At 64.7% G+C, this 113,527-nt stretch carries 104 protein-coding genes and 2 pseudogenes (2 of these 106 cut by a window edge); 44 read left to right on the top strand and 62 right to left on the bottom strand.

All coding sequences use genetic code 11. From position 1 onward, the window contains the following. Window positions 1-21: the end of a glucose-6-phosphate isomerase gene (pgi, locus tag KVP10_RS06020; RefSeq protein WP_217963598.1), read on the top strand. Its footprint begins 1,587 nt before the window's first position; only the last 21 of its 1,608 coding nucleotides appear in the window; the start codon falls outside the window, past its left edge; it ends in the stop codon at window positions 19-21. Window positions 22-79: 58 nt separating this feature from the next. On the opposite strand, the pseudogene KVP10_RS06015 reads toward pgi, so the two are convergent. Further along, a pseudogene (locus KVP10_RS06015) lies at window positions 80-463 on the bottom strand (GDP-mannose 4,6-dehydratase); the annotation flags it as partial. Window positions 464-637: 174 nt separating this feature from the next. On the opposite strand from KVP10_RS06015, the gene KVP10_RS06010 reads away from it, so the two are divergent. From KVP10_RS06010 to KVP10_RS05995, 4 genes are all read left to right on the top strand, one after another. Next, window positions 638-919: a ribbon-helix-helix domain-containing protein gene (locus KVP10_RS06010; protein ID WP_217963596.1), complete on the top strand. Its 282-nt coding sequence runs from the start codon at window positions 638-640 to the stop codon at window positions 917-919. Continuing rightward, entirely contained in the window at window positions 895-1,116 is a 222-nt protein-coding gene (locus KVP10_RS21565; RefSeq protein WP_217963813.1) for a type II toxin-antitoxin system RelE/ParE family toxin, read from the top strand. Before KVP10_RS06010 ends, KVP10_RS21565 begins: the two co-directional genes overlap by 25 nt. A gap of 195 nt (window positions 1,117-1,311) precedes the next feature. After that, window positions 1,312-1,542, top strand: coding sequence for a type II toxin-antitoxin system HicA family toxin (locus KVP10_RS06000; protein ID WP_246600351.1), 231 nt, complete (start codon window positions 1,312-1,314; stop codon window positions 1,540-1,542). Further along, window positions 1,539-1,874: a type II toxin-antitoxin system HicB family antitoxin gene (locus KVP10_RS05995; protein WP_217963594.1), complete on the top strand. Its 336-nt coding sequence runs from the start codon at window positions 1,539-1,541 to the stop codon at window positions 1,872-1,874. Before KVP10_RS06000 ends, KVP10_RS05995 begins: the two co-directional genes overlap by 4 nt. A gap of 20 nt (window positions 1,875-1,894) precedes the next feature. Here KVP10_RS05995 and KVP10_RS05990 read toward each other — a convergent pair whose 3' ends face one another. From KVP10_RS05990 to KVP10_RS05980, 3 genes are all read right to left on the bottom strand, one after another. Next, on the bottom strand, window positions 1,895-2,170 hold the full coding sequence (locus KVP10_RS05990) for a BrnA antitoxin family protein (RefSeq protein WP_217963593.1): 276 nt from the start codon (window positions 2,168-2,170) through the stop codon (window positions 1,895-1,897). Then, window positions 2,148-2,426: a BrnT family toxin gene (locus tag KVP10_RS05985; RefSeq protein WP_217963811.1), complete on the bottom strand. Its 279-nt coding sequence runs from the start codon at window positions 2,424-2,426 to the stop codon at window positions 2,148-2,150. Before KVP10_RS05985 ends, KVP10_RS05990 begins: the two co-directional genes overlap by 23 nt. Before the next feature lie 111 nt (window positions 2,427-2,537). Beyond that, the gene (locus tag KVP10_RS05980; RefSeq protein WP_343218695.1) at window positions 2,538-2,942 is read right to left on the bottom strand and encodes a MarR family winged helix-turn-helix transcriptional regulator; all 405 of its coding nucleotides are present in this window, start codon (window positions 2,940-2,942) and stop codon (window positions 2,538-2,540) included. A 611-nt stretch (window positions 2,943-3,553) separates the two neighbouring features. Here KVP10_RS05980 and KVP10_RS05975 point away from each other — a divergent pair. Together KVP10_RS05975 and KVP10_RS05970 are read left to right on the top strand one after the other, a co-directional pair. After that, window positions 3,554-3,856 carry a BrnT family toxin gene (locus KVP10_RS05975; protein ID WP_217963592.1) on the top strand — a complete coding sequence of 101 codons (303 nt, stop codon included), beginning with the start codon at window positions 3,554-3,556 and terminating at the stop codon, window positions 3,854-3,856. Between the two features lies 1 nt (window position 3,857). After that, window positions 3,858-4,205, top strand: a complete 348-nt coding sequence (locus KVP10_RS05970) for a BrnA antitoxin family protein (RefSeq protein WP_217963591.1) — start codon at window positions 3,858-3,860, stop codon at window positions 4,203-4,205. Between the two features lie 34 nt (window positions 4,206-4,239). Here KVP10_RS05970 and KVP10_RS05965 read toward each other — a convergent pair whose 3' ends face one another. Further along, window positions 4,240-5,436 (bottom strand): acetyl-CoA C-acyltransferase, encoded by a 1,197-nt coding sequence (locus KVP10_RS05965; protein WP_217963590.1) that lies wholly within the window; start codon window positions 5,434-5,436, stop codon window positions 4,240-4,242. 16 nt (window positions 5,437-5,452) lie between these two features. Further along, window positions 5,453-7,933: a 3-hydroxyacyl-CoA dehydrogenase/enoyl-CoA hydratase family protein gene (locus KVP10_RS05960; RefSeq protein ID WP_217963589.1), complete on the bottom strand. Its 2,481-nt coding sequence runs from the start codon at window positions 7,931-7,933 to the stop codon at window positions 5,453-5,455. Window positions 7,934-8,225: 292 nt separating this feature from the next. On the opposite strand from KVP10_RS05960, the gene KVP10_RS05955 reads away from it, so the two are divergent. The 3 genes from KVP10_RS05955 (at window position 8,226) to KVP10_RS05945 (ending at window position 10,224) form a co-directional block, all read left to right on the top strand. Then, a complete protein-coding gene (locus tag KVP10_RS05955; RefSeq protein ID WP_217963588.1) occupies window positions 8,226-9,119 on the top strand; it encodes a TIGR04255 family protein in 894 nt (297 codons plus the stop codon). An 8-nt stretch (window positions 9,120-9,127) separates the two neighbouring features. Next, window positions 9,128-9,658 carry a hypothetical protein gene (locus KVP10_RS05950; protein WP_217963587.1) on the top strand — a complete coding sequence of 177 codons (531 nt, stop codon included), beginning with the start codon at window positions 9,128-9,130 and terminating at the stop codon, window positions 9,656-9,658. Window positions 9,659-9,789: 131 nt separating this feature from the next. Next, the gene (locus KVP10_RS05945; protein ID WP_217963586.1) at window positions 9,790-10,224 is read left to right on the top strand and encodes a hypothetical protein; all 435 of its coding nucleotides are present in this window, start codon (window positions 9,790-9,792) and stop codon (window positions 10,222-10,224) included. 51 nt (window positions 10,225-10,275) lie between these two features. Here KVP10_RS05945 and KVP10_RS05940 read toward each other — a convergent pair whose 3' ends face one another. Next, a complete protein-coding gene (locus KVP10_RS05940; RefSeq protein WP_217963585.1) occupies window positions 10,276-11,106 on the bottom strand; it encodes a class II glutamine amidotransferase in 831 nt (276 codons plus the stop codon). A 337-nt stretch (window positions 11,107-11,443) separates the two neighbouring features. Here KVP10_RS05940 and KVP10_RS05935 point away from each other — a divergent pair, with 337 nt between their 5' ends. Together KVP10_RS05935 and KVP10_RS05930 are read left to right on the top strand one after the other, a co-directional pair. Beyond that, a complete protein-coding gene (locus KVP10_RS05935) occupies window positions 11,444-12,133 on the top strand; it encodes a PAS domain S-box protein (protein ID WP_246600348.1) in 690 nt (229 codons plus the stop codon). A gap of 58 nt (window positions 12,134-12,191) precedes the next feature. After that, window positions 12,192-13,166 carry an SMP-30/gluconolactonase/LRE family protein gene (locus KVP10_RS05930; RefSeq protein WP_217963584.1) on the top strand — a complete coding sequence of 325 codons (975 nt, stop codon included), beginning with the start codon at window positions 12,192-12,194 and terminating at the stop codon, window positions 13,164-13,166. Window positions 13,167-13,204: 38 nt separating this feature from the next. Here KVP10_RS05930 and clsB read toward each other — a convergent pair whose 3' ends face one another. The 11 genes from clsB to KVP10_RS05875 all read right to left on the bottom strand — a co-directional run bounded on the left by clsB (window position 13,205) and on the right by KVP10_RS05875 (window position 26,152). Beyond that, window positions 13,205-14,431 (bottom strand): cardiolipin synthase ClsB, encoded by a 1,227-nt coding sequence (clsB, locus tag KVP10_RS05925; RefSeq protein ID WP_217963583.1) that lies wholly within the window; start codon window positions 14,429-14,431, stop codon window positions 13,205-13,207. 6 nt (window positions 14,432-14,437) lie between these two features. Then, window positions 14,438-15,304 (bottom strand): alpha/beta hydrolase, encoded by an 867-nt coding sequence (locus tag KVP10_RS05920; protein WP_217963582.1) that lies wholly within the window; start codon window positions 15,302-15,304, stop codon window positions 14,438-14,440. Window positions 15,305-15,405: 101 nt separating this feature from the next. Next, a complete protein-coding gene (locus tag KVP10_RS05915) occupies window positions 15,406-16,320 on the bottom strand; it encodes an endonuclease/exonuclease/phosphatase family protein (RefSeq protein WP_217963581.1) in 915 nt (304 codons plus the stop codon). 581 nt (window positions 16,321-16,901) lie between these two features. After that, the gene (gene aspS / locus KVP10_RS05910) at window positions 16,902-18,701 is read right to left on the bottom strand and encodes an aspartate--tRNA ligase (protein ID WP_217963580.1); all 1,800 of its coding nucleotides are present in this window, start codon (window positions 18,699-18,701) and stop codon (window positions 16,902-16,904) included. Window positions 18,702-18,732: 31 nt separating this feature from the next. Then, complete coding sequence (locus KVP10_RS05905; RefSeq protein ID WP_217963579.1) at window positions 18,733-19,407, bottom strand: DUF502 domain-containing protein; 675 nt, start codon at window positions 19,405-19,407, stop codon at window positions 18,733-18,735. Between the two features lie 7 nt (window positions 19,408-19,414). After that, window positions 19,415-19,798: an FmdB family zinc ribbon protein gene (locus KVP10_RS05900; RefSeq protein WP_217963578.1), complete on the bottom strand. Its 384-nt coding sequence runs from the start codon at window positions 19,796-19,798 to the stop codon at window positions 19,415-19,417. Between the two features lie 329 nt (window positions 19,799-20,127). Then, window positions 20,128-21,093, bottom strand: coding sequence for a LysR family transcriptional regulator (locus tag KVP10_RS05895; RefSeq protein ID WP_217963577.1), 966 nt, complete (start codon window positions 21,091-21,093; stop codon window positions 20,128-20,130). A 139-nt stretch (window positions 21,094-21,232) separates the two neighbouring features. Continuing rightward, window positions 21,233-22,213, bottom strand: coding sequence for a Bug family tripartite tricarboxylate transporter substrate binding protein (locus KVP10_RS05890; RefSeq protein WP_217963576.1), 981 nt, complete (start codon window positions 22,211-22,213; stop codon window positions 21,233-21,235). Further along, window positions 22,210-24,039, bottom strand: a complete 1,830-nt coding sequence (locus tag KVP10_RS05885; protein WP_217963575.1) for an FAD-dependent monooxygenase — start codon at window positions 24,037-24,039, stop codon at window positions 22,210-22,212. The genes KVP10_RS05890 and KVP10_RS05885 overlap by 4 nt, the downstream gene beginning before the upstream one ends. Before the next feature lie 135 nt (window positions 24,040-24,174). After that, a complete protein-coding gene (locus tag KVP10_RS05880) occupies window positions 24,175-25,137 on the bottom strand; it encodes a cupin domain-containing protein (RefSeq protein ID WP_246600423.1) in 963 nt (320 codons plus the stop codon). Window positions 25,138-25,291: 154 nt separating this feature from the next. Beyond that, window positions 25,292-26,152 (bottom strand): fumarylacetoacetate hydrolase family protein, encoded by an 861-nt coding sequence (locus KVP10_RS05875; protein ID WP_343218700.1) that lies wholly within the window; start codon window positions 26,150-26,152, stop codon window positions 25,292-25,294. A 496-nt stretch (window positions 26,153-26,648) separates the two neighbouring features. Here KVP10_RS05875 and KVP10_RS05870 point away from each other — a divergent pair, with 496 nt between their 5' ends. The 5 genes from KVP10_RS05870 to KVP10_RS05850 all read left to right on the top strand — a co-directional run bounded on the left by KVP10_RS05870 (window position 26,649) and on the right by KVP10_RS05850 (window position 31,772). Continuing rightward, window positions 26,649-27,401 carry an ABC transporter ATP-binding protein gene (locus KVP10_RS05870; protein WP_217963572.1) on the top strand — a complete coding sequence of 251 codons (753 nt, stop codon included), beginning with the start codon at window positions 26,649-26,651 and terminating at the stop codon, window positions 27,399-27,401. Between the two features lie 22 nt (window positions 27,402-27,423). Beyond that, the gene (locus KVP10_RS05865; protein WP_217963571.1) at window positions 27,424-28,428 is read left to right on the top strand and encodes an ABC transporter substrate-binding protein; all 1,005 of its coding nucleotides are present in this window, start codon (window positions 27,424-27,426) and stop codon (window positions 28,426-28,428) included. Between the two features lie 68 nt (window positions 28,429-28,496). Continuing rightward, a complete protein-coding gene (locus tag KVP10_RS05860) occupies window positions 28,497-29,246 on the top strand; it encodes an ABC transporter permease (protein ID WP_217963570.1) in 750 nt (249 codons plus the stop codon). Beyond that, the gene (locus KVP10_RS05855; RefSeq protein WP_217963569.1) at window positions 29,233-30,021 is read left to right on the top strand and encodes an ABC transporter permease; all 789 of its coding nucleotides are present in this window, start codon (window positions 29,233-29,235) and stop codon (window positions 30,019-30,021) included. Before KVP10_RS05860 ends, KVP10_RS05855 begins: the two co-directional genes overlap by 14 nt. Window positions 30,022-30,275: 254 nt before the next feature. Continuing rightward, on the top strand, window positions 30,276-31,772 hold the full coding sequence (locus tag KVP10_RS05850) for a carboxylesterase/lipase family protein (protein ID WP_217963568.1): 1,497 nt from the start codon (window positions 30,276-30,278) through the stop codon (window positions 31,770-31,772). 109 nt (window positions 31,773-31,881) lie between these two features. Here KVP10_RS05850 and KVP10_RS05845 read toward each other — a convergent pair whose 3' ends face one another. The 3 genes from KVP10_RS05845 to KVP10_RS05835 all read right to left on the bottom strand — a co-directional run bounded on the left by KVP10_RS05845 (window position 31,882) and on the right by KVP10_RS05835 (window position 36,120). Then, window positions 31,882-33,147 (bottom strand): putative Na+/H+ antiporter, encoded by a 1,266-nt coding sequence (locus tag KVP10_RS05845; RefSeq protein WP_217963567.1) that lies wholly within the window; start codon window positions 33,145-33,147, stop codon window positions 31,882-31,884. 180 nt (window positions 33,148-33,327) lie between these two features. Beyond that, window positions 33,328-34,947 carry a GMC family oxidoreductase gene (locus KVP10_RS05840; RefSeq protein ID WP_217963566.1) on the bottom strand — a complete coding sequence of 540 codons (1,620 nt, stop codon included), beginning with the start codon at window positions 34,945-34,947 and terminating at the stop codon, window positions 33,328-33,330. 261 nt (window positions 34,948-35,208) lie between these two features. Continuing rightward, a complete protein-coding gene (locus tag KVP10_RS05835; protein WP_217963565.1) occupies window positions 35,209-36,120 on the bottom strand; it encodes a LysR family transcriptional regulator in 912 nt (303 codons plus the stop codon). Between the two features lie 332 nt (window positions 36,121-36,452). On the opposite strand from KVP10_RS05835, the gene KVP10_RS05830 reads away from it, so the two are divergent. The 5 genes from KVP10_RS05830 to KVP10_RS05815 all read left to right on the top strand — a co-directional run bounded on the left by KVP10_RS05830 (window position 36,453) and on the right by KVP10_RS05815 (window position 41,452). Next, on the top strand, window positions 36,453-37,454 hold the full coding sequence (locus tag KVP10_RS05830; RefSeq protein WP_217963564.1) for a hydroxyacid dehydrogenase: 1,002 nt from the start codon (window positions 36,453-36,455) through the stop codon (window positions 37,452-37,454). Then, the gene (locus KVP10_RS05825) at window positions 37,444-38,169 is read left to right on the top strand and encodes an RraA family protein (protein ID WP_343218694.1); all 726 of its coding nucleotides are present in this window, start codon (window positions 37,444-37,446) and stop codon (window positions 38,167-38,169) included. The genes KVP10_RS05830 and KVP10_RS05825 overlap by 11 nt, the downstream gene beginning before the upstream one ends. 161 nt (window positions 38,170-38,330) lie before the next feature. Continuing rightward, complete coding sequence (locus KVP10_RS05820) at window positions 38,331-39,314, top strand: Bug family tripartite tricarboxylate transporter substrate binding protein (protein WP_217963563.1); 984 nt, start codon at window positions 38,331-38,333, stop codon at window positions 39,312-39,314. A gap of 28 nt (window positions 39,315-39,342) precedes the next feature. After that, on the top strand, window positions 39,343-40,542 hold the full coding sequence (locus KVP10_RS21230) for a CaiB/BaiF CoA transferase family protein (protein WP_246600347.1): 1,200 nt from the start codon (window positions 39,343-39,345) through the stop codon (window positions 40,540-40,542). Between the two features lie 31 nt (window positions 40,543-40,573). Further along, window positions 40,574-41,452 (top strand): citryl-CoA lyase, encoded by an 879-nt coding sequence (locus tag KVP10_RS05815; protein ID WP_281421955.1) that lies wholly within the window; start codon window positions 40,574-40,576, stop codon window positions 41,450-41,452. Here the strand turns inward: KVP10_RS05815 and KVP10_RS05810 are convergent. Together KVP10_RS05810 and KVP10_RS05805 are read right to left on the bottom strand one after the other, a co-directional pair. Beyond that, window positions 41,413-41,847: an AraC family ligand binding domain-containing protein gene (locus tag KVP10_RS05810; RefSeq protein ID WP_217963561.1), complete on the bottom strand. Its 435-nt coding sequence runs from the start codon at window positions 41,845-41,847 to the stop codon at window positions 41,413-41,415. The genes KVP10_RS05815 and KVP10_RS05810 overlap by 40 nt on opposite strands. A gap of 2 nt (window positions 41,848-41,849) precedes the next feature. Further along, window positions 41,850-42,239: a tautomerase family protein gene (locus KVP10_RS05805; RefSeq protein ID WP_217963560.1), complete on the bottom strand. Its 390-nt coding sequence runs from the start codon at window positions 42,237-42,239 to the stop codon at window positions 41,850-41,852. 105 nt (window positions 42,240-42,344) lie between these two features. On the opposite strand from KVP10_RS05805, the gene KVP10_RS05800 reads away from it, so the two are divergent. After that, window positions 42,345-43,256: a LysR substrate-binding domain-containing protein gene (locus KVP10_RS05800; protein ID WP_217963559.1), complete on the top strand. Its 912-nt coding sequence runs from the start codon at window positions 42,345-42,347 to the stop codon at window positions 43,254-43,256. Between the two features lie 302 nt (window positions 43,257-43,558). Here KVP10_RS05800 and ubiA read toward each other — a convergent pair whose 3' ends face one another. From ubiA to KVP10_RS05760, 8 genes are all read right to left on the bottom strand, one after another. Further along, the gene (ubiA, locus tag KVP10_RS05795; protein ID WP_217963807.1) at window positions 43,559-44,446 is read right to left on the bottom strand and encodes a 4-hydroxybenzoate octaprenyltransferase; all 888 of its coding nucleotides are present in this window, start codon (window positions 44,444-44,446) and stop codon (window positions 43,559-43,561) included. 418 nt (window positions 44,447-44,864) lie between these two features. Next, on the bottom strand, window positions 44,865-46,067 hold the full coding sequence (locus KVP10_RS05790; protein ID WP_217963558.1) for an aminotransferase-like domain-containing protein: 1,203 nt from the start codon (window positions 46,065-46,067) through the stop codon (window positions 44,865-44,867). Between the two features lie 483 nt (window positions 46,068-46,550). After that, window positions 46,551-46,910, bottom strand: a complete 360-nt coding sequence (locus KVP10_RS05785) for a helix-turn-helix domain-containing protein (RefSeq protein WP_217963557.1) — start codon at window positions 46,908-46,910, stop codon at window positions 46,551-46,553. Beyond that, window positions 46,900-47,208, bottom strand: coding sequence for a type II toxin-antitoxin system HigB family toxin (locus tag KVP10_RS05780; RefSeq protein ID WP_217963556.1), 309 nt, complete (start codon window positions 47,206-47,208; stop codon window positions 46,900-46,902). The genes KVP10_RS05785 and KVP10_RS05780 overlap by 11 nt, the downstream gene beginning before the upstream one ends. 107 nt (window positions 47,209-47,315) lie before the next feature. Next, window positions 47,316-47,882: a D-alanyl-D-alanine dipeptidase gene (ddpX, locus tag KVP10_RS05775; protein WP_376810949.1), complete on the bottom strand. Its 567-nt coding sequence runs from the start codon at window positions 47,880-47,882 to the stop codon at window positions 47,316-47,318. Window positions 47,883-48,119: 237 nt separating this feature from the next. Next, window positions 48,120-48,581 carry a DUF6228 family protein gene (locus KVP10_RS05770; RefSeq protein ID WP_217963554.1) on the bottom strand — a complete coding sequence of 154 codons (462 nt, stop codon included), beginning with the start codon at window positions 48,579-48,581 and terminating at the stop codon, window positions 48,120-48,122. Window positions 48,582-48,635: 54 nt separating this feature from the next. Next, window positions 48,636-48,917: a type II toxin-antitoxin system RelE family toxin gene (locus tag KVP10_RS05765; RefSeq protein ID WP_217963553.1), complete on the bottom strand. Its 282-nt coding sequence runs from the start codon at window positions 48,915-48,917 to the stop codon at window positions 48,636-48,638. Beyond that, window positions 48,907-49,155: a type II toxin-antitoxin system Phd/YefM family antitoxin gene (locus KVP10_RS05760; protein ID WP_217963552.1), complete on the bottom strand. Its 249-nt coding sequence runs from the start codon at window positions 49,153-49,155 to the stop codon at window positions 48,907-48,909. The genes KVP10_RS05765 and KVP10_RS05760 overlap by 11 nt, the downstream gene beginning before the upstream one ends. A 552-nt stretch (window positions 49,156-49,707) precedes the next feature. Between KVP10_RS05760 and hutI the strand changes: the two genes are divergently transcribed. From hutI to hutG, 3 genes are all read left to right on the top strand, one after another. Then, window positions 49,708-50,943 (top strand): imidazolonepropionase, encoded by a 1,236-nt coding sequence (gene hutI, locus KVP10_RS05755; protein ID WP_246600346.1) that lies wholly within the window; start codon window positions 49,708-49,710, stop codon window positions 50,941-50,943. Between the two features lie 100 nt (window positions 50,944-51,043). Further along, window positions 51,044-52,618: a formimidoylglutamate deiminase gene (locus KVP10_RS21225; RefSeq protein WP_246600418.1), complete on the top strand. Its 1,575-nt coding sequence runs from the start codon at window positions 51,044-51,046 to the stop codon at window positions 52,616-52,618. Window positions 52,619-52,810: 192 nt separating this feature from the next. Then, window positions 52,811-53,623, top strand: a complete 813-nt coding sequence (gene hutG, locus KVP10_RS05740) for an N-formylglutamate deformylase (protein WP_217963551.1) — start codon at window positions 52,811-52,813, stop codon at window positions 53,621-53,623. A gap of 261 nt (window positions 53,624-53,884) precedes the next feature. Here hutG and hutH read toward each other — a convergent pair whose 3' ends face one another. Together hutH and hutU are read right to left on the bottom strand one after the other, a co-directional pair. Beyond that, window positions 53,885-55,429, bottom strand: a complete 1,545-nt coding sequence (gene hutH / locus KVP10_RS05735; RefSeq protein WP_217963550.1) for a histidine ammonia-lyase — start codon at window positions 55,427-55,429, stop codon at window positions 53,885-53,887. Between the two features lie 197 nt (window positions 55,430-55,626). Beyond that, window positions 55,627-57,342 carry a urocanate hydratase gene (hutU, locus tag KVP10_RS05730; RefSeq protein WP_217963549.1) on the bottom strand — a complete coding sequence of 572 codons (1,716 nt, stop codon included), beginning with the start codon at window positions 57,340-57,342 and terminating at the stop codon, window positions 55,627-55,629. A gap of 285 nt (window positions 57,343-57,627) precedes the next feature. Between hutU and hutC the strand changes: the two genes are divergently transcribed. The 3 genes from hutC to KVP10_RS05715 all read left to right on the top strand — a co-directional run bounded on the left by hutC (window position 57,628) and on the right by KVP10_RS05715 (window position 60,525). Continuing rightward, window positions 57,628-58,362: a histidine utilization transcriptional repressor HutC gene (gene hutC / locus KVP10_RS05725; protein ID WP_217963548.1), complete on the top strand. Its 735-nt coding sequence runs from the start codon at window positions 57,628-57,630 to the stop codon at window positions 58,360-58,362. A 226-nt stretch (window positions 58,363-58,588) separates the two neighbouring features. Continuing rightward, the gene (gene metC / locus KVP10_RS05720; protein ID WP_217963547.1) at window positions 58,589-59,797 is read left to right on the top strand and encodes a cystathionine beta-lyase; all 1,209 of its coding nucleotides are present in this window, start codon (window positions 58,589-58,591) and stop codon (window positions 59,795-59,797) included. Between the two features lie 101 nt (window positions 59,798-59,898). Continuing rightward, window positions 59,899-60,525: a LysE family translocator gene (locus KVP10_RS05715; RefSeq protein ID WP_217963546.1), complete on the top strand. Its 627-nt coding sequence runs from the start codon at window positions 59,899-59,901 to the stop codon at window positions 60,523-60,525. Between the two features lie 210 nt (window positions 60,526-60,735). Here KVP10_RS05715 and KVP10_RS05710 read toward each other — a convergent pair whose 3' ends face one another. Continuing rightward, on the bottom strand, window positions 60,736-61,809 hold the full coding sequence (locus KVP10_RS05710) for an MBL fold metallo-hydrolase (RefSeq protein ID WP_217963545.1): 1,074 nt from the start codon (window positions 61,807-61,809) through the stop codon (window positions 60,736-60,738). Window positions 61,810-62,091: 282 nt separating this feature from the next. Here KVP10_RS05710 and KVP10_RS05705 point away from each other — a divergent pair, with 282 nt between their 5' ends. After that, window positions 62,092-62,481 carry a MerR family transcriptional regulator gene (locus tag KVP10_RS05705; RefSeq protein ID WP_217963544.1) on the top strand — a complete coding sequence of 130 codons (390 nt, stop codon included), beginning with the start codon at window positions 62,092-62,094 and terminating at the stop codon, window positions 62,479-62,481. Between the two features lie 151 nt (window positions 62,482-62,632). Here KVP10_RS05705 and KVP10_RS05700 read toward each other — a convergent pair whose 3' ends face one another. Beyond that, window positions 62,633-63,232, bottom strand: coding sequence for a DUF4276 family protein (locus tag KVP10_RS05700; protein WP_217963543.1), 600 nt, complete (start codon window positions 63,230-63,232; stop codon window positions 62,633-62,635). Continuing rightward, a complete protein-coding gene (locus tag KVP10_RS05695) occupies window positions 63,229-64,398 on the bottom strand; it encodes an AAA family ATPase (protein WP_217963542.1) in 1,170 nt (389 codons plus the stop codon). The genes KVP10_RS05700 and KVP10_RS05695 overlap by 4 nt, the downstream gene beginning before the upstream one ends. A 520-nt stretch (window positions 64,399-64,918) precedes the next feature. Here KVP10_RS05695 and KVP10_RS05690 point away from each other — a divergent pair. From KVP10_RS05690 to KVP10_RS05670, 5 genes are all read left to right on the top strand, one after another. Continuing rightward, window positions 64,919-66,097, top strand: a complete 1,179-nt coding sequence (locus tag KVP10_RS05690) for an isovaleryl-CoA dehydrogenase (RefSeq protein ID WP_217963541.1) — start codon at window positions 64,919-64,921, stop codon at window positions 66,095-66,097. A gap of 38 nt (window positions 66,098-66,135) precedes the next feature. After that, entirely contained in the window at window positions 66,136-68,016 is a 1,881-nt protein-coding gene (aceK, locus tag KVP10_RS05685; protein ID WP_217963540.1) for a bifunctional isocitrate dehydrogenase kinase/phosphatase, read from the top strand. Further along, window positions 68,009-69,190 carry an acetyl-CoA C-acyltransferase gene (locus tag KVP10_RS05680; protein ID WP_217963539.1) on the top strand — a complete coding sequence of 394 codons (1,182 nt, stop codon included), beginning with the start codon at window positions 68,009-68,011 and terminating at the stop codon, window positions 69,188-69,190. The genes aceK and KVP10_RS05680 overlap by 8 nt, the downstream gene beginning before the upstream one ends. 75 nt (window positions 69,191-69,265) lie before the next feature. Further along, on the top strand, window positions 69,266-70,873 hold the full coding sequence (locus KVP10_RS05675) for a carboxyl transferase domain-containing protein (protein WP_217963538.1): 1,608 nt from the start codon (window positions 69,266-69,268) through the stop codon (window positions 70,871-70,873). Window positions 70,874-70,990: 117 nt separating this feature from the next. Beyond that, window positions 70,991-73,024, top strand: coding sequence for an acetyl/propionyl/methylcrotonyl-CoA carboxylase subunit alpha (locus tag KVP10_RS05670; protein ID WP_217963537.1), 2,034 nt, complete (start codon window positions 70,991-70,993; stop codon window positions 73,022-73,024). 41 nt (window positions 73,025-73,065) lie between these two features. On the opposite strand, the gene KVP10_RS05665 is transcribed toward KVP10_RS05670, so the two are convergent. The 8 genes from KVP10_RS05665 to KVP10_RS05630 all read right to left on the bottom strand — a co-directional run bounded on the left by KVP10_RS05665 (window position 73,066) and on the right by KVP10_RS05630 (window position 81,717). Beyond that, the gene (locus KVP10_RS05665; protein WP_246600345.1) at window positions 73,066-74,208 is read right to left on the bottom strand and encodes a DSD1 family PLP-dependent enzyme; all 1,143 of its coding nucleotides are present in this window, start codon (window positions 74,206-74,208) and stop codon (window positions 73,066-73,068) included. Between the two features lie 188 nt (window positions 74,209-74,396). Further along, window positions 74,397-75,194, bottom strand: coding sequence for a crotonase/enoyl-CoA hydratase family protein (locus tag KVP10_RS05660; RefSeq protein ID WP_217963536.1), 798 nt, complete (start codon window positions 75,192-75,194; stop codon window positions 74,397-74,399). Window positions 75,195-75,225: 31 nt separating this feature from the next. Continuing rightward, entirely contained in the window at window positions 75,226-76,005 is a 780-nt protein-coding gene (locus KVP10_RS05655; protein ID WP_217963535.1) for an SDR family oxidoreductase, read from the bottom strand. 41 nt (window positions 76,006-76,046) lie between these two features. After that, window positions 76,047-77,009, bottom strand: a complete 963-nt coding sequence (locus tag KVP10_RS05650) for a Bug family tripartite tricarboxylate transporter substrate binding protein (protein ID WP_217963534.1) — start codon at window positions 77,007-77,009, stop codon at window positions 76,047-76,049. 113 nt (window positions 77,010-77,122) lie between these two features. Continuing rightward, window positions 77,123-78,337, bottom strand: a complete 1,215-nt coding sequence (locus KVP10_RS05645; protein WP_217963533.1) for a CaiB/BaiF CoA transferase family protein — start codon at window positions 78,335-78,337, stop codon at window positions 77,123-77,125. Beyond that, window positions 78,334-79,365, bottom strand: coding sequence for an acyl-CoA dehydrogenase family protein (locus KVP10_RS05640; RefSeq protein WP_217963532.1), 1,032 nt, complete (start codon window positions 79,363-79,365; stop codon window positions 78,334-78,336). The genes KVP10_RS05645 and KVP10_RS05640 overlap by 4 nt, the downstream gene beginning before the upstream one ends. Before the next feature lie 11 nt (window positions 79,366-79,376). After that, on the bottom strand, window positions 79,377-80,531 hold the full coding sequence (locus KVP10_RS05635; RefSeq protein WP_217963531.1) for an acyl-CoA dehydrogenase family protein: 1,155 nt from the start codon (window positions 80,529-80,531) through the stop codon (window positions 79,377-79,379). Between the two features lie 292 nt (window positions 80,532-80,823). Further along, complete coding sequence (locus KVP10_RS05630) at window positions 80,824-81,717, bottom strand: LysR family transcriptional regulator (protein ID WP_217963530.1); 894 nt, start codon at window positions 81,715-81,717, stop codon at window positions 80,824-80,826. 176 nt (window positions 81,718-81,893) lie between these two features. Here KVP10_RS05630 and KVP10_RS05625 point away from each other — a divergent pair, with 176 nt between their 5' ends. Together KVP10_RS05625 and KVP10_RS05620 are read left to right on the top strand one after the other, a co-directional pair. Continuing rightward, on the top strand, window positions 81,894-83,588 hold the full coding sequence (locus KVP10_RS05625; protein ID WP_217963529.1) for a thiamine pyrophosphate-binding protein: 1,695 nt from the start codon (window positions 81,894-81,896) through the stop codon (window positions 83,586-83,588). A gap of 45 nt (window positions 83,589-83,633) precedes the next feature. Further along, complete coding sequence (locus KVP10_RS05620; protein ID WP_376810950.1) at window positions 83,634-85,079, top strand: aldehyde dehydrogenase family protein; 1,446 nt, start codon at window positions 83,634-83,636, stop codon at window positions 85,077-85,079. Window positions 85,080-85,121: 42 nt separating this feature from the next. Here KVP10_RS05620 and KVP10_RS21495 read toward each other — a convergent pair whose 3' ends face one another. The 6 genes from KVP10_RS21495 to KVP10_RS21490 form a co-directional block, all read right to left on the bottom strand. Then, window positions 85,122-86,219: a mandelate racemase/muconate lactonizing enzyme family protein gene (locus KVP10_RS21495; protein ID WP_217963527.1), complete on the bottom strand. Its 1,098-nt coding sequence runs from the start codon at window positions 86,217-86,219 to the stop codon at window positions 85,122-85,124. A gap of 21 nt (window positions 86,220-86,240) precedes the next feature. Beyond that, window positions 86,241-87,002: an ABC transporter ATP-binding protein gene (locus KVP10_RS05610; protein ID WP_217963526.1), complete on the bottom strand. Its 762-nt coding sequence runs from the start codon at window positions 87,000-87,002 to the stop codon at window positions 86,241-86,243. A 1-nt stretch (window position 87,003) separates the two neighbouring features. Continuing rightward, window positions 87,004-88,764 (bottom strand): branched-chain amino acid ABC transporter ATP-binding protein/permease, encoded by a 1,761-nt coding sequence (locus KVP10_RS05605; RefSeq protein WP_217963525.1) that lies wholly within the window; start codon window positions 88,762-88,764, stop codon window positions 87,004-87,006. Further along, on the bottom strand, window positions 88,761-89,621 hold the full coding sequence (locus KVP10_RS05600; protein ID WP_217963524.1) for a branched-chain amino acid ABC transporter permease: 861 nt from the start codon (window positions 89,619-89,621) through the stop codon (window positions 88,761-88,763). The genes KVP10_RS05605 and KVP10_RS05600 overlap by 4 nt, the downstream gene beginning before the upstream one ends. A 96-nt stretch (window positions 89,622-89,717) precedes the next feature. Further along, complete coding sequence (locus tag KVP10_RS05595; protein WP_217963523.1) at window positions 89,718-90,911, bottom strand: ABC transporter substrate-binding protein; 1,194 nt, start codon at window positions 90,909-90,911, stop codon at window positions 89,718-89,720. A 97-nt stretch (window positions 90,912-91,008) separates the two neighbouring features. Continuing rightward, complete coding sequence (locus KVP10_RS21490; protein ID WP_217963522.1) at window positions 91,009-92,115, bottom strand: mandelate racemase/muconate lactonizing enzyme family protein; 1,107 nt, start codon at window positions 92,113-92,115, stop codon at window positions 91,009-91,011. A gap of 419 nt (window positions 92,116-92,534) precedes the next feature. Between KVP10_RS21490 and KVP10_RS05585 the strand changes: the two genes are divergently transcribed. The 3 genes from KVP10_RS05585 to KVP10_RS05575 all read left to right on the top strand — a co-directional run bounded on the left by KVP10_RS05585 (window position 92,535) and on the right by KVP10_RS05575 (window position 97,505). Further along, window positions 92,535-92,996, top strand: coding sequence for a Smg family protein (locus KVP10_RS05585; protein WP_217963521.1), 462 nt, complete (start codon window positions 92,535-92,537; stop codon window positions 92,994-92,996). A gap of 428 nt (window positions 92,997-93,424) precedes the next feature. Next, a complete protein-coding gene (gene gluQRS / locus KVP10_RS05580) occupies window positions 93,425-94,534 on the top strand; it encodes a tRNA glutamyl-Q(34) synthetase GluQRS (protein WP_217963520.1) in 1,110 nt (369 codons plus the stop codon). Window positions 94,535-94,793: 259 nt separating this feature from the next. Next, the gene (locus KVP10_RS05575) at window positions 94,794-97,505 is read left to right on the top strand and encodes a DNA topoisomerase III (protein ID WP_217963519.1); all 2,712 of its coding nucleotides are present in this window, start codon (window positions 94,794-94,796) and stop codon (window positions 97,503-97,505) included. Window positions 97,506-97,687: 182 nt separating this feature from the next. On the opposite strand, the gene ilvB is transcribed toward KVP10_RS05575, so the two are convergent. Further along, window positions 97,688-99,466, bottom strand: a complete 1,779-nt coding sequence (gene ilvB, locus KVP10_RS05570) for a biosynthetic-type acetolactate synthase large subunit (RefSeq protein ID WP_217963518.1) — start codon at window positions 99,464-99,466, stop codon at window positions 97,688-97,690. Between the two features lie 203 nt (window positions 99,467-99,669). On the opposite strand from ilvB, the gene KVP10_RS05565 reads away from it, so the two are divergent. Continuing rightward, a complete protein-coding gene (locus KVP10_RS05565; RefSeq protein ID WP_217963517.1) occupies window positions 99,670-100,350 on the top strand; it encodes an SET domain-containing protein in 681 nt (226 codons plus the stop codon). Between the two features lie 36 nt (window positions 100,351-100,386). Here KVP10_RS05565 and KVP10_RS21220 read toward each other — a convergent pair whose 3' ends face one another. The 4 genes from KVP10_RS21220 to KVP10_RS05545 all read right to left on the bottom strand — a co-directional run bounded on the left by KVP10_RS21220 (window position 100,387) and on the right by KVP10_RS05545 (window position 104,460). Next, entirely contained in the window at window positions 100,387-100,650 is a 264-nt protein-coding gene (locus tag KVP10_RS21220; RefSeq protein WP_343218693.1) for an SDR family NAD(P)-dependent oxidoreductase, read from the bottom strand. 97 nt (window positions 100,651-100,747) lie between these two features. After that, on the bottom strand, window positions 100,748-102,382 hold the full coding sequence (locus KVP10_RS05555) for an acyl-CoA synthetase (RefSeq protein WP_217963516.1): 1,635 nt from the start codon (window positions 102,380-102,382) through the stop codon (window positions 100,748-100,750). Beyond that, the gene (locus tag KVP10_RS05550; protein WP_217963515.1) at window positions 102,379-103,551 is read right to left on the bottom strand and encodes an acetyl-CoA acetyltransferase; all 1,173 of its coding nucleotides are present in this window, start codon (window positions 103,549-103,551) and stop codon (window positions 102,379-102,381) included. The genes KVP10_RS05555 and KVP10_RS05550 overlap by 4 nt, the downstream gene beginning before the upstream one ends. Window positions 103,552-103,650: 99 nt before the next feature. Beyond that, window positions 103,651-104,460: an IclR family transcriptional regulator gene (locus KVP10_RS05545; protein ID WP_217963514.1), complete on the bottom strand. Its 810-nt coding sequence runs from the start codon at window positions 104,458-104,460 to the stop codon at window positions 103,651-103,653. Window positions 104,461-104,691: 231 nt separating this feature from the next. On the opposite strand from KVP10_RS05545, the gene KVP10_RS05540 reads away from it, so the two are divergent. From KVP10_RS05540 to KVP10_RS05530, 3 genes are all read left to right on the top strand, one after another. Then, entirely contained in the window at window positions 104,692-105,708 is a 1,017-nt protein-coding gene (locus KVP10_RS05540) for a TRAP transporter substrate-binding protein (protein ID WP_217963513.1), read from the top strand. Window positions 105,709-105,721: 13 nt separating this feature from the next. After that, entirely contained in the window at window positions 105,722-107,611 is a 1,890-nt protein-coding gene (locus KVP10_RS05535) for a TRAP transporter large permease (RefSeq protein ID WP_217963512.1), read from the top strand. A gap of 163 nt (window positions 107,612-107,774) precedes the next feature. Then, the gene (locus KVP10_RS05530) at window positions 107,775-108,572 is read left to right on the top strand and encodes an SDR family NAD(P)-dependent oxidoreductase (protein WP_217963511.1); all 798 of its coding nucleotides are present in this window, start codon (window positions 107,775-107,777) and stop codon (window positions 108,570-108,572) included. Window positions 108,573-108,638: 66 nt separating this feature from the next. Here KVP10_RS05530 and ureG read toward each other — a convergent pair whose 3' ends face one another. The 7 genes and pseudogenes from ureG to KVP10_RS05495 all read right to left on the bottom strand — a co-directional run. Then, window positions 108,639-109,292: an urease accessory protein UreG gene (gene ureG / locus KVP10_RS05525; protein WP_217963510.1), complete on the bottom strand. Its 654-nt coding sequence runs from the start codon at window positions 109,290-109,292 to the stop codon at window positions 108,639-108,641. An 82-nt stretch (window positions 109,293-109,374) separates the two neighbouring features. Further along, a complete protein-coding gene (locus tag KVP10_RS05520; protein ID WP_217963802.1) occupies window positions 109,375-110,052 on the bottom strand; it encodes an urease accessory protein UreF in 678 nt (225 codons plus the stop codon). A 32-nt stretch (window positions 110,053-110,084) separates the two neighbouring features. Further along, window positions 110,085-110,735 carry an urease accessory protein UreE gene (ureE, locus tag KVP10_RS05515; RefSeq protein ID WP_217963509.1) on the bottom strand — a complete coding sequence of 217 codons (651 nt, stop codon included), beginning with the start codon at window positions 110,733-110,735 and terminating at the stop codon, window positions 110,085-110,087. Between the two features lie 44 nt (window positions 110,736-110,779). Continuing rightward, window positions 110,780-112,480, bottom strand: coding sequence for an urease subunit alpha (ureC, locus tag KVP10_RS05510; protein ID WP_217963508.1), 1,701 nt, complete (start codon window positions 112,478-112,480; stop codon window positions 110,780-110,782). Between the two features lie 77 nt (window positions 112,481-112,557). Next, window positions 112,558-112,860: pseudogene (locus KVP10_RS05505) on the bottom strand (urease subunit beta); the annotation flags it as partial. Window positions 112,861-112,902: 42 nt separating this feature from the next. Further along, window positions 112,903-113,205, bottom strand: a complete 303-nt coding sequence (locus KVP10_RS05500; RefSeq protein WP_217963505.1) for an urease subunit gamma — start codon at window positions 113,203-113,205, stop codon at window positions 112,903-112,905. Between the two features lie 77 nt (window positions 113,206-113,282). Continuing rightward, window positions 113,283-113,527: the 3' portion of an urease accessory protein UreD gene (locus KVP10_RS05495; protein ID WP_217963503.1), read on the bottom strand. The gene runs 631 nt beyond the window's last position; only the last 245 of its 876 coding nucleotides appear in the window; its start codon lies off the right edge, out of view — the gene reads right to left on this strand; its stop codon occupies window positions 113,283-113,285.

The raw sequence follows: 113,527 nt of genomic DNA, 5'->3' as shown, positions 1-113,527 counted from the left end.
AACGGCCGCAACGGTAGTTAGGTGCAATCATGGGACGCGCGACACGGGGCAGCCCCGTGTCCGATTCGAGGCAATGTCATCAGAACGAAATGCCTTGTTCGTTGCGCCGTAGATCTTCACGCACCATCATCTGGCACAGATCTTCCAAAGTGGTGGACGGTTGCCAGCCCAGGCGCGCTCTGGCCTTGGCCGGGTCGCCGATCAATAGTCCGACTTCGGCAGGGCGGTAAAACCTGGGGTTGATACGGACCAGGGTCTTGCCTGTGGCGGCATCCCTGGCGATCTCTTGTTCTGCACTGCCTTCGAACACCAGATCGTAGCCGGCAGCCTTGAAGGCCATGGCTGCGAAGTGGCGTACAGTCTCGCTGCGATGAGTCGCCACCACATAGGTGTCGGGTTGATCGGCTTGCAGCATGCGCCACATGGCGTCTACATATTCTTTGGCATAACCCCAGTCACGCGCCCCTCGGAAGCTACGAATATCCAGATCTGAACCCATCGGCGATGATGTGGATACGTGCTGATGAGTCTCAACTTTTCATACCTTTCCGGCCAATCCTCGCATATTCCCTGCAGAGCCTTCCTCCTATGGCGAGAACAAAGTATGATTAAGTATGAATTCTCAGTGGGGCACTCCATGGCCACAATCGAACGACTCACCGTAACCATGCCTGCCGAGATGGCAGCAACGCTGAAGCGCGCCGTGGACTCGGGTGAATATGCTTCCGCCAGCGAGGTTATCCGCGAGGCTTTGCGCGACTGGTCCTTTAAACGGCAACTGCGGCTGGAAGAATTGGCCGCGCTCAAACAAGACATCGATAAGGGTTTGGACGATGTCGCCGCTGGCCGCGTCCGGGAATTTGATGTCGAGCGCATTGCCGACCGAGGAAGAAAATTATTAGCCGCACGCTCTTCCTGACCGAAACTGCCGAAGCAGATTTATCCGAAATCTGGCTATACATTGCCCAAGACGCATCGGAAGCGGTCGCCTTCCGATTAATCTCGAAAGTGCAAGAAACTTGTCGCAAGATATTGGCGTTTCCAGAAGGGCAACCTGCCCGCCCCCAGATCGCCCCGCGTTTACTTGCTCCTGCTGGCTCAGCGTCTGACCGCTGACCATGCCGCGAATGATGGCGTGCCCCTCGGAAGCTACGAATATCCAGACCTGAATCGCGCAGCGATGATACGAGGAATTTCTATCGGGGGCCCCTGCGTCCCATGGATTCTCATGTATTCCCCATCGTATCGTTAGATACTAATTTCTAGTATCATGCGTAAAGGGCCGTTATGCGCACCCGTCACCGGCGAACCTTGGAATTGATTTACTCCAGGCCCACTACAGCCAAGCTGAAGTGGCCGGACGTACTGGTGCTCTTTCAAGAACTCGGTGCCGAGATCATAGAAAGAGAAGGTTCGCGTGTCGGTATTGTGCTGTTTGGCGAGATCCGCGTGATGCATCGGCCTCATCCAACGCCAAACCTGGACAAAGCGGCTCTCGCAAGCATCCGAAAATGGCTGGAACGCAATGGGGTCGCTCCGTGAACAATGTTATGACGATAAACGGCCATCCGGCCGTGATCAGCTTCGACCCGGAACTCAATATGTTTCGAGGTGAATTCGTTACGCTGAACGGCAGCGCCGATTTCTACGCCTCCGATATCGCCGGGCTCAAGCGCGAGGCTCGAATTTCACTCGATACCTTCATGGATTTGTGCAAGGAAAAAGGCATCGAGCCGCATAAACGCTTTTCAGGAAAATTCATTCTGCGCGTGCCGCCCGACACCCACGAAGCCGCCGCCCTGGCAGCCCAGGCCAGCGGAAAGAGCCTGAATCAATGGGTAGGCATGCTGATAGAACAGGCTATACACACCTGAAAGCGCGATTAAGCCAATCTTCAAGCTTTTGCTCTGCCGTGCAACCATTCTCGCAGTGCATTGTTGATGCGTGTCTGCCAGCCGGGGCCGCCGGCCTTGAAAGCTTCGATGATGTCGGCGTCGTAGCGAATTGCCGTCTGCACCTTGACAGGAGCCTTCTGAGGCCCACGCTGGCCCCTGAGCTTCTTCTGCAGTGATGCAGGCAGCCCGTCGATACGTACAGCCGACTTGAAGTCGGCTTCGGTCCATTCGGGATTTTCGTCGTCAACCAATTCAGGGCGCGGCAGCTTGCTCATAATATTTAACCTCACGCAGGTTGGCTTTGCGCAGACTGATGACTCTGATGCCATAAGCGGTTTCGGTATACACCATGACATGCAGCCGTGCGCCGATCATGCCTATGGCCCGGATGCGGGTTTCGCCGTAGTCATGGCGATCATCGATACGGTATAGCGCAGAATCAAAATCGAACTCTTCCGCCATCAGGAATGGAAGCCCACGCCGTTGCGCATTCAGCTCCGACTTTTTGGGGTCAAAATGCGATTTCCATATATTTGATTGTAGATGCGATTAAACATGGAATCAATCTGAACTGCCTGCTATAGGCACAGGACGTATCGCAGCGCCGCAGCGTCTGGCCCCACCCACCGCGCTGGGTAGCAGCTACCCTTCCCGCGTCAGCACATTGGCGCGTATGCGGTTCAGCAACCCTATCAAGGTATCTTGCTCCTGCTGACTCAGCCCAGCTACGGCGCACTGGTGCAGTTGCAGGGCGATAGGCAGGACGCGGGCGAATTGCTTGCGGCCGGCGGGACACAGCCTGATGGCGGCCACGCGCTGGTCTATGGGGTCGGGGTGGCGGGCGATATAGCCGGCCTTTTCCATGACGGTCAGGGCGCGCGACAGAGTGGCCTGGTCGCTGCCTGTGATATTGGCCAGGGCGCTTACGCCCAGGCCGTCGGCATCGCGCAGGAACGCCAGCACGCGCCAGTGCAGCAAGGTCATGCCGTGTTCTCGCAGCACCAGTTGGAAGTCGGCGTTCAGTGCCGAGGTGGCGCGGTTCAGCACGTAGGGCAGAAAGGCGGCGTGCCCGGGATAGGCGGCCGCCCGGCCTGGGTTTGCATTCTGGCCTAGTGTGGCTTTTGCGCCAACGGCCAGTGCACTGGTTGTTGCATCGCTCGCTGCGCCGGGCTCCACGCGGCCCCTTGCACCGGGCTTGGCACGAGCCTGGGCGCCTCGTCCTTGTACAAGCACCGAGATCGGCGCACCACTTTGTTCACCGCTATCCGCTTCATGCTCCACGATGAATACCCTTTTTATACTGCCCGTATATTCCGGCAGCAGACATTTGGCTGCTTGCGCCACCTATACCAGATCGCAAATCTTGCAAGGCCACTACAGGTGGTTTCAGCCAGACTTAGATGGGTCTTGCAGACTGTAGCGTACCGGATATCTGTGTGGAAGCATCGAAATTTCGCTCGTTCGTAAACTTTCGGCGCTATTTAAAAACACAGCCGCCCGTCAAGCGCCCCCGCCAGGTCAAACCTGGGCACCTTGAAGGGTTCCTCAGGCCCTTCTCACAGTTTATATACTGTGTTTATATACAGCTATCAGAACGCCGCGCCAGACACGCTGCCGGCTTGCTTTTCAACGCATCGTATATACAATAGGGGGATGTGATGATTCCGCTCGTAATTTCTCCGGCAATCCGCAAAAAGCTAGAGGAAAAACACAAGGTTCAGGAACTCGAAATTCGCGAATGCTTCCTCAACCATGACGGAAAATACCTGGAAGACACCAGGGAAGACCATCTTACAGACCCTCCGACTCTTTGGTTCATTGGCCAAACGTACAAGGGCCGCGAACTGAAAGTAATTTTCGTGTGCCGGGATAGAAACATCTACATCAAATCGGCATACGATGCCGATTCCGAGTCAAAACGTATATATACGGAACTGACCGCAAAGCAGCAAGGAGAATGAAATGAGCAATGCCAAGAAGATTCCTGGCACTGTTGACGCGTGGGAAACGGGCGCGCTTGGCAATAGCCAAGAACATGCGAAGCTGGCCAGCCCGGACATCCAGCGCGAAGTCGAAGACACGCTGGCAATGCAATTGATTTCGATCAGGCTCCCGAAGTCTGTCATCGAAGACTTCAAAGCCATCGCGTCGCTTGAAGGTATCGGCTATCAGCCGCTGATGCGTGCGGCGCTGATGCGATTTGCGCAAGGAGAATCACGCCGCATCATGCACGAGCTTGCGGCCGGCCAAAAACGGGCACAAAAAGAAAAAGAAGCAGAAGCCGCCGCGCATCCCAAAAAAGCAGCCTAGGAACCCTGGGCCAACAGCCCCTTATTGCCCCCGCCTATAGCCGCTCGAAGATGCCTGCAGCGCCCATGCCGGTACCCACGCACATGGTCAGCATGCCGTAGTCCAGCTTGCGCCGGCGGATGCCGTGGACGACGGTGGCGGCGCGGATGGCGCCGGTGGCGCCCAGGGGATGGCCCAGCGCAATGGCGCCACCCATGGGGTTGACGATGTCCGGGTTCAGGCCCAGGTCGCGGATGACGGCCAGCGACTGGGCGGCAAAGGCTTCGTTCAGTTCGATCCAGCCGATCCGGTCCAGCGCAAGGCCGGCGTGCTTCAGGGCCCGGGGTATGGCTTCTTTGGGGCCTATGCCCATGATTTCCGGCGGCACGCCGCGCACGGCGAAGGTGACGAAGCGCGCCAGCGGCGTGAGGCCGTGGGTCTTCAGGCCGCGTTCGGACATCAGCAGCAGGGCCCCGGCGCCGTCGGATATCTGCGAGCTGTTGCCGGCGGTGACGCTGCCGCGCGCCGCGAAGGCGGGCTTGAGCCGCGCCAGGGCTTCCATGCTGGTATCGGGCCGCGGGCCTTCGTCGAGTTCGACGCGGCGGCGCACTTCGACGACGTCGCCGCTGGCGAGGTCGGGGCGACGGTCGACGATGTCCAGGGGCAGCATTTCGTCGGCGAATTCGCCGGCTTTCTGGGCCGCCAGCGCGCGCTGGTGCGAGCGCAGCGCGAAGGCGTCCTGGTCTTCGCGCGAGACGTGCCACTGTTCGGCCACTTGTTCGGCGGTCAGGCCCATGCCGTAGGCGATGCCCAGGTTTTCGTCGCGCGCGAAGATTTCGGGGCTGAAGCTGGTGCTGACCCCCATGGTGGGCACCTGGCTCATGGATTCCACGCCGCCGGCCAGCAGTACGTCGGCGCCGCCCACGGCGATGCGGTCGGCGGCCATGGCGATGGCGGTCAGGCCGGAAGCGCAGAAGCGGTTGACGGTGACGCCCGGCACGGATACCGGCAGGCCGGACAGCAAGGCGCCGATACGGGCCACGTTCAGGCCCTGCGGGCCTTCGGGTATGGCGCAGCCCACGATGGCGTCTTCGATGGCGCTGGGGTCCAGGCTGGGGACTTGGGCCAGCACGCCGCGTATGGTGCGCGCCAGCAGGTCGTCGGGGCGCTGGTGCGACAGCATGCCGCGCGGCGCCTTGCCGATCGGCGTACGGGTGGCGGCGACGATGTAGGCTTGTTGCACGGTGCTCATGGCGATTCCTCGAGTCTCAGTTCCTGACGGGCTTGCCGGTCTTGAGCAGGCCGGTGATGCGTTCCTGGGTCTTGGGCTGGGCCAGCAGCGACAGGAAGGCGCGGCGTTCCAGGTGCATGATCCAGGCCTCGTCGACCAGCGAGCCCGGGTCGACGTCGCCGCCGCACAGCACTTGGGCGACCTGCGTGGCGACCAGGAAGTCGTAGTCTGATATATAGCCGCCCACTTTCATGTTGAGCAGTTGCGCCTTCAGGGTGGCGATGCCGTCGCGGCCGGCGACGGGGAAGGGCCGCGGCAAGGGCGGGTGCCAGCCGGATTCCGCCAAGGCGTGGGCCTGGCGCACCGCGACGTATAGCAGTTCGTAGCGGTTCATCACTACCGTGTCGGAAGGCAGCAGGTAGCCTATGTGCTGCGCGTCCGGCGCGGAACGCGACACTTGCGCCGAAGCCACCGCCAGCGCGTAGCGCTTCAGGAAGGCCAGCAGCGGCGCATCAGGCGCGCCGTCGGCGCGCAGTTCGGCCGCGCGGCGGGCGCAGTAGGTCAGGCCGCCGGCGCCGGGCACCAGGCCTATGCCGGCCTCGACCAGGCCGATATAGGTTTCGAAATGGGCCACCCGGGCCGCGCAGTGCACCGCCAGTTCGCAGCCGCCGCCCAGCGCCATGCCGGCCAGCGCCGCGACCACCGGCACGCGGGCGTAGCGCAGGCGCAGGGATACTTCCTGCATCTGCCGTTCGACGGGTTCCAGCGCGGCGGGGCCGCCCGCGGCGAACACCGGCAGCATCGCCTTGAGGTCGGCGCCGGCGGAAAACGGGTCGTCGAGCTGGCCTATGACCAGGGCCCCGTACGAGGCCTCGGCCAGGTCTACGGCCTGCATCACCCCGTGCAGCACGTCGGGGCCTATGGTGTGCATCTTGGTCTTGAACGAAAGCACCAGCACGTCTTGCGGATGCGGCTCGGGCAGCGTCCAGCAGCGTACCGCCTGGTTCTCGAAGACCACGGTCGCGTCCAGGGCGTCGGGCTCGCCCACCAGGCGCGGGGCGCCGACCTGGCGCCGGTACACCGGCAGCGCGCTGCGCGGCTCGAAGCGCCTTGCCCGGGGGTTCCACGACCCTTCGGCGGTCTGCACGCCGCGCGCTTCCCACACCGGGCCCGTGCTGGCCCAGGACGGCAGCGGCGCATCCGCCAGGGCCTGGCCCGCGGCGATGTCTTCGGCGACCCAGCCGGCCACTTCGCGCCAGCCCGCCGCCTGCCAGATCTCGAACGGCCCGCGCGCGTGGCCGAAGCCCCAGGCCATGGCCTGGTCCACCTGGCGCGCGGTATCGGCGATTTCGGCCAGGTGCACGGCGCTGTAGTGGAAGCTGTCGCGCAGCACCGCCCAGACGAAGCGGGCCTGGGGATGTTCGGACACGCGCAAGGCCTGCAGGCGCGCCGCGGGGTCGCGTTCGGCGAGGATCGCGGCGACGCCTTCGTCGATCTTGGAGTCGGCCGGCACGTATTCGCCGGTGGCCGGGTCCAGGCGCAATATGGCCTTGCCCTGCTTGCGGTAGAAACCGGCGCCGGTCTTCTGTCCCAGCGCGCCCTTGGCCACCAACGCGGCCAGCACGGGCGGCACTTCGAAGTGCGCGCGGAAGGGGTCGTCGGGCAGCCCTTCGCGCATGGTGCGGATGACGTGTTCCAGCGTGTCCAGGCCGACCACATCGGCGGTGCGGAAGGTGCCCGACTTGGCGCGCCCCAGGCGCGTGCCGGTCAGCTCGTCGACCAGGTCGAAAGGCAGGCCGAACTTCTGCGCCTGCGCGAACACGGAAAGAATGCCGAAGACCCCGATGCGGTTGCCGATGAAGTTGGGGGTGTCCTTGGCGCGCACCACGCCCTTGCCCAGGCGCGAGACCAGGAAGGTCTCGAGTTCGTCGAGCAGGCGCGGTTCGGTGGCGGCGGTGGGGATCAGTTCCACCAGGTGCATGTAGCGCGGCGGATTGAAGAAGTGCACCCCGCAGAACCGGTGGCGCAGCGCCTCGGGCAGCACTTCGGACAAGGCGGTGATCGACAGGCCCGAGGTGTTGCTGGCCAATATCGCGTGCGGCGCCACGGCCGGCGCCAGCCGCTGGTAGAGATCGCGCTTCCAGTCGAGCCGCTCGGCGATCGCCTCGATGACGAGGTCGCAACCGGCCAGCAGGCCCAGGTGTTCTTCGTAGTTGGCGGGGGTGATCAGGTCGGCCAGGTCGGGCGTGCCCAGGGGCGCGGGGTTCAGCTTGCGCAGTTGCGCGATGGCCTTGTTGGCGATGCCGTTCTTGTCGCCTTCTTTGGCGGGCAGGTCGAACAGCACCACCGGCACGCCGGCGTTGACGCAGTGCGCGGCGATCTGCGCCCCCATCACCCCGGCGCCGCAGACCGCCACCTTGCGCAATCGCAGCAAACCCGCGGCCGGGACGGCACTGGAAGAAGAGGACGAGACTGCGGGGGTAGCCCCGGCTTCGCCGACCGATCGGTGTGTGGCCATCGATGACTCCGGAAAGCGCCAGGGCCGCGCAAACGCCGGGCCCTGGCCGGGAAAGGAATGCTTTCCGTAGAGTATACGCTGGGCTTTGAATGGCGAAACTGTAAGGGAAGCCGGGGCGCCACGCCAAGCCCATGGCCATCCAAAATCGCCGCATATCTCAATTAAATCAATGGCTTGAATAGGAAAAGGCAATTGCCGCCCTGCCCTTGCCGCGCCCCGCGCCAACGCGAGACATTACTGCGCATGCATGCAATAGCGGTAACCATATTCATGGTAACGTAGGCGCATATATATGCATCGACCGCTTGATGGGTCTCGCCAGTCTTGTAGACAAAATCTCATTGCAGGGGTTTGCGTGCCGCTAACTGTCAAACCATATTCCGACGCTCATGCCATAAAGAACATGGCGTTTGCGTTCGAATTCAGTACGCCATTACAGGCCGAAGTGCTGACATCTTTGCGTCAAGGGGAAGTTCATGCGAAATTGCTGGAGCAGCTACCGCGGCACACTGAGCAACGTGGCGTCGTGATCAATTTTGGTATGCCGCAGTTGCAGATTCCGACACCACAACCACCTTTGAACGGGCTCTTGTACGACTCCCTGAAGCCCAATGGCGAACCAAGCTGGGCGGTCAATATTCTCTCGAACATGCTCGTCGTGGTATGTGGCGAATACAGCCGCTGGGCACGGGTATGGGAACGTGCGCAAGAGTTTTTCATGATTGTTCTGCCTCACATCCTTTCTGCGACTGCGATTGGTACCGTAGGCCTACAATACACCGACGAATTTGGAGCCTTGGGCAATAAAGCGCAATTCACCCTTAACGGCGTTTTCAATCCAGAGTCTCGCTTTATCCCAAGAAACATCATTGGCGCCCATGGGCCCTGCCATTCCCACCATGGATTCTTCGAGCATATTGATACGCCTTCTCCGAGCCGCGTCCTGACGAACGTCAATGTAGATGTCGGAGAAGACTCAGGCAAGATGAAAATCAACATCACTACGGCTCATCGGTGTATTTTCGCTAGCCCGATACCTGGAACGTCGGATCAATTGCTCGCAGCCAACGGAGTGATCGGTAAAACGTTCGCCGCGCTACATGTGTTGAACAAGTCCGTCGTCGGCGATATTCTCACTACCGACGTCAAGGCGGCAATCAACTTCGATCGCCCCCCACAAGCATGAGGTTTGCAATGTTAGCCATCGCAGACGCCTACGACACAAATCATATCGGCCACGCTACAGCGCTACCTTCTTGGATGCGGCAGGCCACCATCCAGCGCACGGTGCCAAAGCCCTCCCAGTCTTACGGCATCTACGATGCGGTCGTGTCGGCTGTCACTGCCGCTACTTCAGATGAAGGGCTGGCGCTGGGCCGCGTACGGCTGGAGGGCAAACTCGGCGAATACGCATCCTTGAGCGAAGACTGGGATGGTTACGGCGGCGTACCGGCGCGCCCACAGTCAATCATCGATGCACGGCGATTCTTGAATTTGCTATACGCTCGCGCACCGATTCCCAGACCCATGCTTGCAGGAAGCGGCGAAATTTCTCTTTTTTGGGAAAGCGGGAACAATTATGCCGAGGTGTCGTTTCCTGGCGATAGAACGTTTCATTACTTCATCGACTCACCGGGTTTGACGACAAACGAGGACGACCTGTCTGTTGAGCGCGGAGCACTTCCCAGCCAGTTGGCTGACTTCTTGCGCACGCAATTCTATTAATGTCCTGCCGGGAATTTTTCGAGTCTTTGCCCACGGGGCCCGACTCGCATAAGCGGGCAGGTCTAATCAGCGACAGGCATCCCGACGGCTGCTGCGAGCAGGAGTCCGTAAGCACGTACTCTACCGGCAGAGTGGAAGACACTGAACACATTTTCCGCCTTATCTTCTCCCCTATCCATATCGAGGAAGATGGCCGGGTCAAAGCCGCTGCCTTCTCCGATGTCGAGGATAAGGGCCTTTCTTGCGACCGTAGCCCTACTTCGCAACCCGATGCCACGATCCATGCACGCGGACTTGAACAAGTGGCTACGCATAATCAAAACAACCTGGCCAAGCCTCGCCAATATTTGGGGGTGGTTAATGCGCTATGCAAAGATATTCGAGCCTTGCAATATGATGATGGCGACAAAGCTTTTGCCATATACGATACTGCCAAGGCAACGAATCCGCTGCACGTAGACGTATTCCAGACAATAACGAAATCACAATCCGAGCGAAAGCTGCTAAGAAAGAGACTCAGGGACAAGTTCAGCCAGGCTCTGCTTGCTCCACCCGCCCAGCGCTAAAGTCTCCATCTCCTAACAAAACAAACCTACCCAGCAGCGCCTGCCCCTCACTCAGGCGCAAGCCAGGTTCTCGGCGTTCTTGCGCTGCACGATTTCGGGGATGGGAACCCTGGCCTGCCTGGCCAGCCGCCCTTTGTCGAAGGCCAGCAACTGGCCGGGCTCGAGACGGGTCCAGACCTCGTTGTCGGTCAGCGGCTTGGTGGCGATGACCGCCACGCAGTCGCCTTGGAGATTGGTGCGGGAAAAGTCCACCGTCATGTCGGCGTCGATCAGGTGCGCCTTGGCGAAGGGCCATTGCCGCACGATGTAGTACAGGCTGGTGGAACAGTGCGCAAACAGGGTGCTGCCGTTGGAAATCAGGAAGTTGAACACGCCGTGCAGGGTGATTTCCCCAGTCAGCGTTTCCAGGGCCGCGAACAGTTCTTCGTCGCCCGGTTCGTCATTGCCGAAGGCGCTGCGCAGGCTCTGCAGGACGTGGCAGAAGGCGGTTTCGCTGTCGGTGCATCCGACAGGCCGATACTGGCCGGCCAGCTTGGGGCGGTAGTCCTTCAGGTCGCCGTTGTGGGCGAAGATCCAGTGCCTGCCCCATAGTTCGCGCATGAAGGGATGGCAGTTTTCCAGCGCGGTGCTGCCCTGGGTGGCTTTGCGTATATGCGCGATGACGTTGCGCGACTTGATCGGGTAGTTCTTGATGAGCTCGGCCACCGGCGACTGGCAGCAGGGGGCGTTGTCGATGAAGACGCGGCAGGCCTTGTTTTCGAAGAAGGCGACGCCGAAACCGTCGGCATGATGATCGGTACGCCCGCCCCGCGCCGCAAACCCCGTAAAAGAAAAGGTTATGTCGGTAGGGGTGGCACAGTTCATGCCCAACAGCTGACACATGGCAAATAGACGGACGAAACGGCGCGTCATTAAGGGCGTAGGCACCGAGCGCTACGCGATGCGCCGATTGACCCTGATTTTATTACGGGAAAACACCTACGGCCGGCAAGCAGGCCCACAAGCACTGAAAACTTCCTTCAATCAACTACTTATGGGCCGAAATCGACGTATTTTGGCAACAGGGCCGGTGGCAGCGGCCAGCGCCCGGATTCAAAGAAAGCTGCCAGAATTCGTTAGAATCGAAACTGAGCCAATCTAAGCGCATGCGCCGGTTCAAAACTTTCGGGTGGAGGTTCACCCGAGCTTGCCGCGACCGGCGTCGCCGATACAAAAGCCCATGCCACAGCCGCCATACCCCGACTTGATGAATTTCCTGTTGGATGCCGTATGTGTCGTCAATGAAGAAGGTGTTTTTCTTTCCATCACGGGGGCATGCGAGCAGATATTCGGCTACACCCCCGAAGAACTCGTCGGGCGCCAGATGCTGAGCCTGGTCTACCCGCCCGATCGCAAGAAAACGCTGAATGCGGTCGGCCGCCTGATGAAGGGCAAGCTGCAATACGATTTCGAGAACCGCTATGTGCGCAAGGACGGCCGGGTGGTGTACCTGATGTGGTCGGCGCGCTGGTACAAGGACAAGAAAATCCGCGTCGCGGTGGCGCGCGACATCACCGATCGCAAGAGCAAGCAGGGCGAACCCGCGGCAACGCTGCCGGGGCAGTCTTCGCGCTGGCGCCTGTCGAGTTCGCCGCCGTGCCTGATCCCGCCCGATTCCGCGCCCATACTCCTGTCGCGCCAGGATTACGTAGTGCTTTCGACGCTGGTGTCGAAGCGGCAGGCCGTCAGCCGCCAGGAAATCGTCGAGGCCCTGGGGCACGACTTCCTGGACTATGACCAGCGTCGCCTGGACACGCAGATGCGCCGCCTGCGGCGCAAGGTGGAAGACGCCTGCGGCCTGCGCCTGCCCATTGCCACGCTGCGCGGTGTAGGCTATCACTTCTATGAAGACGTAGAAGTGCAGGCCTGAAGCCGGCCTGCAAGACGCCTGCAAGACATATCAGGCCCACCAGGAAATCCACCCCCACATGACACGAGACACCACTGAAGACGGCTGGCGGCCCGGCAGCCGCTACCCCGACCCGGCCGTGCGCGCGCTGGATCCGCGCTTCGAATCGCTGCGGCTGTCCAGCGCCGCGGTCGAGCGCCTGTACACGGGCGGGCGCTGGGCCGAAGGGCCGGTATGGTTCGGCGACGGCCGTTACCTGCTCTGGAGCGACATACCCAATAACCGCATACTGAAGTGGGAAGAAGAAACCGGCGCGGTCAGTGTTTTTCGCCAGCCGTCGAACAATGCCAACGGCAACACGCGCGACGAGCGGGGCCGGCTGGTGTCCTGCGAACACCTGACGCGCCGCGTGACCCGCACCGAATACGACGGCTCGATCACGGTGATCGCCGACGCCTTCCAGGGCAAGCGCCTGAATTCGCCCAACGACGTGGTGGTCAAGTCCGACGGTTCGATCTGGTTTACCGATCCGCCCTTCGGCATCGCGGGCTGGTACGAAGGCAACGCCGCGCCGCAAGAGCTGCCCGCCTGCGTCTACCGCGTCGACCCTGACTCGCTCGAGATCGCCATGGTGGCCGACGATGCCGTGGGCCCCAACGGCCTGGCTTTCTCGCCGGACGAGTCGCTGCTGTACGTGGTGGAATCGCGCGCGGCGCCGCGCCGCATCCGCGTTTACCAGGTGGATGGGCACAACCAGTTGCACTCGGGCAGCACGCTGATCGACTGCGGCCCCGGCACGGCCGACGGTTTCCGCGTCGACGTCGCGGGCAACCTCTGGTGCGGCTGGGGCATGGGCAGCGCGGGCCTGGACGGTGTGCGCGTGTTCGCCCCGGACGGCACGGCGCTAGGCCACATCGACTTGCCCGAGCGCTGCGCCAATCTGTGCTTCGGCGGGCTGCACGGCAACCGGCTGTTCATGGCATCGAGCCGCAGTCTTTATTCCCTGTATGTGAACACGCAGGGCGCGGCCTGGGGACGCGGCCGTCAGCGCTGAACGGCCGGGCGCGCGCAGGGCTTCGGGTCGCCCCGGCCTCAATACATCGCCGAACGGCCCGTCAGCGTCACGCCGATGCGGATCAGCAAGTACGATATTGCGTCGATGCAGCGCCCCAGCCATGCGCGGCGCTGCAGGCTGGCGCTGGTGACCCGCCGCGCGTCGTCGCGCATGACCGCGGCCAGTTGTTCCTGCAATCTGCTGGTGAAGCCTGGGTCGTCGACGAAGATATTGGCCTCGCGCGCCAGCAGCAGGCTGAAGGGGTCCAGGTTGGAAGAACCCACCGTCGCCTGGTCGTCGATGACGGCGACCTTGGCGTGCAGGTAGCTGGGCTGGTATTCGTAGAGTTCGATGCCGTCGTCCAGGATCTTGCTGTACAGGTAGCGGCCGGCGCGGTACTGCATGGGATATTCGGCGCGCCCCTGCAGCAGCAGGCGCACGCGCACGCCGCGCGCGGCGGCGCGTTCCAGCGCATGGCGCAGCCGGCGGCCCGGGAAAAAATACGCATTGGCGATGATGACCTCGCGCCTGGCCTGGCCGATGTCATGCAGATATACGCGTTCGATCGTCTGGCGATGCAGCACGTTGTCGCGCAGCGCCAGCGCGGCCCGCACGCCGCTCGCGTAGCGGGTGGCGGCCTCGAGGCGGCGCTGCATGCGCAGCTTGCGCCAGTCGGCCAGGCGCGCCGCGACATCGGCCCAGCTGCGGTGCCTGCGCCAGCCCATGCGCAGCCAAAGACTGTTCTGCATGGCCACGATTTCCGCCACCACCGGGCCTTCGACCTGCACGGCGTAATCCAGGCGCGGCCGAGGGCCCTCGCCGTCGTCGGGCACGTCTTCGAAGTCGTCGATGATATTGATGCCGCCCACGAAGGCGACGCGGCCGTCCACCACCGCCACTTTGCGGTGCAGCCTGCGCAAGCGCCGCGGATCCAGTGCCAGGCGTTTCAGGCCATGGGGCTCGGGCCGGTAGACGCGGTATTGAGCGCCCGCCGCGAGCAGCCTTTCGCCGATCTCTTGCGCGTGCGCCAGGCTGCCGAAGCCGTCGACCGCCACACGCACCTTCACGCCGCGTGCGCAGGCGGCTTGCAAGTGATCCAGGACCCGCGTGCCGGTGCGGTCGATATTGAAGATATAGCTTTCCAGGTGCACCGTGCTTTGCGCGGCATCGATGGCCGCGCACAAGGCGGGGAAGAACTGGCCGCCGTTGCGCAAGAGTTCGACGCGATTGCCTTCGTACCAATGCAGGCGCGGCTTCGAAGGCATGCCCGGCTACAGCCCCATGAGCTCGAAGGTGCCCCGGGCCAGCGCGGAATCGGGGTCGCGCAACTGCATCAGGATGTTGAAGTGATTGGCGCCGGCGACTTCCAGCCCCGAACCCGGAAAGCCCAGGTCGCGCCATTCCTGCAGATAATCGAGGCTCTGGCGCTTGAACTCGGAAGTCTCGTGTTCGCCCCAGGCCACCAGTATCGGGCAGCCCGCGGCGGGCAGCGCGGCCGATGGGCTCAGGCGCCGCGCGGAATCCGCGTCCAGGTTGATCCAGGAATTGATATGCGTGCCCACCAGGGGCCGCAGGTCGAACAGGCCGCTGATGGGGCTGGCGCTTTGCACCACGCTGGCCGGCACCCCATAGGCCTGGTGCCAGCCGCCGGCCAGCAGCATGCCGGCCAGATGGCCGCCGGCGGAACTGCCGCTGACGTGGATGCGGGCGGGGTCGCCGTTGTATTGCGCGATATGTGCATGCACCCAGGCCAGCGCGCGCCGGCACTGGTCGACGATGCGTTCGAGCGAAGCCTGCGGCGCCAGGGAATAATTGACCGCGACCACGGTGGCGCCGGCCGCGTGGAACGCGGGCGCCATGAATTGCGAATCGCTGCTGGCCAGGGCGCGCCAATAGCCGCCGTGTATGAAGAAGTACACCGGCGCGCCGGCGGCCGGCGCGGGGAAGATATCCAGGATCTCGTCGGGGTGGCTGCCGTAGGGCACGGCCAGGCTGCCCGGCACTTGTGCGCGGGCCTGCGCGCTGTAGTCGGCGTATTCCTCGAGAAACGGCATGCAGTCCGGCACCGAGGCGCGGGCGTTGTAGAGCCGGTCGAATTCTTCAAGGGTATAGCCGAGCGGATTTGGATCTGGATGCATGTCTGCGCCTATGCTCTGATACGCGCGTACGGCAGGCGGCTGCACCGCCCCGGCGCGGTTCTGCTGTTATACCAGAACTGCCGCCGGCGGCCCGGCGGCGGTCAGGGCAACTCGAGTTCGGCGAGCAAGGGTGCGTGGTCGGACATCTGCTTCCAGGGCGCGCCCTGCAGCACTTGGGCGTAATGCACGGCGAAGCCGCGCTGGTAGATGCGATCGAGGCGCAGCCAGGGGAATACGGCGGGAAAGGTACGCGGCGGCAGGCTCAGGCGCGCCGCGCCGTTCATGGCGAGTTCTTGCGCGGGCTGTATGCGGCCCGGTTCGTGCGGGGCGAAGAGCCCGACGGGCTCGTAGATGGAGCGGCGCAATTGCATCGCCCCATGCAGGCCGCGCAGGCTGCGGGTGATGCGGCGCACCGGGTTGCGCGGGACTACGGGGCCGCTGGGGGCGCGTTCGGGCGCCACGGCAAATACCTCGCACAGCCCCAGTTGCTGCACGAACAGCGGCGCCAGGCGGTTGTTCCAGTCGTTGAAATCGCCGGCAATCAGGATGGGTTCGTCGTCGGGCACCAGGCGCTTGATGCGCTCGACCAGCGCGCCCACCTGGCGCGAGCGGCTGCCCGCGAACAGGCCCAGGTGCACCACCAGGCAATGCACCGGCGTGCCGTTGATCTGCACCGTGACGTGCAGCAGGCCGCGCTGCTCGAGCCTGTGGTCGGAGATGTCCTGGTTTTCCTGGCTGAGTATGGGAAAGCGCGACAGCAGCGCATTGCCGTGGTCGGTGTTCTGGCGCACCGCGTTGCAGCCGTATGCGGCCTGCATGCGCAGCGCGGCGCCCAGCGATTCGTGCTGGGCGTCGAGACTGGAGCGGCGTTCGTTGCGGCCCTGCACTTCTTGCAGGAACAGCAGGTCGGGGCGCAGGCCATAGAGGCCCAGCCGCAGATCGGCCAGGCTTTCACGGCTACCCGTGGCGGAACGGCCCTTATGGATGTTATAGCTGACGATGCGTAATACGGACACGAAGCGTCTTCTTAGTTGGTTCCCGCTGTTTGGGATCGTACCTCTTTTGCGGCGCGCCGCGACTGGGTAAAAACACCAAGCGTGTGGATTTTCTGTTAAACAACCATTAATTAATGGAAATTTCCGTTAATTCCGATATTTATGCCTTAAATCGGAAAAACTGGAGGCGCGCTGCGCCCCCCGCAAAACGGAGACATCAAGGGGTTGGATCGATTGCAGGGGAATAGTTCCCCTGAAGCCCCTGAGCCAGCCAGGCCGGCCGCGCGGGTGCGCGCGCCGAAAGAGGCCTGATGTGCCAATACATGGGGGCGGTGCGTGGCCGCACAAGTGCAGAGAGGCGCGGAGGGCAGGAATGCCGGATACGCGGCCATGCGCGGGCTGAGGCTGCTTGCCGGAGCCGGAGCCGAAATCGAAGGAGAGGTCGAAGAGGGAGCCGAAGCCGAGATCGAAGCAAAAAACTCGCGGACGCAGTATGCGCCGACGCGCGGCAGCATATTCGCGGCAGCCGGGCAGCGCCCCGGCGTATTCCGGCGGCGGCCACCCGACACCCGCGGCGCGGGGCCGCGGGTATAAGGGACGCCTCAGGCGGCCGGCTTGGGCTCGACGTTGCGCAGGCGGATGTGCAGCTCGCGCAACTGCTTCTCGTCGACGAACGAAGGCGCCTGGGTCAGCAGGCACTGGGCGCGCTGAGTCTTGGGGAAGGCGATCACGTCGCGGATCGACTCGGCGCCGGCCATCATGGTGACCAGGCGATCCAGGCCGAAGGCCACCCCGCCGTGCGGCGGCGCGCCGTACTGCAGGGCGTCCAGCAGGAAGCCGAACTTGTTGCGCGCTTCTTCGGCGTCGATGTTCAGGGCGCGGAACACCTTGCTCTGCACTTCGGCGCGATGGATACGCACCGAGCCGCCGCCGACTTCCCAGCCGTTCAGGACCATGTCGTAGGCCTTGGCCAGGGCGCGGGCCGGATCGGACTCGAGGTAGTCTTCGTGGCCGTCCTTGGGGCTGGTGAAGGGATGGTGCGCGGCGAAGTAGCGCCCTTCTTCTTCGTCGTATTCGAACATGGGGAAATCGATCACCCACAGGGGCTTCCAGCCCTGTTCGAACAGGCCGTTCTGCTTGCCGAAGTCGCTGTGGCCGATCTTCACGCGCAGCGCGCCCATGGCGTCGTTGACCACCTTGGCCTTGTCGGCGCCGAAGAAGATCAGGTCGCCGCTGGCGGCGCCGGTGCGCTCGATCAGTTGCCGCAAGGCATCGACGTGGATGTTCTTGACGATGGGCGACTGCAGGCCGTCGGGAATCGAAGCCGCATCGTTGACCTTGATGTAGGCCAGGCCCTTGGCGCCGTAGATGCCGACGAACTTGGTGTAGGCATCGATTTCGCTGCGCGGCATGGCCGCGCCGCCCGGCACGCGCAGCGCCACCACCCGGCTGGCCGGGTCGTTGGCGGGCGCCGAAAACACCTTGAACTCGACGTCGCGCATCAGGTCGGAAATATCGGTGAATTCCAGCTTGACGCGCAGGTCGGGCTTGTCCGAGCCATAGCGGCGCATGGCCTCGTCCCAAGTCATGGTGGGGAACTGCGCCGGCAGGTCGACGTGCTGCACCACGGCGAACACATGGCGGATCATGCCTTCGAAGATCTCGCGTATCTCGGACTCGTTCAGGAACGAAGTCTCGCAATCGATCTGCGTGAATTCGGGCTGGCGGTCGGCGCGCAGGTCTTCGTCGCGGAAGCACTTGGTGATCTGGTAGTAGCGGTCGAAGCCCGACACCATCAGCATCTGCTTGAACAACTGCGGCGATTGCGGCAGCGCGTAGAACTGGCCGGCATTGACGCGCGAAGGCACGAGGTAATCGCGTGCGCCTTCCGGCGTGCTCTTGGTGAGCATCGGCGTTTCGATGTCGATGAAGCCGAGCTGGTCGAGGTACTTGCGCACTTCCATCGCGACGCGATAGCGCAGCATCAGGTTGTGCTGCATCATCGGGCGGCGCAGGTCCAGCACGCGATGCGTCAGGCGCGTGGTCTCGGACAGATTGTCGTCGTCCAGTTGGAACGGCGGGGTGACCGAGGGATTCAGGATCTCGATCTCGCGGCACAGGATTTCCACTTCGCCCGAGGCCAGTTCGCTATTGACCGTGCCTTCGGGGCGCAGGCGCACCAGGCCGCTGATGCGGATGCAGAATTCGTTGCGCAGCTTCTCGGCGATTTCGAAGGCCTGCACATTGTCGGGGTCGACCACCACCTGCGCCAGGCCGGCGCGGTCGCGCAGATCGATGAAGATCACGCCGCCATGGTCGCGGCGGCGATGAACCCAGCCGAACAAGGAAACCGTCTGGTCCAGATGGCGTCGGGACACCTCACCGGTGTAGCAGGTACGCATGAAGGATTACTCCGTTTGAAAAGTCGTGGTATCAGGCCCGGTCTCGGGGCGGGGCCGTATCGCGCGCATTCGGCGCGGCGCCGGCAGGCGCGCCGGCATGCCCCAGGGCCTTGACGGTCGGGGGCGGCGCTACCACCCCCATGGAAACGATGTACTTGAGCGCCGCGTCCACGCTCATGTTCAGCACCTGGACGTCCTGGCGCGGCATCATCAGGAAAAAGCCCGAAGTCGGGTTGGGCGTGGTGGGCACGTAGACGCTGACGTACTGGCCAGGCAGCCGGTCGGCCACCTCGCCGCTCGGCGCCCCGGTCAGGAACGCGATGGTCCAGGCGCCCTGGCGCGGATACTGCACCAGCACGGCCTCGCGAAACGCCTGGCCGTTGGGGGCCAGCACGGTGTCGCTGACCTGCTTGACCGAGTTGTAGATGGAACGCACCAGCGGGATGCGCCCCAGCAGTTGTTCCCAGCGATCGACAAAGGCCCGGCCGATGAAGTTGGCGGCCAGCAGCCCGGTGAGGAACACCACCACCAGCACCAGCGCAACGGCGAAGCCCGGGATGCGCACGCCGAACAGCGACTGCGACGACAGGAAGGCCGGCACGAAGCTTTCGATGGCGCGGATCACCAGGGCAATGACCCAGACCGTGATGACCAGCGGGATCCAGATCAGCAGGCCGGTGATGAAGTATCGCTTGAAGAAACGCATGTAGGGTTCAGGTGCTCGACGAGGTCGGCGCGGCGGGCGCCGCAGGAGCTGCGGCGGGCGCGGCAGACTTGTCGGCCGACGCCGGCTTGTTCGCCGATGCCGCCGTGTCCGGAGACGCCGGCTTGTCGGCGGCCGCGGCGGCGCCGTCGGTTCCCGAGGCGTGCCCGGAATGGCTCTTGCCGCCCGAGTCGGACCCGGGCTTGGAGCCGTTGTTGCGGAAGTCGGTCACGTACCAGCCCGAGCCCTTGAGCTGGAACCCGGCAGCCGTCACCTGCTTGGAATAAGTGCTTTGCCCACAGGCGGGGCACACCGTCAACAACGGATCAGACAGTTTCTGCAGGACGTCCTGCTGGTGTCCGCAGGCGCTGCACTTGTATGCATAAATAGGCACGACAACAATTCCCGAATAAATTCGACCTCGACCCGCCGGCCGGGCCGTCGCGGCACGCCGCGCACAGGCCGGGCAAGGCGAGAAACCCGCGGCAACGACAATACTTCCCCGCAAGCGCGCGCCCGCGGGGAAGTAGCGATCTCGGGCCTGCCCGAAAGAGGCAACGGTCGGCACGCCGGCCTGACGTTTCTTTGGCGTTTCTTGGATGTAAGAAAAGGCCAGGAGGCGGCAGGGTGCTGAAAAACATTTAATTTTAGCTGTTTTTGCTTCAGATCGCCGATATTCGGCCACCGCGCCCCGCAAGACGGGCCGCAACGGGGTCGAGGAGTTCACGACGCGCCGTGAACGTCGTTGGCGACCCATGTTCCAAGCCGCCAGAAACCGTTGGCAAACAAGGCGGAAACATGCTCCTCTATGAGCATTTTGACGCTGTTGATCGCCAGCGATGCGTCCTTGCGGCGGGCATGCGCAATGCAAAGCTTCCAATTCAACAGGGCTGACGAGAACGGGATCGCGCACAGCCTGCCCGCGCGAATGTCGTCTTCCAGCCACGTGCGGCTGAATATGGTGCAGCCCAGGCCTTTCTCCACAATACCCTTGGTCGAGCGAATGCTGTCGCTCTCGAACAGTATGTTGGGATGGGTGCCATCGGCGGCGCACAGGCGCTCTACCAACACGCGAATGCTATGCGGACGCCGAGGCAGGACCAGCGGCAACTTGGCCAGATCGCGCAGCGAGTGGTTTTCGGGATGCACCAGCGGCAAGCCGTTGATCGGATCGCGCGCAGGCGCGATCACAAACAACGGCTCGACGATGAGTGTCTGGACCTCGAAGTCGGCGCCGTACTCGGGGTTGTACAGCAAGGCAATATCGATTTCACCCTCGGACAGCCAGTTATGGATGGTGTCCGAGGTGCTTTCACGCAGTTGCAGGCGGATCAAGGGATAGCGCAGGCGGCATTGCTCGAAGATCAATGGCGCCAGCACCGGACTGGTGGCCGGCGGCAGCGCTATTCGCACTACCCCGGCGGCCTGCTGCAGCACGCCGCGCACATCGCGCTCCACATCCTTCAGCTCGTCAATGAGGCGTTGAGCGCGCGTCAGCAGGATAGCGCCCGACTCGGTGAGAATTGCCCCACGCGCATGGCGTTTGAGCAGCGGCACGCCGAAATGATGCTCCAGCCGCTGCACGCGCTTGGACAGCGACGACTGCGCCACACGCAGCCGCGCGGCGGCGGCGGAAAAGCTGCGCAACTGGGCGACGACAATAAACGCGTTGAGATCTTCGAAAATCATGGTGCCAGGGCCTGTGGCGCAATGCCGCAGCGACCCGGGCCACACGGGCACAGGACGCGGCAGGCACAAGAAAGGAGCGACTTATCCCGACACACCACAGCTAGGCGCCGGCGCCGCCGGCTTACTGCAAACCACGCCGTTATTGCGGTGTGATGCCAGCTTCCTTGATCACTTTACCCCAAGTCGTGGTCTCTGAATTCAGCCGCTCGGCCATTACTTGAGCCGAGCCCGGATCGGCCTCGATATTCAGGCCTTGCAGGCGCTGCTGCAACTGGGCATCGCGCAAAATGGTTTGCGTGGCGGCGTTCAACTTGGCTACCACCTCGTCCGGCAAGCCGGCCGGGCCGAACAGCCCCCACCATGAGCCCAGGTTCAGCTCCGGCAGCGGCAGGCCGGTGGCCTCGGAAAATGTCGGCACATCTGGCAGGGACGCCGAGCGCCGCGTGCCGGTAATCGCCAATGCCCGCACCTGCCCGCTCTTGATGAAGCCCTTGGAGCTGCTGACACCGGTGATCACCATTGAAATATGGCCGCCAACTAGGTCGGTAAGAGCCGGGCCGGAGCCCTTGTACGGCACCTGCTCGATCTTCACGCCGGCGGCCTTCTTCAAGACCTCGCCAGCCAGATGCGTAAGATTGCCGCGGCCGGCGGTGCCTTCGGAAAGCTTGTCGGGATTGGCGCGTGCGTAATCCAGCAGTTCCTTCATGTTGTGGGCCGGCACCGACATATTCACCACCAACGCCAGGGGCGCAACGGCAAGCGGCGCAATCGCCCGCAAATCGGTTCGCGGCTTGAACGGCATGCTGCGCATCAGGCTGGGATTAGTGGCCAAGGTCAGGTCGCCCAGCAGCAGCGTATAGCCATCGGGATCGGCATGCGCCACGTAGGCGCCGCCGATGTCGGCATTGGCGCCGGGCTTGTTCTCGACGATGATGGCCGTACCGAGGGCCTTCCCGAGGGCCGGCGCAAGCTGGCGCGCAAGAATGTCGCTGGGACCGCCCGGCGAATAGCCTACCACCAGGCGTATGGGCTTGGAGGGATACGTGGCCTCTGCATGAGTCGCCGGCGGCGCAATCAACAGCAGGGAGGCCGCCAGAGCACAAAGGGCGGACAGTTTCATAAGGAATTTTCCTCTAAAGGACGAGTGTTATCGCAAATCGGCCCGGACCTCGATTGAGCAAGGATCTGCTCGAGAACACGGCTTGCGGTATTAGCAGTGGCGTGCTTGCCGCGCCAGGCCACATGCCCATCGGGCCGCACCAGAACCAGCGGGGCCACATAGGCGGCGCGCACTGCCGTATCGGCGCAACGCTGTACAGACAATGGCGTGCGCAAGGCGGCCGCCACGCTTTCGAAGGCATCCGTATCGGCGTCCGTATCGGCCACCAGTACGAAGCCCCTGCCGAACCAATCCAGAGTGCTGGCGCCATCGGCCAGCCATACATGCGGCGCGCGCGCGCCCGGCGTAGTGGTTTGGCGGTACAGCATGACCTCGCGTGCAGGCAGTTCCTGCCACGAGGCTTCAATGGGAGTGCCCAGCGACAAATGCATGCTGAGACGTTGCCATTCGCGCAACAGCGCAGGCGTCACGCGGGTTCCATCGCCGAGGCAGCCGTCCGGTGGCAAGCCGTGGGAGCGCGGGCCCTGGACGGGCGAGGGCGGCTCGTCATCGGGCACTACGGCGGGCGAACCTGAATAGACATAGCCCAGGTCTATGCCCAGCTTGTACCATTCGCGCAGCATGGTCGCCGAGAAATGCTTGCCCACCTTGTAGCGCAGCAGGGCACCCTCGAAACTGGCCTCCAGCAGCCGCGGATTGGCGCCGGGCGAGAGCGTGCGCAGCAGGTTACCGCTGGCCTCGCGCACGGCGCGCTGCGCCACGGGGCGACGTTCGATTTCATAGGTATCGAGCAGTGCGTCGCCCGCCCAGCCGCGCAACGCCGCCTCCAGCTTCCACGATAGATCCACGGCATCGGCAATGCCCATATTCATACCGAACCCGCCAGTGGGCGAGGTCATGTGCGCGGCATCGCCGGCGACGAAGACTCGGCCACGCCGATAGGTATCGGCCACGAGTTCGCGGCGCACCCAGGGGACGATGGAAAGTATCGTATAGGGCATAGGCTTGCCCAATACGCGCTCGATGGCGGCGCGCACTTCGGCGTCGCCGTGTTCCGTGCGCTCTTTGCCGCCGATCAGGGACAGGCGCCAGGTATCCCGGCCGTCGATGGCCACCACGGTAGCCCACGTACCCTCGGGCCCCACGAATAAGTACCGGTAGCCCAGGCGTATGTGGGTGTTCTCGCGCAGCGTCGGGCAGCGAAACAATACGTTGGTGGTGTAGGTAAGCGTGCCCAGGCCGGACATCGAAATGCCCAGCCCCTTGCGTACACTGCTGGCAGCGCCGTCGCAGCCCACCAGGTAGCGTGCGCGCAAGGGCTGCGGCTGCCCGTCGGCGGCCTGCACAGTTGCCACGACCGCGGCATCGTCCTGTTCGAATGCCGCGAGCCGGGTGCAATAGCGCAGGCTGACAGGCGCCTGGCCTTGCGCGAAATTGCGCAAGATCGGGTCGAACAAGTTTTGCGGGCAGCGAAAGCGCAATTCGGGACTGACGCCGGGACGCGATTCCTCGCTGCCGCCGGACGGGGTGGCGAACTCTTCACGACCCAGTTCATAGCCCGAGAAGGACGTCAGATACACCATGTCCTGCGGATACTCTTGGGGATAGCCGCAGTTGTATACCTGGTCGACGATACCCCAGCGCCGGCAAAATTCCATCGTCCGCACATTCACGCCATCCATCTTGGGCTGCACGATGCTGCCGTCGCCCTGCTCCAGCAAGATGCATGATATGCCCCGCCAACCCAGGTCTCCTGCCAACGCAAGGCCTACAGGTCCACCGCCGACGACGATGACGTCGGCCGAGAATTCATTGTCGTGTTGCATAGTTTCCGTTCTGTGTTGCTGATTTCTTTATTGCGGCTTGCTTGCGGGCAAGCAAGCTAAGGCACACGGCGAACGCCTTGATCGCCGCGCAAGCACGCTCCGGCAAGCGCCCATAGGCAGGCCCCGCAGCCGGCGTCAAAGGGCTTCTTCTTTCAAATAACGCAACAGGCGCAACATGTTCTCGTCAGATACCGTAAACAGGTCGGACTGCTCTGTGGCCGAAATCTGCAAGGCATGCCATGCAGGCACCGTAAACACATCACCCGCCTGCCAGGCATAGTGCTGCCCGGCCACGACGGCGGTACCCCTGCCCGACTTCACGCTGATGATCTGATTGGCAGTGGTACGCCAGGGCCGGCTGGCGAAGCCCGCGGGAAGACGCTGCAGGGCCAGCGTCATCGAAGGCATGACGGCGGCGCTGTCGAGCACCACGCGTTGCCCATAGCGCCCCTCAGGGTCGGGAATGGCTGCCGCCAACGCCGGCTCCGTCGATTCCCATGGAAACACGAAGGCATGGTCGCGAGTATGACGCTCCGGCCGCTGGTAATCGCCGGGCCAAGGCTCGAAGAACATCGGCTCGAGCAGATGCACGGTAGGCACGTCCAGGAAATCGATCCAGTAGCCGGGGCGGCTTCCTTCATTGCCATGGCCATGCCAGCTCCAGCCGGGGGTAAGCAGCACGTCGCCGGGGCGCATGTCGATGCGAACGCCATCCACTACCGTATAGACGGCCTCGGGGGCGTCCAGCACGAAGCGCAGCGCATGCGGCGTATGGCGATGCGAGCGAGCACGCTCGCCGGGCAAGATCATTTGGTAGGCACAGACCAGGGTGCGCAATGTCGCGTAGTAGTTGCCCGGGTGCGGGTTCACCAGAAAAAGGTTGCGCCGCTCGGCAAGCTCCGTATCGATGAGCCGGCCGGCCGTGTCCAGCCCGGCCTTGGCCGCATCCCAGCGCCAGTGAAAAGGAACGAAATCGGTGCGCGGCTCGACCCACAGCGATGGCTCGGCCTTGTTCCAGCCAGCGCGAAACGACAGGGGTGCCAGCCTGTCGTTCAGCACGGACAAGTCGTCGATAGTAGTAAGCGAATGGGTCGACATCACTCTTTCTCGCCTCCTGGCGCAGTACAGCACGGACGCAGATGCCCGGCCCGACGGCCGGAATGTCCATGGTTCATGATTGCCTCGGGCCGCAAAGCCCGCAGGCTCGGGTCGACCCCGTCCTCAAGGACGGGGCCCGCAATCGGACAGGCAATCACACCCTGCGCGGTATGGCGATATTCCACCCGCCTTCGCCCTGGCTCACGGCCACCGACATGCGTCCCACACCCGGCGTGATATCGATAGTGATTACATCTCCCGGCACCACGGGGCCCACGCCTTCGGCGGTGCCGGTGGCGATTACATCGCCCGGTTCCAGAGTCATTACCGATGAGCACATGGCAATGATTTCCGGCACATCCACGATCATGTCTCGAGTCATTGCGTCCTGGCGCAGCTCATCATTCACCCATAACTGCACGCGCAGTGCGGCAGGATCAGGTATTTCATCGGCAGTGGTGATCCAGGGGCCCAGCGGGGTGAAAGTGTCGTATGACTTGCGAATAGCCCTTTCTTGTTTGCCGCGCACCGTCATATCCAGCAGGCAGCCATAGCCGAATATGTAATCCAGGGCCTGCTCGCGCGGAACGTGGCGGCAGCGGCGCCCGATCACCACGGCAAGCTCGGCTTCATGGTGGACGGCGCGCCCAGGCAGGTCGGGCAATAGCACCGGCTCGCCCGCGCCCGACAGCGAGGACGCGCTCTTGACGAAGAATCCCCCATTTTTCGAAATGGCGGGAGAGGACATTTCCAGCGCATGGGCATGGTAGTTGACTGGAATGGCAATCAACTTATTCGGCCAAGGCACCGGATTTTCCAGCCTGACCGAGTCGATGGCTATGGGCGCGGCAGCCTGGGCCGCGGCCAGCAGGCGTTCACGCTCTTGCTCGTAGCGGTCGATCAGCCTCACTACGCCTATCGGCGGCCAGAATTCCGGGTCAACCCCTGTGAACTCGGTTATGTCCCGGATCGTACCGTCGACCACCAGGCCAATACGGCCACCATTGAAACGCACCAGTTTCAAAACAATTCTCCAATCAGATTCCGGCAGGGCCGGCCGCCCCGCACCCTGTGTCGCGGCAATGCAGAAATCTTATCGACGGAAAGCGAAAAGGAGAATTTCCATATCGAGATAGCAAGTATCTCGGCTTTTTATGTTTTACGTACGTATCACTTGCCCGGCGCAGCGTGCGCTACGGCTATGCGCCAATCTTACCGGTCCGATCAAGGGCGCGAACCCGCAAGGCCCGCGCCGTCACCACCCAGGCCGAGGCGGGCAACGAAAGGCCCCGTATCCCCTCATACCTGCGCACTGTAAAGTCATACCGCGGCATCGCCGCCGCCATTGACACCCGCCCCTGGCTTAGTTTACGTTTGCGGGGATTCCCGCTCGCGCCGCGGCGCCGGAACAGTTGCGCACCGCGACATGGGCCGCCCTCCCCTTGGTTCCGCCGGTACAAGCAACAACAACGGAGACACCCACGAATACGCAAGATACCGCCCCGGACACGGTGCTCGAACTCCGCGACGTCATGGTAGAACTGGGCGGGCAGCAGATCTACGACCACCTGAGCTTCCAGGTATCCCGCGGGGAATTCGTCTGCCTGCTGGGGCCGTCGGGCTGCGGCAAATCGACCAGCCTGCGTGTGATGGGCGGGCTGCTGCCCATAGCCGGCGGCAGCGTGCGCATCATGGACCAGAGCCCTGCCGATGCCTGGTCGAAGCTGGCTTATGTATTCCAATCGCCGCGCCTGGTTTCCTGGCGCAATGCCCTGGAAAACGTCGTGCTCGGCATGGAACTGCGCTTCGGCGCGGGCAGCGCCGCCAGCCGGCGCGACAAGGCCATGGAACTGCTTTCCCTGGTGGGGCTGGCCGCAGACACGCACAAATATCCGTCCATGCTGTCGGGCGGCGAACGCCAGCGGGTCGCCATCGCCCGGGCCCTGGCCGTGGACCCGGAAATCATCTTCATGGACGAGCCCTTCTCGGCCCTGGACCCGAGCACGCGCCGCAAGATGCGCACCGAGATAGAACAGATCTGGCGGCACACGGGCAAGACCATCGTGTTCGTCACCCACGACGTGGACGAGGCCCTGCAATTGGCCGACCGCATCATCCTGCTGGGCCGCAAGCCCTCGTCGGTGCAGGAAAACCTGATGTTGAAGGCTAGCCGGCCGCGCGACCCGGGCGCCGCCGAACTGGCCGCGCACCGCGCGCGCCTGCTGGATACGTATGCTTCCGACGAAGCCGTCGCCGAAACCTGAACCCTGAGCCAAGGAGCCGTCCGTGAACCGCCGCAACATACTGAAGCTGGGAACCCTGGCCCTGCCGGGCCTGATGCTGGCCACGCGCCGGGCCTATGCCCAGGGCGCCAAGAAGAAGATCAGCTACGCCTACCTGCTCGACCCGGCCTACGATGCGGTGGTATGGGCCATCAACAACGGCAAGGTGAAATCCGATCTCATCGACATCGAGGCGCGGTCCCTGGCCATACCGCAGTTGCTGCAGGCCACTGCGTCGAAGCAGTACGACGTGATCATGACCGCGGTGATCGGCTTGCCGGCCGCGGCGTCGCGCGGGCTGGAACTGCGCATCCTGAACACCGCCCTGCAACAGGCCAAGCCGGGGCTGGGCGGCGGCGTCTGGGTCAAGAAGGACAGCCCGCTGCAAAAGCCCCAAGACCTCAAGGGCAAGACGCTGGGTTCCTACAGCCTGCGATCCACCGGCTACACCCAGGTGCGCATCGCTCTGCAGAAAAAATATGGCCTGAACACGGCGCTGGAAGGCGGCGATTTCCGGCAACTGCAGATCCCCGCATCGAACCTGCCGGCGGCGCTGGCGCGCGGCAGCATCGACGCGGCCACGTTGATCCACAGCCAGGCCTACAAGGCCATCCAGTCGGGCCAGTACCGCACCATCGCCGAAACGGCGCGCGACAATATCGAGATGTTCAAGGTGCAGTTCGTCAGCGCCGTGAATGTGTCCTACCCCGAGAAGCTGCAGGCCGACGCGCAGGCCTATATGGAATTCATCCGCATGTTCAAGGCCTCGGTCGATTATGCGTTGAGCCATCGCGACGAGGTATTCAATGCCGTGGCCGCGAAGAGCGGCCTGGACGCCAAATTCTTCGATTGGTGGTTCACCAATGTGGCGAACGTGCCGGGCGATTTCAGGCAAGAGCAGGCCAAGTCCATAGACAAGTTCTACGAGTTGTCGGCCGAGCTGGGCGTGCTGAAGAAAGCGGTTCCCGTCGAGCCGTTCCTGTGGGACAAGCTGCACATCGGCGCATGATGGCCGCAACCGCAAGCCGCTACCCGCATGCCCGCCGCGTCGCGCGGCGCCAGGCCTGAAGCGGCGACATGTCGCGCCGCGCGCTCGCCACCCATCTGTTCACGCTGCTGTTCCTGGCGGCATGGAGCCTGGCGGCGTGGTTCAGCCCCGCCTACCAGATGCCCGGGCCGTGGGCCGTGCTGCAGGGCGCCTGGAAATTCTTGGCGACGCCAAACCTGCTGCTGCAACTGGGCGCGTCGCTCTATCACGTGGCGGCAGCCATCGTGCTGTCCTTCGTCCTGGGCTGCGCGCTGGCGCTGATCCCCTATTATTTTCCCGTCGCGCGCATCGCCGTCCATCGGCGCTTCGGCGCGTTCCTGGGCTCGTTTCCCGGCGTGGGATGGGCGCTGCTGGCCGGGATGTGGTTCGGCATCAATTCCATTTCCGTGATCTTCGCGATCAGCGCCGTGCTGCTGCCGTTCGCGCTGGTCAACCTGAACAGCGGCCTGAACAACCTGGACGCCGAGCTGATGGAAATGGGCCTGAGCTTCACGCGCAGCCGGGCGCGCACCCTGCGGCGCGTCATCCTGCCGCTGCTTTATCCCTACTTGTTCGCCACGCTGCGGCTGATGTTCGGCGTGGCATGGAAGGTGACGCTGGCCGCCGAGCTGTTCGGCGGCAACTCGGGCCTGGGCTATCTCATCAACTTGGCGCGCCAGGACTACGACACCGTGACGATATTCGTGATTATTTTCTTCATCATCGTCTTCGTGTATTGCGCCGAACGCTTCTTCTTCAAACCCATACAGGCCCGCTTCGACGCCTATGCCAAGATCTGAACCCCGTGCCCCCGGCCGCGGCGGGCGGCGCGATCGAGCCGGACGCCTGCTGGGCGAGCTGGTGGTCGTGGCCTTCCTGGCGATATGGTGGGCCACCGCGCGCGGCCTGCCCAGCTTCGTGCTGCCCGGGCCGCTGGCCGTGGCCCACCGGCTGCTGCAGTTGCTGGGCGAGCGCGAGTTTCTTGCCAACGCGCTGGTTTCCACGGTGCGCGTGATCCTGTCGGTGCTGATCGCCTGCGGCCTGGGCGGCCTGCTGGCGCTGGCGGCTCATACCAACCCGGCCTACGACGGCATCATCAACGAGCGCATCAAGCCCTTCCTGAATTCGTTTCCTTCCATAGGCTGGGCGATCCTGGCTTCCATCTGGTTTCCGTCCGGCAATTTCGGCGTGGTGTTCGTGCAGGTGGCGATTCTCACGCCGTTCTGCCTGATCAATATCGACCAGGGCTTTCGCGCGATCGACCAGGAACTGCTGGAAATGGGCCGCAGCTTCACCCGCAGCGCCCCGCGCATCTGGCTGCGCATCCAGTTGCGGCTGCTGATGCCTTTCATCCTGTCGGCCATCCGGATTTCCTACGGCATTGCCTGGAAGATTGCGCTGGTCTCGGAACTGCTGGGCGCGCCCAACGGGTTGGGCTACATGATGCTGCAGGCGCAATCCACCGCCGAGGCCGTGACCTTCCTGGCCGTGTGTTTTTCGATCGTGTTCATCTTCGTGCTGGGCGACCGACTGGTGCTGGTGCCGCTGGAAAGGAAATTCCCGGTGTCCAGGTAGCGCGAGGAGGAACATGCATCGTGCCCCGGCAAGCCGCGCCGCACGCGAGCCTCGCAATGCAGGCCCAGCCATGACGGGACGGGCCACGCATCGCGGCCTAACACACCACTCGAACCTGGCAGCCTGGGTCGGGCCGCTGGGGCGAGGCGGATGGATCGCGGCGCACAGGCCCGGGGCGCCCTTCGGGGGGGTCGGAAAGCATTCGATCGGGAAAGACTTGATTTTGATCGCAGCACTACAGGACGGACAGCACCATGAATGACTCATCCAGGACCACTGATTGTGTGGCCGATACCGCCGAAGGCCCGGTGCGCGGCCGGCTCGCCGAAGGCGTACGCGTCTTCAAGGGCGTGCCCTATGCGCGCCCGATGACAGGCGAACTGCGCTTCCATGATCCGCTGCGGGCCGAGCCGCGCGGCCGCGAGCTCAATGCGCGCAATACAGCGCCCATCGCGCCGCAGGGCCGCTCGCGCCTGGCCTTGGCGATGGGCGACTTCACCTTGCCGCAAAGCGAAGACTGCCTGACACTGGACATCTGCGCCCCCGACTGCGCGCCCGGCGCGCGCAAGCCGGTGATCGCCTGGATCCACGGCGGCGCCTTCACCAGCGGAGCGGGTTCCTTGCCCTGGTACGGCGGCAGCGCCCTGGCGCGCAACGGCGACGTGGTCACCGTAGGCATCAACTACCGGCTCGGGGCGCTGGGCTTTCTGTACCTGCCCGGCCTGAGCGCGGGCAATCTGGGCCTGAAGGACCAAGTGCTGGCGCTGCAATGGATCAAGCAGAACATCCACCATTTCGGCGGCGACCCCGAGAACATCACCGTCATGGGGCAATCGGCGGGCGGCGCATCGATCGCGGCGATGCTGACCATGCCGGAACTGGACGGCCTGTTCCGGCGCGCCATCATGCAAAGCGCATCGATGGGCAGGATGTTCAACGCACCCGACGAATCCGAGCGCCTGGGCCGCGCCTACCTGAAGCTGCTGGATATCCAGCCCGACCGGGCCGCGGAACTGCGCAAGGTGCCGGTAGACCGGCTGCTGCAGGCGCAGCAGGCGCTGGGGGCCGCCGAACGCAAGCTGGCGCAGACCAAGCCACCCTTCTGGCTGGTGCGCGACGGCGCCTATATCCACAGCGAACTGCTGGATACGCTGGGGCCGCAACGCAAGCTCGGCATCGATCTGCTGATCGGCACCACGCGCGAAGAGATGGCGGCTTTCTATCGCCACGACGATGCCGTGCGCAATGCAGGCGCGGATGTCGTCGAGCAATTGTTCCGCGCGGAATTCGGCGACAAGGCGGCGATCTACATGGATGCCTACAAGCGCCGCCGCGCGCTGCCGAACGCCGCGGCGCTGCTTGGCGACATGAATACCGACAAGGTATTCCGCCTCGGGTCACTGGAACTGGCGGGCCTGTTCGGCCGCAAGGGTTTGTCGGCGCATGTCTATCAATTCGACTGGCAATCGCCGGCGGGCTACGAATCGTGCCATTGCCTGGAACTGCCCTTCGTGTTCGGCGACCTGCGTCCCTGGGCCGGCGCGCCGATGCTGGAAGGAATGGACACGCACGAATTCGAGGGCCTGTCGAACGCGATGCAGCAGGCGTGGGCGGCCTTTGCCCACGGCGGCGACCCCGGCCACGCGGGCATACCGCGATGGAAGGCCTATACCGACGAGAACCGCAATGTCATGCACTTCGGCCGCGTGATCGAGCCGCGACGCGCATGGATCGCGCCTGAGCCGGACTAGGGCCTGCTCACGCTAAAAGGGGTGCCGCGCCAGGTGCTGGGTGCTGGGCGCTGGGCGCTGGGTGCCGCGTGCCGCACCGGCGTGAATCGCCAGGCATCGAGGCCAAGCACTAAGGCAACAAGAACATGCACGCGGCGATCAGGGTGGGAATTGCCGCGGCCAGCAGCAGCTTGACGGGAGAAATTGCGCCGTCGGGGAAATAGCGCTTGAGCAGCGCAAAGCCCGCAGGATTGGGGGCATTAGCGATGACGGTCAGGCCGCCTCCGGTCACGGCCCCCGCCACCAGCATGTAGCGCCAGGTTTCGCTAGTGCCGCTGACCAGCGAGCCGAGATAGGTCAGGGCGGCGTTGTCGGTGATCGCCGTCAGCGCCGCCGCCCCCCAGTACAGCACCAGCGGATCGAGAGAAGCCAGCAAGTCCTGCAGCCACCAGCCCTGCTGGCCGCCCAGCACCACCAGGCCCGCCAGGAAAAAGCCCACCATCAGGCCTTCCTTGATCATGAGCGGGTCCTGGTGGCGCTTGTAGGCTTCGGTGTAGCCGATGAAGAACATCAGCAGGCTCAGGAACGTGGCCGGATGATGCGAACTCAGCACCACGCCGGCCAGGAACAGCAGGTGCACGGCCATTACCGCCAGCGGCACCGGCGGGCGCGCACGAGGCGCGGCGGGGCCCGGCACGCCCGGGCTTCCGGGCAGCGCCCGGGCGCAAAGCAGCGTCAGCAGGCCGGCATTGATGAACACGGCAAAGGCCGCGCGCCAGCCGAAATGCATGGCCATATGGGACGTATCCCAGCCGAAGGTGTGCGCCACCATCAACACGGCCGGTGCCGCATAGGCGGTAAGCACGCCGCCGATCGACACGTTGACGAACAGCACGCCCAGCGTCAGGTACTTGAAGCCGAAATGCGGCCCGTGCCGGAAGCAGGTGTCGCGCAGCAACAGGGCCGCCAGGGTCATGGCCGCGGGCTCGGTGATGAACGAGCCGGCCAGCGGCACCAGGGTCAAAGTAAGGAAGAAGATGGCGACTTCGACGCGCAGCGGCAGCACGCGTGCCAGCCCGCGCACCAGCATGTCGACCAGGGCGAGTATGGGGCGGCTGGCGGCCACGACCATGACGGCGAAAACGAATGCGGGCTCGGTGAAGTCGCGCGTGTCCATGTAGGAAACGGCGGTCGCGGTTCCCGACAGGGCCGCCATGGCCGCGAGCAGCACGAACGCCCATACGCCGAATACGACTTCCACTTCCGACAGCAGATGCCAGAGGCCCGCATGGACACCGCCGCGAGCGGCGCGGTGCGCGAATACGGGCACGCAGAAAGTGTGGATGACGGCCACCGCAAACAGCACGGTAGCCGTCAGTTCGATGGCGTCGGGCATGGCAAAGATGATTCCAGAGAATGAGGCGCAGGACCTGGCGGCGCGCCGGCTTGTGCGGCGCCTATTGTCGCATAAGCTTTCAGCACGCAGTCAGAAAACACCGGCATGGAAGGCCTTCCCGTCCTTATGCGGCATCCGGCCTGCGGAAGGCGCATGCCATTCGGGCGGCCGGGCGCCGGCCTAGCCCGAAGCGAGAATGAACTGCGCGCCCTTCTCCGCGATCATGATGGTGGGAGAGTTGGTATTGCCGGAAGTGATGGTCGGCATGATGGAAGCGTCGATCACGCGCAGGCCCTGGATGCCATGGACGCGCAATTCCGGGTCGACCACCGCCTGCTCGTCCACGCCCATCTTGCAAGTGCCCACGGGGTGGAAGATGGTCGTGCCTATGTCGCCCGCGGCGCGCTCGAGTTCGCCTTGTTCTTGCGCCGCCGAGCCCGGCTTGTATTCTTCGGGCCGGTACTTGGCCATGGCCTGCTGGCTCATGATCTTGCGCGTCAGGCGGATGCTGTCGGCCGCCACGCGCCGATCCTGCTCGGTTTGCAAATAGTTGCACAATATCTGCGGCGCGTCGGCCGCGTCGGGACTGGCGATGCGCACATGGCCGCGGCTGGACGGCTGCAGATTGCACACGGACGCGGTAATGGCCGGGAAGGTATGCAGCGCGTCGCCGAACTTGTCCAGCGACAGCGGCTGCACGTGATATTCGAGATTGGCGCGCGCTTGATCGGGGCCGGAACGCGCGAAGGCGCCCAATTGCGAGGGAGCCATGGCCAGCGGCCCGCTTTTTTGCAGCGCGTACTGCAGGCCGATGCGGGCCTTGCCCAGCCACGAACCCACCATGGTGTTCAAGGTCTTGGCGTTATGCACCTTGTAGATCATGCGCAACTGCAGGTGGTCCTGCAGGTTCTCGCCCACGCCCGGCAGGTCGTGCACCACGGGAATGCCCAGCGACTGCAGCAAGGCGCCCGGCCCCACGCCCGACACTTGCAGCAACTGCGTCGAACCTATGGAGCCCGCCGACAATATGGTTTCGGCGCGGGCATGCGCCTGCAACAGCTGGCCATCCTGCAGGAATTCCACGCCGCGGGCGCGGCGCCCTTCAAAGACGATGCGGCGCACCTGCGCGCCGGTGATCACGGTAAGGTTGCTGCGCTGCGCGACCGGATGCAAAAAGGCCTTGGCCGAAGTCCAGCGCACGCCGCGCCGCTGGTTCACTTCGAAATAAGCGCAGCCTTCGTTATCGCCGCGGTTGAAATCGTCCACCGCGGGTATGCCGGCCTGCGCCGCCGCGTCGCGGAAGGAATCCAGCACTTCCCAGGACAGGCGCTGGCGTTCGACCCGCCAGGTGCCCGAGGCGCCATGGAATTCGCTGGTGCCGGCATGGTGGTCTTCGACGCGCTTGAAGACCGGCAGCACGTCTTCCCAGCCCCAGCCGGCATTGCCCCGCGCCGCCCAGCCGTCGTAGTCGGCAGCCTGGCCGCGCATGTAGATCATGCCGTTGATGGCGGAACTGCCGCCCAGCACGCGCCCGCGCGGATAGCCCAGGCTGCGGCCGTTGATGCCGGGATCGGGCTGGGTGCTGTAGCACCAGTCGGTGCGCGGGTTGCCGATGCAGTACAAATAGCCTACGGGAATATGGATCCAGCGCCAGTCGTCGCGTCCGCCGGCTTCGAGCAGCAGCACCTTGGTCGCCGGATTGGCCGACAGCCGGTTGGCCAGCAGGCAGCCGGCCGAGCCGGCCCCTACGATGATGTAGTCGAACTCCAGGTTCGTTGTTTTCGGTGCATGAGTCACCATGCGTGCGCCTCCTCGCCAATATTCTTGTACTGCCGCGGCCCGGGCGCCCGCATTCCTGCGGACATCCGGCGCCCCGCAGCTCATACTGTATCGCAAGCGCGCCCGCATTACCTGACAAGCAGCCGAAACCCGCGGGCTGCGGGCTGCTACTTGATACGTGCTACTTGCGGTTGGCGGCTGGGGATAGGCAATCGGCAATCGGCGGTCGGCGGTCGGCGGTCGGCGGTCGGCGGTCGGCGGTCGGCGGTCCGCAGTTTGCCGCTAGCCGTGCACCACGCCTATGTGTTCCGGGTGGTGGCGGTCAAGCAGCTCGATCAGCCTGGTGGTGGCCGGCATCAGCGAGCCGCGCGGATACGTGATGCCGAGCTGGCGCACCATGGTGGTCTCGCGCAGCTTTACCTCCCGTAGGAGGCCGCGGGTCTTGGGATGCTCCAGCGTCAGGCGCGACAGGAAGCACAGCAGGTCGGTGCTGCCTATGACATCGTGGATGGAAGGCAGCGAATTGGTCTCGATATGCGCATGCGGGCGCGGCAGGTCGTGCGCCATGAACACGTCGTCCAGCCATTTGCGGCTGCCCACCATGGCATTGGGCAGTATCCATTTGTAGTCCGGCAACTGTGCCAGCTTTACCTTGCCGCTGCGAAAAATGGGGTGATGGCGGCCCGCGGCCACCACCACGGTATCGTCGATGAAGGCCTGGTGCCTGAATTCGTCGTCGCCCGTCACCACGCCGACGATCATGTCCAGCTTGTCCTGCCGGATCAGGTCCTTGAGCACATAGTTGGTGTTGATCGTGACTTCCAGCGAAATACCCGGCTCATGGCGCAACACCAGATTGCAGATGATGGGCAGCAGGTAATCGGCGGTGATCGGCCCGCAACCCACGCGCACCTTGCCCACCGAGCCCGCCACGAAATCCCGCATGTCGTTCAGGTAGCGGTCGCTGGCGGCGCGGATCTTGGCCGCACGCGCCTGGAATTCGCGCCCCACCGCCGTCAGTTGCAAGCCCCGGCCCTTGCGCTCGAACAGCGCCGCGCCCACTTCGTTTTCCAGGCGCTGTATGCACTTGGTGAGCGCGGGCTGGCTGCGGCACAGCACCTCGGCCGCCTTGCCCAGGTGCCCGAGCCCCGCGATGGTTTCGAAATAGCGCAGATCGCGCAGCTCGATGTTCATGTCCGTACCTCTGCCCGAAGTGCGTGGCCGGGAGCCGGACCGCAGACGATCACCGCCCCGCGGAACCGGCCGCCTCAAGAAGCATGGCCGCGCGCAGCCCTGCGTCAGTGCAGGTCGCGGCAGGCCTTGGCGCGCCCCTGCAATTCATAACTCAAAGAAATCGATTAATGATAATTATCGAATAGACGTTTATATCATTAATTGGCTTTAATGGCCGGGCTTTGCCATGCGGACCAAGCCCGGCGCGTGTACCAGCGCATCCGGCCAGAACGCCGGACGAGCCGCCGGCAGATACCCGCCGGTCCATTCCTTCGATTTCATTCCTGCCGCCCATGCCACATACCGTCTTCGTCACCGCTCCAACGCTCAGTACCGCAGGACTGGACCTGCTCGCGCAAGCAGGCTGCCGCAGCCTGTTCCTGCCCGCCGGGGGCACGCCGGACGACGTCGAACGCCTGCTGGCAAGCGAGCCCGTGGACGCCGTGATCTCGCGCACGGTGGCGCTTACTGCCGCCGCCATACGCGGCTGCCCGACGCTGAAGATCGTCGTCAAGCATGGCGCGGGGGTCAACAATATAGATGTGCAGGCCTGCAGCGAACGCGGCATTCCGGTCTGCGCGACGCCGGGGGCCAATGCGCGCTCGGTCGCCGAAATGACGGTGGGGCTGATGCTGTGCGCGGCGCGCTCGCTGTGCCGCATGGACGCCGGCATCAAGGCCGGAGGCTGGCCGCGCCTGCAGGACGGGCTGGAACTGCACGGCCGCACACTGGGGCTGGTGGGCTATGGACAGATCGGGCGCAAGGTGGCGCGCATCTGCAGCGCCATGGGCATGCGCGTCGTGGTCTGCGATCCGCAACTGCGGGCTACAGACCTGGAGCCGGGCGTGGAACTGGCGACGGATCTGCAGCACTTGCTGCCACAGGCGCAGGTGCTGAGCCTGCACGCGCCCCTGACGGCGCACACGCGCGGCCTGATCGGAGCCGGGCAACTGGCGCTGCTGCCCGAAGACGCCATTCTGGTCAACACGGCGCGCGGCGAACTGGTCGACGAACCTGCTCTCATCGAAGCCTTGCAGCAGGGCAAGCTGCGCGCGGCCGGCCTGGACACCACGGCCGGCGAGCCCATTGCGCCCGACAGCCCGCTGCTGCGCATGGACAACGTGGTACTCACGCCGCACGTGGGCGGCTCGACCCAGGCCGCGCTGCAGGCCATGGCCGGCGGCGCCGTGGCCCAGGCGCTGGATTTTCTCGATCACGGCCGCCTGCAGCGCGCCAGCACTATCAACTACGACCGCTTGAATCTCGCAACACAGAGGGAATTGAATGTCCAATAACGCTGCTATTGAAGAAGGCGCCGCCGCGGCGCAAGCCGCGTGGCCCCCGGGCTATCGCATCGAGACCATGCCCGCCTTGGTCGGCGACGAGCTGCTGGCCGCCTTCGCCGACGTGCCGGTCGCCGTGGCCGGCGACTGCATGGGCCGCTGCATCGGCGCGCTGGGCCTGCGCGCCTATCACGAGAACGTGCACGCGCACCTGTGCGGCCGCGCTCTGACCGTGCGCGTGCGGCCCGGCGACAACCTGATGATCCACAAGGCCTTCATGATGGCCGCGCCGGGCGATATCATTGTGGTCGATGGCGGCGGCGATACCACGCAAGCCCTGATCGGCGGCCTGATGCGCACCACCGCAATCGCTCGCCGCATCGGCGGCATCGTGGTCAACGGCGCGATCCGCGACCTGGCGGAATGGGCCGACGGGCGCATGCCAGTGTTTGCGCGGGGCCACACGCATCGCGGCCCGAGCAAGGACGGCCCGGGGGAAATCAACATCCCGGTTGCTTGCGCGGGTATGGTGGTACATGCGGGCGACCTGGTCCTGGGCGATGCCGACGGGGTTATCTGCATCCCCGCCGCCGACGTAGCGGCGCTGTTGCCGCGCGTGCGCAAGCATCTCGAGAAAGAGGCGGCGATACGCGCGTCCAACGAACGCGGGACTTCGGACCCCGAGCGTTTCGACGCCGTGCTCAGGGCCAAGGGACTGCCCGTGTAGTTTCCCGCAGTTTCCGGTGCGGCCGCGTCGCGGCCCCGGCTTTGCGCAATCCTTGCGGGAAGCCGCGCCGGGCCGGGCCCAAGCGCCCGGAAGATCGACGATCAGCCATTTGAACCAGGCATTTGATATATACCAAGCACTACCACACCAAGGAGAAAGAGATGATTTCACTACGCAATTTCGCCGCCGCCGCGGCCGTGCTGGCCTGCGGCCTGTCCGCAGTGCCCGCCGCGCAGGCGGCCCAGGCCTATCCGAACCAGCCCATCAAGCTGGTGGTCCCGTTCCCGCCGGGCGGCGGCACCGACACCATGGCGCGCTTCCTGGGCACCACCCTGTCGCAGAAATTCGGCTGGGACATCGTGGTGGAAAACCGCCCGGGCGCCGGCGGCACCGTGGGCATGGGCGTGCTGGCCCGCGCCGAGCCCAACGGCTACACCATGGCCCTGGGCCAGACTTCCAACCTGTCGATCAACCCCTACCTGTACAAGCGCATTTCGTACAACGTCGCCAAGGATTTCGCGCCAGTGGCGTCCGTGGCTTCACAGCCCATGGTGCTGGTGGTGCGCGCCGACCGCCCGTACAAATCGGTGGCTGAGCTGATCAAGTATTTCAAGACCCACAAGGACCAGTTGACGATAGGCAATGCGGGCACCGGCACGGTGGGCGACATCACCGGCCGCTACTTCGCCAAGGAAGCCGGACTGGACGTGCTGCATGTGCCCTACAAGGGCGCTTCGCCGGCCATGACCGACCTGCTGGGCGGGCGCGTCGACGCCTTCTTCGCCTCGGCCCCGGCGGCGCTGCCCCAGTTGAAGAACGACAAGGTGCGCATGCTGGCCATCACCACGCCGCAATCCATACCGCAGTTCCCGGGCGTGCCGCCGCTGGCCGACACCCTGCCGAACTTCGAGGCCGCATCGCGCACCGGCATCCTGGTGCCCGCCGGCACGCCCAAGGACATCATCCAGGAACTGAACACGCACATCAACGAAGCGCTGAAGGACCCGACGCTGCGCAAGAAAATCATGGATGAAGGCAATGTGGTGCTGGGCGGCACGGTGCAGGACTTCGCCGATTCCATCACCAATGATTCCGCCAAGTGGTCGGGCATCATCAAGGATGCGCACCTGACCATAAACAACTGATCAATCCGCGATTCACGGCTATCTTCCCATGAGCAAACCTCTACGCAATATACGGGTGCTGGACCTGACCAATGTGCTGGCCGGCCCCTTCTGCTGTCACCAACTGGCGCTCATGGGCGCGGATGTCATCAAGGTGGAAACCCCCGGCACCGGCGACCTGGCGCGCCAGTTGGGGGCGGACGCCGAACTCAACGGCAAGCTGATGGGCCTGTCTTTCCTGGCGCAGAACGCAGGCAAGCGGTCCATCACGCTCAATCTGAAAAAACCCCAGGGCAAGGAAGCCTTCTTGCGCCTAGTGCAAAGCGCCGACGCGCTGGTCGAGAACTTCCGGCCCGGCGTCATGGACCGCCTGGGGCTGGGCTTCGACGTGCTGGGCAAGCACCAGCCGCGCCTGGTCTATTGCGCCATCTCCGGCTTCGGCCAGGACGGGCCGCTGCGCCAGTTGCCGGCCTACGACCAGATCATCCAGGGCATGTCGGGCACCATGAGCATCACGGGCGATCCCGACACCGCGCCCTATCGCGTGGGCTATCCGGTGGCCGACACCATAGGCGGCATGACGGCGGCCTTCGCCGTGGCCTCGGCGCTGGCCGAAACGCAGCGCACGCAGCCGCGCTTCATCGACGTGTCGATGCTGGAATCGGTAATCGCCACCATGGGCTGGGTGGTGTCCAACTACCTGAATGCCGGCCAGGACCCGCGGCCGCTGGGCAATGAGAATTTCACCGCCAGCCCCTCGGGCACCTTCAAGACGGGCGAGGGGCTGCTGAATATCGCCGCCAACAAGCAGGAACAGTTCGAGGCCTTGTGCGGCGTGCTCGGCTGCCCCGAGCTGGCGCGCGACGAACGCTATGCGCAGCGCCAGGCGCGGCTGCGCAACCGCGCCGAACTGAAGGCCCGCATCGAAGAACTGCTGGCCGCGCGCCCGGCCGCCGAATGGTGGCCGATGCTGACCGACGCCGGCATCCCGGCCGGTCCGGTGTACAGCGTGCCGCAGGCGCTCGACCATCCGCAAATCAGCGGGCGCGGGCTGGTTGCGCATTTCCCGGATGTGCCCGGCGTGGGCCGCGACATCCGCGTGGTGCGCGGCGGCTTCAAGCTCGACGGCGAGGCGCCCGCGGTCGAGGCCCCGCCGCCCACGCTGGGCCGCGACACCCATGCCCTGTTGCAGGAGCTGGGCTACAGCGCCGAAGCAATCCGCGACATGGAAACGAACGGCGTGCTCTGAACTCGCCTCGAGGCCGCAGGAGGGCCCGCACATGAATACTCAGAACCAAGACGACAGCAAGGCCGCGCGCGGCGAACCGGCACGCGGCACGGACGCCGAAGGCGCGGCTTGCGCCCAGTGGTGGCGCACCTCCATCATCGACATGAAGCCGGGCAGCATCCGCTACCGCGGCTACGCGATCGAAGACCTGATCGGCCGCATCGGCTATGCCGACATGGTGTGGCTGATGCTGCGCGGCGAGCTGCCCAGCCGCGCGCAGGGCGCGCTGCTGGACGCGGCGCTGGTCTCGTCGGTGGACCACGGCCCGCAAGCCCCCAGCATCGCCATCTCGCGCATGGCGGCCACTTGCGGCGTGGGCCTGAACAATGCCATGGGCTCGGCGGTGAATGTGCTGGGCGATGTGCACGGCGGCGCCGGCGAACAGGCCGTGGCGCTGTACCACGACATCGAGGCGCGCATGGACGCAGGCCTGGGCGAGGCCGAAGCCGTGGACCAGGCGCTGGCCGCCTTTGCCGAAGAGCACGGCAAATACATATCGGGCTTCGGTCACCGCTTCCATCCGCTGGACCCCCGCGCGCCGCGCCTGCTGGAACTGGTGGACGAGGCCGCGGCGCAAGGCGTGGTCAGCGGCCGCTACGCCGCCATCGGGCGCGCGGTGCAGCGGCGGCTGAGCGAACGCAAGGGCAAGCCCATACCCATGAACATCGACGGCGCCTCGGCCGTGGTCTATGCCGAACTGGGCTTTCCCGCGCCGCTGGCGCGCGGCATCTTCTGCCTGTCGCGCTCGCTGGGCATCCTGGCGCACGCCTGGGAACAAAGCCAGCAGGGCGGCCGCAACAAGGGCCCGATACCCCGGCAATACCTGCCCGCCTACGAAGGCCCCGCGCCGCGCGAAGTGCCGCAGCGCTGACCAGCCCACAAGGCATGTTCGCCCCCGAGCACGCCTTGTATGCTCAGGTACGACATCGGGCCGCCTTCGTCGGCGCCGTGCCTGTGCGTCTCGTCCGGCGCGAGCCACACCACATCGCCCGCCCTGGCGTAGAACACGCCGCCGCCTTCGCGCTGGACTCGGCATACGCCGGACAAGATATACAGGATCTGCCCCAGCGGATGGCTGTGCCATTGCGACCATACCCCGGCGCCGTAATGCGCCTTCATCGCCGTGTTCTCGCCGTCCGCGCCGGACGCCAGGAACATCTGGGTTTCCAGGCGCCCGGTCGACGCCTCGGGCCGGGCCGGCACGCTGAGCACGTCCTCGTCTAGCACCACCGTCAGGTGCCGAGGCAACATCGTCAGGTCGTTCATGGTCAGGCCTCCGACAGCAATTGAGCCAGGCCCTTGCCGAAGGACCATTCGTCGCGCTGCGAGCTGGATATCACCACCATGATGTCGTCCGGCCTGATGCCCGGACGCACAGCCAGGCGATCGGCCAGCGTGCGATAGAAGCGCAGCTTGGTCTGCGTCGAGCGCGGCCTGCCGGTCGCCAGCATGATGAAGACAGCGTCGGCACTGCGGTCGACATCCATGTAGTGGGGGTCGAACACCATCTCGTCGGGATCGTGCTGGTGTATCAACTGGAACATATCGTCCTGCGGCACTTCGAACGACTCGACCAGCGCGGCGTGCAGCTCTTCGCTGAGCGCCCGCAGGTACTCGCGGGACTTGCCGCGCGCCAGGGAAATTCGAGCTAGAGGCATGGTGGACTCCTGTACGGAAATGATTGATGTGGGAATCTTAGGCGCCTATACTATTCAAATAAATCAAATTGTTTTAGACAAATAGTTCGATTTTTTGGAACTGAAATGGCCGCTCATAATCTGGACATCAATGCCCTGCGCACCTTCGAGACCGGCGTGGCGCTGGGCACTTTCGCCAAGGCGTCCGACCGCGTGGGCCGCTCGCCGGCAGCGGTCAGCGCGCAGCTCAAGAAGCTCGAGCAGCAGGCCGGCGTGGATCTCTTCCGCAAGTCGGGGCGCGGGCTGGCCCTGACCGAGGCCGGCGAAACCCTGCTCAGCTATGCGCGCCAGATCCTGGCCGCCAACGACGCCGCGCTGACCGCCATCCACGGCATGCAGGCGCACGGCAAGGTGTGCCTGGGGCTGCAGGAAGACTTGGGAGAATGGGTGCTTACCGACGTCCTGGGCCGCTTTGCGCGCGCCCACAAGGGCATGCGCATCGAAACCCGGGTCTGCCGCAATGCCGAACTGATGGATCGCATCGCCCGCGACGAACTGGACCTGGCCGTAGTCTGGGGCAATGGCGGCGGCGCGCCCTGGCGCGAAACCCTGGCGCGGTTGCCCATGGTGTGGATAGGCGGCCTGGATGCCGCGCCGCAGGGCCGTGGGGCCACGGCCGGCGCGGGCTCCGCCGACGACGCGTCTCCGTTCCAGTTGGTGACGTTCGAGGGCACCTGCCTGTTCAAGACGGCCGCCCAGCAGGCGCTGAACCAGGCCAATATCACCTGGGATATTTCCTTCACCAGCTCCAGCCTCAATGGCCTGCTCGCGGCAGTCGCCGCGGGCCTGGGCGTGACCATACGCACGCCCATCGGCCTGCCGCCCCGCGTGGCGGCGCTGGCGCCCTCGGCCGGCGGGCTGCCGAGCCTGCCCGATGTGGACCTGACCATGATCAGCTCGCGGGCCGAGCACTCTCCGGCCGTCGCCTTCCTGGCCGATGCTTTGCGCACCGCGATTCATCACCGCCTGCCGCATTGAGCCTGGCTTCCGGCATCTTCCACGCAGGCTTCTTCCCGCGTAGAACTCTTCCGCATAGACCTTTTCTGCATCAAACGCAGGAGCGCGGCATGCGTCGGCATGCCGGATGCAGAAGCTCGCAGAGTTGGTAGGCAGAAGGGGGTAAGGCACGCGGCGCGCCCAGGCCGCCCGCCAAGCACAGCGGCGCGAGCAAGGATAGCGGCACAGTGAAAGACCCGGGCGCGGATGCAGATGCAGATGCAGATGCGGAGCGGACGCGGATACGTACGCGCGCAGCACCGCGCCCGGCCGGGCCGGCGCAATCAGGCGAGCAAGGTACCGCTCAGCGCCGCGACGATCATCAGCACGCCCACCCAGATATTGGCGCGGAACAGCATGAAGCTGCGGTCGGGGCGCTTCAGGCTGAACAGCAGCATCTGCCAGAGGAAATGTGCGGCGATGACCGCCATCACGAGGTAATAGCCCCAGGCCATGTGCAAGGCCACGCCGGCATATAGCCATAGCACCATAGTGACGATGTAGAAGCCGCTGATCCACGCCTTGCCGTTTTCGGCGAAGCGCATGGCCGTGGAATGCAGGCCCAGCTCCAGGTCGTCGCGCACATCGACATAGGCGTAGATGGAGTCGTAGCCTACCTGCCAGAGCACGGCGCCCACCCACATGGCGATGCCGGCCAGCGGCACCATGTCGCGCGTGTCGGACCAGGCCATCAGCATGCCCCAGTTGAAGGCAATGCCCAGCACCACCTGCGGCCAATAGGTGAAGCGCTTGCACAGCGGATACACCACCACGAAGGGCAGCAGCAGCAGCGCCAGCCAGCGGCTGTAGGCATTGATCGCAAACAGCAGCAAGGCGCACACCACCAATTGGCCGAACAGGAAATACAAGGCCTGCCTGAGGCTGAGCTGGCCGCTGGTCAGCGGCCGGAAGCGTGTGCGCTCGACCTTGCGGTCGAAATCGCGGTCGAAGATATCGTTGATGGTGCAGCCTATGCCGCGCATCAGCAGCGCACCCAGCGAGAAAATGCACAGGCGCCACAGCGTGGGCCAGCCGCCCGCCGCCTGCACCAGCGCGGCCAGGCACGGTAGCAGCGTCAGCCACGTGCCCACCGGGCGGTCGAGCCGGCACAGCCGCGCGTACGGCCCCCAGGAACGCGGCAGCCAGCGCTCGACCCAATCATCGGGCCGCATGTCGGACAAGTCGGGGATGGAGGACGAAGACTCGGGGGCTATGCTCAAGGTACTGCGCTCACTACTGAGATTAAACGGATCAGGGCCTGTTCACACTAAAAGGAGTGCCGCACTGGCGGAGAGAAGCCCGCCAGGCTAGGCGCGGGCGAGGCCGCCCCACACAACGAGTCCGCAACGACGCAGGCGGGCTTCTGTCCGCCAGCCCGCTGGGTGGCCACAAAACAGCCCGCCCCTCGGCGTTGCTCATGCTCGCCGTGGAACCACCACGGCTGCGCTTCGCGCCTTGATGGACAGGCTGTTTTGTGGCCATGCGGTACCCCTTTTAAGGTGAACAGGCCCTAGACCGCCAGCCCGAGCACAGGATATCCGGAAAAGCCCCGGCCCGCCGAATCAGCCGGCAAAACCGGCTGGACCGATATCAGCTCTGGCGGATCAACTCGCCCAGCACCGCGATACCCGAACGGATCTTGTCTTCGGGCACCGTGACGAAGCTCAGCCGCATCGTGTTCGGGCGCACCTCGTCAGTATAAAACGGCGCGCCCGGCACGAACGCCACATTGCGCTGTACGGCGCGCGCCAGCAGCTCGCTGCTGTCGATGTGCTCGGGCAGCGTGACCCAGATGAACATGCCGCCCTCGGGGCGCGTCCAACTGGCGGTGGCCGGGAAATGCTCGGCCATCGCGTCCAGCATGTAGCCGCACTGCTTGCGATACAGCTCGCGCACGCTGGGCAGGTGCGTATCGAGGAAGCCGCTCTTGACGGTTTCGTAGACGGCCATCTGGGTCAGCGTGGCGGTGTGCAGATCGGTGGCCTGCTTGATCTGCACCAGCTTCGAAATGATTTCGCGCGGGGCCGCGATATAGCCCAGGCGCAGGCCGGGCGCCAGCACTTTGGAAAACGTGCCCAGGCGGATCACGGTCGCGCCCACCGCACGGCCCAGGCCGAGCAGGCCGGGCAGCGCCTCGCCCGCATAGCGCAGGTCGCCGTAGGGATCGTCTTCGATGATGGGCAGGCCCACCGCCGCGCAGCGTTCGACCAGTTCCTGGCGGCGCGCCAGGTTCATGGTCAGGCCGGTGGGGTTCTGGAAGTTGGGCAGTGCATAGATGAAGCGCGCGTCGCGCACACGCTCGTCCGTCAGCCCTTGCGGCACCAGGCCGCCTTCATCAGTGGGCACCGACACATAGGCAGGGTCGAACAGCGAGAACGATTGCAGCGCGCCCAGATAGCTGGGGGCCTCGACCAGCACCTTGCTGCCCGGGTCGATGAACAGCTTGCCCAGCATGTCCAGCGCCTGCTGCGAACCCGAGACGATCAGCACTTCGTCGGGCGAAATATCGTGCGCGCCGACGCGCTTCAGGTCTTCGGCAACCCAGGCCCGCAAGGGCGCGTAGCCTTCGGTCGGCCCGTATTGCAGGGCCACGCGGCCCTGCTGGCTGAGCACGCGGTCATAGGCGGCCTGGACGACTTCTACCGGAAACCCCTGCGGCGCCGGCAGCCCGCCGGCAAAGGAAATAATCTCGGGCCTTTCAGTGACCTTGAGAATCTCGCGTATGGCCGAACTGTTGATGTTGCGGGCGCGCTGCGAGAAGGTATAGCGGGAGGGCGGCAGGGGGGCATTCATGAGTCTGGGATATCCGGAAAGAGCACAAAGAACGTATGGGAAGAAAACGTGTTTGCGGTGTAAAGACTGGCGATACGCGCGCTCGGGATGCGGGGATTGCAGCAAGTACTGCGCCTGACGCAAGCTACGGCGAGTCGCCGTGGCCCTGCGGCAAGCCGGCAGCGGGCTGCGCGCATCACTTCATGCGTATCAATTAAATATGCCGTGCATCAGCACGGCGCAACGGAATTACGAATACAAGGCGAACAGGCGCGGCTAGCGCCCGGCTGCATGGACAGGCCGCGGGTATGGCCGTGGGGAAGGCAGGCGGCGGGTATGCCGCGGGCGGATTCCCGGCCGGCCGTATGGGCCGCCAGGCGCGTAGCGGCCACATCGCCGTGTACCGCTCGCTATTCCCTTTTCACGCAGTGAATCCGTTAGATTACTGCAAGTTTCAAGAATTTGCTGGCAGATCACCGCCCACGACGCCCGAAAGACCGACGATCAGCCCGCTTCGGCCAGCAAACTTTCGTAGGGAATGCGTAATTCGTCGTGCAGCCGCCTTATCATGCGCAGCGTCAAGGGGCGCTTCCCGTTCAGGATTTCGGATACCCGTCCGCTGGGGCCGATTAGAGGTTCCAGATCGCGCGGAGTGAGGCCCTGCTGGTCCATTCTGAACTTGATAGCCTCAACGGGATCGGCAGGGCCTATCGGGTAGTGTTGGTTTTCATAGGCCTCGATCAATGCAACCAGAACATCCCTCAAATCCGCGTCGGGAGTACCTTCTTCGGCCATGAACACAGTCTCGAGACGATGAAATGCTTGCTGTAAGTCGGCATCGTTGCGGATGGGATTAATATTCATTGACGGTCTCCACATCGATCAAATCGTATTCAGTGTGCGTACCAAGAAATTTGACCCAGGCAATTTGCGCCTGATAATGCATTTGCACCACTAGGCGATATTTGTTCCCGCCTATATTGAATACAACCCTGTTGTTGCCACATATGCTTGCGCTACGGTATTGGTTCTTGATTTCCTGAGGGGATCGCCAACTAGCCGCAAGCGTTTCGTCATGCCAGCTTTCGAGCGGCCCTTGGGCGTCTTTATGCCCCGGCTGCTCCCAGAATTTTCTCAGGGTGCGTTTCGCGATTATCCTCACATCGCCACCAATCCTCCCAAATTGGGAGAATTATACTAAGCCTCGACCACTTTATTCAATCCTGGGAAATACGCTGCCATAAACACGCCGCCCATACGCGCGACACGCTATTCCGGTACCGCCGTCACAATAGGATCGTCCAGCAGCGCGTAGCGCTTCGAGTCGGGCAGCTCGTAGTGCCACCACTCGGTGGCGATGGAGCGGAAGCCCGCCTGCAGCATGATGCCGAGCAACAGGCTGCGGTTGCGCTGCACTTGCTGCGGCAGATCGTCGCGGTCGTGGTGCGAGCGGTCTTCCATGGCGTCGAACCCGGTGCCCATGTCCAGCGGCACACCGTTTGCGTCGACCAGCGTGACATCCACGGCGATGCCGCGCGTGTGGTTCGAGCCTTGGCTGGCGTCGGCGATGTAGCGCGGATCGGGACATAGCGCCCAGAATATCTGTTGGGCGCGCGGCGGACGGTAGGCGTCGAAGATCTTCAGCCGACAACCCGCGCGATTCGCGGCCCGCGCCGCCCGCAACAGGCACGCGGCCGCCTGCGGGCGCAAGGCGCAGCGCGCCTGCGCGTATACCGGCCGGCCGGCGAGGTTATTGGCCGTGGCATAGACGAGATCTATGTCCACGAGATACTGCTCGGGCGTGATTTCCACCAGTTCGCTGGGATCCGCCTGCACCATCAGGTTCTACGCCGCCGATGGCGCTCGCGCCTGATCAGGTACACCAAGCTGCACAGCAAGACCAGGGAACAGACCGCCCCCAGGCCTATAAACGACTCGATGATAGTAGTCGTAGTCATGGCCGCCTCCTTGTGGAATACCCCAGTAAGGGCCATACCCCAATTAGACTGCTTCCGGAGCGATCTTTCCAGTCCCCGCCGCGAACGAACGGCCGGCGCAGAGATGGTCGGCAACTCAGTCGATCGTCGTGTCTTGAGAGGAGCCGCCGAAAAACCGGCGAGCGTCCGCCGCGATTTCCGGCAACTGGCCAAATTCGGTAGTCAGCGCGGCTGAAACCTGCCAATCCTCTACCGCGCCTTGCACACCGTGAAAGCAGACCTGGAAATTGACCTCTCCGAGCGGGGAGCAACTGGCGCAGAGCGAGAAATCCCCGTCTATCGATTCCCAGCGTTCATCGCCGCTCCAGGGACGCTCGTACACAGCCAGCCGCAAGAACAGCTCGGCCAGGGCGCTTGTGTCTGGGCCCGCCCAGACTGCATGCGTCGCCTGCACGGAGGAACCCTTGAGTTCGACGGTGAAATAGTCGGCATGGGCCGAGAGAAACACCAACTCCCGGTCCGAAGAGTTTGATCTTATCGAGAACAGAACGAGGCTCCTGTCGCGCCCGGCGCCAACTGCAAGCGGCGGCCGGAACATGAAGACATTCTAGCCTGCGCGGTGTGCATGGCTACCCGTCTTCGTCACTGGGCATCAGCGCTTGGTCGCTGCGGCATAGACCGCATTGCGTTCGCGCTTGCCAATAGCGACAACAACTACGACGACGTCTGCGTCGCGCACCTCATAAACCAGCCGATAGCCCCTGGATTTCAGCTTGATTTTGTAGCGATCGGCGTGGCCAGACAGCTTGGCAGCCGGCACGCGTGGGTCTTGCACACGTTCAGCAAGCTTTTTCTTGAATTGTTCGCGCAGCGTACTGTCGAGCTTGTACCACTCTTTCAAGGCCTCGTCTTTGAACTTCAGCCTATAGGTCATCCAGCGAAACCTCGATTTCCGCCTGGCCTTGGCGGGCATCGGCGATAGCGTTCAGTTCGAGGTCTTCCAGACGGTTCAGCAGGGCTTCATAGGCCTTTGCGGGGACGCAATAGAACGCGGGCTCGTTGCGGTTGAGAATGGCTACAGGCGCCCCTTCGCCCGCTGCCACAGTTCCCATGGGATTGCGCTTGAGTTCAGAAACGCTGGCCGTCGTTTCTGCGAGAACGGTGTGAGCCATGTAGAGCTGCCCCATGAAGCATTATTATGAGTTCTCATAATAGCACTTTTAAGAGTGCTTTTAAAAGTGCAAAATCGTTTAGAAGAGACAGGAATAGGCCCTTAATGCCACTCGCGATTGCGGAAGCAGAACTTATTGTCACGGCAGAATTTTATTGTCAGCGACCAGGGCATGGCGGCAGCTCGACGATTGCCAACTCCAGGCAATTCATGAATAATAATTGTATATACAAAAGCGCCGCCTGCATCCGCAGCAACACGACATGGGGCTGCACCGCCGGACGGTGGCACGAATCCTGTGCAGCGCGTGTCCTGTGCAGCACGGGCTTTATGCAGCATTGGCCCTATGCGGCGCAAGCCCGGGACGCGATGCCGCCGCGACGGATAATCATCGAGACAAGCTCATGACAGACCGGCCACAAGTCCAAGCCTCCAGCACGCACGCGCGGCCGACCCGCGCAGCCGGCGCCCGCACAGCGAAGCGTCCGGACGCCGGCAGGCGCGCCGACCCCGGACGAGCTGCGGGAAACGCAGGCCCGAGCGAGGCCGCCCCATGAGCACCCACATGTCGCTCTGGACCCATGCGCGGCTCGCGCCCGCCGCGGATCCGAAGCATGTCATCGACGATGCCGTCATCGCGGTGCGCGACGACACGGTGGAATGGTGCGGGCCGGCGCGGGATCTGCCCGCCGCCTGGCGCGATGTGCGCGACCGGCGCGACCTGGCGGGTGCGCTGGTCACGCCGGGGCTGGTCGATTGCCACACCCACCTGGTGTATGGCGGCAATCGCGCCGAGGAATTCGCGCAGCGGCTGGCGGGCGCCAGCTACGAAGAGATCGCGCGCAGCGGCGGCGGGATTGTTTCGACGGTGCGCGCCACGCGCGCCGCGAGCGAAGAAGAGCTCTACGAAAGCGCATTGCGCCGGCTGGACGCTTTGCGCGGCGAAGGCGTGACGGCGGTGGAAATCAAGTCCGGCTATGGCCTGGACCTGGAAACCGAGCGCAAGATGCTGCGTGTGGCGCGGCGCCTGGGCGAGACGCGGCCGGTGACCGTCAGCACGACTTTCCTGGGCGCACATGCCCTGCCGCCGGAATACGCGGGCCGGCCCGACGAATACATAGACCTGGTCTGCGGCGTGATGCTGCCGGCGCTGGCACGCGAGGGGCTGGTCGACGCGGTGGATGTGTTCTGCGAAAACATAGGCTTCGACTTGGCGCAGTCCGGGCGCGTGCTGCAGGCGGCGCGCCAGCTGGGGCTGCCGGTCAAGATACATGCCGAGCAGCTCTCGTTGATGGGTGGCAGCGCTATGGCCGCAAGCCACGGCGCGCTGTCTGCCGACCACCTGGAATACCTGGACGAGGCCGGGGTGCGGGCGCTGCGCGATGCGGGCACGGTGGCCGTGCTGCTGCCAGGCGCGTATTACTTCATCCGCGAGACGCAGTTGCCGCCGCTGGACCTGCTGCGCCGGCACGGCGTGCCGGTCGCGATCGCCACCGACAGCAATCCGGGCACCTCGCCGACCACCTCGCTATTGCTGATGCTGAACATGGCGTGCACGCTGTTTCGCATGACGGTCGGCGAGGCGCTGGCCGGGGTGACGACGCATGCCGCACGCGCTCTGGGCCATGCCCGGGTGCGCGGGCGGATAGAGCCGGGCGCACCGGCCGACTTCGTGGCCTGGAATGTGGACACGCTGGCCGAGCTGGCCTACTGGAGCGGCCTGGACCGCTGCCGCCTGGTGGTGCGCCACGGCAAGATGGCCCTGGACAGGCGGAGGCGCGCGGCATGAGCACGACCCAGCGGCCGGCCGCAAGGCGAACCGTCATCCCGGACGAGGATGCTGCGCAGCCGCGGGAGACATGCGCGTGAATACAGCCGCGTCTTTCGCCATGGGGTCGCTGTATGCGCCCCACGCGCGCCTGCAGGGCCGCTGGGAACCCGACGTACTGTTGCAGTGGGACGCGCAGGGCACGCTGACGACAGTGCGCAGCCGTGTGTCGGCCGCAGAAATTTCCAACCTGCCGGGGCTCCAGCGCGCCCGCGGGCCAGTGCTGGCAGGCATGCCGAACCTGCATTCGCACGCCTTCCAGGCGGCGATGGCCGGGCTGACCGAATATCGCGCCCAGGCCGCCGACAGTTTCTGGAGCTGGCGCGACCTGATGTATCGCTATGCGGCGCGCCTGTCGCCCGAGAGCATCGGCGCCATCGCGCGCTGGCTGTACATAGAGATGCTCAAGGCGGGCTATACCTCGGTGTGCGAATTCCATTACGTGCATCATGCCGCGGACGGCACGCCCTACGCGCGCCCGGCCGAGCTGGCGGCGCGCGTCGCCGCGGCGGCCGAAGCGTCGGGGCTGGGCCTGACGATGCTGCCCGTGCTGTATCAGTACAGCGGCTTCGGCAAGCAGGCGCCGCGCGCCGGCCAGCGGCGCTTCATCAATACGCCCGAAGGCCTGCTGGCGCTGCTGGACGGCCTGCGCGCCGAATATCCCGAGACGCCGCAGCGCCGCTACGGCGTGGCGCCGCATTCGCTGCGGGCGGTCGACGCCGGCGGCCTGGCGGCGCTGCTACAGGGCCTGGACCAGGTCTTGCCTGGAGCCCTTGGGGCAGATGCGTCCAAGGCTAGCGGCGGCGTGCCCAATACCTCTGCGCCAGGTGCCTCGCGATCAGGCGCATCCTGGCCAGGCGCTGTAGCGCTGGGCGCCTCCGCCGCAAATGCGTCCGGGCAGGAAGCGCCCATGCCGAGAGCCCCTATGCCGGGCGCCCCTACGCCGGGTGCCCCCATACACATACATGTCGCGGAGCAGATCGGCGAAGTGCAAGCCTGCCTGGACAGCCTGGGCGCGCGGCCGGTGCAATGGCTGCTGGACAATTTCCCGGTGGATCGGCGCTGGTGCCTGGTGCATGCCACGCACATGGACGGCGCGGAAATCCCTGCGCTGGCGGCCAGCGGCGCGGCGGCCGGGCTGTGCCCGACCACCGAAGCCAACCTGGGAGACGGCATTTTTCCCGCTGCGCCGTACCTGGAGGCCGGCGGGATTTTCGGCATAGGGTCGGACAGCCATATCGCCGTGGACTGGCGCTCGGAGCTGCGGCTGCTCGAATACGGGCAGCGGCTGCTGCGCCATGAACGCAATGTGCTGGCCGGCTCTGGACAGCCTTGGGTCGCCGACCGGCTGTTCGATGCCGCCGCCGCGGGCGGCGCGCAGGCTGGCGGCCGCGCCACGGGCTGGCTGGCGCCCGGGCGGCGCGCCGATTTCATGGTGCTGGACGCGAATCACCCCGCACTGGCGGGCCGGCCGCCGCAGGCGTGGCTGTCGGGCGTGGTGTTCGGCGAGACGGGCGGCACGCCGATACGCGATGTGTATGTGGGCGGCGTGCAGCGAGTGGCCGAGGGCCGGCATGCCGACGAAGAACGGGCCCGCGCGGACTATCTATGCGCCCTGAATGAATTACTTGGCTGACTCGGATGTTCGACTGATCCAGATGTTCAAACTTGATACCTGCGCTGACCATACAGACTCGACTATCCGCGCCGACAGCGGCCGGCTGTGGCCGCGACGCGGGCCCGGCCCGGAGGGCGTATCCATCCGGATTCAAGGCCATGGATCAACCGGACATGGCACTGGACGAACTACTGCAACAAGGAACCCGATATGAGCGACATCGAGCAAGACCCTGTGTACACCTTGAGCCAGGGGTCGATTCCCCTGCTGGTATCGATTCCCCACATGGGCACGGAAATCCCGCCCGATATCGCCGCATCCATGACGCCGGTGGCCAGCCACTACGACGATACCGACTGGCACCTGGACCGCCTGTATTCCTTTGTGCGCGACATGGGCGCCTCGGTGCTGCAGCCGCGCTATTCACGCTATGTGATCGACCTGAACCGGCCGCCGGATGGCGCCAACCTGTATCCGGGCCAGGACACCACGGGCCTGCTGCCCGTCGATACCTTCGACAAGGAAGCGCTCTATCCCGACGGCAGGCTGCCGGACGAGGCGGAACAGCAACGGCGCCTGGGCCTGTACTGGAAGCCGTATCACGCCGCCATCGCGGCCGAACTGGCGCGGCTGCGGCGCGAACATGGCCGGGTGCTGCTATGGGAAGCGCATTCGATACGCTCGCGCGTGCCGCGCTTTTTCGAGGGACGCTTGCCGGACTTCAACTTCGGCACGGCGCGCGACGCCAGCACGCCGCCCGGGCTGGGCCAGGCGCTGGCCGATCTGGTGGAGCGCGATGGCCGCTACACGGCGGTGGCCAACGGCCGCTTCACCGGCGGCTATATCACGCGGCACTATGGGCAGCCGGCCGAGGGCGTGTACGCGGTGCAACTGGAACAATCGCAGATCACCTACATGCAGGAAAGCCGGCCCTATCCCTACCTGCCCGAACTCGCCGACCCCGCGGCCGTCGTGGTGCGGCAGGCGGTGGAACTGGCGATGGAGTGGCTGAACAAGGCTTGATCATTTGCCCCGCTCGGCGGGCGGGCGGCCTCTGTCCCATGAAGCATGCCGCCGCGACACAAGCATCTGGCACAGCCCCGCTCTGGCGTAGCTCCGCGCGGGACCGAGCCCGCCCGGCGCCGGGCTGCGCAGCGGTAAAAACGAGCTCCCGACTCCCGCGATACAAACCAAGCCGGACGTACAGTTCCGGCGCGATGCCTGGCCGGTCGCCGCTTATCGGCTTATCGGCTTATCGACAAGCAGCATGCCGCCAACTACGCCTCAATGCTCCAGCAGCTCTTCCTGCCCGGCCAGCAGCGACTGGTCCAGCACCCGCTCGGTCATGAGCTGGATGTCGCGGGCCAATAGACGGTCTTCCTGATAGAAGGGAATCTCGGCGCGTATGCGGCGATGCACCGATTGCAGCGCGGTCGAGGTCTGCAGCGGCGCGTGGAAATCGATGCCCTGCGCGGCGCAAAGAAATTCGATGGCGAGGATGGTCGCGGTGTTGCGCGCCATTTCGTCGAGCCGCCGGCCGGCGAAGGTGGCCATGCTGACGTGATCTTCCTGGTTGGCCGAAGTCGGCAGGCTGTCGACGCTGGCGGGATGCGCCAGCGATTTGTTCTCGGAGGCCAGCGCGGCGGCAGTGACGTGAGCAATCATGAAGCCCGAATTCAAGCCGGCCGAGGGCACCAGGAAAGGCGGCAGGCCCGAAATGCTGGCATCGATCAGCAGCGCCACGCGGCGCTCGGCCAGCGCACCGGTCTCGGCGATCGCCAGAGCCAGCGTGTCGGCCGCGAAGGCCACCGGCTCGGCGTGGAAATTGCCGCCCGAGATCACCTGGTCGGGCCGGCCGTCCGCGCCGGGGAAGATCAACGGGTTGTCGGTCACGGCATTGGCCTCGATCAGCAAGGTTCCGGCGGCCTGCCGCTGCAGGTCGTGCACCGCCCCCATCACCTGCGGCTGGCAGCGCAGGCTGTACGGGTCCTGCACCTTGTTGTCGTTGAAGACGTGCGACTGGCGGATGGCGCTGCCCGCCAGCAGGCGCCGGTACAGGCCGGCGGCGCGGATCTGCCCGGGCTGGCCGCGGATCTCGTGCACTCGCGGATCGAAGGGCGCGTCGCTGCCCTTGGCCGCGTCCACGCTCATCGCGCCGGCCAGCACCGCGTTGCCGAACAATATCTGCGCGAGGAACAGGCCGTGCAGCGCCAGGGCCGTGGACACCTGCGTGCCGTTGATCAGCGCCAGCCCTTCCTTGGCGGCCAGCGCCACGGGCCTGATGCCGGCCTCGCGCAGCACATCGGCGGCCGGCATCAGGCGCCCGCGCCAGCGCGCCTGCCCCTCGCCCATCAAGGCCAGCGTCATGTGCGCCAGCGGCGCGAGATCGCCCGAAGCGCCCACCGAGCCTTTGGCGGGGATGTGCGGCAAGACCCCGGCGTTGTACATATCCAGCAGGGTAGCCACGGCCTCGGGGCGGATGCCGGAGTAGCCGCGCGCCAGGCTGCCGATCTTCAGCGCCATGACCAGGCGCACGATGGCCTCGGGCAGCGGCTCGCCCACGCCCACGGAATGCGACAGGATCAGGTTCTTTTGCAGGCGTTCCAGGTCGACGTCCGGAATGCGCGTCTGGGCCAGCTTGCCGAAGCCTGTGTTGATGCCGTAGGCGGCGTCTCCACAGGCGATGATGCGTCCGACGACGTCCGCCGAGGCGCGCATGGCCTCGACCGCGCCGTCGGCCAGCGCCAGGCTCACTTCGCCGCGCCAGATGCGGCGTATCTCGTCCAGGCCCAGCGCACCGGGCCGGATTTGCAGTGTGGGTTTGCTCATGCTGTTGTCTGTGTGGTCTGCCATTTCCTGCGGATTCGCGACTTCTTACGGATTCGCGATCGACGGCCGGCAAGCCGGCAATCGACGCGACAAACGTACCCAAAGAGCAAAGCGCGAGCCGGCGGCAATGGGCACCAGGCCGAAGCCCGGCCGCAGCGCAGGTTCGAGGCGCTTGCCGCGATGGCTGCCAAACCCGCTCACCCTATCATCGGCAACTTCAGGCCGTAGCGCCGCGCGGTCTCGATCGCCAGCTCGTAGCCGGCATCGGCGTGGCGCATGACGCCGCTGGCGCAATCGTTGACCAGCACGCGCGCCAGGCGCGCGCGCGCGGCGTCGCTGCCGTCGGCCACGATCACCATGCCGGCGTGCTGGCTGTAGCCCATGCCCACGCCACCGCCATGATGGAACGATACCCAGCTGGCGCCGCCGGCGGTGTTCAGCAGCGCGTTGAGCAGCGGCCAGTCGGACACCGCATCGGTGCCGTCGCGCATGGCCTCGGTCTCGCGGTTGGGGCTGGCCACCGAACCGGTATCGAGATGGTCGCGGCCTATGACGATGGGGCCCTTCAGTTCGCCGCTGCGCACCATCTCGTTGAAGGCCAGTCCGGCCGCGTCGCGCTCGCCCAGGCCCAGCCAGCAGATGCGCGCCGGCAAGCCCTGGAACGCGATGCGCTCGCGCGCCATGTCCAGCCAGCGATGCACGTGCTTGTTGGCGGGAAACAGTTCCTTGATCTTGCTGTCGGTCTTGTAGATGTCTTCCGGGTCGCCCGACAGCGCCACCCAGCGGAACGGCCCCTTGCCCTGGCAGAACATGGGCCGGATGTAGGCGGGCACGAAACCGGGGAAATCGAAGGCGCGCTCGACGCCCTGGTCGCGCGCCACCTGGCGTATGTTGTTGCCGTAGTCGACCACCGGCACGCCCATGGCCTGGAAGTCCAGCATGGCCTGCACGTGCGTGGCGCAGGACCGCGCCGCCGCGGCCTGCAGCTCGGCATGGCGCGCCGGGTCGCGCTGCGCCAGATGCCATTGGTCGACGCTCCAGCCCGCGGGCAGATAGCCGTTGACGAGATCGTGGGCCGAGGTCTGGTCGGTGACCAGGTCGGGCCGCGGGCCGCCCTCGCGGGCGCGGCGTGCCAGCTCGGGGACGATCTCGGCCGCATTGCCCAGCAGGCCCACGGACACGGCCTCTTTGCGGCCGGTGTGCAAGCGCATCAGGTCCAGCGCCTCGTCCAGCGTGCGCGCCTGCTTGTCCAGGTAGCGGGTCTTGAGGCGGAAGTCGATGCGCGACTGCTGGCATTCGACCACCAGCGAGCAGGCGCCGGCGAAGCTCGCGGCCAGTGGCTGCGCGCCGCCCATGCCGCCCAGCCCGGCGGTCAGGATCCAGCGGCCTTCGAGGCTGCCGCCGTAATGCTGGCGGCCGGCCTCGGCAAAGGTCTCGTAGGTGCCCTGCACGATGCCCTGGCTGCCGATGTAGATCCAGCTGCCGGCCGTCATCTGGCCATACATGAAGAGGCCCGCGCGGTCGAGCTCGTGGAAGTGTTCCCAATCGGCCCAGCGCGGCACCAAGTTGGAATTGGCGATGAGCACGCGCGGGGCGTCGGGGTGCGTCTTGAACACGCCTACCGGCTTGCCGGACTGGATCAGCAGCGACTCGTCGTCTTCGAGCGCGCGCAACGTTTCCAGGATCTTGTCGTAGCATTCCCAGTTGCGCGCGGCGCGGCCTATGCCGCCGTACACCACCAGATGCGCCGGATTCTCGGCCACGGCGGGGTCCAGGTTGTTCTGGATCATGCGGTAGGCGGCTTCGGTGACCCAGCTCTTGCAACTGAGCTTGGGGCCGGTGGGGGCATGAATTTCGCGGCTCGCGTCGTAGCGGGGATCGTGGCCGACGGCCGCGGCGGAATCCTTGGACATGATCGTCTCCTGGTACTTGGGCAAGCGCCCGGCGAGTGCGCCCCGGGCTTGGAGTTGCGCCTTGCCGGCCGAGCTTCGCGCGGCGCATCCGCTATGGCGCTGGGCCAGCGGACATGCGCGGCTGCCGCGCCCCAAGGCCCTTGCCCGGGCGGCGCGGGCCGTCCGCCGGCGCAACGCCACGGCCTGCCGACAAGCCGCGGGAATTCTTGTAAGCTCATTGCATAATGTATATGCATAGCGGCAATTTGTCTATACATATAACCCTGCCCGCCCGAGGGAGCACCCATGCCCGCGCCACGCGCCATCACGACCGGCACCGCCAAGGAAAGCCCTCCGGCCTACCAGCAGATCAAGAATTTCGTGCTCGAGAAAATCCAGAGCGGGGCCTGGAAGGAAGGCGACCTGATTCCCACCGAACTGGCCTTGTGCGAGACCTTCAAGGTGTCGCGCATGACCGTCAACCGCGCCTTGCGCGAACTGACGGCCGACCAGTTGCTGGTGCGCTACAAGGGTTCGGGCACCTACGTGGCCCAGCCGAAATTCCAGTCCACACTGATCGAGATCCGCAGCATCGCCCAGGACATCCGCGAGCGCGGCCATCGCCATTCCAGCAAAGTGCTGCTGCTGGACAGCGTGCGTGCCAGCGAACTGCAGGCGCGGCGCTACCGCATCGCCCCCGGCGCGCTGCTGTTCCATTCCGTCATCGTGCACTACGAGAACGAAACCGCGATCCAGCTGGAAGACCGGCTGGTGGACGCACAGGCCGCGCCCGGCTACCTGGAGCAGGACTGGGCCGCCCTGACCCCGAACGAATACTTGATGCGCGTGGCGCCGCTGCCCACCGGCCAGTACAGCATCGAAGTCAAGCTGCCGAACCGCGAGGTCGCGGCGGCGCTGGACATAGCCCCTACCCAGCCCTGCCTGGTGATGGACCGCGTGACTTTTTCCAAGAATGCGTTCACCTCGAACGCGACCATGTGGCACCCGGGCAATCGCTACAAGTTCACCGGCAGATACTGATCGGCGCCGGGCCGGGGGCCCAGGCGCGGCCATGGCGCCCATGGACAAGCAGGGAAAATGTCGGACAATACCGGCAGTGGCCCTCGCCGCCGCGGCGCGGCCATGCGCCGGCCGGCCCCGGCCGCGCAGCACCCGCTACGTCTACGCAATACCGCAATACCGCATACTGCAAATACTCCGGCACAATATCCTCGACACCATCCATATCGTCAACGCAGGCCCAACCATGTCCGACAGTTCTTCCCATACCCATCTCGACACCTTGCTGCAGCATACCGGCGTGGCCGGCTTCGATCCGCAAACCGGTTGCGCGCCGGTAGCGCTGCCCTCGATGCGCACCAGCACGGTGCGCTTCGAATCGCTGCAGGCGCTGGAACGCGCCCAGATGGCCAAGGCGCGCGGCGAACGCGTCGTCACCTATGGGCGAGTCGGCATGCAGACCCACACGGCGCTCGAGCAAGTTTTCTGCGAACTGGAAGGCGCCAGCCGCGCCTTCCTCGCGTCCTCGGGCCTGGCGGCCATCACGCTGGCGCTGTTCGCGCTGCTGGACAGCGGCTCGCACATGCTGGCCGCCGACTGCGTATACGGCCCGGTGCGCCATCTGGACAAGACCGTGCTGCGGCGCATGGGCATACAGGTCGACTATGCGCGCGCCACGCCCGAGGCGCTGGCCCCGCTGCTGCGCCCCGAGACGCGGGTGCTGTATGTGGAATCGCCGGGCTCGCTGCTGTTCGAAATGCTGGACCTGCCGGCGCTGGCGAAATTCGCGCACCAGCACGGCCTGCTGCTGGTCACGGACAACACCTGGGGCTCGGGCTACATCTACCGGCCGCTGGACCTGGGCGCCGACGTGTCGGTGGTGGCCGGCACCAAATACGTGGGCGGGCATTCCGACCTGATGCTGGGCGCGGTCATGGCGCGCCAGCCCGAAGTCGTGCAGCGCCTCAACGAAACCCATTACGCCATGGGCTATTCCATCAGCGCCGACGACGCGTGGCTGGCCCTGCGCGGCGTGCGCACCTTGCCGATACGCATGCGCGAACACGCCGAACACGCGCTGCGCGTCTGCGACTTCCTGCGCACCCGCCCCGAAGTCGCGCGCCTGTACCATCCCGCGCTGCCCGAGGACGCCGGCCACGCGCTGTGGCAGCGCGACTGCAGCGGCTCCAACGGCATGATGGCCGTCGAGCTCAAGCTGGACGCTGACGCCGCCAGGCGCTTCGTCGACGCGCTGCAACTGTTCGGCATCGGCTTCTCATGGGGCGGCTTCGAAAGCCTGGTGCAGCTCGTGGACACCGGCACGCTGGCGCAGCACGGCTACTGGCAGCGCAACGGCAACGCCCTGGTGCGCCTGCACATCGGCCTGGAATCGCCCGACGACCTGATCGCCGACCTGGCGCAGGCCCTGGACGCCGCGGGCCGCGCTGCGGCCTGAGGTGCCGCCGCCCGAAGCTTCAGAGCCTCGATCACCGCCGTTTGAAGCATCATCCTTGAAGCATCCAGACTCGAACCATCGCCACCCACAGCACCGCCATCATGCTCAGCCTGCAAGTCGCCCTGTCTTTTTTCGGTATCGCCATCGTGCTGGCGCTGGTGCCGGGGCCGGACAATCTGTTCGTGCTGATGCAGTCGGCGATGTGGGGCCGCAAGTCGGGCCTGTGCGTGGTGCTGGGGCTGTGCACCGGGCTGATCGTCCACACGGCGGCGGTGGCCCTGGGGCTGGCGGCGGTGTTCGCCGCGTCGGCGACGGCCTTCACCGTGCTGAAGCTGGCCGGCGCGGCCTACCTGGCTTACCTGGCCTGGGGGGCGTTTCGCGCGCGCGGCCATCTCGATGCGCACGAAAAGATTCCGCGGCGCGCGGCCGGCACGCTGTACCGCCGCGGCATACTGATGAATCTCAGCAACCCCAAGGTGTCGCTGTTCTTCCTGGCCTTCCTGCCGCAATTCACCTCGCCGGCGCGCGGGCCGGTCGCCCTGCAGATCCTGCAACTGGGGGCGCTGTTCATGCTGGCCGCGCTGCTGGTGTTCGGCTGCATCGCCTTTTTCTCGGGGTTGTTCGGCCGCCACGTGCAGCGCTCGCCGCGCGCGCGGCGCCTGCTCAACCGCTGCGCGGGCGTAGTGTTCCTGGGCCTGGCGGTGAAGCTGGCGCTGTCGAACCGCTGATACAGATACGCGGCCCAAAGGCCACAGCATTGCTGCGTCGCGCCGTGCTGCTTGTACTGTCCGCGTGGAGTGCCTGCGGTAGCGCCTGCGTGTAGCGCCTGCGTGTGGCGCCTGCGTGTGGCGCCTGCGTGTGGCGCCTGCGTGTGGCGCCTGCGTGTGGCGCCTGCGGCTGCGCGCCCGGCGCCCTTCCCGCTCGCAACCGCGGCAGGCTCAGGCGCGCAAGAAGCGCATGATGCCGTCCTCGCCTATGGCGCGCGTGAGCTTGCCCTCGAAATACAGCGCGTGCAGGTGCGCCAGCGCCTCGCCCATGGCGAAGGTCATCTGGTGCAGGTCCAGCTTGCGCTTGAACAGCACGGGCACGATGTCGATGGTACTGCGCGGCTCTCTACAGGCATCGAGCACTTCCTGCAGGCGCTCGGCGTGGTGCGTCAACTGCTGCGACACGCGTTCGTGCAGGCCCTTGAAGGGGCGGCCGTGGGACGGCAGCACCAGCGTGCCCTCGGGCAGCGGATCGTAGCGGCGCAGCGAATCCAGGTACAGCGGCAAGGGATTGGCATCGGGCTCGTAGGCGAACACGCTGACGTTGGTGGAAATGCGCGGCAGCACCATGTCGCCGGAAATCAACACGTCCAGCGCCTCGCAATACAGCGACATGTGCTCCGGCGCGTGGCCGTAGCCCGCGATCAGGCTCCATTGCCGCCCGCCTATGGACAGCCGCTGGCCGTTCAGGAGCCGGTGAAAGGACGCGGGCACGTCCGGCACGAGGTTCGGGTAGTAGCTGGCGCGCTGGCGGATCTGCTCGAGCGACTCGGGGTCGCGCATGCCGTGCATCGAGAAATGATCGACGTTGGCCTGGCCGCCGGGGCCGCCCGCGGCAGCCGTCCCGGCCGCCGGCGGGCGCGACCAGAGCCGCGCCACGAAGTAATCGGTCATGCTCATCCACAGCGGCGCCTGCCAGCGCTCGCACAGCCAGTGCGCCAGGCCCACGTGGTCCGGGTGCATATGGGTGACGATCACGCGCAGCACCGGCAGGCCGTCCAGTTCCTGCTCGAACACTTGCTCCCACAGGGTCTTGACCTCGTCGCGCGAAATGCCGCAATCGACCACCGTCCAGCCCTGGCGGCCGTCGATCTCGTCGCGCAGCAACCAGAGGTTGATGTGGTCCAGCGCGAAAGGCAGCGGCATGCGGATCCAGCGCACGCCGTCGGCCACGGCCATGGCGCGCCCCGGCTCGGGCTGCGTATCGCCCCAGGGGTATTGCAACTTCTGTTCGTTGGGATTCATCCAGGGTCTCCGTTTGCATGCTTGTGTCCTGCCCGCCCGGGCCATGAGCCCGGCCGCCGGGACATCGGCGCCATGGCGCAGCGACGCGATAATCATGCCCGCCAGTCCTGCGGCCAGGCATGTACGACCGCTGTCGTTCCGCGTATTGCGCCGCAGCAGCCCGCCTCGCGCATCGGTCCGCAGCAATGCGGGCCGACAACCATGCGGGCACAACAACCATAGGCTAGTCCGCCGTATTATGGCATCATAATTTACGTTAACGTAAATTGCCCCGCATGCGCCATGTCCCAAGCCACCTGGACCATTTCCGAGCTTGCCCGCGAATTCGCGATCACGCCGCGCACCATACGCTTCTATGAAGACCAGGGCATCGTCAGCCCGACGCGCTCGGGGCGCAACCGGGTCTACCATCCGCGCGACCGCACCCGCCTGAAGCTGGCGCTGCGCGGCAAGCGGCTGGGCCTGCAGCTGGCCGAGATCCGCAACCTGATCGACATGTACGAAAGCCCGCGCGACACGGCCGCGCAACTGCGCCGCTACCTCGAGATGCTGGAAGCGCAGCGCAAGTCGCTGGAACAGCAGCGCCGCGACCTCGACCTGACACTGGCCGAGATCCGCGAACAGCAGCAGAACTGCCACACGCTGCTGGCCGAGCGCGGCAACGTCTACTAACCCCGAGGATATAAATGGATAGCCAAACAATGAAAAACGTATAACAAGCCCAAATCCGAGATAGAGACGCAACCAGTCACCACGCCTGAGGTTTAACCTCCAGCCGATAGCCGTTTCCGTCGGAAACCCCACGCCTTAAAAACTTACACCATCAATGGCGTTCTCGTACTCGGGAAAGACTATTCATCGCTCGATCTAAGCTTTCAGAAACTGTCTTGGCGGATTGAGCTCTCCATCTTGTGCGAACAAAATCGCTTAGATGCAGGTTGTAGCCGCTCCCCGGTTTGTTAGGATCCGTATACGACACCATCTCATCACGGAAAACTCGTTTTCCCGACCTCGCGGCCAAAGTTAATACTAATCGTTTGGGATCCGCTATGCTGTCAGTATTGTGGGGAACTCTATTAATTGGAACCTTCAAATAGGCTGAAAATTCCTGGCGATCTGCCAATATCCAGCTTTCAGCTTCCGTTACGGCTAAACGCAAAATGAAATCTTCGGTAGCATGCAAAGGGCGCCACGATTCCAGTAATTTCTTCGCACATTTCCCATCGGTATCTGCTATACATAGTACAGGCTGAACATATCGAGCCTGATTAATATAACGAGTTAAATCTGGCGTTAGCTTTGTTATCCCCTTTTTATCTATCGAAGGACCAGCCAACCTCCAACTCGGAAGCGCAGCGGCAACCAACTTTTCTCCCAGAGCACAACATAAAACATCCTCCCCCACAACTAGTATTTTTTTCATGCCCACAAACCCAATTGCTCGACATTTTGCGGCCGGGTTTTAGGTAATAGAACTTCCGCAGGACTTAGCCCATGGAGGGTTTGCTCGATTTCCTCGCGGTTTGGAGGCCGGATTGTCGAACCATTCGCGCCAGGTTCAATCAACAATAGGTTTGCATCACCAGAAACATTGTGCAATAGTGTTTCGCTATGAGTGCTAACAATGACTTGACGCGAGGACACTCGCTTCTTTCGATCCCGTAACACTCGATCAATCAATAGCGGCACATGCGATACAATTCCATCGTTAAGTGAAAGCTCAGGCTCTTCCAACAATAGAAGGCCATCCCCCTCTTGCAACGCCCACAACAATCCAATTAATCGAAGCGTCCCATCCGAGAACTGATTCTCCCGCTGCCATGCTCCATTTACTCGCCAATGAGTAAAGTTGGCTTCCAAGTGCCACATACCGGATATTGCGTCCTGCTCAAATCGTAAATCCGAAAACAGAGGCACGGCTTTGGCAAGAGTCTGCTGAATTCGACGCAGCCGAGCATCGCGAACCTTTTTTGATACTTTGGCAATTCGCTGCATCAGCCCTTGGCCGAATGGATCATTTTCGGGAATACGTGCAGCGATTTCGTCGCCATGCGTAAGCAGCTGGGGCACCAGATGCAGATAGGTTGTCGCCGCAAAGTACTCGGCCAACGAGCGAAATGATGAATTACTTCCTATCTGTTCAAGGTGCGTCTGAGTTAATCGCTCAGGGTCATCTAGATCCTCTCTATTATTAGAGGGGCGATCCAGTAGTGCTTTACCATTGTGCTCAACACGTTCCTCGGATACAAGGACTCGCTGCTGTCCCTTACCTTCTGTTTTAAGCGCCAACACATAACGCCACTGCTCCTCAATATCTGGGGTGTCGTCTATCAACTCGACTTCTATTCGTACCTCGGGGTCTCTGCGCGCATGCAAGCTACGTAATTTCGTAAGGCCCCCGCGGTCTTTCAGAGCCTTTTGCAGTCCGCCCCCTTCCGTTTGAGCCAGAGTACGTAAGAATCGAAACACGTCCAGTAAATTAGACTTCCCGGATGCATTGGCGCCCATTACATAATTACGCGGTCCAAGAGGAACATCAACCTCGCGGAAATTTCGCCAATTCTTGAGTTTCAAACGTGTGATTTGCATATTCCTATCCCAAGATCATGGCAATCTATAGGCCAAACTTCTGCGCATTATCATGCTGCATTCGATGACGTGAAGTATAAGTTGTGCCGAGGGTGTTGTCGCAGCGATTTCCTCATTCTTTCGATCGAACATGCTCGCATACCTGCTTGGCGTATGTGTTTACGCCGCTGACCACCTCTTCAGCTGACTTGCTAGCAAGGCCTCGCCTTGGGGCTCACTGTATCGCATTTCCGCATGCACTTCGAGCCAAATCCCCAATCCGATAAATGAATTATTTGATGGGCTCTGCTTTTGCTCGCACCTCAAGTATTTTTCATTTTTAGAGATCGGCCAAGCGATGCCGATATGACCCAGCATCAGATTTCAAGTTGATTCATCTGAGGGTTTCCCCTCTATCTTACGTTTACGTAAACGTAATATAAATAGACTTTACTACTAGCTGTTGCCAAGGACGCTGTGCTTGCGCGCATAATGCCTACATGCCGCACCGGCGTCCTATCCCCGACTCATGGAGAGCCACATGAATCTTCCCGGCCTGGATTTCGAACTGGGGCAAGACCTGGACATGCTGCGCGATGCGGTGCGCGAATTCGCGCAGGCCGAGATCGCGCCGCGCGCCGCCGAGATCGACCGCAGAGACCAGTTCCCCATGGATCTCTGGCGCAAGTTCGGCGATCTGGGCCTGCTGGGCATGACGGTCGGCGAGGACTACGGCGGCACCAATATGGGCTACCTGGCACACATGATCGCCATGGAAGAAATCTCGCGCGCCAGCGCTTCGGTGGCGCTGTCCTACGGCGCGCATTCCAATCTGTGCGTAAACCAGATCAACCGCAACGGCACCGACGCGCAAAAGCGCAAGTACCTGCCCGGGCTGATATCGGGCGAGCAGGTCGGCGCCCTGGCCATGAGCGAGCCCGGCGCGGGCTCGGATGTCGTCAGCATGCGGCTGCGCGCCGACAAGAAGGGCGACCGCTATGTGCTCAACGGCAGCAAGATGTGGATCACCAACGGCCCGGACGCCGATACATTGGTGGTCTATGCCAAGACCGATCCGGACGCGCGCCAGCGCGGCATCACCGCCTTCATCGTGGAAAAAGGCTACAAGGGCTTTTCCATTGCGCAGAAGCTCGACAAGCTGGGCATGCGCGGCAGCCACACCGGCGAGCTGGTGTTCCAGGACTGCGAGGTGCCCGAAGAAAACATCCTCGGCCAGCTCAACGGCGGCGTGAAGGTGCTGATGAGCGGCCTGGACTACGAGCGCGCGGTGCTGGCCGGCGGCCCGCTGGGCATCATGCAGGCGGTGATGGACGTAGTCGTGCCCTATGTGCACGAGCGCAAGCAGTTCGGCCAGGCCATAGGCGAATTCCAGCTGATCCAGGGCAAGATGGCCGATCTCTACACCACCCTGCAGGCCTGCCGCGCCTTCTGCTACGCCGTGGGCAAGAACCTCGACAGGCTGGGCGCCGGGCACGTGCGCACGGTGCGCAAGGACTGCGCCGGCGTCATCCTGTACTGCGCCGAGAAGGCCACGTGGATGGCGGGCGAAGGCATACAGATCCTGGGGGGCAACGGCTATATCAACGAATACCCCACCGGCCGCCTGTGGCGCGACGCCAAGCTGTATGAAATCGGCGCCGGCACCAGCGAGATCCGGCGCATGCTGATAGGCCGCGAGCTGTTCAGCGAAACCGCCTGAGGCCGCGCCGCACCGATACCAAGCAGGCAGAGCAGAACATGAGTTTCGTCGGCGACCACCAGCGTATCGAGCCCGTGGCGCGCGCCGCCCCGGCGCCGCAGCAGGTCGCGGCCATGCTGCTGGCGGGCTTCGACCGCCACTATTCGCTGTTCCGCTACAGCGCGCAGCGCGCCAAGACTTTGTTCGAATCGGGCAACTGGCACGGCATCCAGCAACTGGCGCGCGAGCGCATCGAATACTACGACATCCGCGTGCAGGAATGCGCCACGGCGCTGCGCGCCGCGCTCAAGGGCAGCGACGCCAGCCCCGAAGGCTCCTCGGCGGGGCAGAGCCTGACGACGGCGCAGATGGATTTCTGGCAAGCCGTGAAGACGGAATTCATCGAGCTGCTGCTGGGGCACATGCAGCCCGAATGCGCCGAGACCTTTTTCAACTCGGTGTCCTGCCGCGTCCTGCACCGCGATTATTTCCACAACGACTTCCTGTTCGTGCGTCCGGCCGCGGCCACGGAATACATAGACAGCAAGATCCCCTCGTACCGGGTCTATTACCCCAATGAAAAAGGCCTGCAGGCCTGCCTGATCGACATCGTGGCCGACTTCGGCCTGGCGGCGCCCTTCGCCGACCTGCCGGCCGATGCCCGCCTGCTGGCGCGCATGGCGCTGCGCCAACTGCGCCAGCGCCTGCCGCGCGACGGCGTGGGGCGCATCGCGCCGGACTGCCAGGTGCATGTGCTCAATTCCTTGTTCCTGCGCAACAAGGGCGCGTACATCGTGGGCCGGCTCATCAACCAGAGCGCCACGTATCCCTTCGCCATCGCGCTGCTGCGCGCGCCCTCGGGCCACATCCGGCTCGACGCCCTGCTGCACACCAGCGACGACCTGAGCACGCTGTTCAGTTTCACGCGCGCCTATTTCATGGTCGACATGGAAGCGCCGGCCGCCTATGTGCAGTTCCTGAACACGCTGGTGCCGCGCAAGGCCAAGGCCGAACTCTACACCACCGTGGGGTTGCAGAAGCAGGGCAAGACCCTGTTCTACCGCGACTTCCTGCACCATCTGGCGCATTCGCACGACGCCTTCGACGTGGCGCCGGGCATCCGCGGCATGGTGATGACCGTGTTCACCATGGCCTCGTATCCGTATGTATTCAAGCTGATCCGCGACCGCATCGACAAGGACGGCATGGACCATGCCACGGTGCGCCGCAAGTACCAGCTGGTCAAATTGCACGACCGCGTCGGCCGCATGGCCGACACCTGGGAATACTCGCAAGTGGCGCTGCCGCGCGCGCGCTGCTCGGAAGCGCTGTTGCGGGAACTGCGCCGCGAAGTGCCCAGCCTGGTGGAAGAAAGCGGCGACACCATCATCCTGCGCCACGTCTACATCGAGCGCCGCATGACGCCGCTGAACATCTACCTGGCGCACGCCCCGGCGGCGGTACTGGAACGGGCCGTCGAACAGTACGGCAACGCCATACGCGAGCTGGCGGCCGCCAACATTTTTCCCGGCGACATGCTGTTCAAGAATTTCGGCGTCACGCGCCTGGGCCGCGTCGTGTTCTACGACTACGACGAGATCCAGCGCATGACGGAAATGAACTTCCGCGCGATTCCGCCCGCCCCCAACGAGGAAGCCGAGTTGTCGGGCGAACCTTGGTATCCTGTACGCGTCAACGATGTGTTTCCCGAAGAGTTCGGCCATTTTCTCCTGGGCGATGCGCGCGTGCGCGCCGCGTTCATGAAGCATCATGCCGAACTGCTGGAACCCGGCTGGTGGCAAGCATGCCGCGACCGGGCCGCGCAGGGGCGCATCGAAGACTTCTATCCGTACGAGCAAATCCGCAGACTGCGCCGGCCGGGGGCGAACACCGCAACCACAGCCGGCACCCTTTCCACTCAAGGAGTCGATCATGTCTGATTCAATCGTTATCGTTTCTGCAGCACGCACGCCCATGGGCGGCATGATGGGCGCCCTGTCGGGGCTGGCCGGGCACCAGCTCGGCTCCGTGGCCATCAAGGCCGCGGTCGAACGGGCCGGCATCAAGCCCGAAGCCGTCGACGAAGTGATCATGGGCAATGTGCTGCAGGCCGGCCAGGGCCAGGCGCCGGCGCGCCAGGCCTCGCTGGGCGCCGGCCTGCCCAAGAGCGCCGCCTGCACCACGGTGCACAAAGTGTGCGGTTCCGGCATGAAGGCCGCGATGCTGGGCCACGACCTGCTGCTGGCCGGCAGCGCCGAAGTCATCGTGGCCGGCGGCCAGGAAAGCATGAGCAACGCTCCGTACCTGCTGCTGCGCGGACGCCAGGGCTACCGCTACGGCCATTCCACCGTCTACGACCACATGGCGCTCGACGGCCTGGAAGACGCCTACCAGCGCGGTACCGCCATGGGCGTGTTCGCCGAAGACTGCGCCTCGAAATACACCTTCACGCGCGAACAGCAGGACGCCTTCTCGCTGGAATCCCTGCGCCGCGCCCGCGCCGCCACCGAAGACGGCAGCTTCAAGTGGGAAATCGCACCGGTTACCGTGGCCGGCCGCAAGGGCGACACGGTCATCGACACCGACGAAGCGCCGACGCGCGCCATGCCCGAGAAAATCCCCACGTTGAAGCCGGCCTTCAAGAAAGACGGCACCGTCACCGCGGCCAATTCCTCGTCGATCTCCGACGGCGCGGCCGCCCTGGTGCTGATGCGCGCATCCACCGCGCAGAAGCTGGGCGCCAAGCCGCTGGCGCGCATCGTCGCCCATACGCAGCATTCGCAAGAACCGCAGTGGTTCACCACCGCTCCGGTGGGCGCCATGCAGAAGCTGTTCGCCAAGACCGGCTGGTCGGTGGGCGAGGTCGATCTGTTCGAGATCAACGAAGCCTTTGCGGTGGTCACCATGGCAGCCATGAAAGAGCTGGACCTGCCGCACGACAAGGTGAACATCCACGGCGGCGCCACCGCCCTGGGCCACCCCATCGGCGCTTCGGGCGCGCGCCTGCTCGTCACGCTGCTCGGCGGCCTGCGCAAGACCGGCGGCAAGCGCGGCATGGCCTCGCTGTGCATAGGCGGCGGCGAAGCCGTCGCCATGGCCATCGAAATGCTGTAAGGCCGTAGCGCCGTAGCGGCGGCCGCGTGCATATCGCACGCCGGCCGCCGACGCCCCTCGCATCCAGGAATCGCAATGCCCATCATCGAATCCCGCATCAACCCGCGCTCGCAGGCGTTCATCGACAACGCCCGCGCCATGCAGGAACAGATCGACGACCTGCAAAAGCAGTTGGAACATACTGCGCAGGGCGGCAGCGCCTCGGCGCGCGCCAAGCATGTGGCGCGCGGCAAGCTGCTGCCGCGCGAGCGCGTGGAACGCCTGCTCGACCCGGGCACGCCTTTCCTGGAACTTTCGCCGCTGGCCGCCCACGACGTCTATGACAACGCGGCGCCGGGCGCAGGCATCATCACCGGCATCGGGCGGGTGCACGGCACCGAATGCGTCGTGGTCTGCAACGACGCCACGGTCAAGGGTGGCACCTACTATCCGCTTACGGTCAAGAAACACCTGCGGGCGCAGGAAATCGCCCAGCAGAACCGACTTCCCTGCGTGTACCTGGTAGATTCGGGCGGCGCCAACCTGCCCAACCAGGACGAGGTCTTTCCCGATCGCGACCACTTCGGGCGCATCTTCTACAACCAGGCGGTCATGTCCTCGCAAGGGATTGCGCAGATCGCCGTGGTGATGGGCTCTTGCACCGCCGGCGGAGCCTACGTGCCGGCCATGAGCGACGAATCCATCATCGTCAAGAACCAGGGCACCATCTTCCTGGGCGGGCCGCCGCTGGTCAAGGCCGCCACGGGCGAAGAGGTCAGCGCCGAAGATCTCGGCGGCGGCGACGTGCACACGCGGCTCTCGGGCGTGGCCGACCACCTGGCCAACAACGACCTGCACGCGCTGTACCTGGCGCGCGAGGCCGTCGGCCGGCTCAACCACCACAAGCCCGTGCAACTGCACCGCAAGCCCTACAGCGAACCGCTGTACGACCCGGCAGAACTCAACGGCATCATCCCCAAGGACACGCGCAAGCCCTACGACGTGCGCGAGGTCATCGCGCGCATCGTCGACGGCTCCGAGCTCGACGAATTCAAGGCGCGCTACGGCACCACGCTGATCACGGGCTTCGCCCACATACACGGCATGCCGGTGGGCATCATCGCCAATAACGGCATCCTGTTTTCCGAGGCGGCGCAGAAAGGCACCCATTTCATCGAGCTGTGCTGCCAGCGCAAGATACCCCTGGTGTTCCTGCAGAACATCACCGGCTTCATGGTGGGCCGCAAGTACGAGAACGAAGGCATTGCGCGCCACGGCGCCAAGATGGTCACTGCCGTGTCCACCGCGGCGGTGCCGAAGTTCACGGTGCTGATCGGCGGCTCGTTCGGCGCCGGCAACTACGGCATGTGCGGCCGCGCCTTCGGGCCGCGCCTGCTGTTCCTGTGGCCCAACGCGCGCATCTCCGTAATGGGCGGCGAGCAGGCCGCAAGCGTCCTGGCCACCGTCAAGCGCGACGGCATCGAGGCCAAGGGCGGCGCCTGGAGCGCCGACGAAGAAGAGGCCTTCAAGGCACCGATACGCGCCCAGTACGAAAAAGAAGGCCATCCCTATTACGCCACGGCGCGGCTGTGGGACGACGGCATCATCCGCCCCGCCGACACGCGCCGGGTGCTGGCGCTGGGCCTGTCGGCCGCGCTGAACGCCCCGATCGAGGACACGCGTTTCGGCGTGTTCAGAATGTGAGGACACTGGCGCGCCACTGCCGCGGGCGCCGCGGCCAGCGCGCCGGGCACAACGTCATACCGCCCGGCGGCGCGGCTTGATCGCCGCCCGCCATCCGGCCACCCCGAGGAGTCATACGTGTTCGAAACCCTGCTGATTGCCAACCGCGGCGAAATCGCCTGCCGCGTCGCCGCCACCGCGCGCCGCATGGGGCTGCGCACCGTGGCGGTGTATTCCGATGCGGACGCCGAAGCTCGGCACGTGGCTGCCTGCGACACGGCGATACGCATCGGCGGGCCCGAGCCGCGCGCCAGCTACCTGCGCGCCGAGGCCATCCTCGAAGCCGCGCGCCAGACCGGCGCGCAGGCGGTGCATCCCGGCTACGGCTTCCTGTCCGAGAACGAGGCCTTCGCCGAAGCCTGCACGCAGGCCGGCATCGTATTCGTGGGCCCGCCCACCGGCGCCATCGCGGCCATGGGCAGCAAGTCCGCAGCCAAGACACTGATGGAAAAGGCCGGCGTGCCGCTGGTACCCGGCTATCACGGCGACAACCAGGACCCCGCATTCTTGCAATCCCAGGCCGACGCGATCGGCTATCCGGTGCTGATCAAGGCCAGCGCCGGCGGCGGCGGCAAGGGCATGCGCGTGGTGGCCGAGAGCACCGCCTTCGGCGAGGCGCTGGCCTCCTGCAAACGGGAATCGGCCAACAGCTTCGGCGACGACAAGGTGCTGATCGAACGCTATCTGCAAAAGCCCCGCCACATCGAAATCCAGGTCTTCGCCGACACCCACGGCAATTGCGTCTATCTGTTCGAACGCGACTGCTCGGTGCAGCGCCGCCACCAGAAGGTCATCGAAGAAGCACCCGCCCCCGGCATGAGCGCCGAACGGCGCCGCGCCATGGGCGAAGCCGCCGTGGCCGCGGCGCGCGCCGTGGGCTATGTGGGCGCGGGCACTGTGGAATTTATCGTCGAGCCCGACGGCCGCTTCTATTTCATGGAAATGAATACGCGCCTGCAGGTGGAACACCCCGTCACCGAAATGATCACCGGGCACGACCTGGTGGAATGGCAGTTGCGCGTGGCCGCGGGCGAGCCGCTGCCGGTGGCGCAGGAAGACCTGCGCATCCAGGGACACGCCATCGAGGCGCGCATCTACGCCGAAAACCCCGACAAGGGCTTCCTGCCCGCGGTCGGCACGCTCACCGCCTTGAACTTCCCCACGCATACGGCTTTTCGCAACGGCGACGTGCGCGTGGACGGCGGCGTGGCCGCGGGCGACACTATCAGCCCGTTCTACGATCCCATGATCGCCAAGCTGATCGTGCATGGCGCGGACCGCGACGAGGCGCTGGCGCGCATGGTCCAGGCGCTGGGCAACACCCAGTGCGTGGGCGTAACCACGAATATCGCCTTCCTGCGCCGGTTGGCGAGCGATGAGGCCTTCGCCGCCGCCGACCTGGACACCGGCCTGATCGAACGCCGCCACGACAGTCTGCTGCCGCCGCCCGCCCCCGCGCCGCAAGCCGCGCTGGCCCTGGCGGCGGCCTCGGTGCTGGCCGCGCAGGGGCTGGAATCCTCGTCACCCAGGCATCGCGTAGTGCATGCCGACCCCTGGGCGCAGACCGACGGCTGGCGCCTGGGCGGCACCTACCGGCAGCCGCTGCAATTCATCGATGGCGGAGAAACGCGCACAGTACAGGTGGCGTATGGCCAGGGGCTGTGGAGCCTGGGCCACGAAGGCGAAGCCGACGAACACGCGCTGCAATGGCGGCTGCAAGGCACAACAGCCAATGGCCAGTACCGGCTCGACCTGCAACTGGACGAACGCAGGCTGCACGGCACCGTCATCGTGCGCGGCGAACAACTGCAGGTGTATGTCGACGGCAACTCGTACGCGCTGCAATTGCATGACCCCGTCGCCCATGCGCAGGACGAAGGCGCAGAACACCTGGGCGGCCTGACGGCGCCCATGCCGGGCAAGATCATCGCCATCAACGTGAAGCAGGGCGACACGGTCAAGGCGGGCGACGCGCTGCTGGTGATGGAAGCCATGAAGATGGAACACACCATCCATGCGCCCGGCGACGGCGTAGTGCAGGAACTGTTCTACGCCGTGGGGGACCAGGTGGCGGACGGCGCCGAGTTGATTGCATTGGCCGAAGGCGCTTAGCCGGCGCGCGGCGACCGAGACGCAAGCCTCGGCCCGAGGCGCTAGCGGCTCAGGCCGCGGGCGGAGATGTCCCAGATGGCCTCGACCTTGTCGCCGCGCACGGCAACGATGCTGTCGTGCAGGTTGAAGGTGGGGTCGCAATGGCCGGGGATCAGGCTCAGCTTGAAGCCCAGGGACGGGCGGTCGCGCGCGTGGTCGGCCTTGAGTATGAGATGCTCATCATTGATGGCGACGCAGTGCAACCCTTTGCCCGCCACGGGGCGCGGCAGGCCGCTTTCAGCGCTGGTGGATTTCAGGCCCACGTCGACGATGGCCCGCTCCGGCGTGGGGGTGCTCATGACCGTGCCGAGCAGGAACAAGCTGTGCCGCAGCGACAGCGCATCGCCCCAGTCCAGGCGGGCATAGTCCGCATCCATGAAGGGATAAGAGCCGGCCTGGATTTCCGTGTAGACCTGGCCGGCCGCGTCGAATAGCGCGCTGCCGGTGCCGCCGCCGGTCACTACCGGGCAGGACATGCCTGCCTGCGCAAAGGCGCGCAGGTAGCGGCGCACCTGCCTGGCGGCCTTTTCGGCGCCGCGGCGCCGCTGGCCGATGGAACGCTTGTGCTGCAAGCCGCCGTGATAAGCCTGCAGGCCCAGGAATTCCAGGTTCGGCAAGGACGCCAGCACACGCGCCAGCGCCACCGCATCTTCGGGCCGCTGCACGCCGCAGCGCTTCTGCCCGACATCGATTTCTATCAGTACGCCGGCGCTGGCGCCGGCCTGCGCCAGCGCGGCCGACAAGGCCTGGGCGGCGCTGGGATGGTCGACGCATACGCTGATGCGCGCCTGGCGGGCCAGGCGCGCCAGCAAATCCAGCTTGGGCGCGCCCACGACTTCGTTGCTGATGTGGATATCGCGCACCCCGGCGGCCACGAAGGGCAACGCCTCGCTGACCTTCTGGCAGCATATGCCCTGGGCGCCGAGCGCGATCTGGCGCAGCGCGATTTCAGGACATTTATGGGCCTTGGCGTGCGGACGCAGCGCCACGCCGTGACGCTCGGCCAGCGCCTGCATCATGCGCAGATTGTCTTCGAAGGCATCCAGGTCGAGGATCAGGCTGGGCGTGTCGACATCGGCCAGCGTATCGCCCACGCGCGCCGCGGCCGGCGCCGCCATGTGTTCCACAGGATCGAGCATCTGCATGGCCCCCTCCTCTATGCACTATGCATGACCGACTGGCTTGCCGGCGCCGCTCAGGCGCGGCCGGCCCAGGTACGGCCGCGTATACCGCAGCGAACTTCGGGTTTAGCATGTTTCGCAAGAATTGAATAGGGCCGCATGCCCGCGCCCCGGAGCAGACGCGCGGGGATTCCGGCCCAAGCGCCCTGGCCTTACTGGCGCTTGCGCGCCGCACGCCGCTCCAGGAATTCCTGCACGGCCCTGGCGTGCTCGTCGGATTTGTGGGCAAGGGCCTGAAAGGCGGCGGCCATTTCCAGCACCGTATCGAGGCGGCCCAACTGGCCTTCGCGCAAGAGGCGCTTGCTCATGCGTAGTGCATCGACGGGGTTGGCGGTGATGCGATGCGCCAGGGCGTGCGCTTCGTCCATCAAGGCATCGGCCGGCACCACTCGCGAGACCAAGCCCCATTCCAGCGCCTGGCCGGCGCTGATGGCATCGCCGGTGAAGGTCATTTCGGCTGCCCGCGACATGCCGATCAGGCGCGGCAGGAACCAACAGCCGCCGTCGCCGGCAATCAGGCCCAGCTTGACGAAGCTTTCGGCAAAAACCGCCTGTTCGGAGGCGATACGGATATCACACATGCAGGCCAGGTCGCAGCCCGCGCCGACAGCCGGCCCATTGACGGCGGCAATGATGGGCACCTCCAGCGCCTGCAGCGCCAGGGGCAGGCGCTGGATGCCTTGGCGATATTCTTGCCGCAGCATGGCAGGGGTGTATTCCGGCAGCGTCTGGCGGCCCATCTCGGCAATATTTCCACCCGACGAAAATGCCTTGCCGCTGCCGGTGATAATGACGGCGCCCACGCTGCGATCGGCCTCGATACGTTCGAAGGCCGCCAGGAATTCAGCCACCATCGTACTGCCCGTCAAGGCATTGCGGGTGGCACTGTCATTCATGGCCAGGGTGACGACGCCGCGGTCGTCCTGATCGAAATTAAGCAATGGCTTCATGGTCTTCTTGGTGAGCGTTAATCCGGCAAATTCAGAAAGTACCGGGGTAGGCGCCCCCGTCGATCAGCAGATTCTGACCCGTGATGTATGCCGCCTGGGCGCTGCAAAGAAAAGCGCAGGCCTGGCCGAATTCCATGGGCATGCCGAAGCGTCCCGCCGGGATTGTCTGGATCATCCGTTGCGCTTCGAGTTCAGGCGCGATCCCCGCGGCATGTGCACGCTGTGCATTATTGCTGCGCAGCCTGTCGGTATCGAACTTGCCCGGCAGCAAGTTGTTCAGCGTCACGTTGTGCCGGGCAACTTGTCTCGCCAACCCTGCGGCGAAGCCGGTCAGCCCGGAACGGCTGCCGTTCGACAGGCATAAGACATCGACCGGCGCCTTGACGGCGGAGGACGTGATATTGACGATGCGGCCGAAGCCGCGATCGATCATCGCATCGACAGTCATGCGGATGAGCTCGATAGGGGCAAGCATGTTGGACGCCAGCGCCCGCATCCAGTCGTCTTGCGAGAATTTCCGGAAATCCCCGACCGGAGGCCCGCCCGCGTTGGTGACGAGAATATCGATGCGCGGGGCGGCCTGCACCACCCGCTGCCGCCCGTCGTCCGTCGTGACGTCGGCGTCCACGGCTATCACTTCGACCCCCGATACGGCGGCGATGCGGTCGCGGCTCTCGTTCAAGGCCTGGCGCGTACGAGCCGCGATGACGAGGTTGACGCCCTCCTGCGCCAGCGACGCGGCGCAGGCATAGCCCAGGCCCTTGCTGGCGCCGCACACCAGCGCCCATTTCCCTTTCAAGCCCAAATCCATTATTGCCTCCGATAAGCCGGCGCGGCCGCGCCAGACTCCATTTATTGGGGTTTGATTCCGACGGTATTCGCGACGTCCTGCCAGCGCTTACGTTCCGACGCGATGTATGCGCCGAATTCCTCGGGGGTAGAGGGCGAGGCCTCCACGCCTTGCTTGGCAAATTGCCGTTGCACCTCGTCGGTCTTCAAGATCTTGGTGATGGCCGCATTGAGCTTGTCCACGATGGGCTTGGGCGTTCCGGCCGGCGCCACAATGCCCTGCCAGGAGCTGGCATCGAAATTCGGCAGCACGGTTTCGGATACCGTGGGCAATTCCGGCGCGACGGACAGGCGTTTTTTGGTCGTCAGAGCCAGGCCCCTGACCTTGCCGGCGCGAACCTGTCCATAGAGCGTCGAGAACGGGTCGAACATCACGTTGATCTGGTTCGCCAGCAGCGCCTCGATGGCCGGCGAACTGCCCTTGTAGGGAACATGGACCATCTTGATTCCCATGGCCGAATTGAAAGCCTCCGTGACCAACTGGTAGGAGGTCCCCGACGTGCCGTAGAAAAGGCCGCCGGGCTTGGACTTGGCCAAGGCCACCAGTTCGGCCATATTTTTCGCCGGCGTGCCGGGGCTGACGGCAACGATGAGCGGTTGGATGGCAACCATGCTGACCGGCGTGAAGCTCTTTACCGGATCATAGGGCATGTCCTTGATGATGGCGGAATTGATCCCCAGGGTTGAGATATTGCCCATCATCAGCGTATAGCCATCGGGCGCGGCGCGCGATGCCAGTCCCGCGCCTATGACTCCGCTGGCGCCGGCCCTGTTGTCCACGACGATGGGTTCCCCCAGGCTGGCGGACAGGCGCGCCGCGACGGCGCGCGACATGATGTCCGTGATTCCTCCCGGTGGAAACGGAACGATCAGCCGTATGGGCCTAGATGGGTAGTCGGCCGCCTTTGCTGCCGTAGCGGCAAAGACCATGCAGGCGCCAAGCAAAAGAAATCGGATTTTCTTCATGTTCATCTTCTTGATCGTCTCGCTGCATACGAGCTGGCCAACCGCTCCCGGCGCACATGCGAACTTCGACGATCACCCTCCCTTTATGTAGCCGTTGATTAATCGTTCATCATCTATGCCACCGCGCCCGAATCGCGCAGCGCCCGGATTTCTTCGGCCGTGGCGCCCAGCACCCGTTGCAGGAGCTCGTCGGTATGCTCGCCCAGGCGCGGCGGCGACACGGGGCGGCGAGGCGGCGTGCCGCGCAGGTGCAAGGGCGACTGCATCAAGCGCAGCGTGCCGTGCACGGCGTCCGGAGTCTCGGCCACCATCTCCCGAGCCGCGACTTCCGGCGCGTCCAGCGCCTCGGGCACGCTGCGTACCCGCCCCACGGGAATGCCGGCGGCGCTTATGCGCTCTATCCAATGGGCGCTGGTCTGTGTTGCGAAGCTGCGTTCCAGGACGGGCAGCAAAGTATCTCGATTGAATGCGCGCGCCCGGCTGGTGCCATAGCGTTCGTCCGACGACAGCTCGGGCAGGCCCAAGACCGTGCACAACGCGCGGAACTGCGCGTCATTGCCAACGGCCAGCGCGAAGACGCCGTCAGCCGCGGCGAAGGTCTGGTACGGGACGACAGTGGGATGGCCATTGCCGTAGCGCTGCGGGCGGCTGCCCGCGGCCAGATAGCCGCTGCCGACATTGGCGAGAATACTGATCGCGCCGTCGAGCAGCGCCAGGTCGATCAATTGGCCCCGGCCGGATTGCGCGCGGGCGATGAGCGCCGCCAATACGGCCTGGACGGCATTCATGCCGGTGACCAGGTCCGTGACGGCCACGCCCAGCTTCATCGGCGAGCCGTCGGGCTCACCCGTTATGGACATCAGGCCGCTTTCCGCCTGTATGACGAAATCGTAGCCCGGCTCCGCCGCCCTCGGGCCGCTGCGGCCATAGCCCGATATGGAGCAATAAATCAGGCGCGGATTCTCGGCCGACAAGGTTTCGTAGTCCAGCCCGAACTTGCGCAATGCGCCGAGGCGATAGTTCTCTACCAGAATATCGGCCTGCATCGCCAGCCGCCGCACCAGTTTCTGCCCCTCGGGATGGCGCAGGTCCACGGCCATAGACAGCTTGCTGCGGTTGGTGCACATAAAGTACGTGGATTCGCCGTCTACATCCGGCGGGGTCCAGCTACGGGTATCGTCGCCTTTGACCGGCGCCTCTATCTTCCATACCTCGGCCCCCAGGTCGGCCAGCGTCTGGGTGCACCACGGGCCGGCGAGCACGCGGCTCAGGTCCAATACGCGTATGCCGGCCAGGGGCAGATCCGCTGCAGGCGTATCGGCCCTCATGCGATCACCGCGGACAGGGACTGCCGGATGTAATCCAGGGCGGAACATTCGGCGGCCAGCGCATCGGCGCCGATGAGGCCGGCCCAATAAGTTTCGGCGCCCGCCGCCCGGCGCCATTCGCGCAACCTGCGCGTACAGCGCTGCAATGCATATTCTTCGGTGATGCCGATCGCGCCATGCACGGCGTGGGCGATATCGGCCACGATGGGCGCCGCACTGCTGGTACGCGCCTTGCCCAATGCCGCCAGCATCAGTTGCGGCCTCCAGCCCTCGCTCTGGAAAGCCAACTGGGCCGCCATATGCGCGTCCCATACGTATTCCGCCATGACGCTGAGCTGTTGCTGGATCGCCTGGAAACGGCCGATGGGCTTGCCGAACTGGGTGCGCTGGCCGGCGTATTCGGTCGTCAACACCAGCACGCGCTGCATGGCGCCCGCCATCAGCGCCGAGCAGGCGGCGGCCTGCATGGCGGCCAGGATCGCTCCGGCCTTATCCGCGCCGCTTGCTGCCCCGGAACAGGAAAAACGAGTCCCCGCGCCCGCCGGCCAACGCAGATCGGCATCCAGGTTGCCGTGGCCTTCCGTGCGCGTGCGCACCGCATCTTGTGCGGACAGCAGCAGGACGTCGTCTCCCGCAGCGGCCAGGACCCACTGCGCCGCCAGCGCGCCGGGCACAGCCCGGGCTTCTATGTGTTCGTCGCCAGCTGCTACGCCGAAGGCCGCCAATGCGATGGGACCGTCCGGATGCGCCTGTCCGGCGGCATCGAGCCATGCGCGCGCCAGCAGCGTCTGCACCAGCGGCATGCCTATGCCGCAAGCGCCCGCCTCCAGGGCCAGAGGCAGGACGTCGGGCAGGCGCAGGCCGGCGCCGCCCGATTGCTCGGGCACCAGCGCGTCGAGAAAGCCCGACTCTTCCACGGTTTGCCATGCCTGCCCGGGCAGTTCGCCGCGTTCGGCCATGTCCAGTACTTGCGGAGCAAAAGTCTCGGCCAGCAAGCGCCGGGCGGCATCTCCAAAAAGCGAGTCCATGCGCTACTCCCTTATCTCAGTCCGAGGCCGCGGGCGATGATGCCGCGCAAGATTTCCCGCGTCCCGCCGCGCAGCGAAAAAGACGGGCCCATTTGTTCCAGGTAGGCCAGCGTGCGCAGCAGTTCGGATGGCACCGGCCGATCGGGAAAGCGGCCCAGCGCCTGGGCAATGAGATCGGGGATGCGCTGCTCCAGCTCGGTCCCCATATCCTTGACCAGGGCCGCCTCCAGCGCCGGGCTCTGGCCCTGCGCCAGTTTGCGGGCAACGGCCAGCGACATGGCGCGCAGCGTGGACAAATGCGCCAGGATGGCGCCCAGGGCCGTGCGGGTGGCATCGTCGTCGATCTTCGCGCCGCGGCAATAGTCCAGCCAGCACTGCACCAGCACCATGCTGGAATACAGGCGCTCCGGCCCGCTGCGCTCAAAGGCAAGCTCGGCATTGACTTGCTGCCAGCCATTGCCTTCCTGGCCGATGAGTGCGTCCGCCGCCAGCTCGACATTGTCGAAGAAGACTTCGGAAAAATGCGCGTCGCCGGCAAGGTCGGTGATGGGGCGTATCGATACGCCGGGCAGGGACAGGTCTACGATCAACTGAGACAAGCCCTGGTGCCGATCGGCGGGACTGCCGCTGGTGCGCACCAGCGCAATCATGTAGTGCGAGCGATGCGCGTTCGTCGTCCATATCTTGCTGCCGTTGAGCAGCCAGCCGCCCGCTTCCCGCGGCTGGGCATTGCTGCGGATGCTGGCCAGGTCCGACCCCGAGTTCGGTTCGCTCATGCCGATGCAGAAGAATGCCTCGGCCCGGCAGATGCGCGGCAGATAGAAACCACGCTGGCTCTCGGTGCCGTACTTGAGGATGAGCGGCGCGCTCTGGCGGTCGGCGATCCAGTGCGCCGACACCGGCGCGCCCGCGGCCAGCAACTCTTCGGACAGGACAAAACGGGCGAATTGGCTGCGGCCGGCGCCGCCGTATTCTGCGGGCAAGGTCAGGCCCAGCCAGCCGCGGCCGGCCAGCGCCCGGCTGAATTCGGCGTCGAAGCCCAGCCAGGAGCGAGCCCGCCGATCCGCCGGCAGGCCGCGCAGCTTCTCGGCCAGGAAACCCCTTATCTCGGGCCGCAGCGCCTCGTCTTCGGCCGGAATGGCGGCCAGTTCTAGCGTCTCGATCATGTGCAGTTTTTCATGTGTAGCCGGCCCGCTCTTCGTGCTGCATTTTCTGGCAGTCGAGCGAAGCCGCCGATATCGCGGCGAGTGAATTCCACGCAACTATCCATCTTTTGGCTGAGACTTGTCTAATATTTTTTTCTGCGTTTTCGATACATATATCGAATCAACACGGCACACTGAAATTGCGATGTGAAGCGCAGGCACCGGCGCCCGGCGCCAGCCTCGATTTCCAGGCATGGACCGACGCAGCAGCGCCGTATCTGCCGCCCGTGCCGGGCCGGCGCTGCGGCCCGGATTACGACTTGAACAGCGATTCGGCCAGATCGCGGAAATTCCGTATCGACGCCATTTCCGTATGGGGATTCCAGGCCAGCGAAATGCCGATCGACGCGCTGTCCGGAAAATCGGACAGCGTCTTGTAGAGGATCTGGGTGCTGGCGAACCGGCGATTGATGGAAGGCACCAGGGCGACGCCCAGCCCCGCCTCGACCAGACTGAGCACGGTCTGCACCTGCACCGCCTCCTGCACGACGCGCGGTGTGAAGCCGCGCAACTGGCAAGCGTGGATGGACGCCATTCTGAGGCCGGCTGCGCTGGCTGCCGTATACAGGATGAAGCCTTCCCGGGACAGGTCTTTCAGCTTGAGGCTAGGCTTCTGCGCCAGGGGATGCGCCTTGGGCATCGCCAGGACGAACTGCTCCGTCTGCAGGACCAGCATACGGGTGCCCGTATGCGAAGAAACCGGTATGCGCACGACACCCACGTCCAGGGCCTCGTCCTGTAGCTGTTCCATGATGCGTATGGAAGTGCCTTCCTGCAATATCAGTTGGACTCCGGGATAGCGGCGCCGAAACTGGGCCAGGATGCGGGGCAGCACGAAATGGGTCACCGAGCCGACGAAGCCGACGCGCAATTTACCGCCCTCGCCCGTGGACGCAGCCACGGCAGCCTGCCGGAACTGCGTGGCGTGGAACAGCGCCCGGCGCGCATCGGCCAAGGCCGCCTCGCCGCTTTCCGTCAATTGGACGCCGTCCTTGCCGCGCGTGAACAGCGGTACCCCGAGTTCCGTTTCCAGCTTGCGAATGGACACCGACAAGGGCGGCTGAGACATATGGAGCTTTTCGGCGGCACGGCGGAAATTCAAGGTTTCCGCGAGAACCACGAACTGCTGAAGATGACGAAAATCCATGATGCCTGTTCGACAAGAGAGGAAATGGGAGAGCCGCCCATGATACGCGGACGGTATCAATTATAAAAAAAATAATATTGGATATCGTATGAAGACATCAATATTCTGGATGATCTGAGAAGACTCGATACACAAAGCCCGGCGCTGGCGGGACACCATTGATGACGGAACGGATTATGCAAGATGAATCGAAGGCTCCCCTGAAGCGTACCGGCGGCCAAATACTGGTGGATCAGCTACGCATTCACGGAGTCGGCCAAATATTTTGCGTGCCTGGCGAAAGCTACCTGGCCGTGCTGGACGCATTACACGACGCCGACCTGAACGTTACGGTATGCCGCCAGGAAGGCGGTGCAGCCATGATGGCCGAGGCATACGGAAAATTGACCGGCCGGCCCGCCGCATGCTTCGTCACGCGCGCCCCCGGGGCGACCAATGCCTCGCCAGGCATCTATATAGCTCATCACGACGCCACTCCCATGCTGGTATTCGTCGGGCAAATTGGGCGTGGCGTACGCGATCGAGGCGCCCTGCAAGAGCTGGACTATCGGGCGGCCTTTGCACCGCTGGCAAAATGGGCGACGGAAATCGACGACGTGGCCCGTATACCCGAAGTGATATCTCACGCCGTGCATCTGGCCATGTCAGGCAGGCCGGGCCCGGTCGTGATCAGTTTGCCCGAGGACATGCTGTGCGAGACGGCGCTGGTGGACGACGGCGCCCCCGCCCTGGTGGTGGATGCCTACCCCAGCGCCCGGCAAATCGAAGAGCTGCGCTCTCTGCTGGCGCAGGCCGAACGTCCGATGGTCATTCTGGGAGGCTCGCGCTGGACGGAACGCGCGGTGGCGCAATTCTCCGACCTGGCCGCGCAATGGGAGATTCCCGTCACAGTCTCCTTGAGGCGCCAGATGCTATTCCCCGTAGATCACCCCGGGTTTGTCGGAGACCTTGGTTTCGGCCCCGATAAAAACCTCGTGGAACAGGTCAAGCGCGCCGATCTGCTGCTTCTGATCGGCAGCCGTCTGTCGGAAGTGCCCAGCCAGGGATATACCTTGGTGGATATCCCGGTGCCATCCCAGACCCTGGTGCATGTGTACCCGGACGCCGGCGAACTGGGGCGGGTATATCGGCCTACTCTGGCGATCAATGCCTCGCCGTCGGCTTTTGTCGACGCCCTGCGCGAAGTGGCCTTGCCCGGATCGGCATCGCGGCGCGCGTATCGCGACGATGCGCGCCAAGCCTACCTGGCCTGGACGGACTTGTCAGCCATAAAATCCCCCGGAAAGCTGCAGATGGCCGAAGTCATGCGATTCCTGGGAGATCGCCTGCCGGCCGATGCGATAGTCTGCAATGGCGCAGGCAACTATGCCACCTGGGTCCACCGCTACTATCGCTTCCGGGCATTCGGAACCCAGTTGGCGCCCACATCGGGTTCCATGGGCTACGGCGTCCCCGCCGCAGTGGGCGCCAAGCGCGCCTTTCCCGACCGCATGGTCGTGGCGTTTGCCGGCGACGGCTGCTTCTTGATGAACGGCCAGGAATTCGCCACGGCAGTGCAATACAAGCTGCCCATCATCGTCGTGGTCATCGACAACGGCATGTTCGGCACGATAAGAATGCATCAAGAAAGGGAATACCCGGGGCGTATCAGCGCCACACAGCTGAACAACCCCGACTTCGCGGCCTATGCCCGCGCATTCGGAGGTCATGGCGAGCAAGTGGAGACCGCCGATGAGTTCGTCGCAGCGTTCGAGCGTGCCTGCGCATCGGGCAAGCCGTCGATCATCCATTGCCTCATCGACCCGGAAGCGATCAATCCATCCTACACCTTGAGTTCCGTGCGCCAGGCGGCGATCGCGGCAGGCCGATAAATCCCATACGACGTATGGCCGAAGCAGGAGTGAAACACGATGACAATCCATGGAAACCTGATCGACGGGCAATGGGTGCAGTCGAAAGACGTCAACTCGAATATCAACCCGTCCGACACTAGCGACATAATCGGAGAATATGCACGTGCGAGTGCATCGGATGCCGAGCATGCCGTCGAGGCCGCCCGAACGGCATTCCCTGCATGGTCGCATTCCGTGCCGCAACTGCGCCATGACATACTTGCGCGCGCAGCGGCCGAGACTTATGAACGCCGCGAAGAACTCGGCCGCATATTGTCCCGCGAAGAGGGCAAGACGCTGGCTGAAGGCATAGGCGAGGCGGTGCGTGCGGCACAGGTGATTTCGTTCATGGCCGGCGAAGCGCTGCGCATCGCGGGAGAGCGCTTCGATGGCCTCGTTCCCGGCAGCGTTGCGGAAATCACGCGAGAGCCGCTGGGAGTCATCGGAATTATTTCTCCATGGAATTTCCCGATAGCGATTCCGGCCTGGAAAATCGCGGCTGCGCTAGCCTATGGCAATTGCATCGTGTTCAAACCCGCCGAACTGGTACCCGGTTGCGCCTGGGAACTCGCCGCTATCCTGCATCGTGCCGGCCTGCCTGCCGGAGTATTGAATCTGGTGATGGGCAGCGGCAGCACGATAGGCGCCATACTGACCAGCCACCCCGAGGTCGACGCCATCAGTTTCACCGGCTCGGTTCCGACTGGGCGCCATATCGCCGCGGCCTGCGTGAGCGGCCCAACCATGAAGCGCATGCAGTTGGAAATGGGCGGCAAGAATCCGCTGGTGGTGCTCGATGACGCAAACCTCGACGTCGCGGTAGAGTGTGCCGTCAATGGCGGTTTCTACAGCACCGGCCAGAAATGCACGGCATCTTCACGGCTGATCGTCACCGACGGGATACACGATCGCCTCGTGCATGCCATGACCGAGCGGCTGAAAAGACTCTGCGTCGGCCATGCGCTGGCGCCGGAAACCCATATCGGGCCGGTCGTCGATGAACGCCAACTGGCGACAGACCTGGAATATATCGGAATCGGCCGCGCGGAAGGCGCGACGCTGCATTGGGGCGGAGAACGGCTGGAGCGGCCGACCAAAGGCTTTTATCTTCAGCCGGCCTTGTTCACCAATGTGAAGCCCGAAATGAGGATCGCACGCGAAGAAATCTTCGGGCCGGTCGTATCCGTATTGCGCGTCAAAGATTACGCACAAGCCCTGGACATGGCCAACGGAACGGAATTCGGGCTGTCCGCCGGCATCTGCACCACCAGCCTCAAATACGCGTCCCATTTCAAGCGCAACGCCCAGGCCGGTATCGTAAAAGTCAATCAACCCACCAGCGGCCTGGATTACCACCTGCCTTTCGGTGGACGCAAGGGTTCGTCGTACGGGCCGCGCGAGCAAGGCCATTACGCTGCCGATTTCTACACCATCATCAAGACCGCCTATACCTCGGCAGGGGATGCCTGACCCGGGCGCGGACATCGGCCGGAAACCTATGCGCCCGGCTTGTCACACGAGCCGATACCGTTCGACGATATCAGGGTCTGGATCGCAGCCCAGGCCCGGGCCGTCGGGGATGGGGATCGCGCCGTCGGGGCCGGGCAGGCCGATATCCCCGAACAGCCTGGCCTCGAGATCGACGCCGAATACTTCGATCCCCCCGATCACGCCGTGCCGGGCGGCCAACTGGAGCGTCGCGAGCAGGCCGGGCCCGAAGTACGGGGAATGCGGAGCCAGAAGCCGCCCCCGGGCATCCGCGGCCAGGGCCACCTCGTGGACCTCGCTGATGCCGCCCACCTTGGTCACGCTAGGCTGGAAATAATCGACGACGCCGGCATCCAGCAAGGGCAGGAACGACACCGCATTAGCCAGGTTCTCGCCCAGGGCCAGCGGGACGTCGACCTGCTTGCGCAGGCGCGCGAGCCCGGCGGTATCCTCGGGCGGCCATATGGGTTCTTCCAGCCATTTCAGGCGATACGGCGCCAGCTTCCCGGCCATTCGTACAGCTTCTTCGGCCGGCCATTCGCAATTCACGTCGAGCATCAGGTCGACCGACTCGCCGATCTCGCGGCGAGCGGCATCGACGGCCTCGACAGTCGTCTCGTGCAGTTTCAGGCTGCGATAGCCTTGCCCCACTGCACGCGCGCAGGCCCGGGCAATAACGGCGGGCTCGAGCAGCCGCATGAAACTTTTATATGCCGGAACCGCAGCACGCATGCGTCCGCCCAGCATATCGGCCACCGAAGAGCCCGCGCGCTTGCCGGCAAGGTCCCAGAGCGCTATGTCCAGGCCGCTCAGCGCATACTGCACCGGCCCGCTGCGGCCGTAGATATGCAGCGCCTTTTTCAGCAGCCCCATCATCGCCGCGAGCTCGGACACATCCTTGCCCAGGGCGAGCGGGCGCACGAGCTCGTCCATGGCCTTTTTCGTGGCCGGGATCACGTTGTAGCCGAACGCCTCCCCCCAGCCGACGAGGCCGTCGTCGGCCTGGACCCGGATCAACAGATATGTGAGTTTCTTCCAGACTGCCCCGCCGAAGCCCGTCTGTCCGCCGTCATGCCGGTAGGGGATAGCCACGGGGATCGATTCGATCGACGCTATTTTCACTGAGCTGCTCCTGTGTGCCCTTCAGGCCGAAGGGGCTTGCACGGCGGCGCCCCCGAGATAAATCCGCTTGATCAATTCCCCCTTGCCGACTTCTTCGGGAGGCCCCTCGCCGCCGACTTTTCCCGTTTCTATCAAATAGCAGTAATCCGCGAACTTGAGGGCCTCTTTGACCAATTGCTCGACGAGCAATACCGACATGCCAGAGCGCGTAAGCTGTTTCGCAACGGTCAGGATGCGGTTGATCACCATGGGGGCCAGGCCGCCGGAAGGTTCGTCCAAGATCAGCAATCGGGGCTCGGAGACTATGCCTTGGGCAACGGCCAGGATCTGCTGCTGCCCGCCGCTCAGGCGCGACGCCATCTGCTGGCGCCGCTCCGCCAGCTCGGGAAACAAGTCGTAGGCGATGGCCAGCTTCGAGCGGTCGCCGCGGCGATTGCGGGCATAAGTGCCCAGCAGCAGATTGTCCTCGACGCTCAGGCTCGTGAAGACGCGATGCCCTTCCAGCACCATGCTCAGCCCGCACCTGGCGATATCGCGGGCGTCCATCCCGGAAATGTCCCGCCCGGCGAACGTCACGGCCCCCGATGCGCGCGGGATGAGCCCCGAAATGGCATGCAGCATGGTGCTTTTTCCGGCCCCGTTGCGGCCCAGCAGCACGACGAACTCGCCCTCGCGCACCGCGAAGTCGACGCCATGCACGACCTCGGCCTTGCCATACGAAACACGCAGCGACGATACGTCAAGAACAATGGGCGCAGTGCCGTTTTCTCGCTTCTTGTCCACGTCATGCTCCCAGATAAACCCGGATGACTTCCGGATCCGCGCGAACCTCGGCCGCCGAGCCGCTGGCGATGGACGAACCCAGGTTCAGCGCCGTGACCCTGTCGCAGATGCGGAACACGAAATCCGTGTGGTGTTCGATGATGAGCACGCCGATTCCCGCGTCCCGCATGGCAAGCACGATGTTGGCCAGTTGGTCGATCTCGTGCTCCGTGAGGCCGCCGGCGGGCTCGTCCAGCAGAATGAAGCGCGGCTGCATGCACAGGGCGCGCGCGATTTCCAGGAAGCGCTGTTCGGCATGGTCCAGCAGGCTCGCCGGCTTGTCGACGATGTGGGAAAGCCCCATGGCATGCAGGATCTCCAGCGCCCGCGCCCGCAGCTGCGCGTCCTGCCTGCGCGCCGCGGGCAATGCCAGCAGGTTCTGCATGAAACCGGAGCGGGCGTCCTTCCAGCCGCCCAGCATGGCGTTGTCCAGGCCGCTCAAGGTTCCCAGCAGCCTGGGCTTCTGGAAGGTGCGGGCCACGCCCAGCGCCGCGCGCCGTTGCACGGAAGACTGCGTCAGCGTTGCGTCGTCCAGCTCGATGGCCCCCTGGTCGATGAGGTAATAGCCGGAAATCAGGTTCAGCAGCGTGGTCTTGCCGCTGCCGTTAGGGCCTATGAGGCCGTGGATTTCCCCTTCCTGCAAGGAAAGGGAAACCCGGTTGACCGCCAGGACCCCGCCGAAATGCTTGGAGGCCGCGTTCAGGGAAATGCCGCGTTCATAGCGCCGGTCTCCGCGTATCGCGGCGACCAGCCTGGGCAGGTCGGGATTGACGATGCGCTTTTCGTGCCGGCTCGGATTGATTTTTTCCCGGATGATGCCGATCACGCTGCCTATGCCTTCGGGCACGAGCAGCACCACGATCAGCAGCAGCGCGCCATAGAAGAACTGCCCCCAGCGCGCCAGGCCCCCCATCAGCTCGGGCAGTATGGCCAGGACTATGGTGCCCAGGAACGGCCCCCAGATCGTGCCGCGCCCGCCGATGATGATGCAGATGAAAAAGAACAGGCTCAGCTCGAACGGGAATGTCTCGGGGGTGATGTAGCTTTGCAGCGTGGCGAACATCGCGCCGGCCAGGCCCGCAGTGACGCCGCTGAACGCGAATACCGTCAACTTGACGCGGAATATCGGCACGCCCACCGCCGAGGCGGCCACTGTGCTGTCGCGCAGCGCAATCATGCCGCGCCCCCACATGAGCCGGGTGAGGTTCCAGGCCAGCCAGGTGATCACGCCCGCAGCCGCGACGGCGAGCCAGTACAGGCCGGAAGGCGAGGCGAAGAAGCCATCGAACGGCGGCACGCTCAGCCCTATGCCGCCGCCCGTGAGGTCGGACTGCGCGAGCGAGAACTCGGTCACCATCAAGGCAAACGCCAGTGTCGCCATGGCGAAGTAGAAACCCGGCAGCCGCAGCGAGGGCAGGCCGAGGATGAAGCCGCAAGCCCCGCCCAGCGCGGCGGCGATCAAGGTGGCCAGCCAGGGGTCGAAATCGTAGCGGCTGGTGAGGATGGCATAGGTGTAGGCGCCTATCGCCAGCAGGCCGATATGGCCTATGGACAACACGCCGGTATAGCCGACCGACAGATTCAGGCCGGCGATCAGTATCCAGTAGACGGCGATCAGGGTCGCGATGTGCAGTTGATAGGGGTTGCCCACCCACAGCGGCAGAGTGGCCAGCAAGGCTATGCATGCGAGGACGGGAATGCCGGTTTTAGCGCCGAGGTTCATACGTGCCTCATTTGCTGGCTGCCGAACAGGCCTTCGGGCTTGAGCAACAGGAAAAGCATCAGCAGGCCCACTGCGATCGTGCGCTGGTATTCGCCGCCGAAGAAGTAGGTCGCGAGCGTGGACAGCAGCCCCAGCACCAGTCCGCCGATGACCGCCCCCAGATTGCTGCCCATGCCTCCCGCGGCCAATGCGATGAAGCCGTATAGCGACAGCGTCAGGCCTATGGAGAAATCGGCGAAGGTCAATTGCCCTCCGGCAAACCCGACCAGGCCGCCCATCAAGCCCGCGATCGCGTACGAGAACGCGCGGATATGGCCGGTCGCCACGCCGCGGGCGCGCGCGGCAAAGGGGTCTTCCGCCACGGCCAGGAATACTTTCCCGAAAAGGGTATGGCGGTAGAACACGTCCATCGCAACCACGATCACCGCGACGCCGGCGATGGGCAGCCAGTACTTCTGGTCCCATATCCCCGCGGTGAACTCCTGGGAAATCAGCCGCGGAAAGGGGCGCGGCTCTGTGCCCCACCACAGCACCACGGCCTGCTGCACAATGGTCGCCAGGGCCAGGGTACTGAGCAGCCACAGGTGTTCCTGGGACCGGGCAAGTATCCTGCGCACCGCCACGAACTCTGTCACCAGGCCCAGGACGATCGAGGCCAGGACTGCTCCGCCCAGGCCGGCCGCCAGGGGCAGCTTCAACTGGCCCATCAGGTAGGCGCCCATGACCGCGCTGATCATGAACAGATGGCCGGCGGTGAAACTGAGCACCTTCGACGTCGAATACATGGCGTTATAGGCCAGCGCCGCCGCGGCGTAGAGCGCGCCGATAGCTAGGCCCGTGATCAACACAGTCAACATAGGGGGAATCCAGCAATACGGTGTGGTGGAAAAAGGCGCCGGAATCCGGCCGGCGCCCGCTGCCGGGAACGATATGAGACCCGCTCGAGACTATGCTTATTGCGGGGCTTGCTTGAAAGAGCCGTCGTTGAAGGTGTTGGCCAGGTCGACGACCATGCCCGAATCCGGAAAACCGTTATGGTCGGCCGGCGTCCAGGTGTAGGTCGCGTAGGCGCCCTTGAGATCCTTGGTGGACTCCATCGTCTTCTTGAAGGCCTCGGGATCGGTGCTGCCGCTTTTTTCCACGGCATGCTGGATGATCTTGACTGTGTCGTAGCCCAGCGCAACCCACCAGAAAGTGAAATTGATCGGCTTGCCCAGCTTGGGCCGCATGGCGTCCATCAGCTTCTGGGTGGATTCGGGCAGTTTCCCGTCAGGCCCGTACGTGGTGCTGACATAGCCGGCGGCATAGGTGTTGTTCCAATACTCAGGCTTGTTCAGCAGGTCGCGGATATTGGACCCCATCAGGGCCGGATGGCCCACCACCGGGACGTCCCACTGGGCGTTGCCCCGGGCGTTCAGGATACGCGCCAGCAAGCCCGTGGCGGCGGACCAGGGCATGATGACATCGGCCCCGGCCGCCTTGGCCTTCGATATTTGTTCCGACACGCTGGTCTGATTGGGGTCTATCAGCACGGAATAGACCGGCTTGATGCCCGCTTTTTCCAGCAACTGGGCAGCCCGCTTGGCGGTGGACGCCCCGTAACCCGTGGTGTCGCCGATGATGGCGATTTTCTTGCGCTTGAGCACCGAAATCGCATAGTGGTTCGCAGAAGTGATCCACTGCTGGTTGGTATTGATCACCCGGAACGCCAGGGGATATTTCTTGGCATCGATCAAGGTATCGACGGTGCCGATCACGAGATTGGGGATCTTGGCCCGGGACAGAATGGGCACCGTCGCCAGCGACTCGCCCGAATTGACCGGCCCGATCACAAAGTCGACCTTCTTGCTGAAGGCCAGCTCGTTGGCGAAATTGACGGCCTTGGTCGGATCGCCCAGCGTGTCCCGCGTATAGAGTTCGAGCTTGCGCCCGTTGATCCCCCCGGCCTTGTTGATTTCGTTGACGGCGAACTGCACGCCTTCGTTTTCCGCGATCGCCGCGGCCGACAGCGCCCCCGTCAGCGACGACAGCCAGCCGATGCGGATGGGCCCCGACTCGGCCGCCGAGGCCGAACCCAAGGCGCACGCCAGGACCATCGCACCGCTCGCGACGAGCCTGATGGCGTGATTGAATTTATGTTTATGCATGCTTGTCTCCTGTCTCTGGTATTGCCGAAAAACAAGACCCGGCGAAAGAGCGGCAGCCCATCGGCCGCCTGGCCATCAGCCGCCGGGCCGCCGTGGGTCATCGACGATAAGCTTCGATCTGATCCCAATTGAAGGTAAACCCGGTGCCGGCGCGTTGCGGCAGGCGTATCGTGCCGTCGGACTCGAGCGCCATGGTTTCGTGGAACAGCGGCGCGAACCAGGGCATGTGCTCGCACCAGGTCGCGTTGCTGGCCGAGGCGACGACATGCAGGCTGTGCTCGGTGAAAATATGCGGGGCGACGGCAAGATCGAAAGTAGCCAGGTAACGGGCCACTTTCATCATTTCGGTGTAGCCTCCCATGCGCTGCAGGTCGGGCATCAAGACTTCGGCCGCGCGGTTCTGCACCATGCGCCGTATGCCATAGCGCGTGTATTCGGTTTCGCCGCTGGCCAGCGGCATGGACAGGCTGTCCACGAGCTTTGCTGCGGCGTCGTCCTGCCATGTCGGCACCGGCTCTTCGTACCAGGCCAGATTGAAGGGCTCCAACGCCCGGCCCAGCCGCAAGGCCTCGTGCAAGGACAGCCCCTGGTTCGCATCGGCCATCAGCGTCACGCCGTCCCCGATCGCCGCGCGCACCGCTTCGACCCTGGCCACGTCGTCTTTCCAGTTGGCCGAGCCGAGCCGCATTTTCATGGCGCGAAAGCCCTGCCGCAAGAATTCGCGCGCCTGCGCCACCAGCTCGTCCAAGCTGGCCGACAGCCACAAGCCGCCGCTGGCATAGGCCGGCACACGATCGCGGCAGGCGCCGAAGAGGCGGTACAAAGGCGCATTGGCCGCCTTGCCGATGAGGTCCCAGCAAGCGACGTCGATCGGGGTGTACGCCAAAATGGAGACGCCGCTCTGGCCGTAGAAATTGCAATCGCGGATGAATTTGTCCCACAGCGACTCGACATCGTGCGGGTCTTGCCCGATAACCAGCGGCGCGAGAGATTCGGTGAACCGGGAAATGGCCGCCAGGCGGTCCGGGTTGAAGCAGAAGCCATAGCCTTCGCCTACGATGCCCGCGTCGGTTTCCAGGGTGACCAATTGGCAGCAGACATTGGAAATCTCGTGGATCGAGGTTCGTAGCGGGCGCTCCAGGGGTATCTCTACGCGGGCGGTTCTTACGGCCGTTATATGTAAAGGCGTAGTTGGTGACTGCACGCTGCATCCCCCATGGATATAGAGACGGTAAATGTGGCTTCCCGATTGCCCCGCGGAGCGTTGTCCACGGGCCCGCGAACATGCAGACACTATCGAAGCATCAGCAGTACTTGTCTAATATTATTTTTTTCGACTTTGATATGGAAAAGGTATCGCTTTTCCGTAACGGCAATGGCGCAGCAAGGGCGGCCAGGCATCAGCCGCGCCCGAAAAAAACCGGAAGAAAATAAGGGGCGTTCCCTATTCGACAGGCGATCACGTGGCGCGCCCCGCGAACTATGATGCCGCCGCCCAACACCGTGCGCCCGGCCCGCCCGCGGCGAGTTGCCCGCACTGGCAAATCAGCGTACAGTCGACTGTGACTTACCCGGTTAACCCTTGACACATTGAAACTTCTAAGGGACAACCCTGAATAGCCTATGTTCGATATATTGGTTTACTTATTCGAAAATTATTACACCCCGCAAGCATGCCCGGAAGCAGACGTGCTGGCCCACAAACTGGCTGCCGCGGGCTTTGAACACGACGACATCGACGAGGCGCTCAACTGGCTGTACGGCCTGGCCCAGACCACGGAACAATGCGTGCAGTTCGCGCAGCATCCGCAAGACGACAGCCGGCGCATATTCACAGACGACGAATACCGCAGCCTCGGCACCGAGGCTATAGGCTTCATCAGCTTCCTGGAAAATTCTGGCGTGCTGCCGGGCGTGCTGCGCGAGATCGTGATCGACCGGGCCCAGGCCACCAACGAATCGCCGATTTCGCTGCAAAAGATCAAGATCATCGCCCTGATGGTGCTCTGGAGCCAGGAAGCGGAAATCGACCACCTGGTGCTCGAAGAGCTGCTGACGGAAGACCACGGCCGGCTGTCGCATTAGGACGTCTCGACGCTGTAGATGGGGCGATTCTTCCGGCAGCGTCAGGCCCTGTCCCGCCGCGTCGGCATACCATACATATATATTAGATATATAGGCGCTATGCCGGTTTGGCCTATGGCAGGCCTCGCGCCGTCCTGCGGCGCGGCGGGGCTTGGGTTTTGGCCGCCACGGCCGGCGCCGGCCGCCGTCCCTGGCAGGGAAGCGACTGGCAGGCCGCGGATGGCGGCTATGGCCATTCGCCATCGCAATTCTTCATAGCCGTCCGCCTTGCCATTGCCATTGCCATTGCCATTGCCATTGCCATTGCCATTCGCCTTGGCCGCCCGTTACCCGTTACCCGTTACCCGTTACCCGTTACCCGTTACCCGTTACCCGTTACCCGTTACCCGTTACCCGTTACCCATCGCCCATCGCCCATCGCCACGGCAATGATCTCATCCGCAAACCCCGCCCCCCGCGCCGGCTATACCGGCCGCTACGCCCCCAGCCCCAGCGGTCCGCTGCACGCGGGCTCGCTGGTCGCGGCGCTGGCCAGCTATCTCGACGCCCGGGTCCATGGCGGCCGCTGGCTGCTGCGCATTGAGGACATCGACACGCCGCGCAGCGTGGCCGGGGCGGACCGGATCATCATGCAGCAGTTGCAGGCCCTGGGCATGCACTGGGACAGGCCCGTAGTCTGGCAGTCGCAGCGCCACGCGCTGTACCAGCAGGCTTTCGACCGCCTGGCCGCGCAGGGCCTGGTCTACGGCTGCGCCTGCACGCGCCGGGAGATCGAGGAAGCCATACGAGAGGCGCGGCTCCGAGAGCAGCGGTTCCCCGAGCGGCGGCTCGCGGAACCAAAACACGCGCCTGCGCCGGTGCAAGAAATCGCCGACGGGCCGGCGGCGGAGGCTACCGAAGCCCGAAGCGCCGGGCTCGTACAGGCGCAAGGCCGGGCTCGGCCGGGCGAAGCCGGGCCTGGCCTTGCCCAGTCGACGCCGACCGCCCCCGAGCAGTCCTATTCCGAACAGTCCTATTCCGAACGGCCCTATCCGGGCACCTGCCGGGACGGCCTGCCATCGGGGCGCGAGGCCCGGGCCTGGCGCTTCAGGGTGCCGCCGGGCGTGGAGCACTACGACGACCGTTGGCTGGGGCCGCAGCGCCAGGATGTGCTCGAGGAGGTGGGCGACTTCGTGCTGCGGCGCGCCGACGGCCTGTGGGCCTATCAGTTGGCGGTGGTGGTGGACGACGCCGAGCAGCAGGTCACCGACATTGTGCGCGGCGCGGACCTGCTGGGGTCCACCGCGCGCCAGCGCCTGCTGGCGCGTAGCCTGGGGCTGGCCCTGCCGTCCGTGATGCATGTGCCCCTGGTCTGCGACGCGCTGGGACGCAAGCTGTCGAAACAGAACCATGCCCCGGCGCTGGACTGCAGCCGCCCGCTGCAGGCGCTGGAAACGGCCTGGCAACACCTGGGCTTCGCGCCACTATCCGCAACGGGGCCGGACGATTTCTGGCAGCGCGCCCAGGCGCAATGGGCGGCCCGCTACGGCCCGGCGTGAAAGCCCGCCAAGGCCCGGCTTGAAACGGCGCGAACCGTCCCCACCCTGCCGGCAGGCCGTCCAGGCAGAAGCCGCGGACGGAGCCGCCCGGAGCAAAGCAGCCCGGCTCGCCTTAGCTCCGAACAACTCCAATTATGGAGTATTTTTTATGCTTTTTCGGATAAAAAACAGACCAAGCGCAGGGGCTTGACTTGCACTGTGCGAGTTTCCCCACTTATCATCCGCGCTATCACTGCCGAGAAGCAGTTACTGGATATACATGACTAAAACGCTGATCATCGCCGAGAAACCCTCGGTGGCCCTGGACATTTCACGCGCGCTCGGCGGCTTCAGCCGCGAGGGCGATTACTTCGAGAGCGAGCGCTATGTGCTCGCCTCGAGCATTGGCCACTTGCTGAGCCTGGTGGCGCCCAATGACCCGGTGCGCGGCAAATGGAGCTTCACCCATCTGCCGGTGATCCCCCCGCAGTTCGAACTCGGGCCCGCCGACAAGCGATCGGCCGAGCGCCTCAAGCTGCTGCTGCGCCTGATCAAGCGCAAGGACGTTTCCGCCATCATCAACGCCTGCGACGCGGGGCGCGAGGGCGAGCTGATTTTCCGCTACATCGTGCAGTATGCGGGCGTGAACAAGCCCATCAAGCGGCTGTGGCTGCGTTCCATGACCCAGGCCGCGATCCGCGAGGCCTTCGAGAACCTGCGCGACGACGACGCCCTCAAGCCGCTCGAGGCGGCGGCGCGCTCGCGCGCCGAGGCCGACTGGCTGGTGGGCATCAACGGCACCCGCGCCATGACCGCCTTCAACAGCAAGGACGGCGGCTTCTTCAAGACACCGGTAGGCCGGGTGCAGACGCCTACGCTGGCCATCGTCGCCGAGCGCGAGGAACGCATTCGCCGTTTCGTGCCGCGCGACTACTGGGAAGTGCATGCCACCTTCGTCGCCGCGGCGGGCTTCTACACGGGGCGCTGGTTCGACCCCAAGTTCGTCCGGAACGAACAAGACCCGGAACAGCGCGATTCCCGCCTGTGGTCGCAGGCCGCGGCCCAGAGCGTGGTGGCCGCCTGCCGCGACTGTCCGGGCACCGTAACGGAAGAATCCAAGCCTTCCACGCAGATGTCGCCGGCGCTGTTCGACCTGACCTCGCTGCAGCGCGAGGCCAATTCGCGCTTCGGCTTCTCGGCCAAGACGACGCTGTCGCTGGCCCAGGCGCTGTACGAACGGCACAAGGCGCTGACTTATCCGCGTACCGATTCGCGCTACCTGCCGCAAGACTATGTGCAGACCGTGCGCGGCACCATGCAGGCGCTGGCCCAGGGCGGCTCGGCCGCCGCCGCCAGCGTGCAGCCGTTTGCCAAGACCCTGTGCGAGAACGACTGGGTCAAGCCGAACCGGCGCATCTTCGACGACAAGAAAGTCTCGGACCACTTCGCCATCATCCCGACGCTGCAGATCCCGCGCGAACTGAGCGAGGCAGAGGGCAAGATCTACGAACTGGTGGCGCGGCGCTTCCTGGCGGTGTTCTTCCCCGCCGCCGAATTCCGCGTCACCACCCGCATCACCGAGGTCTCGGGACATCATTTCAAGACCGAGGGCAAGGTGCTGGTCAAGCCGGGCTGGCTAGCCATCTACGGCCGCGAGGCGCAGGGCGACGACACGAATCTCGTGGCGGTCGAAGACGGCGAGACCGTCAAGACCGACGACATCGAGGCGCGCGGCCTGGTCACCAAGCCGCCTGCACGCTACAACGAAGCCACGCTGCTGTCCGCCATGGAAGGCGCCGGCAAGCTGGTCGACGACGAAGCGCTGCGCGAGGCCATGTCCGAGCGCGGCCTGGGCACGCCGGCCACGCGCGCGGCCATCATCGAAGGCCTGCTCAACGAAGGCTATCTGCGGCGCGAAGGCCGCGACCTGATACCCAGCGCCAAGGCGCGCCAGCTGATGACGCTGCTGGCGGGCCTGGGCGTGAACGAACTGACCTCGCCCGAGCTGACGGGCGAATGGGAACACCGTCTCAAGCAGATCGAGCACCGCGAGCTGGACCGCCAGGCCTTCATGCGCGAAATCGCGCAAATGACGCAGGTCATCGTCAAGCGCGCCAAGGAATACGAACGCGATACCGTGCCGGGCGACTACGCCACCTTGTCCACGCCCTGCCCGAAATGCGGCGGCGTGGTCAAGGAAAACTACCGCCGCTATGCCTGCACCAATTGCGATTTCTCCATAGGCAAGCACCCGGGCGGGCGCACCTTCGAGGTCTCCGAGGTCGAAGAACTGCTGCAAAAGCGCGAAATCGGGCCGCTGTCGGGCTTCATCAGCAAGATGGGCCGGCCCTTTGCCGCCATACTGCGCATCACCGGCGACTACAAGCTGGAATTCGATTTCGGCCAGAGCGACGCCGACGACGCCGAGCCGGTCGATTTTTCCGGCCAGACTTCGCTGGGCGCCTGCCCCAAATGCGGCCACGCCGTCTACGAGCACGGCATGAATTATGTGTGCGAAAAATCCGTGGGGCCGGACAAGAGCTGCGACTTCCGCTCGGGCAAGATGATTCTGCAACAGGAAATCTCGGCCGAACAGTTCCGCAAGCTGCTGGCCGATGGCCGCACCGATCTGCTCGACGGTTTTGTCTCCAGCCGCACCAACCGCAAGTTCAAGGCCTTCCTGGTCAAGCAGGCCAACGGCAAGATCGGCTTCGAGTTCGAGCCCAGGCCGCAGAAGCCGGGCGGCAAGGCCCCCGCGAAAACCGCGGCGAAGAGCGCGGCGGCCGCTGGGGAAGCAGGCGCGGCGCCGGCCAAGGCCGCCAAGAAAGCGGCTGCAAAGAAGGCGCCCGCCAAAAAGGCGGCGGCGAAGAAAACCGCCACCAAGACCGCCGCCAAGCGCGCCACGAAGACGACGGCAGTGAAGAAGGCAGCCGCCGAGCCCGCGGCCGCGCCGCGGCAGGACGGCCCGGACGACGACGATCCGCCGTTCTGACTTCCGCGGCGCTGATGCGGCGCCGCGCACAGGAAAGGGATGCGGCACGAAGTGCGGCATCCCTTTTGGGCTTTCGAGCTTTCGAGCTTTCGGGCGGGCAAGCCAGGCGAGATGACGCCGGGCTCATGCCGCGGCACGGCTAGCGGCCAGCATTCCCGCAGGCGGCATCCCGCCGCCCCTGTTCAGTCTTCGACGTACCAGGTGTCTTCGGACAGCATGACCTGCTGGTGGCCGTAGCCGGCGGGCATCATGGGGAAGCAGTTTTCCTGGGCGAGCACGACCACGTCCAGGAAGTACGGGCCCTCGCTGTCCAGGCAGGCGCGCAGCGCCTCGTCGAGGCCGGCGGGGTCTTCCACCCGGGCGGCGTTCCAGCCGAAGGCCTTGGCCAGCGCAACGAAGTCCGGGATCGAGGCGTTGTAGCTGTGGCTGTAGCGCCCGTCGTGGATCAGCTCCTGCCACTGGCGCACCATGCCCATGTGGCCGTTGTTGCACAGCACGACCTTGATGGGCGTGCGGTGCTGGGAGGCGCTGGCCAGTTCCTGGATGTTCATGAGCACCGAAGCGTCGCCGCTGACGCACACCACCGGCTTGTCCGGATGGGCGATCTGCGCGCCCAGAGCCGCCGGCACGCCGTAGCCCATGGTGCCGGCGCCGCCGGAAGTCAGCCAGCGGTTGGGGCGGTTGAACTTGATGTATTGCGCGGCCCACATCTGGTGCTGGCCGACGTCGGTGGCGATGATGGCGTCGGTGCCCGCCAGGGCATGGTCGATGCGCTGCATCAGGTGCTGCGGCAGGATGTGCTGGGCGGAAGGCTGGACCCGCAGGCAGTCGCGGGCGCGCCAGACGCCGATGCGCTGCCACCAGGGGTCGAGCCGGGCGGGGTCGAGCTGCGTGGTGCTGAGTTCCTTGCGCAGCGCGCGCAGCAGCGGATAGCAGTCGCCCACCATGGCCACGTCGGCGCGCACCACCTTGTTGATCGAGGCCGGGTCGATGTCCAGGTGGATCTTGCTGGCGTGCGGGCAGAAGTCCGAAAGACGGCCGGTGATGCGGTCGTCGAAGCGCGCGCCAACGCAGATGATCAGGTCGGCATGGTGCATGGCCAGGTTGGCTTCGAGCGTGCCGTGCATGCCCAGCATGCCGAGGAAGTGTTTGTCGTCGGCCGGGAAGGCCCCCAGGCCCATGAGCGTCAGCGTGCAAGGCGCGCCGAGATCCTGTACCAGGCTGGTGTAGGCATGGCAAGCGTCTATGCCCGAGTTCACCAGACCGCCCCCGCCATAGAAGACCGGCCGCTTGGCGGCGGCGATCAAGGCCGCGGCGCGCTTGACGGCGGCCTCGGCCGCGGGGCTGGCGGTCTCCACGCCGGCCGGCTCGGCGTCGGCGGCGCCCGGCGCGGCATCGGCCGGCACCATGCCCATTTGTATGTCCTTGGGAAAGTCCAGCAGCACCGGCCCCGGGCGCCCCTGCGTCGTGAGGCGATAGGCCTTGGCGGTCATGGCGGCCACGTCCTCGCAGCGGCGGATCTGCGCATTCCATTTGGTGACCGGCCGGGAAATGCCTATGGCGTCGCATTCCTGGAAGGCGTCGGTGCCGATGGCGCCAGTAGCCACCTGGCCGCTGATGCACAGCACCGGGATCGAGTCGCAGATGGCGTCGAGCAGCCCCGAAGTAGTGTTGGCCATGCCCGGGCCCGAAGTGACCAGCACCACGCCCGGCCGGCCGCTGGAGCGCGCATAGCCTTCGGCCGCGTGCATCGCGCCCTGTTCGTGGCGCATCAGCACGTGGCGGATGCGCGGCTCGGAATACAAGGCGTCGTACAAGGGCAGCACCGCGCCTCCGGGATAGCCGAAGATGGTGTCCACGCCCATGTCGATGAGGGTTTGCAGCAGGGTTTCGGCGCCGTTGCGGGCGGAGGTGTCGGAAGAAGTATTCACGGGGGATTCACGCGGAGGCTGAAATTTCATAAGATTACGCACTGCCCGGGGGACGCTGCGCATGAGCTTCCCCCAGGGACGCCCCGACGCAGCGGCCCGGGCCCGGCATACCGGGCGATCAGGCCGGCAAGGCGGGGCGGCTCGTTCATAGCCTCTCTATTATCCATCATCATCCGGGCCGCGGCCGGCCCGTCCCTATCCAGCACCCCAGCGACCACCGAGCGACACCACTCATGACCCGATCCTCCGCCCCCTGGCACTCCGTCAGGAAGTCCACGCTGCACGGCAACGGCGTATTCGCAGCCCGGCGCATACCCGCCGGCACCCGTATCGTCGAATACGGCGGCAAGCGCATCAGCAACGAGCAGGCCGACGCGCTGCATCCGGTCAATCCCGACGATCCGTTCCATACCTTTTTCTTCGCGCTGAGCTCGGGCAAGGTCATAGACGGCGGCGAGCGCGGCAACGACGCGCGCTGGATCAATCATTCCTGCAGCCCGAACTGCGAGGCCCGGGAAAACGCGGCGGGCGAGCGCGTGCACATCTACGCCCTGCGCGACATCGAATCGGGCGAGGAATTGTTCTACGACTACGGGCTGGTCATGGACGAGCGGCTCACCAAGAAGCTCAAGGAACAATACCGCTGCCTGTGCGGCGCACCCGACTGCCGCGGCACCATGCTGGCGCTGCCGGAAAAAGAAGGGAAAGAAGAAAAGAAAGAGAAGGCGAAGAAAAAAGATAAGAAAGACAAAAAGGAAAAGAAGGAAGAGAAGGAAGAAAAACGGGAGAAGAAGGACAAGAAAAAGAAGAAAGAGGAAAAGGAAAAGAAAAAAGACAAGAAGGAAAAAAAGGAAGCAAGGAAGCGCGCCTCGAAGCGCGAGGACAAGGCCAAGGACGAAGACTCGCAGGACTAGTAGCGGTCCCGGAAATTCGCAGCCGTGGAACCGCGTCTACGCGCGCAGAGCGGCCTTGCAGGCCGCGCCGCCGGGCCATAGCGCCCGACATGGACAAACCGCGAGGGCAGTCCACGTTCGGGCTGTGCCTCGTTCAGCCCCGGCCCCGCCCGCCGCTGTCGATCGCGGCCACGGCCGCATGTGCAAGTTGGCCATAACGCTGGTCATAGTGGTGATGGCGCCCTTCGATGCGCCGTAGGCAGTGCGGCCGTAGCTGCCGCGCAGGCCCGAGACGGAAGAGACGTTGACGATGGCGCTCACGCCGCAGGTGGCGGGATTGCCGCAACGCCGGCCGGCCTGTGCACTTGCGGCGCGCACCGCAGCCGGCGCCGCTGCACGGCCGGCCGCCGCGGCCGCGTCACTCGACCGACAGCTGGCCGCGCTTTTCGAGTTCCTGGTACACCATCTTCTTGGTGATCTTGCCGTAGCCCGACTTGGGCAGTTCCGGCCAGACCACGATCTTGCGGGGATGCTTGTAGCGCGCGACGTTGCCGTCGAGCCAGGCGCGGAAGGCCGGCTCGTCCCACAGGCCGGGCTCTTGCAGCACGCACACCATCACGCCGACCTCGCCCCACTTGGGATGCGGCACGCCCAGCACGCAGACTTCCTTGATGCCGCCGTAGCCCAGCACCTTCTCTTCGATTTCGCGCGGATAGATATTGGAGCCGCCGGATATGTACATATCGGACTCGCGCCCGGTGATGTACACATAGCCCTGCTCGTCCATGTGGCCCAGGTCGCCGGTGCGGAACCACCCGTCGCGGAACGATTTGCGGTTGGCCTCGGGGTTGTCGTAGTAGCCCGCGAACACCGCGGGGCCGCAGACGCAGATCTCGCCCGTCTCGTGCGGCCCGAGTTCGCGCCCGCTGGAATCCTGGATCGAGACCTGCATGCCGGTGCGCGCATAGCCGCAGGAGCCGGCCTTGGCCATGCCGGCGTCGTCGACCGCATGCTCGGACGGCGGCAGCACGGTGATATTGCCGGTGACCTCGCCCAGCCCGTAGTACTGCACCAGCACCGGCCCGAGCTTGTCGAGCGCGCGCTTCTGGTCTTCGCGGTACATGGGCGCGCCGGCGTAGATGATGCGCGACAGCGAGGAATGATCGTAGCGGTCTACGCTTTCGTGGCCGACCATCATGTTCAGGATGGTCGGCACGGTGAAGAAATTGCTGATGCGGTATTTCTCGACGGCGGCCCAGGCGGCCTCTACCGAAAAACGCGGGTTGGTGGAAAACACCGTGGCCGCGCCGCGCGCCAGCTGGGTCAGGAAATGGATGCCCGCGCCGTGCGACAGCGGCGCCACCACCAGGCTGGCGTCGTCGGACGACAGGCCCGGCATCAGGTCGCAGATGTGGTTGGTGATGACGAAAGCCATCTGGCCGTGCGTAAGCACCGCCGCCTTGGGCTTGCCGGTAGTGCCGGACGTGAAGAAGAACCAGCAGGGGTCGTCGTAGTCCACGCGCGCGGCCTGGTGCGCGGCCCCGCCTGCGGCATGGCGGGCGCCTTCCTGCGCCAGTTCGTCGATCGAGGTCGGCGCGAAATCCGCCTGGCCAATGCGCGCATACAGCTTCAGGCCGGGGATGGAATCGGCCAGGCGCGCGTGCTCGGGGAAATCGGCGTGGCAGATGAAGGCCGACACGCCGGCGCTGCTCGCCAGGTAGGCGACCTCGTCGGGCGTGATGCGGAAGTTGGTCGGCACCCATACCGCGCCGATGCGGAAGGTGGCCAGCATGGCCTCGAGCATTTCGCGGCAGTTGGACGAATGGATCAGCACGCGGTCGCCCTTGCCCAGGCCGCGCGCCTCGAAGGCCCGCGCCAGGGCCTGCACGCGCGCTTCGAGCTGCGCCCAGGTGATGGGCGCGTCGTCGCAGATCAGCGCCGGGCGCTGCGGCAGCCGCGCCGCCGACTGCGCCAGGAAAGTGGCCAGGTTCATGACCCGGCGCGTAACGGGCGCCAGCCCGCCCTTCGGGCCTTGCATGCCGGCCTGCGTCATTTGGCGCGCTCCAGGATGCTGACGTAGTTGGCCACCGCCGCCCCGCCCATATTGAATACGCCCGCAAGCCCCGCGCCCGGGATCTGCATATCGCCCGCCGTGCCGGTGAGTTGCATGCACGCCATGACATGCATGGACACGCCGGTGGCGCCTATGGGATGGCCCTTGGACTTGAGGCCGCCCGAGGGATTGACCGGCAGCCGGCCGTCCTTGCGCGTAGTGCCTTCCTGCACCACTTTATAGGCTTCGCCGCGCGGCGCCAGACCCATGGCTTCGTACTCGATGAGTTCGGCGATGGTGAAGCAGTCGTGGGTCTCGACCAGGTCGAGGTCGTCCAGCGTGGCGCCGGCCTCGCCCAGTGCCTGGCGCCAGGCGCGCGCGGCGCCCTCGAAGGCGATGGGGTCGCGCCGGCTCAGGGGCAGGATGTCGTTGACGTGCTGGCGGGCCTTGAAGCGTATGGCCCGCGGCAGGTTGGCGGCGAGGTCTTCGGACACCAGCACGATGGCCGCGGCGCCGTCGGAAATCAGCGAGCAGTCGGTGCGCCGCAAGGGCTGCGCCACATAGGGATTCTTGTCGGAGACATCGTTGCAGAAGTCGAAGCCGAGGTCCTTGCGGATCTGCGCATAGGGGTTGCTGACGCCGTTATGGTGATTCTTGGCGGCGATCATGGCCAGCTCGCGGCTGCGGTCGCCGTAGCGCGAGAAGTATTCCCCCGCGATCTTGCCGAAGACGCCTGCAAAGCCGCCTTCTATGTCGGCCTCTTCCTTGCGATAGCTGGCGTTGAGCAGGATGTCGCCGATCTCGGGAGTGGGCCGGCTGGTCATTTTCTCGGCCCCCACCACCAGGGCCACGCGGCCGCGCCCCGACTCGATGAAGTCCATGGCCGTGTACAGGGCGGCCGAGCCCGTGGCGCAGGCGTTTTCAAGGCGCGTGGCCGGCACGTGGGCGAGATCCTGGTCGGCCAGCGCCACCAGCGCGCCCTGGAAGTCCTGCTTCTGGAAGCCGTTGTTCATGACCCCGACGTAGATGCCGTCGACGTCCTTGCCGGCGATGCCGGCGTGTTCGAGCGCGGCCAGCGATACCCGCGCCATCAACGTCTCGGTGTCGGGCTCGATGAGTTTGCCGAAGGGGATGTGCGACCACCCCGCGATGACTGCTTTGTGTGCCATGATGAATTTCCTTGAAAGACCTGTTGATCCAAAAGCCTTGCCGTAGGGGCCGGCGGCGCCGCGCGCCGATCGGCGGCGGGACGCCATGCCCTGCAAGACCTAACCCGACAGCGCCTGCATGCGCAGGCTTTTTTGCAGCTTGCCGACTTCGCGCTCGAGCGCCCGGGCCAGTTCGGCCTCGCGCTCGGGCCCGAGCCGGCCCTCGACCGTGGCGATGCTCAGGGCGCCGACGATTTCGCCGTTCTCGCCGCGCACCGCCATGCCTATTCCCAGCGAGCCCGACAGCACCAGGCCCGGATTCACCGAATACCCCCGGTCGCGCGTACGCTGGACCAGGCCATGCAGCACTTCCGCGTTGTAGCGCGGATAGTTGGCCGAGATGTATTCGAGATTTTCTTGTATGCAGTGTTCGACCTGGGCGTCGTCCAGCGCCGCCAGCATGGCCAGGCTGCCCGCCCCCACCCCCAGCGGATGGCGGTCGCCGGCCAGCAGCGCATGCGATTTCAAGGGATAGTCGCCTTCTATGCGCAGCAGGCATATGGCGTGCACGTCCTGGCGCACGGAAAAAAAGGCCGCGTCGCCGGTTTCGTGCGCCAGCCTGGCCACGTGCCGCGCGGCAGTCTTGTGCAGGCCGTAGCGGTCGGCGGCGATCAGGCCCAGCGCGTGGCAGGCCGAACCCAGGTAGTAGCGGCGGCTGGCAGGCTCTTGCTCGACCAGGCCTTCGGCGATCAGCGCAGTAGTGAGCCGATGCGTGGTCGACTTGATCAGCCCGGCCTGCTTGCTCAGGGCCGACAGCCCGATGCCCTCGTTACGGCTGCGCGCTATGCAGCGCAGCACCGTGAGTGCGCGATGAATGGCCTGGGTGCCGGAAGCCTGCTGGCGCACTACAGGGCCTTCATTTTGTTCCATGATATGGACCTAAAAGCCTGATGTATTTCGTCTCCAAGCCACGATTCTACGTAACAGCTAGTGCTTGTCAACGAATTTAAAAGTGCTTGGTTTTTTTTGGTTCCATAAGATAGAATTGATTCCGACCTTAGCGCTGTTGCCGATATACATTCCAGGGGCTTTCGTGTAAAACCTGGTTACCTGCAACCCGATCCAATCAATAAGCCATTCAATGGCCAAGGAGACACTTCAATGAAGCTGAGCCGCCGTTCCTTCCTCGTCACTTCTGCCGGCGCCGGTGCCGCAATTGCCGCCGCGCCCCTGCAGAACGTGCTTGCCGCCACCACCTTCCGCTACAAGTACGCGAACAATCTGCCGCTGACGCACCCCATGAACGTGCGCGCCAAGGAAATGTCCAAGCAGATCGAAGAAGAAACCAAGGGCCGCTTCAAGCTGCAGATATTCCCCAGCAGCCAGCTGGGTTCCGATACCGAGACCCTGAACCAGTTGCGTTCCGGGGCGGTGGAATTCTTCACGCTGTCCGGCCTGATCCTGTCCACGCTGGTGCCCGCGGCGGCCATCAGCGGCATCGGCTTCGCCTTCCCCAACTACGACACCGTCTGGAAGGCCATGGACGGCGACCTGGGCGCCTACATCCGCGGCGAAATCGAGAAAAGCGGCCTGGTGGTCATGAACAACATCTGGGACAACGGTTTCCGCCAGGTCACCACCAGCAACCACCCCATCGACAACGCGGCCTCCTTCAAGGATCTCAAGATCCGCGTTCCGGTCAGCCCGCTCTGGACCTCGATGTTCAAGGCGCTGAAGGCCTCGCCCACCAGCATCAACTTCAACGAAGTGTATTCGGCGCTGCAGACCAAGGTCGTCGACGCCCAGGAAAACCCCCTGGCCATCATCCAGACGGCCAAGCTGTACGAAGTGCAAAAGTACTGCTCGCTGACCAACCACATGTGGGACGGCTTCTGGTTCCTGGGCAACAGCAAGGCCTGGAACCGCCTGCCCAAGGACATCCAGGCCATCGTCGCCAAGCATGTCAACGCGGCCGGCATCAAAGAACGCGCCGACGTGGCCGCGCTCGACGCGGACCTGCAGAAGAAGCTCGCCAGCGAAGGCATGGTCTTCAATACGCCGCAAAGCGGGCCGATCCGCGATGCGCTGCGCCAGGCGGGCTTCTATTCCGAATGGAAGAAGAAGTTCGGCGACTCGGCCTGGGCCATCCTGGAAAAATCGGTCGGCTCGCTGGCCTGATCCAGGCCAAGTCATGCTGTCGCAAGCGTCCGAACCGCAAGCCATTGCGGGCGGCGGGCTGGGCGACGCCGGGGCGGCGCCCTGGGTCGCCAGGCTCGACAGGTTCCTGGGGCATCTGATCGAAATTCCCGTCGCCCTGCTGGTGCTGGCGGAAGTCGTCATATTGTTCTCGGGCATCTTCGCCCGCTACGTGCTCAACACCCCGCTCATCTGGTCCGACGAGCTGGCCTCCCTGCTGTTCCTGTGGCTGGCCATGCTCGGGGCGGCCGTGGCGTTCCGCCGCGGCGAACATATGCGCATGACCGCGCTGGTCAGCAAGGCCTCGCCGCGCACACGCGCCTTCCTGGAAGTCTTCGCCGTCACGGCGGCGCTGGCCTTCGTGCTGCTGACTCTGGGCCCCAGCCTGCACGCCACCCACGAAGAAGCCGTCATCACCACGCCGGCCATGGGCATCAGCCAGGCATGGCGCACCGCCGCCCTGCCGGTCGGGCTGGCCTTCATGGCCGCCTTCGCGCTGCTGCGCCTGTACAAGGCGGGCAACTGGCGCCCGGTGGCGGCCTCGCTGCTGCTGATCGTCGTGATCGGCGCGGTGCTGTATTTGCTCACCCCCACCTTCGAAGACCTGGGCAACTACAACCTGCTGATCTTCTTCGTCGGGCTGGTGGCGCTGGGCGTGTTCGCCGGCGTGCCGATCGCGTTCTCGTTCGGCCTGGCCACCTATGCCTACCTGGCGCTCAGCACCACGGTGCCGGTGTCCATACTGGTCAACCGCATGAACGAAGGCATGTCGCACCTGATCCTGCTGGCCGTGCCGCTGTTCGTGTTCCTGGGCCTGCTGATCGAAATGACCGGCATGGCGCAGCGCATGGTGGCGTTTCTCGCCAGCCTGCTGGGCCACGTGCGCGGCGGCCTGTCCTATGTGCTGATCGGCGCCATGTACCTGGTGTCGGGAATCTCGGGTGCCAAGGCGGCCGACATGGCGGCCATTGCGCCGGTGCTGTTTCCCGAAATGAAAAAGCGCGGCGCCGACGAGGGCGAGCTCATTGCTCTGCTGTCGGCCGCGGGCGCGCAGACCGAGACCATCCCCCCCAGCCTGGTGCTCATCACCATAGGCTCGGTCACCAGCGTGTCGATCACGGCCCTGTTCACCGGCGGCCTGCTGCCCGGCGCGGTGCTCGGGGTGATGCTGTGCCTGGTGGTCTGGTGGCGCAACCGCCACGAGAACCTCGACGACGTGCCGCGCGCCCGCAAGTCCGAGATTTTCAAGGGCTTCATCGTGGCGCTGCCGGCGCTGGCGCTGCCCTTCGTGATCCGCACCGCCGTGGTCGAAGGCGTGGCCACCGCCACCGAAGTCTCTACCATAGGCATCGTCTATTCCTGCCTGATCGGCATCCTGGTCTACCGGCGCTTCGACCTGCGCCGCCTCTACCCGATGCTGATCGAGACCGCGTCGCTGTCGGGCGCCATCCTGCTGATCATAGGCGCGGCCACCGGCATGGCCTGGGCCCTGACGCAATCGGGCTTTTCCAGCGACCTGGCCGATTTCATGGGCTCGCTGCCCGGCGGCGGCGCCACTTTCCTGTGCGTGTCCATCGTCGCCTTCGTGATCCTGGGCAGCGTGCTCGAAGGCATTCCCGCCATCGTGCTGCTCGGGCCGCTGCTGTTCCCGATCGCACAAGAAGTCGGCGTCAACGAAGTGCACTACGCCATGGTGGCGGTGCTGGCCATGGGCATAGGGCTTTTCGCGCCGCCCTTCGGCGTGGGCTACTACGCGGCCTGCGCCATCGGCCGGGTGACGCCCGACAAGGGCATCAAGCCCATCATCGGCTACCTGTGCTCCATCGGCGTAGGCCTGATCATCGTCGCGGCGGTGCCCTGGCTGTCCACGGGCTTCCTGAAGTAGCGCGGGCGTCCCGCAATACCCGGTATGCCGGGGCGGAAATCCGCCGCACGAATCTCCGGCCCCGGACACCCGCTATTCGTTCTTTTCCGGAAGGGCCTCACGGCCCTTTCTTTTCCTATACATACCCATATCGCGGACACAATCCGGATCGAAAGGCAGCATCATGAGCGAAAAACGACTGGAAGGCCGGGTGGCCCTGGTCTTCGGCGCCGGCTCCGTCGGAGAAGGCTGGGGCAACGGCAAGGCCGCCGCGGTCGCCTATGCACGCGAGGGAGCGCGCGTGGTGGCGGTGGACATGAACAAGGCTGCGGCCGAAGAAACCCGCGACATCATCCGCGCCGAGGGCGGGCGCTGCGAGGCGCTGGCCGCCGACGCGACGGATTCCGCGCAGGTCGCCGAAGTGGTGGCCGCGGCCCTGGCCGGCGACCAGCGCATCGACATCCTGCACAACAACGTGGGCATGGCGAAGATGGGCTCGGTCACCGAACTGAGCGAGGCCGACTGGGACCTGGCGCTGGCGGTCAACCTGAAGAGCGCCTTTCTGACCAGCAAGCACGCGCTGCCCTCGATGCTCGAGCGCAAGAGCGGCTGCATCATCAATATTTCCAGCCTGGCCGCCATCCGCTACACCGGCTACCCCTATCCCGCCTACTACGCCGGCAAGGGCGGCCTGAACCAGTTCACGGTGGGGCTGGCGCTGCAATATGCCGGCAGCGGCATACGGGTCAATGCCATCATGCCCGGCTACATCGACACGCCGCTCATCTACAAGGACATCTCCGGACAGTACGGCAGCAAAGAAGAAATGGTCGCCCAGCGCAACGCCCTGTGCCCCATGGGCCACATGGGCACGGCCTGGGACATCGCCCGCGCGGCGGTATTCCTGGCCTCGGACGACGCCGCCTACATCACCGGGGTATGCCTGCCGGTGGACGGCGGGGTGCACATGGCGTCGCGCTGAACGCGCTCACAGGCCAGCCCTGCGCGGCGGAGCTCGTCGCGATGCTCTAATAGATGACCCATGTCGTCAGACCGTGAGCAAGCCCTTTGCTTCGATGAACCTGACGATTTGATCCAGCCCCGCCTTGGACTTCATGTCGCTCATGACATAAGGACGGGAGCCGCGCATGCGCCGAGTGTCTTCTTCCATGATCTGCAGCGAAGCGCCCACCAGCGGAGCCAGGTCGGTCTTGTTGATGATCAGCAAGTCGCTCTTGGTGATGCCGGGACCGCCCTTGCGCGGGATCTTTTCGCCGCCGGCCACGTCGATCACATAAAGGGTGAGGTCGGACAGCTCGGGGCTGAAGGTGGCGGCCAGGTTGTCGCCGCCGGATTCGATGAAGACAATGTCGGCGCCGGGGAATTTCTCCAGCATGACCTCGACCGCGTGCAGGTTGATGGAAGCGTCTTCGCGGATGGCGGTGTGCGGACAGCCGCCGGTCTCCACGCCCATGATGCGCTCGGGCGGCAGGGCGCCGGCGACGGTCAGAATGCGCTGGTCTTCCTTGGTGTAGATGTCGTTGGTAATGACGACCAGTTCGTACCGGTCGCGCATGGCCTTGCACAGCATTTCGAGCAGCGTGGTCTTGCCCGAGCCGACAGGGCCGCCGATGCCGACGCGCAGGGGAGGGTTCTTTCCCGAAGGGCGCGGTGTGGGAGAGAGGAGCGTGTGTGCTTGCATGATGAGAGAATGCCTCGTTGATGGGATGCGCCGTTCGGTTACCCGTTCGTTCGCTTGTCCATTCGTCCGTTTGTCGATCGAATCAGGAGCGGAAAAGGCGCGAGTATTGAGTTTCGTGCCGGGATGACAGGATGCCCAGCATGGGGGCGAAGGTCTGGATGTCGTCGTCGATGCAATCGAGCGCGCGCCGGGCGGCTTGGGCCACGGCATTGCGCAGGCCGTACAGGATGCGCTGCCCGGCCACCTGGCCCAGAGGAATGGCCTTGAGCGCGGCGCAGACCTGGTTTTCCAGCCAGGCGTAAAGCCAGGCGGTCAGCGCGTGGGGTTCGTCGATGCTCAAGGCCGTGGCGGCATAGGCATACGCAGTCGGCAGCGCAATGGGCTTGATGCCGGCCAGTTGGGTACGCAAATCCGGCTCGCCCCATTCCAGCTCCCGGGCCAGTCGGGCGAGCGACCCGCCCATCTGCTCGGTTTCCAGGCGAAGTTCGCAAGACTCGCGCCAGGCCAGCAGGGTGTCGTTGTGGCGGTGTACGGCGGCCATGTCGCTTTCGTTCCAGGCCCGGCACAGCCTTAGCAGCAGTACTGCTTCGCCGCCGGCGAGCAGGTCCAGCCCCGCGGCGATCCAGCACCGGGCGCTGTCAGCGTCGGAGACCAGGCCTGTCTCGATCGCGGCTTCCAGTGCTTGCGAATAGCTGAAGGCCCCGATGGGCAAGGCGGGCGAGGCCAGTTGCAGCAGCGCAGCCAGATCTGGCAAGGCCAGGCTGTCGAGGGAAGCGTCGGGACGGGATGCCATCAATGCTCGTGTCCGTGCCGATGGCCATGGTCATGGCCGTGACTATGGGAGTGACTATGGGAGTGACTATGGGAGTGACTATGGGAGTGACCGTGGGCGTGGTCGTGGGCGTGGGCGTGGTCGTGGCTGCGGTCATGTCCATGCCGATGCGCATATGCCTCCTGCGCCAGCGCATGATCTTCAGCAAAAGTCGCGTCGTGTCCATGCCTGTGCCCGCCGCCGTATGCGCCCGCCTCGGGATCGAAGGCAGCCTGGGCCTCGGCTACCTGCACGCCCAGCCTCAAAAGCATGTCGCGCAGAACCGGGTCCCATTCGAGCTGCAGGGCGTCGGCCTCGATCTGCACGGGCGTATGGCGGTTGCCCAAATGGTAGGCGGCCCGCATCAGCAAAAGCGGATCGGCGCAGATGACCCGCATTACCGGCTGCAAGGCCGCGGCCACCCGCACCAGCGTGCCGTCGGTGGCCACCAGCATGGCGCCGTGCCGCAGGATCGTTCCGCGCGGCAGGAACAGCGCGGTCTCGCGTCCGTCGTCCAGCGTCGCGGCCAACCGGCTGCGGCAACGGTCTTCATAAGGCAGGGTCAACGAGGCAGCCCGCTTGCGCAAGGCCGGCGCCACGCTGCCTTCCAGGATTTTCTCGATACGAAGCATGATCTATGTATTAAAAAAAACGAAAACGCCGGCGTCAACAAGCCCTAGAACAGGAAATACCGCTGCGCCATCGGCAGCACCCTGGCCGGCTCGCAAGCCAGGACCTGCCCATCGGCCACCACCTGGTAGGTCTCGGGGTCCACTTCGATCCGAGGCATCCAGCCGTTGTGGATCATGTCTTTCTTGCCCTTGCCGCGTATGCCGCGCACAGGCACCACTCGGCGCGCCAGCCTGTACTTTTGCGCCACACCGGCATCGAACGCCGCCTGCGATACGAAGGTAATGCAGTTGCGCGTCAATCCACCGGCGCGCGCGCCGAACATCTCGCGATAGTGCACCGGCTGCGGCGTGGGAATCGATGCGTTGGGGTCGCCCATCAGCGCCATGGTGATCTGCCCCCCCTTGAGCACCAGCTCGGGCTTCACGCCGAAGAAGGCCGGATCCCACAGCACCAGGTCGGCCCATTTGCCGGGCTCTACCGATCCCACCTCGTGCGCAATGCCGTGCGTGATGGCCGGGTTGATGGTGTATTTGGCGATATAGCGCCGCGCCCGGATATTGTCGGCCAGTTCGTCGCCCGGCAGCGGGCCGCGCTGCGCCTTCATCTTGTGCGCCGTCTGCCAAGTGCGCATGATGGTCTCGCCCACGCGCCCCATGGCCTGCGAATCGGACGACATCATCGAGATTGCGCCCAGGTCGTGCAGGATGTCCTCGGCCGCGATGGTCTCGCGGCGAATGCGCGATTCGGCGAAGGCCACGTCCTCGGCGATGCCCGAATCCAGGTGATGGCACACCATCAGCATGTCCAGGTGCTCGTCCACCGTGTTCACTGTGTAGGGCCGCGTGGGGTTGGTCGACGAGGGCAGCACATTGGCGTGGCCCGCGATCTTGATGATGTCGGGCGCGTGTCCGCCGCCCGCGCCTTCGGTGTGATAGGTGTGGATAGTGCGGCCGGCGATGGCGGCAACGGTGGCTTCGATGAAGCCGCCTTCGTTGAGCGTATCGGTGTGGATGGCCACCTGTGTGTCGGTCTGGTCCGCGACGGACAGCGCGCAGTCGATCGCTGCCGGCGTCGAGCCCCAGTCCTCGTGCAGCTTCAGGCCAATGGCGCCGGCTTCGATCTGCTCGACGAGCGGCCCGGGCCGGCTGGCATTGCCCTTGCCCAGCAGGCCGATATTGATGGGCCAGCCGTCCACCGCCGCGAGCATCTGCTCGATGTGCCAGGGGCCGGGCGTGACGGTGGTGGCATTGGTGCCGGTGGCCGGGCCCGTGCCGCCGCCCAGCAGCGTGGTGATGCCGGCGGTAAGCGCTTCGTCGATGAGTTGCGGGCAGATGAAGTGCACGTGCGAATCGATGCCGCCCGCGGTCACGATCCTGCCTTCGCCGGCGATGACCTCGGTGGCCGCGCCGATGACGATGTCCACGCCCGGCTGTATGTCGGGATTGCCGGCTTTGCCGATGCGCTGGATGCGGCCGTCCTTGACGCCGATGTCGGCCTTGACGATGCCCCAATGGTCGAGGATGAGCGCGTTGGTGATGACGGTGTCGGCCACTTGCGCTGCCAGGTGCTGCGACTGGCCCATGCCGTCGCGTATGACCTTGCCACCGCCGAATTTCACTTCCTCGCCGTAGAGGGTGTAGTCGCGTTCGACCGCGATCAGCAGGTCCGTGTCGGCCAGGCGCACCCGGTCGCCCGTGGTCGGGCCGAACATTTCCGCGTAGGCGCGGCGTCCGATCTTGCTCATGAGGTTCTCCTGTCGCCACGCGATTGCGTCTCGGGGGCGGGCGCGCGGCTTTCGGGCAGCGGCGGGGCGGCCGGGTCGAGCTGCCCCATGATTCTGCCGGCGAAACCGTAGACGATGCGTCCGCCGCCCAGTTCGACGAGCTCCACCGTACGCGACTGGCCGGGCTCGAAGCGCACGGCGGTTCCAGCCGTGATGTTCAGGCGAAACCCGCGCGCGGCGGCGCGATCGAATTGCAGTGCGTCGTTGACTTCATGAAAGTGGTAGTGCGAACCCACCTGCACCGGGCGGTCGCCGGTGTTGGCGACGATGACCGTGCGCGTGGCACGGCCGGCATTCAGTTCGATCTCGCCGTCCTGCGGCAGGATTTCTCCGGGAATCATGGCGCGTTCCTTCAGCGAATGTGGTGTGAGGGACGTCCCATCTCAGGCGATGGGATGGTGGACGGTGACCAGCTTGGTCCCGTCGGGAAAGGTGGCTTCGATCTGTACGTCGGGAATCATTTCGGGCACGCCGTCCATGACGTCGTCGCGCGTGAGCAGCGTGGTGCCGTAATCCATCAGCTCGGCCACGGTGCGGCCGTCGCGCGCGCCTTCCATCAGCGCGGCGCTGATATAGGCAATGGCCTCGGGGTGATTGAGCTTCAGGCCGCGTGCCCTTCGGCGCTCGGCCAGAAGCGCGGCGGTGAAGATCAGCAGCTTGTCTTTTTCTCGCGGAGTCAGTTTCATGATGGGGCGACCGTGTGGGCGAATCGATGAATGGGGGCTGGGCCTGTCGACGTTGAAAGAAGCATCTCGCGCTGGCCTTAGGTGGCCCAGAGGCGCAGCGCCCTGCCGGGCACGCCGTGGACGAGCGGCCGCAGCCGCAGCCATAGCTGTTTGAAGAGTTTGTGCAGAGGCTCGGGTTCGCGGGCCACGCCGCGCGCCAGCAGCAGGCCGCCGGGCAGGGCGGTGGCTCCCGCGCGCAGCGTGTCGGTGAAAGGCAGGGATTCGGCCAGCGACTGCGCCAGTTCGGGCGTGCAGGCCGGACCCGCGGCCCAGAGCGTGCCGT

Source organism: Candidimonas humi (assembly GCF_019166065.1).
In the GTDB taxonomy this organism is placed as follows: Bacteria; Pseudomonadota; Gammaproteobacteria; order Burkholderiales; family Burkholderiaceae_B; genus Candidimonas; species Candidimonas humi.
Note: the sequence above shows the minus strand (reverse complement) of the source record. Positions and strands in the feature narration are given on the sequence as shown.

What these genes read in the sequence shown, in the direction of transcription:
- KVP10_RS06010 (WP_217963596.1), top strand. Translation starts at nt 638, where the DNA reads ATGGCCACAATCGAACGACTCACCGTAACCATGCCTGCCGAGATGGCA.
- KVP10_RS05990 (WP_217963593.1), bottom strand. Translation starts at nt 2,170, where the DNA reads ATGAGCAAGCTGCCGCGCCCTGAATTGGTTGACGACGAAAATCCCGAA.
- KVP10_RS05975 (WP_217963592.1), top strand. Translation starts at nt 3,554, where the DNA reads ATGATTCCGCTCGTAATTTCTCCGGCAATCCGCAAAAAGCTAGAGGAA.
- KVP10_RS05970 (WP_217963591.1), top strand. Translation starts at nt 3,858, where the DNA reads ATGAGCAATGCCAAGAAGATTCCTGGCACTGTTGACGCGTGGGAAACG.
- KVP10_RS05965 (WP_217963590.1), bottom strand. Translation starts at nt 5,436, where the DNA reads ATGAGCACCGTGCAACAAGCCTACATCGTCGCCGCCACCCGTACGCCG.
- KVP10_RS05960 (WP_217963589.1), bottom strand. Translation starts at nt 7,933, where the DNA reads ATGGCCACACACCGATCGGTCGGCGAAGCCGGGGCTACCCCCGCAGTC.
- KVP10_RS05955 (WP_217963588.1), top strand. Translation starts at nt 8,226, where the DNA reads ATGCATCGACCGCTTGATGGGTCTCGCCAGTCTTGTAGACAAAATCTC.
- KVP10_RS05950 (WP_217963587.1), top strand. Translation starts at nt 9,128, where the DNA reads ATGTTAGCCATCGCAGACGCCTACGACACAAATCATATCGGCCACGCT.
- KVP10_RS05940 (WP_217963585.1), bottom strand. Translation starts at nt 11,106, where the DNA reads ATGTGTCAGCTGTTGGGCATGAACTGTGCCACCCCTACCGACATAACC.
- KVP10_RS05935 (WP_246600348.1), top strand. Translation starts at nt 11,444, where the DNA reads ATGCCACAGCCGCCATACCCCGACTTGATGAATTTCCTGTTGGATGCC.
- KVP10_RS05930 (WP_217963584.1), top strand. Translation starts at nt 12,192, where the DNA reads ATGACACGAGACACCACTGAAGACGGCTGGCGGCCCGGCAGCCGCTAC.
- clsB (WP_217963583.1), bottom strand. Translation starts at nt 14,431, where the DNA reads ATGCCTTCGAAGCCGCGCCTGCATTGGTACGAAGGCAATCGCGTCGAA.
- KVP10_RS05920 (WP_217963582.1), bottom strand. Translation starts at nt 15,304, where the DNA reads ATGCATCCAGATCCAAATCCGCTCGGCTATACCCTTGAAGAATTCGAC.
- aspS (WP_217963580.1), bottom strand. Translation starts at nt 18,701, where the DNA reads ATGCGTACCTGCTACACCGGTGAGGTGTCCCGACGCCATCTGGACCAG.
- KVP10_RS05905 (WP_217963579.1), bottom strand. Translation starts at nt 19,407, where the DNA reads ATGCGTTTCTTCAAGCGATACTTCATCACCGGCCTGCTGATCTGGATC.
- KVP10_RS05895 (WP_217963577.1), bottom strand. Translation starts at nt 21,093, where the DNA reads ATGATTTTCGAAGATCTCAACGCGTTTATTGTCGTCGCCCAGTTGCGC.
- KVP10_RS05890 (WP_217963576.1), bottom strand. Translation starts at nt 22,213, where the DNA reads ATGAAACTGTCCGCCCTTTGTGCTCTGGCGGCCTCCCTGCTGTTGATT.
- KVP10_RS05885 (WP_217963575.1), bottom strand. Translation starts at nt 24,039, where the DNA reads ATGCAACACGACAATGAATTCTCGGCCGACGTCATCGTCGTCGGCGGT.
- KVP10_RS05880 (WP_246600423.1), bottom strand. Translation starts at nt 25,137, where the DNA reads ATGTCGACCCATTCGCTTACTACTATCGACGACTTGTCCGTGCTGAAC.
- KVP10_RS05860 (WP_217963570.1), top strand. Translation starts at nt 28,497, where the DNA reads ATGTCGCGCCGCGCGCTCGCCACCCATCTGTTCACGCTGCTGTTCCTG.
- KVP10_RS05855 (WP_217963569.1), top strand. Translation starts at nt 29,233, where the DNA reads ATGCCAAGATCTGAACCCCGTGCCCCCGGCCGCGGCGGGCGGCGCGAT.
- KVP10_RS05850 (WP_217963568.1), top strand. Translation starts at nt 30,276, where the DNA reads ATGAATGACTCATCCAGGACCACTGATTGTGTGGCCGATACCGCCGAA.
- KVP10_RS05845 (WP_217963567.1), bottom strand. Translation starts at nt 33,147, where the DNA reads ATGCCCGACGCCATCGAACTGACGGCTACCGTGCTGTTTGCGGTGGCC.
- KVP10_RS05840 (WP_217963566.1), bottom strand. Translation starts at nt 34,947, where the DNA reads ATGGTGACTCATGCACCGAAAACAACGAACCTGGAGTTCGACTACATC.
- KVP10_RS05835 (WP_217963565.1), bottom strand. Translation starts at nt 36,120, where the DNA reads ATGAACATCGAGCTGCGCGATCTGCGCTATTTCGAAACCATCGCGGGG.
- KVP10_RS05830 (WP_217963564.1), top strand. Translation starts at nt 36,453, where the DNA reads ATGCCACATACCGTCTTCGTCACCGCTCCAACGCTCAGTACCGCAGGA.
- KVP10_RS05825 (WP_343218694.1), top strand. Translation starts at nt 37,444, where the DNA reads ATGTCCAATAACGCTGCTATTGAAGAAGGCGCCGCCGCGGCGCAAGCC.
- KVP10_RS05820 (WP_217963563.1), top strand. Translation starts at nt 38,331, where the DNA reads ATGATTTCACTACGCAATTTCGCCGCCGCCGCGGCCGTGCTGGCCTGC.
- KVP10_RS21230 (WP_246600347.1), top strand. Translation starts at nt 39,343, where the DNA reads ATGAGCAAACCTCTACGCAATATACGGGTGCTGGACCTGACCAATGTG.
- KVP10_RS05815 (WP_281421955.1), top strand. Translation starts at nt 40,574, where the DNA reads ATGAATACTCAGAACCAAGACGACAGCAAGGCCGCGCGCGGCGAACCG.
- KVP10_RS05810 (WP_217963561.1), bottom strand. Translation starts at nt 41,847, where the DNA reads ATGAACGACCTGACGATGTTGCCTCGGCACCTGACGGTGGTGCTAGAC.
- KVP10_RS05805 (WP_217963560.1), bottom strand. Translation starts at nt 42,239, where the DNA reads ATGCCTCTAGCTCGAATTTCCCTGGCGCGCGGCAAGTCCCGCGAGTAC.
- KVP10_RS05800 (WP_217963559.1), top strand. Translation starts at nt 42,345, where the DNA reads ATGGCCGCTCATAATCTGGACATCAATGCCCTGCGCACCTTCGAGACC.
- ubiA (WP_217963807.1), bottom strand. Translation starts at nt 44,446, where the DNA reads ATGCGGCCCGATGATTGGGTCGAGCGCTGGCTGCCGCGTTCCTGGGGG.
- KVP10_RS05790 (WP_217963558.1), bottom strand. Translation starts at nt 46,067, where the DNA reads ATGAATGCCCCCCTGCCGCCCTCCCGCTATACCTTCTCGCAGCGCGCC.
- KVP10_RS05785 (WP_217963557.1), bottom strand. Translation starts at nt 46,910, where the DNA reads ATGAATATTAATCCCATCCGCAACGATGCCGACTTACAGCAAGCATTT.
- KVP10_RS05770 (WP_217963554.1), bottom strand. Translation starts at nt 48,581, where the DNA reads ATGTTCCGGCCGCCGCTTGCAGTTGGCGCCGGGCGCGACAGGAGCCTC.
- KVP10_RS05765 (WP_217963553.1), bottom strand. Translation starts at nt 48,917, where the DNA reads ATGACCTATAGGCTGAAGTTCAAAGACGAGGCCTTGAAAGAGTGGTAC.
- KVP10_RS05760 (WP_217963552.1), bottom strand. Translation starts at nt 49,155, where the DNA reads ATGGCTCACACCGTTCTCGCAGAAACGACGGCCAGCGTTTCTGAACTC.
- hutI (WP_246600346.1), top strand. Translation starts at nt 49,708, where the DNA reads ATGAGCACCCACATGTCGCTCTGGACCCATGCGCGGCTCGCGCCCGCC.
- KVP10_RS21225 (WP_246600418.1), top strand. Translation starts at nt 51,044, where the DNA reads ATGGGGTCGCTGTATGCGCCCCACGCGCGCCTGCAGGGCCGCTGGGAA.
- hutG (WP_217963551.1), top strand. Translation starts at nt 52,811, where the DNA reads ATGAGCGACATCGAGCAAGACCCTGTGTACACCTTGAGCCAGGGGTCG.
- hutH (WP_217963550.1), bottom strand. Translation starts at nt 55,429, where the DNA reads ATGAGCAAACCCACACTGCAAATCCGGCCCGGTGCGCTGGGCCTGGAC.
- hutU (WP_217963549.1), bottom strand. Translation starts at nt 57,342, where the DNA reads ATGTCCAAGGATTCCGCCGCGGCCGTCGGCCACGATCCCCGCTACGAC.
- hutC (WP_217963548.1), top strand. Translation starts at nt 57,628, where the DNA reads ATGCCCGCGCCACGCGCCATCACGACCGGCACCGCCAAGGAAAGCCCT.
- metC (WP_217963547.1), top strand. Translation starts at nt 58,589, where the DNA reads ATGTCCGACAGTTCTTCCCATACCCATCTCGACACCTTGCTGCAGCAT.
- KVP10_RS05715 (WP_217963546.1), top strand. Translation starts at nt 59,899, where the DNA reads ATGCTCAGCCTGCAAGTCGCCCTGTCTTTTTTCGGTATCGCCATCGTG.
- KVP10_RS05710 (WP_217963545.1), bottom strand. Translation starts at nt 61,809, where the DNA reads ATGAATCCCAACGAACAGAAGTTGCAATACCCCTGGGGCGATACGCAG.
- KVP10_RS05705 (WP_217963544.1), top strand. Translation starts at nt 62,092, where the DNA reads ATGTCCCAAGCCACCTGGACCATTTCCGAGCTTGCCCGCGAATTCGCG.
- KVP10_RS05700 (WP_217963543.1), bottom strand. Translation starts at nt 63,232, where the DNA reads ATGAAAAAAATACTAGTTGTGGGGGAGGATGTTTTATGTTGTGCTCTG.
- KVP10_RS05695 (WP_217963542.1), bottom strand. Translation starts at nt 64,398, where the DNA reads ATGCAAATCACACGTTTGAAACTCAAGAATTGGCGAAATTTCCGCGAG.
- KVP10_RS05690 (WP_217963541.1), top strand. Translation starts at nt 64,919, where the DNA reads ATGAATCTTCCCGGCCTGGATTTCGAACTGGGGCAAGACCTGGACATG.
- aceK (WP_217963540.1), top strand. Translation starts at nt 66,136, where the DNA reads ATGAGTTTCGTCGGCGACCACCAGCGTATCGAGCCCGTGGCGCGCGCC.
- KVP10_RS05680 (WP_217963539.1), top strand. Translation starts at nt 68,009, where the DNA reads ATGTCTGATTCAATCGTTATCGTTTCTGCAGCACGCACGCCCATGGGC.
- KVP10_RS05675 (WP_217963538.1), top strand. Translation starts at nt 69,266, where the DNA reads ATGCCCATCATCGAATCCCGCATCAACCCGCGCTCGCAGGCGTTCATC.
- KVP10_RS05665 (WP_246600345.1), bottom strand. Translation starts at nt 74,208, where the DNA reads ATGCAGATGCTCGATCCTGTGGAACACATGGCGGCGCCGGCCGCGGCG.
- KVP10_RS05660 (WP_217963536.1), bottom strand. Translation starts at nt 75,194, where the DNA reads ATGAAGCCATTGCTTAATTTCGATCAGGACGACCGCGGCGTCGTCACC.
- KVP10_RS05655 (WP_217963535.1), bottom strand. Translation starts at nt 76,005, where the DNA reads ATGGATTTGGGCTTGAAAGGGAAATGGGCGCTGGTGTGCGGCGCCAGC.
- KVP10_RS05650 (WP_217963534.1), bottom strand. Translation starts at nt 77,009, where the DNA reads ATGAAGAAAATCCGATTTCTTTTGCTTGGCGCCTGCATGGTCTTTGCC.
- KVP10_RS05645 (WP_217963533.1), bottom strand. Translation starts at nt 78,337, where the DNA reads ATGAGGGCCGATACGCCTGCAGCGGATCTGCCCCTGGCCGGCATACGC.
- KVP10_RS05640 (WP_217963532.1), bottom strand. Translation starts at nt 79,365, where the DNA reads ATGGACTCGCTTTTTGGAGATGCCGCCCGGCGCTTGCTGGCCGAGACT.
- KVP10_RS05635 (WP_217963531.1), bottom strand. Translation starts at nt 80,531, where the DNA reads ATGATCGAGACGCTAGAACTGGCCGCCATTCCGGCCGAAGACGAGGCG.
- KVP10_RS05630 (WP_217963530.1), bottom strand. Translation starts at nt 81,717, where the DNA reads ATGGATTTTCGTCATCTTCAGCAGTTCGTGGTTCTCGCGGAAACCTTG.
- KVP10_RS05625 (WP_217963529.1), top strand. Translation starts at nt 81,894, where the DNA reads ATGCAAGATGAATCGAAGGCTCCCCTGAAGCGTACCGGCGGCCAAATA.
- KVP10_RS05605 (WP_217963525.1), bottom strand. Translation starts at nt 88,764, where the DNA reads ATGAACCTCGGCGCTAAAACCGGCATTCCCGTCCTCGCATGCATAGCC.
- KVP10_RS05600 (WP_217963524.1), bottom strand. Translation starts at nt 89,621, where the DNA reads ATGTTGACTGTGTTGATCACGGGCCTAGCTATCGGCGCGCTCTACGCC.
- KVP10_RS05595 (WP_217963523.1), bottom strand. Translation starts at nt 90,911, where the DNA reads ATGCATAAACATAAATTCAATCACGCCATCAGGCTCGTCGCGAGCGGT.
- KVP10_RS05585 (WP_217963521.1), top strand. Translation starts at nt 92,535, where the DNA reads ATGTTCGATATATTGGTTTACTTATTCGAAAATTATTACACCCCGCAA.
- gluQRS (WP_217963520.1), top strand. Translation starts at nt 93,425, where the DNA reads ATGATCTCATCCGCAAACCCCGCCCCCCGCGCCGGCTATACCGGCCGC.
- KVP10_RS05575 (WP_217963519.1), top strand. Translation starts at nt 94,794, where the DNA reads ATGACTAAAACGCTGATCATCGCCGAGAAACCCTCGGTGGCCCTGGAC.
- ilvB (WP_217963518.1), bottom strand. Translation starts at nt 99,466, where the DNA reads ATGAAATTTCAGCCTCCGCGTGAATCCCCCGTGAATACTTCTTCCGAC.
- KVP10_RS05565 (WP_217963517.1), top strand. Translation starts at nt 99,670, where the DNA reads ATGACCCGATCCTCCGCCCCCTGGCACTCCGTCAGGAAGTCCACGCTG.
- KVP10_RS05555 (WP_217963516.1), bottom strand. Translation starts at nt 102,382, where the DNA reads ATGACGCAGGCCGGCATGCAAGGCCCGAAGGGCGGGCTGGCGCCCGTT.
- KVP10_RS05550 (WP_217963515.1), bottom strand. Translation starts at nt 103,551, where the DNA reads ATGGCACACAAAGCAGTCATCGCGGGGTGGTCGCACATCCCCTTCGGC.
- KVP10_RS05545 (WP_217963514.1), bottom strand. Translation starts at nt 104,460, where the DNA reads ATGGAACAAAATGAAGGCCCTGTAGTGCGCCAGCAGGCTTCCGGCACC.
- KVP10_RS05540 (WP_217963513.1), top strand. Translation starts at nt 104,692, where the DNA reads ATGAAGCTGAGCCGCCGTTCCTTCCTCGTCACTTCTGCCGGCGCCGGT.
- KVP10_RS05535 (WP_217963512.1), top strand. Translation starts at nt 105,722, where the DNA reads ATGCTGTCGCAAGCGTCCGAACCGCAAGCCATTGCGGGCGGCGGGCTG.
- KVP10_RS05530 (WP_217963511.1), top strand. Translation starts at nt 107,775, where the DNA reads ATGAGCGAAAAACGACTGGAAGGCCGGGTGGCCCTGGTCTTCGGCGCC.
- ureG (WP_217963510.1), bottom strand. Translation starts at nt 109,292, where the DNA reads ATGCAAGCACACACGCTCCTCTCTCCCACACCGCGCCCTTCGGGAAAG.
- ureE (WP_217963509.1), bottom strand. Translation starts at nt 110,735, where the DNA reads ATGCTTCGTATCGAGAAAATCCTGGAAGGCAGCGTGGCGCCGGCCTTG.
- ureC (WP_217963508.1), bottom strand. Translation starts at nt 112,480, where the DNA reads ATGAGCAAGATCGGACGCCGCGCCTACGCGGAAATGTTCGGCCCGACC.
- KVP10_RS05500 (WP_217963505.1), bottom strand. Translation starts at nt 113,205, where the DNA reads ATGAAACTGACTCCGCGAGAAAAAGACAAGCTGCTGATCTTCACCGCC.